At 70.0% G+C, this 113,286-nt stretch carries 103 protein-coding genes, 3 rRNA genes and 1 pseudogene (2 of these 107 only partly in view); 55 read left to right on the top strand and 52 right to left on the bottom strand.

Annotated features, from left to right (window positions below):
- Both disA and radA read right to left on the bottom strand, forming a co-directional pair.
- Positions 1–1,034: the 5' portion of a DNA integrity scanning diadenylate cyclase DisA gene (gene disA, locus AB5L52_RS19465; protein WP_351031615.1), read on the bottom strand. Its footprint begins 91 nt before the window's first position; only the first 1,034 of its 1,125 coding nucleotides appear in the window; its start codon is at positions 1,032–1,034; the stop codon falls past the left edge of the window.
- Positions 1,035–1,114: 80 nt separating this feature from the next.
- Complete coding sequence (gene radA / locus AB5L52_RS19460; protein WP_351031613.1) at positions 1,115–2,524, bottom strand: DNA repair protein RadA; 1,410 nt, start codon at positions 2,522–2,524, stop codon at positions 1,115–1,117.
- A 379-nt stretch (positions 2,525–2,903) separates the two neighbouring features.
- On the opposite strand from radA, the gene AB5L52_RS19455 reads away from it, so the two are divergent.
- Positions 2,904–4,625 (top strand): hypothetical protein, encoded by a 1,722-nt coding sequence (locus AB5L52_RS19455; RefSeq protein ID WP_351031610.1) that lies wholly within the window; start codon positions 2,904–2,906, stop codon positions 4,623–4,625.
- Positions 4,626–4,781: 156 nt separating this feature from the next.
- Here AB5L52_RS19455 and AB5L52_RS19450 read toward each other — a convergent pair whose 3' ends face one another.
- Positions 4,782–5,639 carry a hypothetical protein gene (locus tag AB5L52_RS19450; RefSeq protein WP_369365259.1) on the bottom strand — a complete coding sequence of 286 codons (858 nt, stop codon included), beginning with the start codon at positions 5,637–5,639 and terminating at the stop codon, positions 4,782–4,784.
- A 71-nt stretch (positions 5,640–5,710) separates the two neighbouring features.
- On the opposite strand from AB5L52_RS19450, the gene AB5L52_RS19445 reads away from it, so the two are divergent.
- The 4 genes from AB5L52_RS19445 (at position 5,711) to ilvD (ending at position 10,204) form a co-directional block, all read left to right on the top strand.
- The gene (locus tag AB5L52_RS19445; protein ID WP_351031605.1) at positions 5,711–6,643 is read left to right on the top strand and encodes a Ppx/GppA phosphatase family protein; all 933 of its coding nucleotides are present in this window, start codon (positions 5,711–5,713) and stop codon (positions 6,641–6,643) included.
- Between the two features lie 156 nt (positions 6,644–6,799).
- Entirely contained in the window at positions 6,800–7,621 is an 822-nt protein-coding gene (locus AB5L52_RS19440) for a sugar phosphate isomerase/epimerase (RefSeq protein ID WP_351031602.1), read from the top strand.
- Positions 7,618–8,232, top strand: a complete 615-nt coding sequence (locus tag AB5L52_RS19435) for a TetR family transcriptional regulator (protein ID WP_369365256.1) — start codon at positions 7,618–7,620, stop codon at positions 8,230–8,232. Before AB5L52_RS19440 ends, AB5L52_RS19435 begins: the two co-directional genes overlap by 4 nt.
- Positions 8,233–8,350: 118 nt before the next feature.
- Entirely contained in the window at positions 8,351–10,204 is a 1,854-nt protein-coding gene (ilvD, locus tag AB5L52_RS19430) for a dihydroxy-acid dehydratase (protein ID WP_351031599.1), read from the top strand.
- Positions 10,205–10,302: 98 nt separating this feature from the next.
- Here ilvD and AB5L52_RS19425 read toward each other — a convergent pair whose 3' ends face one another.
- Complete coding sequence (locus AB5L52_RS19425) at positions 10,303–12,462, bottom strand: PQQ-binding-like beta-propeller repeat protein (protein WP_369365254.1); 2,160 nt, start codon at positions 12,460–12,462, stop codon at positions 10,303–10,305.
- A 179-nt stretch (positions 12,463–12,641) separates the two neighbouring features.
- Between AB5L52_RS19425 and AB5L52_RS19420 the strand changes: the two genes are divergently transcribed.
- From AB5L52_RS19420 to proC, 6 genes are all read left to right on the top strand, one after another.
- Complete coding sequence (locus tag AB5L52_RS19420; RefSeq protein ID WP_351031593.1) at positions 12,642–12,962, top strand: SH3 domain-containing protein; 321 nt, start codon at positions 12,642–12,644, stop codon at positions 12,960–12,962.
- Between the two features lie 42 nt (positions 12,963–13,004).
- Positions 13,005–13,529 carry an EamA/RhaT family transporter gene (locus tag AB5L52_RS19415; protein ID WP_369365251.1) on the top strand — a complete coding sequence of 175 codons (525 nt, stop codon included), beginning with the start codon at positions 13,005–13,007 and terminating at the stop codon, positions 13,527–13,529.
- Between the two features lie 133 nt (positions 13,530–13,662).
- Positions 13,663–14,454 carry a class I SAM-dependent methyltransferase gene (locus tag AB5L52_RS19410; protein WP_369365249.1) on the top strand — a complete coding sequence of 264 codons (792 nt, stop codon included), beginning with the start codon at positions 13,663–13,665 and terminating at the stop codon, positions 14,452–14,454.
- A gap of 125 nt (positions 14,455–14,579) precedes the next feature.
- Positions 14,580–15,410, top strand: a complete 831-nt coding sequence (locus tag AB5L52_RS19405) for an ABC transporter ATP-binding protein (RefSeq protein WP_369365247.1) — start codon at positions 14,580–14,582, stop codon at positions 15,408–15,410.
- Positions 15,407–16,180 (top strand): ABC transporter permease, encoded by a 774-nt coding sequence (locus tag AB5L52_RS19400; RefSeq protein ID WP_369365245.1) that lies wholly within the window; start codon positions 15,407–15,409, stop codon positions 16,178–16,180. The genes AB5L52_RS19405 and AB5L52_RS19400 overlap by 4 nt, the downstream gene beginning before the upstream one ends.
- Before the next feature lie 113 nt (positions 16,181–16,293).
- Positions 16,294–17,106, top strand: coding sequence for a pyrroline-5-carboxylate reductase (gene proC / locus AB5L52_RS19395; RefSeq protein ID WP_351031581.1), 813 nt, complete (start codon positions 16,294–16,296; stop codon positions 17,104–17,106).
- Positions 17,107–17,202: 96 nt separating this feature from the next.
- Here the strand turns inward: proC and trpS are convergent, their stop codons facing one another.
- A complete protein-coding gene (gene trpS / locus AB5L52_RS19390; RefSeq protein WP_351031579.1) occupies positions 17,203–18,231 on the bottom strand; it encodes a tryptophan--tRNA ligase in 1,029 nt (342 codons plus the stop codon).
- 828 nt (positions 18,232–19,059) lie between these two features.
- On the opposite strand from trpS, the gene AB5L52_RS19385 reads away from it, so the two are divergent.
- The 12 genes from AB5L52_RS19385 (at position 19,060) to AB5L52_RS19330 (ending at position 32,042) form a co-directional block, all read left to right on the top strand.
- Positions 19,060–20,585: ribosomal RNA gene (locus tag AB5L52_RS19385) — 16S ribosomal RNA — on the top strand.
- A gap of 303 nt (positions 20,586–20,888) precedes the next feature.
- A 23S ribosomal RNA gene (locus AB5L52_RS19380) occupies positions 20,889–24,007 on the top strand.
- Between the two features lie 88 nt (positions 24,008–24,095).
- Positions 24,096–24,212, top strand: a 5S ribosomal RNA gene (rrf, locus tag AB5L52_RS19375).
- Together the 16S, 23S and 5S rRNA genes form the textbook arrangement of a ribosomal RNA operon.
- Positions 24,213–24,272: 60 nt before the next feature.
- On the top strand, positions 24,273–24,917 hold the full coding sequence (locus AB5L52_RS19370) for an HAD family hydrolase (RefSeq protein ID WP_351027040.1): 645 nt from the start codon (positions 24,273–24,275) through the stop codon (positions 24,915–24,917).
- Between the two features lie 93 nt (positions 24,918–25,010).
- The gene (locus tag AB5L52_RS19365; RefSeq protein WP_369365243.1) at positions 25,011–25,742 is read left to right on the top strand and encodes a VC0807 family protein; all 732 of its coding nucleotides are present in this window, start codon (positions 25,011–25,013) and stop codon (positions 25,740–25,742) included.
- Between the two features lie 81 nt (positions 25,743–25,823).
- A complete protein-coding gene (locus tag AB5L52_RS19360) occupies positions 25,824–27,050 on the top strand; it encodes an MFS transporter (protein ID WP_369365241.1) in 1,227 nt (408 codons plus the stop codon).
- A complete protein-coding gene (locus tag AB5L52_RS19355; RefSeq protein ID WP_369368933.1) occupies positions 27,001–28,173 on the top strand; it encodes an acetoin utilization protein AcuC in 1,173 nt (390 codons plus the stop codon). The genes AB5L52_RS19360 and AB5L52_RS19355 overlap by 50 nt, the downstream gene beginning before the upstream one ends.
- A gap of 123 nt (positions 28,174–28,296) precedes the next feature.
- On the top strand, positions 28,297–29,112 hold the full coding sequence (locus AB5L52_RS19350) for a phosphatase (protein WP_351027033.1): 816 nt from the start codon (positions 28,297–28,299) through the stop codon (positions 29,110–29,112).
- Between the two features lie 129 nt (positions 29,113–29,241).
- Positions 29,242–29,454, top strand: coding sequence for a helix-turn-helix domain-containing protein (locus AB5L52_RS19345; protein WP_121791081.1), 213 nt, complete (start codon positions 29,242–29,244; stop codon positions 29,452–29,454).
- 136 nt (positions 29,455–29,590) lie between these two features.
- Complete coding sequence (locus tag AB5L52_RS19340; protein WP_003948845.1) at positions 29,591–29,689, top strand: AURKAIP1/COX24 domain-containing protein; 99 nt, start codon at positions 29,591–29,593, stop codon at positions 29,687–29,689.
- Between the two features lie 211 nt (positions 29,690–29,900).
- On the top strand, positions 29,901–30,962 hold the full coding sequence (locus tag AB5L52_RS19335; protein ID WP_351027031.1) for an NAD-dependent epimerase/dehydratase family protein: 1,062 nt from the start codon (positions 29,901–29,903) through the stop codon (positions 30,960–30,962).
- Between the two features lie 15 nt (positions 30,963–30,977).
- Complete coding sequence (locus AB5L52_RS19330) at positions 30,978–32,042, top strand: lysophospholipid acyltransferase family protein (RefSeq protein ID WP_351027029.1); 1,065 nt, start codon at positions 30,978–30,980, stop codon at positions 32,040–32,042.
- A 124-nt stretch (positions 32,043–32,166) separates the two neighbouring features.
- Here AB5L52_RS19330 and AB5L52_RS19325 read toward each other — a convergent pair whose 3' ends face one another.
- The 3 genes from AB5L52_RS19325 to AB5L52_RS19315 form a co-directional block, all read right to left on the bottom strand.
- On the bottom strand, positions 32,167–33,387 hold the full coding sequence (locus tag AB5L52_RS19325; protein WP_369365238.1) for a DUF5667 domain-containing protein: 1,221 nt from the start codon (positions 33,385–33,387) through the stop codon (positions 32,167–32,169).
- A 247-nt stretch (positions 33,388–33,634) separates the two neighbouring features.
- Positions 33,635–34,420, bottom strand: a complete 786-nt coding sequence (locus tag AB5L52_RS19320) for an ECF subfamily RNA polymerase sigma factor, BldN family (RefSeq protein ID WP_351027025.1) — start codon at positions 34,418–34,420, stop codon at positions 33,635–33,637.
- A 430-nt stretch (positions 34,421–34,850) separates the two neighbouring features.
- Positions 34,851–35,789 (bottom strand): HAD-IB family hydrolase, encoded by a 939-nt coding sequence (locus AB5L52_RS19315; protein WP_351027024.1) that lies wholly within the window; start codon positions 35,787–35,789, stop codon positions 34,851–34,853.
- A 127-nt stretch (positions 35,790–35,916) separates the two neighbouring features.
- Between AB5L52_RS19315 and AB5L52_RS19310 the strand changes: the two genes are divergently transcribed.
- From AB5L52_RS19310 to AB5L52_RS19290, 5 genes are all read left to right on the top strand, one after another.
- Positions 35,917–36,189 carry a glutaredoxin family protein gene (locus AB5L52_RS19310; protein WP_351027023.1) on the top strand — a complete coding sequence of 91 codons (273 nt, stop codon included), beginning with the start codon at positions 35,917–35,919 and terminating at the stop codon, positions 36,187–36,189.
- A gap of 280 nt (positions 36,190–36,469) precedes the next feature.
- On the top strand, positions 36,470–37,234 hold the full coding sequence (locus AB5L52_RS19305) for a redox-sensing transcriptional repressor Rex (RefSeq protein WP_351027022.1): 765 nt from the start codon (positions 36,470–36,472) through the stop codon (positions 37,232–37,234).
- Positions 37,231–38,925 (top strand): glutamyl-tRNA reductase, encoded by a 1,695-nt coding sequence (locus AB5L52_RS19300; protein ID WP_351027020.1) that lies wholly within the window; start codon positions 37,231–37,233, stop codon positions 38,923–38,925. Before AB5L52_RS19305 ends, AB5L52_RS19300 begins: the two co-directional genes overlap by 4 nt.
- Positions 38,922–39,896, top strand: a complete 975-nt coding sequence (hemC, locus tag AB5L52_RS19295; RefSeq protein ID WP_351027018.1) for a hydroxymethylbilane synthase — start codon at positions 38,922–38,924, stop codon at positions 39,894–39,896. Before AB5L52_RS19300 ends, hemC begins: the two co-directional genes overlap by 4 nt.
- Positions 39,893–41,605, top strand: a complete 1,713-nt coding sequence (locus tag AB5L52_RS19290) for a bifunctional uroporphyrinogen-III C-methyltransferase/uroporphyrinogen-III synthase (protein ID WP_351027016.1) — start codon at positions 39,893–39,895, stop codon at positions 41,603–41,605. The genes hemC and AB5L52_RS19290 overlap by 4 nt, the downstream gene beginning before the upstream one ends.
- 42 nt (positions 41,606–41,647) lie before the next feature.
- On the opposite strand, the gene AB5L52_RS19285 is transcribed toward AB5L52_RS19290, so the two are convergent.
- Positions 41,648–42,640 (bottom strand): phospholipase D-like domain-containing protein, encoded by a 993-nt coding sequence (locus AB5L52_RS19285; protein ID WP_369365234.1) that lies wholly within the window; start codon positions 42,638–42,640, stop codon positions 41,648–41,650.
- Between the two features lie 281 nt (positions 42,641–42,921).
- Between AB5L52_RS19285 and hemB the strand changes: the two genes are divergently transcribed.
- Entirely contained in the window at positions 42,922–43,923 is a 1,002-nt protein-coding gene (gene hemB, locus AB5L52_RS19280; protein WP_351027014.1) for a porphobilinogen synthase, read from the top strand.
- A gap of 15 nt (positions 43,924–43,938) precedes the next feature.
- Here hemB and AB5L52_RS19275 read toward each other — a convergent pair whose 3' ends face one another.
- Complete coding sequence (locus AB5L52_RS19275; RefSeq protein WP_369365232.1) at positions 43,939–44,658, bottom strand: DUF4232 domain-containing protein; 720 nt, start codon at positions 44,656–44,658, stop codon at positions 43,939–43,941.
- Between the two features lie 185 nt (positions 44,659–44,843).
- Here AB5L52_RS19275 and AB5L52_RS19270 point away from each other — a divergent pair, with 185 nt between their 5' ends.
- Positions 44,844–46,280: a helix-turn-helix domain-containing protein gene (locus AB5L52_RS19270; protein ID WP_369365230.1), complete on the top strand. Its 1,437-nt coding sequence runs from the start codon at positions 44,844–44,846 to the stop codon at positions 46,278–46,280.
- Positions 46,281–46,326: 46 nt separating this feature from the next.
- Here the strand turns inward: AB5L52_RS19270 and AB5L52_RS19265 are convergent, their stop codons facing one another.
- Positions 46,327–47,145: a DUF4253 domain-containing protein gene (locus AB5L52_RS19265; RefSeq protein ID WP_369365229.1), complete on the bottom strand. Its 819-nt coding sequence runs from the start codon at positions 47,143–47,145 to the stop codon at positions 46,327–46,329.
- Positions 47,146–47,286: 141 nt separating this feature from the next.
- On the opposite strand from AB5L52_RS19265, the gene AB5L52_RS19260 reads away from it, so the two are divergent.
- Entirely contained in the window at positions 47,287–48,438 is a 1,152-nt protein-coding gene (locus AB5L52_RS19260; RefSeq protein WP_351579086.1) for a hypothetical protein, read from the top strand.
- Positions 48,439–48,861: 423 nt separating this feature from the next.
- Here the strand turns inward: AB5L52_RS19260 and AB5L52_RS19255 are convergent, their stop codons facing one another.
- Together AB5L52_RS19255 and AB5L52_RS19250 are read right to left on the bottom strand one after the other, a co-directional pair.
- On the bottom strand, positions 48,862–49,524 hold the full coding sequence (locus tag AB5L52_RS19255; protein ID WP_351027005.1) for a zinc ribbon domain-containing protein: 663 nt from the start codon (positions 49,522–49,524) through the stop codon (positions 48,862–48,864).
- Between the two features lie 56 nt (positions 49,525–49,580).
- On the bottom strand, positions 49,581–49,991 hold the full coding sequence (locus AB5L52_RS19250; RefSeq protein ID WP_351027003.1) for a VOC family protein: 411 nt from the start codon (positions 49,989–49,991) through the stop codon (positions 49,581–49,583).
- A 17-nt stretch (positions 49,992–50,008) separates the two neighbouring features.
- Between AB5L52_RS19250 and AB5L52_RS19245 the strand changes: the two genes are divergently transcribed.
- Both AB5L52_RS19245 and AB5L52_RS19240 read left to right on the top strand, forming a co-directional pair.
- The gene (locus tag AB5L52_RS19245; RefSeq protein WP_369365225.1) at positions 50,009–51,076 is read left to right on the top strand and encodes a helix-turn-helix transcriptional regulator; all 1,068 of its coding nucleotides are present in this window, start codon (positions 50,009–50,011) and stop codon (positions 51,074–51,076) included.
- A gap of 54 nt (positions 51,077–51,130) precedes the next feature.
- A complete protein-coding gene (locus AB5L52_RS19240; protein WP_369365224.1) occupies positions 51,131–53,086 on the top strand; it encodes a hypothetical protein in 1,956 nt (651 codons plus the stop codon).
- Positions 53,087–53,114: 28 nt separating this feature from the next.
- Here the strand turns inward: AB5L52_RS19240 and argS are convergent, their stop codons facing one another.
- Positions 53,115–54,893: an arginine--tRNA ligase gene (argS, locus tag AB5L52_RS19235; RefSeq protein WP_369365223.1), complete on the bottom strand. Its 1,779-nt coding sequence runs from the start codon at positions 54,891–54,893 to the stop codon at positions 53,115–53,117.
- A 150-nt stretch (positions 54,894–55,043) separates the two neighbouring features.
- Between argS and lysS the strand changes: the two genes are divergently transcribed.
- On the top strand, positions 55,044–56,783 hold the full coding sequence (gene lysS / locus AB5L52_RS19230; protein ID WP_369365221.1) for a lysine--tRNA ligase: 1,740 nt from the start codon (positions 55,044–55,046) through the stop codon (positions 56,781–56,783).
- A gap of 105 nt (positions 56,784–56,888) precedes the next feature.
- On the opposite strand, the gene AB5L52_RS19225 is transcribed toward lysS, so the two are convergent.
- The 3 genes from AB5L52_RS19225 to AB5L52_RS19215 form a co-directional block, all read right to left on the bottom strand.
- Complete coding sequence (locus AB5L52_RS19225) at positions 56,889–58,172, bottom strand: DUF2637 domain-containing protein (RefSeq protein ID WP_369365219.1); 1,284 nt, start codon at positions 58,170–58,172, stop codon at positions 56,889–56,891.
- 118 nt (positions 58,173–58,290) lie between these two features.
- On the bottom strand, positions 58,291–59,085 hold the full coding sequence (locus AB5L52_RS19220) for a DUF3558 family protein (protein ID WP_369365217.1): 795 nt from the start codon (positions 59,083–59,085) through the stop codon (positions 58,291–58,293).
- A 224-nt stretch (positions 59,086–59,309) separates the two neighbouring features.
- Entirely contained in the window at positions 59,310–60,230 is a 921-nt protein-coding gene (locus AB5L52_RS19215) for a DUF3558 domain-containing protein (RefSeq protein ID WP_369365216.1), read from the bottom strand.
- Positions 60,231–60,441: 211 nt separating this feature from the next.
- On the opposite strand from AB5L52_RS19215, the gene AB5L52_RS19210 reads away from it, so the two are divergent.
- Complete coding sequence (locus tag AB5L52_RS19210) at positions 60,442–61,635, top strand: RtcB family protein (protein WP_351027059.1); 1,194 nt, start codon at positions 60,442–60,444, stop codon at positions 61,633–61,635.
- 56 nt (positions 61,636–61,691) lie between these two features.
- On the opposite strand, the gene AB5L52_RS19205 is transcribed toward AB5L52_RS19210, so the two are convergent.
- From AB5L52_RS19205 to AB5L52_RS19195, 3 genes are all read right to left on the bottom strand, one after another.
- Positions 61,692–61,850, bottom strand: a complete 159-nt coding sequence (locus tag AB5L52_RS19205; protein WP_369365214.1) for a hypothetical protein — start codon at positions 61,848–61,850, stop codon at positions 61,692–61,694.
- On the bottom strand, positions 61,850–62,617 hold the full coding sequence (locus AB5L52_RS19200) for an SDR family NAD(P)-dependent oxidoreductase (RefSeq protein WP_369365212.1): 768 nt from the start codon (positions 62,615–62,617) through the stop codon (positions 61,850–61,852). The genes AB5L52_RS19205 and AB5L52_RS19200 overlap by 1 nt, the downstream gene beginning before the upstream one ends.
- A gap of 61 nt (positions 62,618–62,678) precedes the next feature.
- On the bottom strand, positions 62,679–63,017 hold the full coding sequence (locus tag AB5L52_RS19195) for a YnfA family protein (protein ID WP_369365210.1): 339 nt from the start codon (positions 63,015–63,017) through the stop codon (positions 62,679–62,681).
- A 123-nt stretch (positions 63,018–63,140) separates the two neighbouring features.
- On the opposite strand from AB5L52_RS19195, the gene AB5L52_RS19190 reads away from it, so the two are divergent.
- Positions 63,141–63,620 carry a hypothetical protein gene (locus tag AB5L52_RS19190; RefSeq protein ID WP_369365208.1) on the top strand — a complete coding sequence of 160 codons (480 nt, stop codon included), beginning with the start codon at positions 63,141–63,143 and terminating at the stop codon, positions 63,618–63,620.
- A gap of 31 nt (positions 63,621–63,651) precedes the next feature.
- Here the strand turns inward: AB5L52_RS19190 and AB5L52_RS19185 are convergent, their stop codons facing one another.
- On the bottom strand, positions 63,652–64,056 hold the full coding sequence (locus tag AB5L52_RS19185; protein WP_369365206.1) for a winged helix-turn-helix transcriptional regulator: 405 nt from the start codon (positions 64,054–64,056) through the stop codon (positions 63,652–63,654).
- Positions 64,057–64,190: 134 nt separating this feature from the next.
- Between AB5L52_RS19185 and AB5L52_RS19180 the strand changes: the two genes are divergently transcribed.
- From AB5L52_RS19180 to AB5L52_RS19170, 3 genes are all read left to right on the top strand, one after another.
- Positions 64,191–65,081, top strand: coding sequence for an NADP-dependent oxidoreductase (locus AB5L52_RS19180; protein ID WP_369365204.1), 891 nt, complete (start codon positions 64,191–64,193; stop codon positions 65,079–65,081).
- Between the two features lie 169 nt (positions 65,082–65,250).
- The gene (locus AB5L52_RS19175) at positions 65,251–65,970 is read left to right on the top strand and encodes a response regulator transcription factor (RefSeq protein WP_351027055.1); all 720 of its coding nucleotides are present in this window, start codon (positions 65,251–65,253) and stop codon (positions 65,968–65,970) included.
- Complete coding sequence (locus tag AB5L52_RS19170) at positions 65,971–67,380, top strand: HAMP domain-containing sensor histidine kinase (protein ID WP_351026981.1); 1,410 nt, start codon at positions 65,971–65,973, stop codon at positions 67,378–67,380.
- A gap of 44 nt (positions 67,381–67,424) precedes the next feature.
- On the opposite strand, the gene AB5L52_RS19165 is transcribed toward AB5L52_RS19170, so the two are convergent.
- Together AB5L52_RS19165 and AB5L52_RS19160 are read right to left on the bottom strand one after the other, a co-directional pair.
- On the bottom strand, positions 67,425–69,179 hold the full coding sequence (locus tag AB5L52_RS19165) for a phosphatidylglycerol lysyltransferase domain-containing protein (protein ID WP_351027054.1): 1,755 nt from the start codon (positions 69,177–69,179) through the stop codon (positions 67,425–67,427).
- Between the two features lie 200 nt (positions 69,180–69,379).
- Positions 69,380–69,655, bottom strand: coding sequence for a hypothetical protein (locus tag AB5L52_RS19160; RefSeq protein ID WP_351026980.1), 276 nt, complete (start codon positions 69,653–69,655; stop codon positions 69,380–69,382).
- An 88-nt stretch (positions 69,656–69,743) separates the two neighbouring features.
- On the opposite strand from AB5L52_RS19160, the pseudogene AB5L52_RS19155 reads away from it, so the two are divergent.
- Positions 69,744–70,181: pseudogene (locus tag AB5L52_RS19155) on the top strand (M55 family metallopeptidase); the annotation flags it as partial.
- A 253-nt stretch (positions 70,182–70,434) separates the two neighbouring features.
- Here the strand turns inward: AB5L52_RS19155 and AB5L52_RS19150 are convergent.
- Complete coding sequence (locus AB5L52_RS19150) at positions 70,435–71,055, bottom strand: ABATE domain-containing protein (protein ID WP_369365202.1); 621 nt, start codon at positions 71,053–71,055, stop codon at positions 70,435–70,437.
- 79 nt (positions 71,056–71,134) lie between these two features.
- Here AB5L52_RS19150 and AB5L52_RS19145 point away from each other — a divergent pair, with 79 nt between their 5' ends.
- Positions 71,135–71,941, top strand: coding sequence for an MBL fold metallo-hydrolase (locus tag AB5L52_RS19145; protein WP_369365200.1), 807 nt, complete (start codon positions 71,135–71,137; stop codon positions 71,939–71,941).
- A gap of 20 nt (positions 71,942–71,961) precedes the next feature.
- Here AB5L52_RS19145 and AB5L52_RS19140 read toward each other — a convergent pair whose 3' ends face one another.
- Positions 71,962–72,927, bottom strand: coding sequence for a helix-turn-helix domain-containing protein (locus AB5L52_RS19140; protein ID WP_369365198.1), 966 nt, complete (start codon positions 72,925–72,927; stop codon positions 71,962–71,964).
- 56 nt (positions 72,928–72,983) lie between these two features.
- Between AB5L52_RS19140 and AB5L52_RS19135 the strand changes: the two genes are divergently transcribed.
- Complete coding sequence (locus AB5L52_RS19135; RefSeq protein WP_351026976.1) at positions 72,984–73,751, top strand: MBL fold metallo-hydrolase; 768 nt, start codon at positions 72,984–72,986, stop codon at positions 73,749–73,751.
- 203 nt (positions 73,752–73,954) lie between these two features.
- Here AB5L52_RS19135 and AB5L52_RS19130 read toward each other — a convergent pair whose 3' ends face one another.
- The 9 genes from AB5L52_RS19130 to AB5L52_RS19090 form a co-directional block, all read right to left on the bottom strand.
- On the bottom strand, positions 73,955–75,148 hold the full coding sequence (locus tag AB5L52_RS19130) for an SPFH domain-containing protein (RefSeq protein ID WP_369365196.1): 1,194 nt from the start codon (positions 75,146–75,148) through the stop codon (positions 73,955–73,957).
- Positions 75,149–75,158: 10 nt separating this feature from the next.
- Positions 75,159–75,410: a hypothetical protein gene (locus AB5L52_RS19125; RefSeq protein WP_351026972.1), complete on the bottom strand. Its 252-nt coding sequence runs from the start codon at positions 75,408–75,410 to the stop codon at positions 75,159–75,161.
- 225 nt (positions 75,411–75,635) lie between these two features.
- Positions 75,636–75,950 carry an SHOCT domain-containing protein gene (locus tag AB5L52_RS19120; protein ID WP_369365194.1) on the bottom strand — a complete coding sequence of 105 codons (315 nt, stop codon included), beginning with the start codon at positions 75,948–75,950 and terminating at the stop codon, positions 75,636–75,638.
- A 369-nt stretch (positions 75,951–76,319) separates the two neighbouring features.
- Positions 76,320–77,654 (bottom strand): Dyp-type peroxidase, encoded by a 1,335-nt coding sequence (locus AB5L52_RS19115; protein ID WP_369365193.1) that lies wholly within the window; start codon positions 77,652–77,654, stop codon positions 76,320–76,322.
- A 39-nt stretch (positions 77,655–77,693) separates the two neighbouring features.
- Entirely contained in the window at positions 77,694–78,779 is a 1,086-nt protein-coding gene (locus AB5L52_RS19110; RefSeq protein WP_369365191.1) for a hypothetical protein, read from the bottom strand.
- Between the two features lie 13 nt (positions 78,780–78,792).
- On the bottom strand, positions 78,793–79,326 hold the full coding sequence (locus tag AB5L52_RS19105; RefSeq protein WP_369365189.1) for a hypothetical protein: 534 nt from the start codon (positions 79,324–79,326) through the stop codon (positions 78,793–78,795).
- 104 nt (positions 79,327–79,430) lie between these two features.
- Complete coding sequence (locus AB5L52_RS19100; RefSeq protein WP_369365188.1) at positions 79,431–79,964, bottom strand: hypothetical protein; 534 nt, start codon at positions 79,962–79,964, stop codon at positions 79,431–79,433.
- 93 nt (positions 79,965–80,057) lie between these two features.
- A complete protein-coding gene (locus AB5L52_RS19095) occupies positions 80,058–80,627 on the bottom strand; it encodes a DUF1963 domain-containing protein (protein WP_369365186.1) in 570 nt (189 codons plus the stop codon).
- A gap of 1 nt (position 80,628) precedes the next feature.
- On the bottom strand, positions 80,629–82,050 hold the full coding sequence (locus AB5L52_RS19090) for a hypothetical protein (protein ID WP_351026961.1): 1,422 nt from the start codon (positions 82,048–82,050) through the stop codon (positions 80,629–80,631).
- A gap of 663 nt (positions 82,051–82,713) precedes the next feature.
- On the opposite strand from AB5L52_RS19090, the gene AB5L52_RS19085 reads away from it, so the two are divergent.
- The gene (locus AB5L52_RS19085; RefSeq protein ID WP_369365184.1) at positions 82,714–83,196 is read left to right on the top strand and encodes a DUF5994 family protein; all 483 of its coding nucleotides are present in this window, start codon (positions 82,714–82,716) and stop codon (positions 83,194–83,196) included.
- A gap of 52 nt (positions 83,197–83,248) precedes the next feature.
- On the opposite strand, the gene AB5L52_RS19080 is transcribed toward AB5L52_RS19085, so the two are convergent.
- The 11 genes from AB5L52_RS19080 to AB5L52_RS19030 all read right to left on the bottom strand — a co-directional run bounded on the left by AB5L52_RS19080 (position 83,249) and on the right by AB5L52_RS19030 (position 93,982).
- On the bottom strand, positions 83,249–84,442 hold the full coding sequence (locus AB5L52_RS19080; protein WP_369365182.1) for a PP2C family protein-serine/threonine phosphatase: 1,194 nt from the start codon (positions 84,440–84,442) through the stop codon (positions 83,249–83,251).
- A gap of 132 nt (positions 84,443–84,574) precedes the next feature.
- A complete protein-coding gene (locus AB5L52_RS19075) occupies positions 84,575–85,087 on the bottom strand; it encodes a DUF5994 family protein (protein WP_229865389.1) in 513 nt (170 codons plus the stop codon).
- A 255-nt stretch (positions 85,088–85,342) separates the two neighbouring features.
- A complete protein-coding gene (locus AB5L52_RS19070) occupies positions 85,343–86,317 on the bottom strand; it encodes an STAS domain-containing protein (protein WP_079133892.1) in 975 nt (324 codons plus the stop codon).
- Between the two features lie 790 nt (positions 86,318–87,107).
- Positions 87,108–87,641: an NUDIX domain-containing protein gene (locus AB5L52_RS19065; RefSeq protein WP_369365180.1), complete on the bottom strand. Its 534-nt coding sequence runs from the start codon at positions 87,639–87,641 to the stop codon at positions 87,108–87,110.
- 27 nt (positions 87,642–87,668) lie between these two features.
- The gene (locus AB5L52_RS19060; protein ID WP_369365178.1) at positions 87,669–88,712 is read right to left on the bottom strand and encodes a serine hydrolase domain-containing protein; all 1,044 of its coding nucleotides are present in this window, start codon (positions 88,710–88,712) and stop codon (positions 87,669–87,671) included.
- Between the two features lie 94 nt (positions 88,713–88,806).
- Positions 88,807–89,895, bottom strand: coding sequence for a glycosyltransferase family 4 protein (locus AB5L52_RS19055; protein WP_369368930.1), 1,089 nt, complete (start codon positions 89,893–89,895; stop codon positions 88,807–88,809).
- A 23-nt stretch (positions 89,896–89,918) separates the two neighbouring features.
- Positions 89,919–90,455 (bottom strand): deoxycytidine triphosphate deaminase, encoded by a 537-nt coding sequence (locus AB5L52_RS19050; protein ID WP_369365176.1) that lies wholly within the window; start codon positions 90,453–90,455, stop codon positions 89,919–89,921.
- Complete coding sequence (gene dcd / locus AB5L52_RS19045) at positions 90,452–90,991, bottom strand: dCTP deaminase (protein WP_369365174.1); 540 nt, start codon at positions 90,989–90,991, stop codon at positions 90,452–90,454. The genes AB5L52_RS19050 and dcd overlap by 4 nt, the downstream gene beginning before the upstream one ends.
- On the bottom strand, positions 90,991–92,226 hold the full coding sequence (locus AB5L52_RS19040) for a bifunctional metallophosphatase/5'-nucleotidase (protein WP_369365172.1): 1,236 nt from the start codon (positions 92,224–92,226) through the stop codon (positions 90,991–90,993). The genes dcd and AB5L52_RS19040 overlap by 1 nt, the downstream gene beginning before the upstream one ends.
- Entirely contained in the window at positions 92,223–93,542 is a 1,320-nt protein-coding gene (locus tag AB5L52_RS19035; protein ID WP_369365171.1) for a UDP-N-acetylglucosamine 1-carboxyvinyltransferase, read from the bottom strand. Before AB5L52_RS19035 ends, AB5L52_RS19040 begins: the two co-directional genes overlap by 4 nt.
- 2 nt (positions 93,543–93,544) lie before the next feature.
- The gene (locus AB5L52_RS19030) at positions 93,545–93,982 is read right to left on the bottom strand and encodes an ATP-binding protein (RefSeq protein WP_369365170.1); all 438 of its coding nucleotides are present in this window, start codon (positions 93,980–93,982) and stop codon (positions 93,545–93,547) included.
- A 175-nt stretch (positions 93,983–94,157) separates the two neighbouring features.
- On the opposite strand from AB5L52_RS19030, the gene AB5L52_RS19025 reads away from it, so the two are divergent.
- Together AB5L52_RS19025 and AB5L52_RS19020 are read left to right on the top strand one after the other, a co-directional pair.
- Positions 94,158–95,429 carry a helix-turn-helix domain-containing protein gene (locus AB5L52_RS19025; RefSeq protein WP_369365169.1) on the top strand — a complete coding sequence of 424 codons (1,272 nt, stop codon included), beginning with the start codon at positions 94,158–94,160 and terminating at the stop codon, positions 95,427–95,429.
- Positions 95,426–95,980 carry a flavoprotein gene (locus AB5L52_RS19020; RefSeq protein ID WP_355941094.1) on the top strand — a complete coding sequence of 185 codons (555 nt, stop codon included), beginning with the start codon at positions 95,426–95,428 and terminating at the stop codon, positions 95,978–95,980. The genes AB5L52_RS19025 and AB5L52_RS19020 overlap by 4 nt, the downstream gene beginning before the upstream one ends.
- A gap of 68 nt (positions 95,981–96,048) precedes the next feature.
- Here the strand turns inward: AB5L52_RS19020 and AB5L52_RS19015 are convergent, their stop codons facing one another.
- The 5 genes from AB5L52_RS19015 to AB5L52_RS18995 all read right to left on the bottom strand — a co-directional run bounded on the left by AB5L52_RS19015 (position 96,049) and on the right by AB5L52_RS18995 (position 101,233).
- Positions 96,049–97,758, bottom strand: a complete 1,710-nt coding sequence (locus AB5L52_RS19015) for a mobilization protein (protein ID WP_369365167.1) — start codon at positions 97,756–97,758, stop codon at positions 96,049–96,051.
- Positions 97,755–98,405 (bottom strand): MobC family plasmid mobilization relaxosome protein, encoded by a 651-nt coding sequence (locus tag AB5L52_RS19010; protein ID WP_369365165.1) that lies wholly within the window; start codon positions 98,403–98,405, stop codon positions 97,755–97,757. The genes AB5L52_RS19015 and AB5L52_RS19010 overlap by 4 nt, the downstream gene beginning before the upstream one ends.
- Before the next feature lie 119 nt (positions 98,406–98,524).
- The gene (locus AB5L52_RS19005; RefSeq protein WP_058083974.1) at positions 98,525–99,382 is read right to left on the bottom strand and encodes a DUF2637 domain-containing protein; all 858 of its coding nucleotides are present in this window, start codon (positions 99,380–99,382) and stop codon (positions 98,525–98,527) included.
- A 220-nt stretch (positions 99,383–99,602) separates the two neighbouring features.
- Complete coding sequence (locus AB5L52_RS19000) at positions 99,603–100,853, bottom strand: DUF3631 domain-containing protein (protein ID WP_058081473.1); 1,251 nt, start codon at positions 100,851–100,853, stop codon at positions 99,603–99,605.
- A 137-nt stretch (positions 100,854–100,990) separates the two neighbouring features.
- Positions 100,991–101,233, bottom strand: coding sequence for an AlpA family transcriptional regulator (locus AB5L52_RS18995; RefSeq protein ID WP_094056861.1), 243 nt, complete (start codon positions 101,231–101,233; stop codon positions 100,991–100,993).
- Positions 101,234–101,712: 479 nt separating this feature from the next.
- On the opposite strand from AB5L52_RS18995, the gene AB5L52_RS18990 reads away from it, so the two are divergent.
- A complete protein-coding gene (locus tag AB5L52_RS18990; protein WP_369365162.1) occupies positions 101,713–102,009 on the top strand; it encodes a helix-turn-helix domain-containing protein in 297 nt (98 codons plus the stop codon).
- A gap of 1 nt (position 102,010) precedes the next feature.
- The gene (locus tag AB5L52_RS18985) at positions 102,011–103,348 is read left to right on the top strand and encodes a site-specific integrase (protein ID WP_058081476.1); all 1,338 of its coding nucleotides are present in this window, start codon (positions 102,011–102,013) and stop codon (positions 103,346–103,348) included.
- A gap of 76 nt (positions 103,349–103,424) precedes the next feature.
- On the opposite strand, the gene AB5L52_RS18980 is transcribed toward AB5L52_RS18985, so the two are convergent.
- Positions 103,425–103,862: a hypothetical protein gene (locus AB5L52_RS18980; RefSeq protein ID WP_067057744.1), complete on the bottom strand. Its 438-nt coding sequence runs from the start codon at positions 103,860–103,862 to the stop codon at positions 103,425–103,427.
- A 656-nt stretch (positions 103,863–104,518) separates the two neighbouring features.
- Here AB5L52_RS18980 and hemL point away from each other — a divergent pair.
- From hemL to AB5L52_RS18940, 8 genes are all read left to right on the top strand, one after another.
- A complete protein-coding gene (hemL, locus tag AB5L52_RS18975; RefSeq protein ID WP_369368927.1) occupies positions 104,519–105,835 on the top strand; it encodes a glutamate-1-semialdehyde 2,1-aminomutase in 1,317 nt (438 codons plus the stop codon).
- 59 nt (positions 105,836–105,894) lie between these two features.
- On the top strand, positions 105,895–106,542 hold the full coding sequence (locus AB5L52_RS18970; protein ID WP_351027049.1) for a histidine phosphatase family protein: 648 nt from the start codon (positions 105,895–105,897) through the stop codon (positions 106,540–106,542).
- 162 nt (positions 106,543–106,704) lie between these two features.
- Positions 106,705–107,970: a hypothetical protein gene (locus AB5L52_RS18965; protein ID WP_369365159.1), complete on the top strand. Its 1,266-nt coding sequence runs from the start codon at positions 106,705–106,707 to the stop codon at positions 107,968–107,970.
- A gap of 148 nt (positions 107,971–108,118) precedes the next feature.
- Complete coding sequence (locus AB5L52_RS18960; RefSeq protein WP_351026949.1) at positions 108,119–108,709, top strand: TlpA disulfide reductase family protein; 591 nt, start codon at positions 108,119–108,121, stop codon at positions 108,707–108,709.
- 1 nt (position 108,710) lies between these two features.
- On the top strand, positions 108,711–109,481 hold the full coding sequence (locus tag AB5L52_RS18955; protein ID WP_351026948.1) for a cytochrome c biogenesis protein CcdA: 771 nt from the start codon (positions 108,711–108,713) through the stop codon (positions 109,479–109,481).
- 3 nt (positions 109,482–109,484) lie between these two features.
- Positions 109,485–111,185, top strand: a complete 1,701-nt coding sequence (locus tag AB5L52_RS18950; RefSeq protein ID WP_351026947.1) for a cytochrome c biogenesis protein ResB — start codon at positions 109,485–109,487, stop codon at positions 111,183–111,185.
- Positions 111,182–112,282, top strand: coding sequence for a c-type cytochrome biogenesis protein CcsB (gene ccsB / locus AB5L52_RS18945; RefSeq protein ID WP_351026945.1), 1,101 nt, complete (start codon positions 111,182–111,184; stop codon positions 112,280–112,282). The genes AB5L52_RS18950 and ccsB overlap by 4 nt, the downstream gene beginning before the upstream one ends.
- Positions 112,283–112,307: 25 nt before the next feature.
- On the top strand, positions 112,308–112,718 hold the full coding sequence (locus tag AB5L52_RS18940) for an SRPBCC family protein (RefSeq protein ID WP_351026944.1): 411 nt from the start codon (positions 112,308–112,310) through the stop codon (positions 112,716–112,718).
- Positions 112,719–112,749: 31 nt separating this feature from the next.
- Here the strand turns inward: AB5L52_RS18940 and AB5L52_RS18935 are convergent, their stop codons facing one another.
- A protein-coding gene (locus AB5L52_RS18935) for a condensation domain-containing protein (protein WP_351026943.1) crosses the window boundary here: on the bottom strand, positions 112,750–113,286 show its final stretch. 879 nt of this gene lie beyond the right edge of the window; the window shows 537 of its 1,416 coding nt (coding positions 880–1,416); its start codon lies beyond the right edge, outside the window; it ends in the stop codon at positions 112,750–112,752.

The following is a 113,286-nucleotide window of genomic DNA, read 5'->3' as shown; positions in this document are numbered from 1 at the left end:
GTCTGCAGGTCGTCCACGCTGGCGGCGAGAAGCTTCTGCAGTCCCCCGAAATGCTCCACCAGCCGGTCGATGATCGCACCCGGAAGGCGCGGAACCTTCGCCAGCAGCCGGAAGCCCCGCGGGGACACCGCGGAGTCCAGCGTCTCGGGAGACCCGGTGTAGCCCATCGCGCGCGCCACCGTGCCGAGCTCCAGCAGCTCCGCGTGGCTCAGCGCGTCCAGCTCGGACAGCGCCTCCTCGACCGTGCGGGACCGCTTCGCCGTCGGCTCGGGGACGTAGTCCCGGACGACCAGCTCACGGTCGGGCTCGACCCCGGCGATCAACTCCTCCAGCTGAAGCGCGAGAAGACGCCCGTCCGTGCCCAGTTCAACCACATATTCGGCGATTTCGGTGGCGATGCGGCGGACCATCTCCAGTCGCTGGGCGACGGCGGACACGTCCCGCACCGTCACCAGGTCCTCGATCTCCAGCGCCGAGAGGGTGCCGGCCACCTCGTCCAGGCGCAGCTTGTACCGCTCCAGCGTGGCCAGTGCCTGGTTCGCCCGGGACAGGATCGCCGCCGAGTCCTCCAGGACGCGGCGCTGACCGTCGACGTAGAGGGCGATCAGCCGCATCGACTGGGACACGGAGACCACGGGGAAGCCGACCTGCTTGCTGACCCGGTCCGCCGTACGGTGCCGGGTGCCCGTCTCCTCCGTGGGGATCGTCGGGTCCGGCACCAGCTGCACACCGGCCCGCAGGATCTTCGACAGGTCGGCGGAGAGCACGATGCCGCCGTCGAGCTTGCACAGCTCCCGCAGCCGGGTCGCGGTGAACTCGACGTCCAGCACGAAACCGCCCGTGCACATCGCCTCGACCGTCTTGTCCGAGCCGAGGACGATCAGCCCGCCGGTGTTGCCGCGCAGGACGCGCTCCAGGCCGTCGCGCAGCGCCGTACCGGGAGCCACGGCGCTCAGCGAGGCGCGCATCAGGCCATCGGAACCGGCACTCCCACCGGACTTTCCGGGAGCTGCTGCCCGGTCGTTGGCTGCCACTGCACTCCTCCGGTCGCAGGTTCTGACGCGCTCCCGTACCCGCACTCGGTTCGTACGGACGGGCGAGACCTGGGCAAAGTCTACCGGCGCTCCTCCGCCTCCCGTGGGGCCTCTCGGCGACGCGAGCGTGGCAGCACCCGCAGCGCGTCCCCCATGTCGGCCACTTCCAGGACCTTCATGCCGGGCGGCACCTTGCCCGGGTCGGTCGGCACGAGCGCGTGCGTGAAGCCCAGCCGCTGCGCCTCGGCGAGCCTGCGCTGCACGCCCGTGACCCGTCTGACCTCGCCCGCGAGGCCCACCTCGCCGATGGCCACCAGATTCTTCGGCAGCGGGGTGTCACTGGCGGCGGAGGCCAGCGCCAGCGCGACCGCGAGGTCGGCGGCCGGCTCCGACAGCTTCACCCCGCCCACCGTCGCGGAGTAGATGTCCCGCTTGCCGAGCGCGCTGATCCGGCCGCGCTGCTCCAGGACGGCCAGCATCATCGACACGCGCGAGGTCTCCAGGCCCGAGGTCGTACGCCGCGGGGAGGGGATCTGGGAGTCGACGGTCAGCGCCTGCACCTCGGCCACCAGCGGGCGGCGGCCCTCCAGGGTGACGGTCAGACAGGTGCCGGGGACCGGTTCGTCCCGACGGGTCAGGAAGAGTCCGCTCGGGTCGGCGAGGCCCGTGATGCCCTCGTCGTGCAGCTCGAAGCAGCCGACCTCGTCCGTGGCGCCGTAGCGGTTCTTCACGCCGCGGACGAGACGGAGGCGCGCGTGCCGGTCGCCCTCGAAGTGGAGGACGACGTCCACGAGGTGCTCCAGCAGGCGCGGGCCGGCGATGGCGCCGTCCTTCGTGACATGGCCCACCAGCAGCGTGGACATGCCGCGCTCCTTGGAGGCGCGGATCAGGGCCCCCGCCACCTCCCGCACCTGGGCCATGCCGCCGGGCGCGCCGTCGATCTCCGGGGACGCGACCGTCTGCACCGAGTCCAGGATCAGCAGCGACGGCTTCACCTCGTCCAAGTGGCCGAGGACGGCGGACAGATCGGTCTCGGCGGCCAGATACAGCTCGTCGTGCAGGGCGCCGATGCGGTCCGCGCGCAGCCGCACCTGGCTCGCCGACTCTTCGCCGGTGACATAGAGCGTGCGGTGCTCCGCGCTCGCGGACTTGGCGGCCACGTCCAGCAGCAGCGTCGACTTGCCGACGCCCGGCTCGCCGGCGAGCAGCACGACCGCGCCGGGCACCAGGCCGCCGCCGAGCACCCGGTCCAGCTCGGGCACGCCGGTCGAGCGGGCGGTGGCCTGCCGGCCGTCGACCTGGCCGATGGGCAGCGCGGAGCGGGTGACGCGGCCGGGTGCCGTCGTACGGACCGCGGGCGCGCCGTACTCCTCGATCGTGCCCCAGGCCTGGCACTCGGGGCAGCGGCCGAGCCACTTGGCCGTCTGCCAGCCGCACTCGGTGCAGCGGTAGGACGGGCGGTCCTTGGTGGTCTTGGTACGGGCAGCCATGCGGAAACCGTAGCCCGCACCACTGACAACCGGTCCCCGGGCCGCCGGAGGATCCCCCTGGGCTGCCGAAGGGTCCCCCCGGGCCGTTAATGGGATGAACGGGCAGTCAATGGGATGAGCAGGCGGTCCGTGCGATGAGCGGGCGATCTGTGCGATGAGCCGGCCATCCATGCGATGAGCAGGCGGTCTGTGCGATGAACGGGCCGTCGGTGGGATGAACGGGACGCGTGAGGGTGAATCGGTATCAGCCACGACCCGTCGGGATCGCGCCACGGAACAAAGGGTTCCTGTCCCCTTATGAGGGATCGTTTCACCCGTACGGATTAAAAGTGCTCAAGGTTCGAGAAGGGGCACTCCGAGGCCGCCTACGGTCGCACAGGTGATGAGCAGCAGCCCGGAAACCACCACCCGCACCAGCGGCACGCACTGGGCGCACCGCGAAGCGCGTGCCGCACGAGAGGCGCGGGAGGGGCGCGACCGCGTCCCTGGGCGCACCCTCGCCCAGCGGCCGCCGGCGCGCTACGACCCGTACCTGGACGGGCTGTTCACCTACTGCCTGTCCGTCCTGTGCGACCACGACGCGGCCACCGCCGCCCTCGGCGACGTACTCGCCCTGGCCGAGCGGCGCGGACACCGCGTCCCCGAGGCCGCCGGCGACCGCAGGGCCTGGCTGTACGCGCTGGCCCGCTGGGCGTGCCTGCGCAAGCTGGCCGAGGCCAAGCAGAAACGTCAGGCCACCCATGCGGCGGGCCGTGCCGCGGCCGCGAGCCAGGTCCCCGAACAGTCCGTGGCCCCGGAGGCCGAGGAGCAGCGCCGCCGCGAACTGTCCCTGCTGGCCTGGCCGGAAGCGGCCGGTACGACCCCCGAGCAGCGCGAGGCCCTGGAACTCGCCGTCCGCCACCACCTGGCCGCGCACGAGGTCGCCGCCGTCCTCGGCATGGAACCGGCCGCCGCGCGCGACCTGCTCGCCACGGCCGCCTGCGAGGTCGAGCGCACCCGGGCGGCCCTCGCCGTCGTCGAGACCGGCGGCTGCCCCAGCGTGGCCCACCTCACGGGGGACAGCCGGCTGGTCCTCAGCACGACCCTGCGCCGCGAGCTGGTCCGGCACGTCGACGACTGCCCGCGCTGCCGGCGCACCGCCGAGCGCGCCGCCCCCGGCCGCTGGCCCGGCGCCACGGTCACCCCGGCCGAGCTGCCCGTCCTGGAGGCCCCGCGCGCGGCCCTCCACATCGCCCTCGCCCACCCTCCACGCGCGCGTGGCGCCGCGGCACCCCGCTTCGACCGGCGCGGCTTCCCGATGGACCCCAAGGACCGCGCGGCCCGCCGGGACCGGCTACGCGCGCGTGCGGTGACGACGACGGTCGTCGCCACGGTGGTGGCCGCCCCCGTGCTGGCCCTGTGGGCCGCCTACCGCGGCGGTCCGACGGCGGAGGGGGAGGGCCCGTCGGCCACCGCGCACGAGGCGCAGGGCCCCGACGCCCTCGGCAGGGACTCGGCCGGCGGTTACGAGAACGCCGGCAACGCGCGCGTGAAGCCCGGCGCGCACCTCGACAAGGACGGCCAGGCGGACGTCTCCGTGGAGGTCGTCAGCGCCACCGGGACGGGCGGGCAGGGCTCCGGGCAGCTCGACGTCAGCGCCGCGAACGACGGTGACACCACGCTGCTCACCCTCACCGCCGCCGGCTCCGCCCCGGTCCGCTGGTCCGCGTCCGCCTCGGCGTCCTGGCTCTACTTCAGCCGGTCCACGGGAACCCTCGCCCCCGGCGAAACGTTGACGATCAAGGTGTACGTCGACCACCTCCGCGAGCCGACCGGCCTCTGGCACGCGCAACTGACGATCTCCCCGTCCACCACGGCGATCTCCATCGACGGCTACGGCCCGCCCCCGACCCACCACCCCACACCCGCGCCCTCGACCCCACCGCAGTCCTCTGCCCCACCCACCACTTCGACACCACCCTCCACACCCCCACCGCCGACCCCACCTCCGCCCACCCCGACCCCCACCCCCACCGCCCCGCCTTCATCCTCCGACTCCCCGACCCCGCCCCCGTCCACATCCCCGACGGACACCGACACACCGAGCCCTTCCGGCAGCTAGGGGTGGATCTCGGGGGAGAGGGGCTCGGGGGAGGGGCTCGGCAGCGCCATGGGGCGCGAGCGGCCGCCCCTCAGCGCCCATGCAGCCGACCGGGACGGCTGGATGGGCACCGGCTGGGCGGGCGAGGGGCGAGGCCGTGGAGTTGAGGCCGTGGAGTTACGGTGCCGGGTCGGCCGGGTGAGGGGCGAGGAGGGGCAACTGCGAGGCCAGTCGTGCTTCGCAGAGCTCGGTCAGGCGGTCGTACCCCGCCTTGCCCATCAGCTCGGTCAGCTCGGCCCGGTAGGACACGTACACCGGGTCGCCCGCGCCGTGCGCCGAGGTCGCCGACGTACACCACCAGTGCAGGTCGTGCCCGCCCGGACCCCAGCCCCGGCGGTCGTACTCGCCGATGGAGATCTGGAGGACGCGGGTGTCGTCGGGGCGGTCGATCCAGTCGTACGTCCGGCGGATCGGCAGCTGCCAGCACACGTCCGGCTTGGTCTCCAGCGGCTCCCGGCCCTCCCGCAGGGCGAGGATGTGCAGCGAGCAGCCCGCGCCGCCCGCGAAACCGGGCCGGTTCTGGAAGATGCAGGAGCCCTGGAAGGGGCGGGTCTGGCGGGAGCCCTCCTCGTCCTCCGAGGTCCAGCCGTTGCGCCTGCCCTCGTCGTGGTGCTGCCAGATCTCCGGCGTGAGCCGCGCCACGTGCCCGGCGACCCGCTTCTCGTCGTCCTCGTCCGAGAAGTGCGCGCCCAGCGAGCAGCAGCCGTCGTCCGCGCGGCCCGCCTGAATGCCCTGGCAACCGCTGCCGAAGATGCAGTTCCAGCGAGAGGTCAGCCATGTCAGATCACAGCGGAAGAGCTGCTCGTCGTCCGCCGGATCAGGAAACTCCACCCAGGCGCGCGCGAAGTCGAGCCCCTTCTCGTCGCTCATCTTGGGGGCCTTCTTGGACTTCTTGGACACGGACGCCTTCGCCTGCGAAGAATCCTTCGATCCCTTGGAGGATTTGTGATCCTTCGCCTTTTTCGTCTTTGGCACGCGTCCAGGGTAAGTGTCCGAGGCCCGCTCCGGGGACCGTGCGCGGACGATCTGGCAGTAGCGTTCCGTATATGAGACTCGGTGTCCTGGACGTGGGTTCGAACACGGTGCATCTGCTGGTGGTGGACGCTCACCCCGGCGCGCGCCCGCTGCCCGCACATTCGCACAAGGCCGACCTTCGGCTCGCCCAACTGCTCGACGGCAGCGGTGCCATCGGCGACGACGGCGTCGAGAAGCTGGTCGGTGTCGTACGGGACGCGCTCCAGGCCGCCGAGGACAAGGGCGTCGAGGATCTGCTGCCGTTCGCGACCTCCGCCGTCCGTGAGGCCGGCAACGCCGACGACGTCCTCGCGCGCGTGGCCGACGAGACCGGCGTACGACTCCAGGTCCTCACCGGCGCGGAGGAGGCCCGGCTGACCTTTCTCGCGGTCCGCCGCTGGTTCGGCTGGTCCGCCGGAAAACTGCTGGTCCTGGACATCGGCGGCGGCTCCCTGGAGATCGCCTACGGCATAGACGAGGAGCCGGACGCCGCCGTCTCCCTCCCGCTCGGCGCCGGCCGGCTCACCGCGAGCTGGCTGCCCGGTGACCCGCCCGCCCCCGAGGCCGTCCGCTCCCTGCGCCGCCATGTACGGACGGAGATCGCCCGCACGGTCGGCGAATTCAGCCGCCTCGGCGTCCCCGACCACGTCGTCGCCACCTCCAAGACCTTCAAGCAGCTCGCCCGCATCGCCGGCGCGGCCCGCAGCGCCGAGGGCCTCTACGTCCAGCGCGAACTCAAGCGCGAGTCCCTCGAGGCCTGGGTCCCGCGCCTCGCCTCCATGACCGCGGACCAGCGCAGCGAACTCCCCGGCGTCTCGGAGGGCAGGGCAGGCCAGCTGCTGGCCGGGGCCCTGGTGGCCGAGGCCGCGATGGATCTCTTCGGCGTGGAGAGCCTGGAGGTCTGCCCGTGGGCGCTGCGGGAAGGCGTGATCCTCCGGCGCCTCGATCACATGGGTTCCGCTTAGCACCCCGGAAGGGACGCGGGCTGTATCGATATGTGGATCGACAGGTGGCTCCGCCGCGTGGGCGCGGGCAACCACGACGCCCGCCGCACCCGCCAGAATGGCAAACCTCACAACGGCGAATAGGCACCCAACACCGGTACCACCCCACGCCGTAAGGTGACGGACGTGGCTGAACCAACGGACGTGCGTATCGCGCTGTCGACGGCCTCCGTATACCCGGAGTCCACGGCGACGGCCTTCGAGATCGCCGCGCGCCTCGGGTACGACGGCGTCGAGGTCATGGTGTGGACCGACCCGGTCAGCCAGGACATCGAGGCGCTGCGCCGTCTGTCGGACTACCACCGCATTCCGGTCCTGGCGGTGCACGCCCCCTGCCTGCTGATCACCCAGCGGGTCTGGTCGACGGACCCCTGGGCCAAGCTGCAGCGCGCCCGCGCGGCCGCCGAGAAGCTGGGTGCCTCCACCGTCGTCGTACACCCGCCCTTCCGCTGGCAGCGGCAGTACGCGCGCGACTTCGTCGACGGGATCTGGCGGATGGCGGACGAGACGGACGTACGGTTCGCTGTCGAGAACATGTACCCGTGGCGCTACCGCGACCGCGAGATGCTCGCCTACGCCCCCGACTGGGACGTCACCCAGCACGACTACCGGCACTTCACGATCGACCTCAGCCACACGGCGACCGCCCGCGCGGACGCCCTGGACATGATCGACCGCATGGGCGACCGCCTCGGCCATGTGCACCTCGCCGACGGCCGGGGCTCGGCCAAGGACGAGCACCTGGTGCCGGGCCGCGGCACCCAGCCCTGCGCCGAGCTGCTGGAGCATCTGACCCTCTCCGGCTTCGACGGCCATGTCGTCATCGAGGTCAACACCCGGCGGGCGATGTCCAGCGCCGAGCGCGAGGCCGACCTCGCCGAGGCCCTGGCCTTCACCCGCAAGCACCTGGCGTCGGCGGTACGGGTGCCCCGGCGATGAACGACACCCGTGAACCGGGCGCCCGCAGAAGAGGCCGCCCCCCGCGCACCGAGTCCGGCGACACCCGTGACCGGATCCTCGCCGCCGCCCGCGAGGAGTTCTCCGAGCGCGGGTACGAGAAGACGTCCGTGCGCGGCATCGCCAAGGCGGCCGGCGTGGACTCCGCGCTGGTCCACCACTACTTCGGCACCAAGGAGCAGGTCTTCGAAGCGGCCGTCGCGGTGGCCTTCGCGCCCGCGCTGCACGCCCCCGAGGCGCTGGCCGCCGGCCCGCTGGACGGGGTGGGGGAGCGGCTGACCCGCTTCATCTTCGGTGTCTGGGAGAACCCCACGACCCGTACGCCGCTCCTCGCGATCGTCCGGTCCGCCGTCAACAACGAGACCGCCGCGGCCGTGTTCCGCCGCCTGATCGCCTCCCAGCTGCTGCGCCGTGTCGCCGCCCAGGTGGATCTGCCGGACCCGGAGCTGCGCGCCGAGCTGGCCGCCGCGCAGCTGGTGGGTGTGGCGATGATGCGTTACGTGATCAAACTGGAGCCGCTGGCGTCGGCGGACCTGGAGCAGATCATCGCGCGCGTCGCCCCCGTCGTACAGCACCACCTCACGGACAGGTGAAACACGCGTCCCGCATTCCGGACAACCGTGTCCAGTCCTTGGAGCGGCGGCGTAGTCTCGTAGACAGCCAGAACTCTCTGGACTCATTGCCAGAAGGTCATTGAAGGAGCGAGCGACGATGCCCGAGCTGAGGTCCCGCACAGTCACCCACGGCCGCAACATGGCGGGCGCCCGCGCCCTGATGCGCGCCTCCGGTGTACCCGGTGCGGACATCGGCCGGAAGCCGATCATCGCGGTCGCCAACTCCTTCACCGAGTTCGTGCCGGGCCACACCCATCTGCAGCCGGTCGGCCGGATCGTCAGCGAGGCGATCACGGAGGCGGGCGGCATCCCGCGCGAGTTCAACACGATCGCCGTGGACGACGGCATCGCCATGGGCCACGGCGGCATGCTGTACTCCCTGCCCTCCCGCGACCTGATCGCGGACAGCGTGGAGTACATGGTGGAGGCCCACTGCGCCGACGCCCTGGTCTGCATCTCCAACTGCGACAAGATCACGCCGGGCATGCTGCTGGCGGCGCTGCGCCTGAACATCCCGACGGTCTTCGTCTCCGGCGGCCCGATGGAGGCCGGCCGCGCCACGCTCGTGGACGGCACGGTCCGCACCCTCGACCTGGTCGACGCGATCTCCGACGCCGTCAACGACAAGATCTCCGACGAGGACATCCTCCGTATCGAGGAGAACGCCTGCCCGACCTGCGGCAGCTGTTCCGGCATGTTCACCGCCAACTCGATGAACTGCCTGACCGAGGCCATCGGACTCTCCCTGCCCGGCAACGGCTCGGTCCTCGCCACCCACACCGCGCGCAAGCAGCTCTACGTCGACGCGGCGCACACGGTCATGGACATCACCCGCCGCTACTACGAGCAGGACGACGCGTCGGTCCTGCCGCTCAACATCGCCACCTTCCAGGCCTTCGAGAACGCCATGGCCCTGGACATCGCGATGGGCGGCTCCACGAACACGATCCTGCACCTGCTGGCCGCCGCCCAGGAGGCGGGCGTCCCCTTCGGCCTGGAGCAGATCGACGCCGTCTCGCGCCGCGTCCCGTGCCTCGCGAAGGTCGCCCCCAACGTCGCGAAGAACCGCACGTACTACATGGAGGACGTGCACCGCGCCGGCGGCATCCCGGCCCTGCTCGGCGAACTCCACCGCGCGGGCCTGCTCAACGAGGACGTGCACGCCGTCCACAGCCCGTCGCTGTCCGACTGGCTGAAGACCTGGGACGTCCGCGGCGGCTCGCCCTCACCCGAGGCGGTGGAGCTGTGGCACGCGGCCCCCGGCTGTGTCCGCTCGGCCGAGGCGTTCTCCCAGTCCGAGCGCTGGGAGGCCCTGGACGACGACGCGGAGGGCGGCTGCATCCGCTCCGTCGAGCACGCGTACTCCAAGGACGGCGGCCTCGCGGTCCTCAAGGGCAACCTGGCCGTGGACGGCTGCGTCGTGAAGACGGCCGGTGTCGACGAGTCGATCTGGACCTTCGAGGGCCCGGCCGTGGTCTGCGAGTCCCAGGAGGAGGCCGTCCAGCGCATCCTCACCCACGAGGTCAAGGACGGCGACGTCGTCGTCATCCGCTACGAGGGCCCCAAGGGCGGCCCCGGTATGCAGGAGATGCTCTACCCGACCTCGTACCTGAAGGGCCGCGGCCTCGGCAAGACCTGCGCCCTGATCACCGACGGCCGCTTCTCCGGCGGCACCTCGGGCCTGTCCATCGGCCACGCCTCCCCCGAGGCGGCCTCCGGCGGCACCATCGCCCTGGTCCAGGACGGCGACCGCATCCGCATCGACATCCCGAACCGCACGATCGAGCTGCTGGTCGAGGAGGCGGAACTGTCCCGCCGCGAGCAGGCCCTGAACGGCGTCTACGCCCCCAAGAACCGCGACCGCAAGGTGTCGGCGGCGCTGCGGGCCTACGCCGCGATGGCGACCAGCGCCGACAAGGGCGCGGTCCGTGACGTGACCAAGCTGGGCTGACCCAGCCCGCACGTTGAAGGGGCCGTCTCTGGTGGGAGCGGCCCCTTTGCCGGTCACCTTTGCGCGTCACCGCGTCACCGCGTCACGCCATCACGGCGTCACCAGTCGCCCGGATTGCGCGCCCCGACGCCGAAGACCGTGCCGTCCGGCGCGGCGGCGTACACATGGCCGTCGACGACCAGCGGTGCCGGCAGCTCGGCGGTGACCCTGTCCGCGTCGGCGCCGAGCCGCGGCCGGGTCTGCCCGACGAGGCGGCCGTCGCGCGCGTCGAACGCCAGCAGCCGCCCGTCGGCCGCGGTGAAGAAGACATGCGCACCGTCGCCGACCGGGGCCGAACCGCGGCTGACGGACGTCTCGATGTGCCACACGCGCTTGCCGGCGTTCAGGTCGAAGGCCTCCAGCGAGCCGCCCGTGGCCAGCAGGTAGACCGTGTCGCCGTGCACGGTGGCCTGCGGCGTCAGCCGCGGGACCGGCAGCGCCACCCGGCGGGCCGTCTTCGCGGCCGGGGTGTAGCGGACCACGGAGTCCGTCTCCCCGGTGGTCCGGTCGACGGACAGGAGGGCCAGGGACCCGCCGTGGCTGCCGACCGGCTCCAGCACCCCGTTCAGCGAGGCGTCCCAGCGCACGGCACCGCCGTCGGGATCCACCGCGATGACGTGGGTGCGCGTCCCGTCCAGGGACGTGCTGGTCGCGTAGACGAGCGGGTCCCCGTCGAACGAGGCGAGGAACGGCGTGCCGGAGCCGCGGAGTTGATAACTCCACTTCGTGCGGCCCGACGTGCTGTCCACGCCGGCGACCGTCCCGTCGGCTCCGGTGACCAGGGCGGTGCGACCGGCGTACCGGCCCGTCGCACCGTGCGGCAGCGGCCGCTTCCCCGACTCGGCGCCGGAGCGCAGGTCGAAGGCCTGCAGTCGCGTGCCGCCGTCCGTGCCGAGCTGCACCAGCGAGCCCGTGAGAACCGGCGGTCCGCTGACCGGCCCGGCGGCGACGGGGTGGTGCCACAGCAGCCTGCCGTCGGCGGGGGAGAGCGCGAAGACCGCACCGGACCGCGCACACAGCAACCTGCCGGCCCCGTACGCACATTGAGGCATCCCCGCCCCCTCGGGTACCGGCTTGGCCTGCCAGGAGGTGAACACGGCGGCCTTGGTGTGCGGGGTCGTACCGGCCGGCGTCGGGCCGTCGCTTCCCGTCAGCTGTACGGCGGCCAGCGCGGCGGCCACGACGAGGCCGAGCGCCCCGGCGCTCACCGCCGCCTTCCGGCCGACGCGCCGCCCGACCGGCGACTCCGGCCGCCCGGCACGGGACCGCGAGGCCGGCTCATCACCCGACCCCGATCCTGACCCCGATCCCGATCCCGATCCCGGCCCCGGCCCCGATCCCGGCTCCTCGCTCGACCGCTGCGCCGGTATGAACGCCTGGGTGTCGTACGAGGCCGCCACGGAGCGCAGTTCCCGCATGAGTTCATCGGGGGTGGGCCGGTCGTCCGGCTCCTTGGCGAGGCACCGCTCCACCAGCGCGGCGAGATCCTCCGGCACACCGGTCAGATCCGGCTCGTCATGCACGACCTGGTACGCGACGACGTACGGGCTGTCGGAGTCGAAGGGCCCCCGCCCGGTCGCCGCGTGCACCATCACCGAACCGAGCGCGAAGATGTCCGCGGCGGGCCCCACCTCGCGCGGCCGCCGGAACTGCTCCGGCGCCATGAACGGCGGGGTGCCGATCAACTTGCCGGTCTCGGTGCGCAGTTCGCTGTCCTTCGGCCGGGAGATGCCGAAGTCGATGACCTTCGGCCCGTCCTCGGCGAGCAGCACATTGCTCGGCTTGAGATCCCGGTGCACGACCCCGACCCGGTGGATGTCGCGCAGCGCCTCGGCGAGCCCCGCCATCAGCCGGCGCAGCTGAGCCGGCGCCATGGACCCGTTCCGCTTCACCTCGTCCGAGAGGGTCGGGCCCGGAATGAACAGCGTGGCCATCCAGGGCCGTTCGGCATCCGGATCCGCGTCGACGACGGGCGCCGTGAAGGCCCCGCTCACCTTGCGCGCGGCCGCCACCTCCTGCCGGAAACGCCCCCTGAACTCGGGATCCCTGGCGAACTCGGCGTGTACGACCTTGACCGCGAGCTTCATGCCCGAGGTGCTCCGGGCCAGATGGACGACGCCCATGCCACCCGAGCCCAGACGTGACTGCAGGCGGTAGTGACCGACGTACTCGGGAAGTTCCGCTTCCGCGCCCGCTCCCGTGTCCCTGCGTGGCGTCATACGACCACCCCCGTGCTGTTCCTCCGCGCGCGCGACGCACGGAGCCTAGTCGATGACTCGTGCGACACAGAGGCGGCTTGCTAGCCTCCGCGTGCGAGTCGCGTACGGGTGTTTCGCGGCTTGTTCCCAGGGAATCAACGGTGCCCATGACACGCATGGGTCCAACGGGGGAGGTTCATATGTCTGTTGACCGTGTGGAAGAGGCCGGGACCGGCACCGAGTCCGCGGCCGCGACGGCCACCGAGTCGGCCGTGCGCACGTACGCGGTCGCTCCGGGCGTCCGGCTCAACGTCCGCAACGGCCCCGGCACCAGCTACGCCATCGTGCGCGTCCTGCCCGAGGGGACCCGCGTCCCGATCTTCTGCCAGACGCCGGGTACGACGGTGAGCGGCCCGTACGGCACCTCCAACATCTGGGACAACATCGACAACGGCGAGTACGTCTCCGACGCGTACATCCAGACCGGCAGCGACGGCTACGTCGCCTCGCGCTGCGCCTGACCCCACCGGGAGCCCGCCCCCGTCCGGCGCCATAATCGTTCCGTGAGCGACGAAACCGGCACCCCGGACACCCCGGCGGGCTCCGCGGGCGGTACGGCCCCGAGCGAGGGCCCCCGCCCCGAGCCCCTCCGCTTCTTCGGCACCACCTGGGTGAACCACGACCACGGCTACACCGCCCGCCGGGCCGGCGTGGCCGTCGGCTCGCTCGCCGCGGCTGTCGCCTCCTGTCTGGTCCTCCGCCTCGCCTACGAGGGCATCCGGATCGCCGACACCGGCTCCTTCGTGACCGTGCTGGTCATCGCCATGTTCGCGATCTGCAGCGCGCTCGCCTTCCGCAACGCCTGGGAGGGCTTCGGCAAGCGCCATGACCCGCAGCGCCAGGCCTCCCTGCGCGGTCTGCTCGCCATCGGCTTCGTCGGCTCCCTCCTCGCCTACTTCTTCCGCTCCCTCACCGAGGCCCCGGGCGAGAAGCTGCACCGCGAGGAGTACGAGCAGGCCCGCGAGGCCTACGAGCGCCTCTCCTCCCGGCGCACCGGCAACCCGTCGAAGAAGAAGCGCCGCCGCTGACGCGAGCCTCCGGCGCCCGCACATGCGCCACGCGGGCCTGCGGCACCCCGCGCATGCGTCATTGGCCCCGGAGAACCGCACCCACGCCCGAAATCCCGATGTCGCCGCGTCCCCGGCGTCCCAGGATGTCCGTATGGCCACGACACAACCGACCCCGCCGACGCCCCCGCACGCGGACCCCGCGCACTCCTTCAACTCCGCCGCCGCCCAGTACGCCGCGAACCGCCCCTCCTATCCGCCCGCCCTCTTCGACACCGTCGAGGAACTGGCCGGCCGGTCCCTGTCCGGTGCCCGGGTCGTGGACGTCGGCGCCGGTACGGGCATCGCGACCGCTCTCCTGCGCGACCGAGGCGCCGACGTCGTCGCCGTCGAACCCGGCGAGGGCATGGCCGCCGAGTTCCGCCGCGGGCTGCCGCAGATCCCGATCGTCCGCGGCAACGGCAACGCCCTGCCCCTCGCCGACGCGCACGCCGACCTCATCACCTACGCCCAGGCCTGGCACTGGACCGACACCGCCCGCTCGGTGCCGGAGGCGCTGCGGGTGCTGCGGCCGGGCGGCGCGCTGGCGCTGTGGTGGAACACCGACGCGCTCGACGTCGACTGGATCGCCGAGGCCGCCGACCGCAAGGGCCGCTTCTTCGGCGTGGACATGGCTGCCAAGAAGCGCAGGGCCGCCGAACGCACCGACCTGGCCGACCCGAGCGGGCGCCTGGACTTCGTCCGCCGCGACGTCCGCTGGAGCCGCCGCATCCCGGTCGACACCCACCTCGCCAACATCGGCAGCCACTCGGCCTTCCTCGTCACGCCTCAGGACCGCAGGACCGCCTTCCTGGAAGAGGAGCGCGCCCAGCTGCTCAAGGTCTTCCCGGACGGCATCGTCGAGGAGACCTACGACGTGCTCCTCCTCGTCGCCACCAAGCCCTGACCTGGGCGAAGTCCCGTCGACAGCGGCGGCCGGGTGCCCTCCCGGCCGCCGCTGCCGTATGCGCACCCGCACACGCCGGCACCCACCTCTTGACGCCGCGAGGCGCCAGGCAGATTATTCATCGCGTGATGAATTATCCGCCGGACCCACCGAACGCCCCGCTCACCACCTCCAGCACCTCGACCACGTCCACCACATCCGCCGCGATCGACGCGGACGACCTCACCGTCGTCCGCGGCCCCCGCACCGTCCTGCACCACCTCCGCTTCACCGTCCCCCGCGGCCAGATCACCGGCCTGCTCGGCCCCTCCGGCTGCGGCAAATCCACCCTCATGCGCGCCGTCGTCGGCACCCAGGCCAAGGTCACCGGCACCCTGAACGTCCTCGGCCGCCCCGCAGGCCACCCCACCCTGCGCAGCCACATCGGCTACGTCACCCAGGCCCCCTCCGTCTACGACGACCTGACCGTCCGCCAGAACCTCGACTACTTCGCTGCGATCCTCGACCCCGGCCGCACCGCCGCACAGCGCCGCCGCGAACACGTCACCCGGGCCATCGCCGACGTCGACCTCACCAGCCACGCCGACGCCCTCGCCGGCAACCTCTCCGGCGGCCAGCGAAGCCGGGTCTCCCTCGCCGTGGCCCTCCTCGGCACCCCGGAACTCCTCGTCCTGGACGAACCCACCGTCGGCCTCGACCCCGTCCTGCGCCGCGACCTCTGGCACCTCTTCCACGACATCGCCGCCACCCGCGGCGCCACCCTCCTCGTCTCCTCCCACGTCATGGACGAGGCCGAGCGCTGCCACCGCCTCCTCCTCATGCGCGAGGGCGAGATCCTCGCCGACGACACCCCCGACGCCCTGCTCACCCGCACCGGCACCGACACCGTCGAGGCCGCGTTCCTCCACCTCGTCGACGAGGCCGCCGCACACCGCACCCAGGAGACGACCCGATGAGTACGACCGGCCCGGCCGCCCCCACCGGCGCGCTCCACGCCTCCCGCACCACTGCCACCGCGGCCCGCGTCCTGCGCCAGCTCCGCCACGACCCGCGCACCATCGCGCTGATGATCCTCGTCCCGTGCCTGATGCTGATCCTGCTGCGCTACGTCTTCGACGGCAGCCCCCGCACCTTCGACAACATCGGCGCATCCCTGCTCGGCATCTTCCCGCTGATCACGATGTTCCTGGTCACCTCCATCGCCACCCTGCGCGAACGCACCTCCGGCACCCTCGAACGCCTCCTCGCCATGCCCCTCGGCAAGGCCGACCTCATCGCCGGCTACGCCCTCGCCTTCGGCACCCTCGCCGTCGTCCAGTCCGCCCTCGCCACCGGACTCGCACTGTGGCTGCTCGGCCTCGACGTCACCGGCTCCCCCTGGCTGCTCCTCCTCGTCGCCCTCCTCGACGCCCTGCTCGGCACGGCCCTCGGTCTCTTCGTCTCGGCCTTCGCGGCCTCGGAATTCCAGGCGGTCCAGTTCATGCCCGCGGTGATCTTTCCCCAACTCCTCCTCTGCGGCCTGTTCACTCCCCGCTCCGACATGCACCCCGCCCTCACGGCCATCTCCGACGTCATGCCGATGTCGTACGCCGTCGACGGAATGAACGAAGTCCTCCACCACACGGACATGACGGCGACCTTCGTACGTGACGTCCTGATCGTCGCGGGCTGCGCCCTGCTGGTACTGAGCCTGGGGGCAGCGACGCTACGACGGCGCACGGCGTAGCCGCGTCACCCCGCCGGCGCGGGCGAGCGAAACCCACCCCCGCCCAGCAGCGCCCGTTCCGCCCACCGGACAAGCCACCCGCACCCCTCCTCACCGATGCGAAACTGAGCCCCATGAGCCAGAAAGTCGCAGTCCTCGGCACCGGCAAGATCGGCGAAGCCCTGCTCAGCGGAATGATCCGGGCCGGCTGGGCCCCCGCCGACCTCCTGGTCACCGCCCGCCGCCCCGAACGCGCCGAAGAGCTCCGCGCCCGCTACGGAGTCACCCCGGTCACCAACCCCGAGGCAGCCAAGACCGCCGACACCCTGATCCTCACGGTCAAGCCGCAGGACATGGGCACCCTCCTCGACGAGCTGGCCCCGCACGTCCCCGCCGGCCGCCTGATCATCAGCGGCGCCGCCGGAATCCCCACCTCCTTCTTCGAGGAGCGCCTGACCGCAGGCACCCCGGTCGTCCGTGTCATGACCAACACCCCGGCCCTCGTCGACGAGGCCATGTCGGTCATCTCCGCCGGCACCCACGCCACCGAGGAGCACCTCGCGCACGCCGAGGAGATCTTCGGCGCCGTCGGCAAGACGCTCCGGGTCCCCGAGACCCAGCAGGACGCCTGCACCGCCCTGTCCGGCTCCGGCCCCGCGTACTTCTTCTATCTGGTCGAGGCCATGACCGATGCCGGCATCCTGCTCGGCCTGCCCCGCGACAAGGCCCACGACCTCATCGTCCAGTCCGCCATCGGCGCCGCCGTGATGCTCCGCGACAGCGGCGAACACCCCGTCAAACTCCGCGAGAACGTCACCTCGCCGGCCGGCACGACCATCAACGCGATCCGCGAACTGGAGAACCACGGCGTACGAGCCGCCCTCATCGCCGCCCTCGAAGCCGCCCGCGACCGCAGCCGCGAACTTGCCTCCGGCAAGAAGGACTGAGCCGGCACCGGGGGCGACGGCTCACCGACAGCCGTACGCCCCCGTCCGCGCGCCCGCGAGCACAGGCCCGCACGCGCGGGCCCACACGGGCAGGCCCTATCGACCGGCCGAGCTCAATGCGGTATCGAACACGGGCGGCAACAGCCCGATCGCCCGATACGCCGCATCGACGGTCGGCCGAGCCATCGCCCTCGCCTTCTCCGCACCATCCCGCAGCACCCCCTCCACAAAGGCAGGATCCGCGCACAGCTCCCTGTGCCTGGCCTGCACGGGCCTCAAGACCTCCACCACGGCCTCCGCGGTGTCCTTCTTCAAAGCGCCGTACGAGTCGTAAACGCCTGCCAGTGACTCAGGGTTCCCACCCGTGCACGCAGCGAGAATCTCCAGCAGATTGGCGACTCCGGGCCGCCCCTCCCTGTCGTACGCCACGTCCCGCCCGCTGTCGGTGACGGCACGCATGACCTTCTTCCGCACGTCGTCCGGCTCGTCGAGCAGATAGACGACCCCCAGACCGGAGTCGTCCGACTTCCCCATCTTCGCGCCCGGGTTCTGCAGGTTCATCACCCGCGCCGCGACCCCCGGCCGCGTCGCCTTCGGCACCACGAACGTGTGCCCGTACCGCTGGTTGAACCGAACCGCCAGATCCCGCGCCAGCTCGACATGCTGCACCTGGTCGTCCCCGACCGGCACCTCGCCCGCGCCGTACGCCAGGATGTCCGCCGCCATCAGCACCGGATACGTCAGCAACGACAGCCGCACGCTCGCGCCGCGCTCCTGCTGCCGCGCGACCTTCTCCTTGTACTGGATCATCCGCCGCATCTCACCGTCGGACGCCACACACTCCAGCAGGTACGACAGTCTCGTGTGCTCGTCGACATGGCTCTGCAGGAACACGGTGCACACCTCGGGATCGAGCCCGGCCGCCAGCATCAGCGTCGCCGTCTGCCGACTGAGCCTGCGCAGGCGCGCCGGATCCTGATCCACGGTCAGCGCGTGCAGATCCACGACACAGAACAGCGCGTCGGCCTGGTGCTGGTCCGTCTCCACCCAGCGCCGCAGGGCTCCCAGGTAGTTGCCCAACGTCAGGTGCCCGGTCGGCTGGATCCCGCTGAAGACCCGCGTCATCTCCACTCCATCTCCTGGTCGGGACCGCCGCTCCCGCGGCCGGCCCCCGGAGTCCGGAGGAGAAAAGAGAACGGCCGCCGAAGCGGCGGCCGTTGATTGCATACGTGAGTACGGCCGCCGTCAGGCGGCCCACCAAAGCTGGGTACACGTACGCGTCGTCATGTGGACCAGGGTACGCCCTGGGGGCGTACCGGGGACACGAGTTGACACACCTCAGCCCGGTCCGTAGTGTTCTCCGGGTTGTCCGACGTGAGCGCCGACTCCGGTCGGTCCCCGGACAGCCATTCCGCAAGTACCTACCAGCAATCGATGCTGCGGCGTCGGCTGCTTTGGCATGCGTATTTTGTGAAATGAGGAATCCGCGTTCGAAAGGACGCAGCCCCCGATTAGCTCGGGAGCAAGGAATCCGCTAAAGTCTCACTCGTCGGAACGGCCCAACAGCCGGGAAGACAAACCCCGCTGACTGGGGGTCGGACGCCGAAAGGATCTGATAGAGTCGGAACCGCCGGAAAGGAAACCGCGAGAAAAACGCGGGAACCTGGAAAGCACCGAGGAAATCGGATCGAGAAAAGATCTGATAGAGTCGGAAACACCGAAGGGAAGCGCCCGGAGGAAAGCCCGAGAGGGTGAGTACAAAGGAAGCGACCGTTCCTTGAGAACTCAACAGCGTGCCAAAAATCAACGCCAGATATGTTGATACCCCGTCCGTCGGAAACATTCCGATGGTCGAGGTTCCTTTGAAAAACACAGCGAGGACGCTGTGAACGGTCGGGTCATTCCATCCGACTGTTCCGCTCTCGTGGTGTTCATCCCGATCACGGGAAAACATTCACGGAGAGTTTGATCCTGGCTCAGGACGAACGCTGGCGGCGTGCTTAACACATGCAAGTCGAACGATGAAACCCTTCGGGGTGGATTAGTGGCGAACGGGTGAGTAACACGTGGGCAATCTGCCCTTCACTCTGGGACAAGCCCTGGAAACGGGGTCTAATACCGGATACGAGCCTCCACGGCATCGTGGAGGCTGGAAAGCTCCGGCGGTGAAGGATGAGCCCGCGGCCTATCAGCTTGTTGGTGAGGTAATGGCTCACCAAGGCGACGACGGGTAGCCGGCCTGAGAGGGCGACCGGCCACACTGGGACTGAGACACGGCCCAGACTCCTACGGGAGGCAGCAGTGGGGAATATTGCACAATGGGCGCAAGCCTGATGCAGCGACGCCGCGTGAGGGATGACGGCCTTCGGGTTGTAAACCTCTTTCAGCAGGGAAGAAGCGCAAGTGACGGTACCTGCAGAAGAAGCGCCGGCTAACTACGTGCCAGCAGCCGCGGTAATACGTAGGGCGCAAGCGTTGTCCGGAATTATTGGGCGTAAAGAGCTCGTAGGCGGCTTGTCACGTCGATTGTGAAAGCCCGAGGCTTAACCTCGGGTCTGCAGTCGATACGGGCTAGCTAGAGTGTGGTAGGGGAGATCGGAATTCCTGGTGTAGCGGTGAAATGCGCAGATATCAGGAGGAACACCGGTGGCGAAGGCGGATCTCTGGGCCATTACTGACGCTGAGGAGCGAAAGCGTGGGGAGCGAACAGGATTAGATACCCTGGTAGTCCACGCCGTAAACGGTGGGAACTAGGTGTTGGCGACATTCCACGTCGTCGGTGCCGCAGCTAACGCATTAAGTTCCCCGCCTGGGGAGTACGGCCGCAAGGCTAAAACTCAAAGGAATTGACGGGGGCCCGCACAAGCGGCGGAGCATGTGGCTTAATTCGACGCAACGCGAAGAACCTTACCAAGGCTTGACATACACCGGAAAACCCTGGAGACAGGGTCCCCCTTGTGGTCGGTGTACAGGTGGTGCATGGCTGTCGTCAGCTCGTGTCGTGAGATGTTGGGTTAAGTCCCGCAACGAGCGCAACCCTTGTTCTGTGTTGCCAGCATGCCCTTCGGGGTGATGGGGACTCACAGGAGACCGCCGGGGTCAACTCGGAGGAAGGTGGGGACGACGTCAAGTCATCATGCCCCTTATGTCTTGGGCTGCACACGTGCTACAATGGCCGGTACAATGAGCTGCGATACCGTGAGGTGGAGCGAATCTCAAAAAGCCGGTCTCAGTTCGGATTGGGGTCTGCAACTCGACCCCATGAAGTCGGAGTCGCTAGTAATCGCAGATCAGCATTGCTGCGGTGAATACGTTCCCGGGCCTTGTACACACCGCCCGTCACGTCACGAAAGTTGGTAACACCCGAAGCCGGTGGCCCAACCCCTTGTGGGAGGGAGCTGTCGAAGGTGGGACTAGCGATTGGGACGAAGTCGTAACAAGGTAGCCGTACCGGAAGGTGCGGCTGGATCACCTCCTTTCTAAGGAGCATCTAGCTGCCGCAAGGCAGCCAGAGCCACTACGCCAGCAAATGTCTGGCGGTGGTCAGCTCATGGGTGGAACGTTGATTATTCGGCACGGTCCAGGATGGACCAGGCGCTAGTACTGCTCTTCGGGGTGTGGAACGCTGATCTGGTCGGCTGGTCGTGTCGGGCACGCTGTTGGGTGTCTGAGGGAACGAACTTTCCTCAGTCGCCGGCCCCAGTGCACTCACCGGATGTTCTGGTGGGGTGATGGGTGGCTGGTCGTTGTTTGAGAACTGCACAGTGGACGCGAGCATCTGTGGCCAAGTTTTTAAGGGCGCACGGTGGATGCCTTGGCACCAGGAACCGATGAAGGACGTGGGAGGCCGCGATAGTCCCCGGGGAGTCGTCAACCAGGCTTTGATCCGGGGGTTTCCGAATGGGGAAACCCGGCAGTCGTCATGGGCTGTCACCCACTGCTGAACACATAGGCAGTGTGGAGGGAACGAGGGGAAGTGAAACATCTCAGTACCCTCAGGAAGAGAAAACAACCGTGATTCCGGGAGTAGTGGCGAGCGAAACCGGATGAGGCCAAACCGTATGCGTGTGAGACCCGGCAGGGGTTGCGTATACGGGGTTGTGGGATCTCTCTTGATCAGTCTGCCGGCTGGTCGGCGAGTCAGAAACCGTATGGATAGGCGAAGGACATGCGAAAGGTCCGGCGTAGAGGGTAAGACCCCCGTAGTCGAAATCTGTACGGCTCGTTTGAGAGACACCCAAGTAGCACGGGGCCCGAGAAATCCCGTGTGAATCTGGCGGGACCACCCGCTAAGCCTAAATATTCCCTGGTGACCGATAGCGGATAGTACCGTGAGGGAATGGTGAAAAGTACCCCGGGAGGGGAGTGAAATAGTACCTGAAACCGTGTGCCTACAAGCCGTGGGAGCGTCGGATACAGCTTGCTGTATCTCGTGACTGCGTGCCTTTTGAAGAATGAGCCTGCGAGTTTGCGGTGTGTTGCGAGGTTAACCCGGGTGGGGAAGCCGTAGCGAAAGCGAGTCCGAACAGGGCGATTTTAGTAGCACGCTCAAGACCCGAAGCGGAGTGATCTAGCCATGGGCAGGTTGAAGCGGAGGTAAGACTTCGTGGAGGACCGAACCCACCAGGGTTGAAAACCTGGGGGATGACCTGTGGTTAGGGGTGAAAGGCCAATCAAACTCCGTGATAGCTGGTTCTCCCCGAAATGCATTTAGGTGCAGCGTCGTGTGTTTCTTGCCGGAGGTAGAGCACTGGATAGGCGATGGGCCCTACCGGGTTACTGACCTTAGCCAAACTCCGAATGCCGGTAAGTGAGAGCGCGGCAGTGAGACTGTGGGGGATAAGCTCCATGGTCGAGAGGGAAACAGCCCAGAGCATCGACTAAGGCCCCTAAGCGTACGCTAAGTGGGAAAGGATGTGGAGTCGCAGAGACAACCAGGAGGTTGGCTTAGAAGCAGCCACCCTTGAAAGAGTGCGTAATAGCTCACTGGTCTAGTGATTCCGCGCCGACAATGTAGCGGGGCTCAAGCGTACCGCCGAAGTCGTGTCATTGCAGTATAAGCCCCAACGGGTGCTGTGATGGGTAGGGGAGCGTCGTCTGCCGGGTGAAGCGGCACTGGAAGGTAGTCGTGGACGGTTGACGAGTGAGAATGCAGGCATGAGTAGCGATACACACGTGAGAAACGTGTGCGCCGATTGACTAAGGGTTCCTGGGTCAAGCTGATCTGCCCAGGGTAAGTCGGGACCTAAGGCGAGGCCGACAGGCGTAGTCGATGGATAACCGGTTGATATTCCGGTACCCGCTGTGAAGCGTCAAACATCGAATCCAGTGATGCTGAGGCCGTGAAGCCGTTCCGGACCCTTCGGGGAATGGAAAGTGGTGGAGCCGCCGGACCAATCTGGTAGTAGGTGAGTGATGGGGTGACGCAGGAAGGTAGTCCATCCCGGGCGGTGGTTGTCCCGGGGTAAGGGTGTAGGCCGTGCGATAGGTAAATCCGTCGTACTTGTGGCTGAGACCTGATGCCGAGCCGATTGTGGTGAAGTGGATGATCCTATGCTGTCGAGAAAAGCCTCTAGCGAGTTTCATGGCGGCCCGTACCCTAAACCGACTCAGGTGGTCAGGTAGAGAATACCGAGGCGTTCGGGTGAACTATGGTTAAGGAACTCGGCAAAATGCCCCCGTAACTTCGGGAGAAGGGGGGCCATGCCTGGTGAGAGGACTTGCTCCTCGAGCTGGGGGTGGCCGCAGAGACCAGCGAGAAGCGACTGTTTACTAAAAACACAGGTCCGTGCGAAGCCGTAAGGCGATGTATACGGACTGACGCCTGCCCGGTGCTGGAACGTTAAGGGGACCGGTTAGCTCACTTTCGGGTGGGCGAAGCTGAGAACTTAAGCGCCAGTAAACGGCGGTGGTAACTATAACCATCCTAAGGTAGCGAAATTCCTTGTCGGGTAAGTTCCGACCTGCACGAATGGCGTAACGACTTCTCGACTGTCTCAACCATAGGCCCGGTGAAATTGCACTACGAGTAAAGATGCTCGTTTCGCGCAGCAGGACGGAAAGACCCCGGGACCTTTACTACAGTTTGATATTGGTGTTCGGTTCGGCTTGTGTAGGATAGCTGGGAGACTGTGAAGCATGCACGCCAGTGTGTGTGGAGTCGTCGTTGAAATACCAGTCTGGTCGTGCTGGATGTCTAACCTGGGTCCGTGATCCGGATCAGGGACAGTGTCTGATGGGTAGTTTAACTGGGGCGGTTGCCTCCTAAAGGGTAACGGAGGCGCCCAAAGGTTCCCTCAGCCTGGTTGGCAATCAGGTGTTGAGTGTAAGTGCACAAGGGAGCTTGACTGTGAGACCGACGGGTCGAGCAGGGACGAAAGTCGGGACTAGTGATCCGGCGGTGGCTTGTGGAAGCGCCGTCGCTCAACGGATAAAAGGTACCCCGGGGATAACAGGCTGATCTTCCCCAAGAGTCCATATCGACGGGATGGTTTGGCACCTCGATGTCGGCTCGTCGCATCCTGGGGCTGGAGTCGGTCCCAAGGGTTGGGCTGTTCGCCCATTAAAGCGGTACGCGAGCTGGGTTTAGAACGTCGTGAGACAGTTCGGTCCCTATCCGCTGTGCGCGTAGGAGTCTTGAGAAGGGCTGTCCCTAGTACGAGAGGACCGGGACGGACGAACCTCTGGTGTGCCAGTTGTTCTGCCAAGGGCATGGCTGGTTGGCTACGTTCGGGAGGGATAACCGCTGAAAGCATCTAAGCGGGAAGCCTGCTTCGAGATGAGGACTCCCACCCACTTGATGGGGTAAGGCTCCCAGTAGACGACTGGGTTGATAGGCCGGATCTGGAAGCCAGGTAACTGGTGGAGGTGACCGGTACTAATAGGCCGAGGGCTTGTCCTCAGTTGCTCGCGTCCACTGTGTTGGTTCTGAAACCACGAACAGCCCCACGTTGTCACAGCGTGGTGTGGCGTTCACAGTTTCATAGTGTTTCGGTGGTCATAGCGTGAGGGAAACGCCCGGTTACATTCCGAACCCGGAAGCTAAGCCTCACAGCGCCGATGGTACTGCAGGGGGGACCCTGTGGGAGAGTAGGACACCGCCGAACAAATCTTGAGAAAGGCCCACGCCATCAGGCGTGGGCCTTTCTGCGTTTATGCTCGAATGCATGCGCTATGACCTGGTGATCTTCGACAACGACGGTGTGCTCGTCGACAGCGAGCCCATTTCCAATCGCCTGCTGGCCGCCTATCTGACCGAGTTGGGGCACCCGACCTCGTACGAGGACTCCATTCGGGACTACATGGGCTCGGCGATGCACCGGATTCACGACCTGGTGCTGGAGCGGACGGGGCAGCGGCTGCCGGACGACTTCGACGATGTCTTCCACACGCGCGTGTTCGCCGCGTTCGAGCGGGAGTTGCAGCCCGTGGCCGGTGTGGGCGGCGTACTGGAAAAGCTCGCCGCGGACGGGGTGCCGTACTGCGTGGCCTCCTCCGGGAGTCATGCGCGGATCCGGGTCGGGCATCGTACGACCGGGCTCGACCGGTGGTTCGCGGACGAGCGGATCTTCAGCTCCGAGGACGTGGGGCGGGGCAAGCCGGCGCCCGATCTCTTTCTGTACGCCGCGGAGCGGATGGGGGTGGCGCCGCAGCGGTGCCTGGTCGTGGAGGACTCTCCGCTGGGCGTGCAGGCGGCTGCGGCGGCCGGGATGGCCGTCTACGGGTTCACCGCGATGACGCCCGCGGCGAGGCTGGCGAGCGCCGATCAACTCTTCTCCACCATGGGCGAGTTGGCTGACCTGCTGGTATGACCTGAGCCATCGGTCCGGGTCTGACAATTGTCATGCGGACGTCCGGACGATCGTTTCTACTGGCGGAACCCTCGCGGGGGCGAAGCTGAGGGCATGACGAAGAACACGGGGGCCCGGGGCCGGATCGAGCGGCAGAAGCAGAGCCCGAGCATGCTGGACAACTTCATGCCGCTGATCCTGGACGTGGCGGTGCCGCTCGGCTCGTACTACCTCCTCAAGGACGGCTTCGGGATGAGCACCTTCGCGGCGCTCGCCTGGAGCAGTGTGGTGCCGGCGGTGCGGACCGTGTGGAGCCTGGGCAAGGAGCGGAGGGCCAACGGCCTGGCCGTCCTCATCCTGGTCGTCAATGTCGTGTCGCTGCTGCTCAGCTTCGTCTCCGGGGACCCGCGGCTGATGCTTGCGAAGGACAGTGTGGTCAGCAGTACGGTCGCCATCGGGATCCTGGTCTCCGTGGTGCTCGGGAAGCCGATGATGACGGCCGGCATGAAGCCCTTTCTGATCAAGGGCGACGCGGCCAAGGAGGCCGCCTGGCAGCGGCTGGTGTCCGGGGCGGCGGCCGGGTCCGCGGCCTTCCGGCGCAAAGAGCGGACCTTCTCCGTCGTGTGGGGCCTGGCGTTGCTCGCCGAGTGCGTGGCACGCGCTGTGGGCGCGTACACCATTCCGCTGGACACGATGGTGTGGCTCGGCACGGTCATCATGATCGGCGCGATGGCTGTCGCCTGGATCGTCGGCGGTGGGCTGGCCGTCGTGCCGATGATGCACATGGTCGCTGCCGAGGTCGAAGCCGGTGAGGCGGAGCAGCGTTCACTCGCGGTCGCGGCCTGACCCTCCGCTCGGCGAACCTGAGGAGAATTCATCTTTGGCTGGATCTACCCACAGGTAGCCCGGGGCCCTACGCTCGCCGCCATGACTGATGTGCTGCGGCGCGGTAGGGCCTCGCTGGCGTTCGGCTTCTTCGCTCAAGGCGCCACCTTCGCCCTGCTGGTGACGCGCATCCCGGCCATCCAGGACCGGTACGGGATCTCCGACGCGCTGCTGCCGGTCTTCCTGGCCGCCGTACCGGTCCTCGCCGGGGTCGGGAGCGTGACCACCGAGCAGTTGGTGAAGCGGATCCGGCCCAGCCGGCTGCTGCGCTGGTCCCAGCCGGTGGTGCTGCTGGCGCTGCTCGGCGCCGGGGCGGGCGGGCGGATCGCCGGGCTGGCGGTGGCGCTGGGCGCGTTCGGGCTGGCCGTGGGGGCGCTGGACGCCTCCATGAACATGCTCGGGGTGAGTCTGCAGCGGTCGTACGGGCGCAGCATCATGCTCAGCTTTCATGCCGCGTACAGCCTGGGCGGGATTCTCGGTGCCTCGCTGGCGTGGGCCGGGGCGCACTGGCATCTCGCGCTGTGGGTGTCGTATCTGCCGGTGGTGGTCGTGCTGCTGCCGGCGACGCTGGTCGGGAGCCGGTGGTACGTCGACGGGGATCCGGCGCCGGAGGCGGAGACACCGGGCGCGGGTGGGGGTGTGGTCTTCAAGCTGCTGTTGCCGCTGTGTCTGGTGATGACCTTCGCCTACATCGGGGACTCGACGGTCTCCAACTGGAGCGCGAAGTATCTGAAGGACGTGCTGGGCAGCTCGGAGCAGCTGGCGACCGTGCCGTACAACGTGTACATGGTGACCACGCTGCTGGGGCGGGCCATCGGGGACTTCGGGGTTCGGCGGTTCGGGGCGGTGGCGGTCGTACGGGTCGGGACGCTGGTGGCGGCCGGTGGGTTCGCGGTGGTGGCCTCGGCGCCCGGGGCGTGGGTCGGGATGCTCGGGTTCACGCTGCTGGGGCTGGGGTTGTGCGTGCTGGTGCCGCAGACGTTCGCGGCGGCGGGGCGGCTCGCTTTCGAAAATCACGGTCCGGGGGCTTCGGACGCGGCCATCGCGCGGCTGAACATTTTCAATTACGTGGGTTTTCTGGTCGGTTCGCCGCTGGTGGGGGCTCTGGGCGGTGCGTGGAGCTATCGGGGGGCGATGCTGGTGCCGATGGTGTTGGTCCTGCTGACGTTGGTGTACGCCAGGTCGTTCGCCGCTCAACCGGACAGATACGGTGGCGGGCATGAGCGGCCGCGCACAGCTGATGTGGGACGAGGCAGTAACGGGCTATGACTTCGGCCCGGACCATCCGATGGATCCGGTCCGGCTGGCGCTGACCCGGAAACTGGTGGGGGCCTTCGGGCTCGACCGGGAGATGGCGGTCGTCGCGGCCAAGCCGGCCGGGGAGTCGACGCTGCGGCTGGTGCACCGGGAGGACTACATCGACGCGGTGAAGGCCGCGTCGGCCGATCCGGCGGGGGCGGACGGGGCGTACGGGCTGGGGACGATGGATGATCCCGCCTTTGCCGGGATGCACGAGGTGTCCGCGCTGATCGCCGGGCAGTCGGTGGGGGCGGCGGAGGCGGTGTGGCGGGGGGACGCCGAGCACGCCGTGAACTTCGCGGGCGGGCTGCATCATGCGATGCCGGGGGGTGCGTCGGGGTTCTGTATCTACAACGACGCCTCGCTGGCCATCGCCCGGCTGCTGGAGCTGGGGGCCGAGCGGGTCGCCTATGTGGATGTCGACGTGCATCACGGGGACGGGGTGCAGGCGGCGTTCTGGGAGGATCCGCGGGTTCTGACGATCTCGCTGCACGAGCATCCTCGTACGTTGTTCCCGCAGACCGGGTGGCCGCAGGAGGTCGGCGCCGGGGTCGGGGAGGGGGCCGCCGTGAATGTGGCGTTGCCGGCGGGGACCGGGGACGCGGGGTGGGTGCGGGCGTTTCACTCGGTGGTGCCGGAGCTGCTCGCGGAGTTCCGGCCGCAGGTGCTGGTGTCGCAGCACGGGGCCGACACGCACTTCGAGGATCCGCTGGCGCACCTTGCCGTTTCGCTGGATGCGCAGCGGGCCGTGCAGGTGGCGTGTCATGAGCTGGCGCACGAGTACGCCGGGGGGAAATGGGTCGCGTTGGGGGGCGGGGGGTACGCGGTCGTGGACGTCGTACCCCGGTCGTGGACGCATCTGGTGGGGATCGCCGCGGGGCGGCCGGTGGCGCCCGAGACGGTGATTCCCGAGGGGTGGCGCCGGGACGCGTTCGCTTTGACCCGGCAGTTGGGGCCGCAGCGGATGACTGATGGGCGGTGGCCGGTGGGCTGGGCGTCGTGGGAGGCGGGTTACGACCCCGCTGATCGCTTGGATCAGGCCGTGTTGGCGACTCGGCGGGCGGTGTTTCCGCTGCGGGGGCTTCTGCCGTAGCGGAAATCGACCGGCGCGACTGCCCGTGGCTGCGCCCGCCCCTGCGGAGTCCGTTACGCCAACTGTGCGCAATTCCCCCGGATTCGTCCCCTGCCTCAGCCCCGATGCGTCACCATCGCATCCGTGTCGACCAGCGGAGCTCTGCGTGCGCATCTGCTGGCTGTTCGGCTTGCCGGGGAGGTGGGGACCTCTCGGGAGGACAGTCTGCGGAGTTATCGGCTCTTCGCCGCCCGGGATCCGCGGGTGCTGATCGGGATCGATCCCGAAGGGGCTTGGGGGCAGCGGGATTTGCTGAGCCTCATGGCGGAGAAGTGCGGTGTTTCGGCCGATCCCCGGCACACTTCCGGACCGGATGTGATCGATCCGGAGCGGACGTTGGCCGCGCTGGACGCGTTCGCGGGGCGGATCGGGGAGGCCGCCAGGCGGGGCGCGCCGGTGCTGTTCGGGACCGGGCATCCGCAGCGGCTGCTCGGGTTCTACGCCGGACTCGCGGACGCGCTCTCGGCGGCGGGGTGTGACGTGCTCACTCCGGCGCAGGGTCGCTGTGTCGACATATTGACCCGGTTCGGTCTACGTACGTATCACCTCGGCTACGCACGGCGGGTCGGGTTGGTGCGGGAAATCGACGGTGGGCGCCCCGGTTGTGAGCCCGGCGTGCACTGTCATTCGCCGCTCCCGGTTCGGGTCGTGCTGGAGGCCGCGGCGGAGAGCGGCGGGCCGCTGCCCGAGCTGGTCGTGGGAGACCATGGCTGGGTCTGCGGTGCTGGTCAGCTGGGGTTCGAGGCCATCGGCCTGGCCGACACGGACGATCCGGCGCTGTTCGTGGGGGAGGCGGAGGGGCGCGTGTCCGTCGTCGTTCCGGTTGATGACGCAGTGCGGTCTGCTCACTACCGGCCGCTAACCCGCTACGTACTCAAACGAGCGTGTCTGTCACAGTAGGCCTGCGATGGGTGCACCTCTTCCCCACTTGCATCACCCGCCCCTACATTGGGGAGTGAGCACGCAACGACGAAGAGTCACCGGAAGGGGAAGCCGGTGGCCGTCGAGTGCGGAAGGTTCAGGTGTGTCATGGCTGCAGCTGGCGAGAGGCCTCTGAACGAGGTTCAGTTCCTTACCGTGGCGGAAGTCGCCTCGGTGATGCGAGTGTCGAAGATGACCGTGTACCGCTTGGTGCACAGTGGTCATCTGCCCGCGATCCGGGTGGGGCGGTCCTTCCGCGTCCCGGAACAAGCGGTACACGAGTACCTCCGTGACAGCTATGTGGGGGTGGAGACTGCCTGACGGCGACCCCTGGGTTACCCCGGGGTACCCCCTCGATTACGACCTGGGCGCTCGGTTGGGTAGGCTAGCCCCTCGTAGGTCGTGTGGGCCCATGGCGCCCAAACAACCGAGTGATGAGAAGTGAGCGAGGGTAGTCGTGGGCTCTGTTATCAAGAAGCGGCGCAAGCGGATGGCCAAGAAGAAGCACCGCAAGCTGCTCAAGCGCACGCGCGTTCAGCGTCGCAACAAGAAGTAAGCGGCGCGCGAGAGCGTGTCAGCGCGTTTCTGTGGCCTCCCATCGGAACTGGTGGGGGGCCACAGGCATATCCGGGTACCCGCACAGTCGTACCCGGCATATTCCGATCAGTGAATTTCCGTCACTTCGTGCATCGGGTGGTCATTACAGCGCAACATCGACCCGCTAGGTTGGCCGCACACACGGCGGTCGCAGAAGGAAGGCGCTGATCTTGGGGAAGGTCGTGCTCGTCACCGGAGTGGCCCGGCAACTGGGCGGCCGGTTCGTACGGCGGATCCAGCGGGATCCGGAGGTCGACCGGGTGATCGCCGTGGACGCGGTGCCACCGGCGCACCATCTGGGCGGGGCCGACTTCATCCAGGCCGACATCCGGCTGCCGACGATAGCCCGGGTGCTCGCCGAGACCGGCGCCGACACGGTCGTCCACATGGATGTGACGGGCACGGCGCTGGGCAGCGGAAGCCGGGCCACGGTCAAGGAGACCAACGTCATCGGCACCATGCAGCTGCTCGGCGCCTGCCAGAAGTCGCCGGCCGTGCGGCGGCTGGTGGTGAAGTCCAGTACGAACGTCTACGGCTCCGCACCGCGCGATCCGGCCGTTTTCACCGAGACGACCCCGCCCAAGTCGCTGCCGAGCGGCGGCTTCGCGAAGGACACCGTCGAGGTCGAGGGGTATGTGCGCGGGTTCGCCCGGCGGCGCCCCGACGTCGCCGTGTGCGTGCTGCGGTTCGCCAACATCCTCGGGCCGGCCGCGGACACCCCGCTCGCCTCGTACTTCGCGCTGCCGGTCCTGCCGACCGTGTTCGGCTACGACCCGCGGCTGCAGTTCGTGCACGAGGACGACGTGGTCGAGGTGCTCAGGATCGCCTCGCACGAGCCGCGCCGGGGCACCCTCAACAGCGGCACGTTCAACATCGCCGGGGACGGTGTGCTGCTGCTCTCGCAGTGCTCCCGGCGGCTCGGGCGGCCGACCGTGCCGCTGCTGCTGCCCGCCGTCACCTGGGCGGGTTCGCTGGTGCGTACGCTCGGTATGACGGACTTCTCGCCGGAGCAGATCCGGCTGCTCACACACGGCCGGGTGGTGGACACGGTCCAGATGCGCGAAACGCTGGGCTACACGCCCAAGTACTCGACGGTGGAGACGTTCACGGACTTCGCCCGCGGCCAGGGCCCCGGGCTGGTGCCGCCGGAGGCCCTCGCGGGGGCCGTCGACCGGATCGCCGAGCTGGCCGTGCGGGGCGGCGGCCGGCCCACGACGCACAGCGCCAACTGAGGAGAGCGGCACACGATGGCGGACGCCAAGGTCATTCCGTTCGACGACGACCGGTCCCGCGGGGGCGCCGCGCAGCGCCCGACGCGGCGCCGGAGCACGGGCAGCCGGCGCGGCTCCCTCGGTGAGACCGGGGAACTGGGTGAGGTCCAGCCGCTGCCGAGCCGGGCCCGGGCGCAGGAAGATGGGCCTGTGAGCCGTGAGGAGGAGCCGCTGGAGCGGCCGGACGCCGACGGGCCGGGCGGCGGCCTGGAGAAGCGTGTGGCGGCCGGGCTGGCCTTTCTGCGGCGCCGGCTGACCGGGGACTACGACGTCGACGACTTCGGTTTCGACGAGGAGCTGACCGACCAGGTCCTGATGTCCATGCTGCGGCCGGTGTACGAGAAGTACTTCCGGGTCGAGGTGAAGGGCATCGAGAACGTCCCGGCCGACGGCGGGGCGCTGATCGTCGCCAACCACTCCGGGACGCTGCCGCTGGACGGGCTGATGATGCAGGTCGCGGTGCACGACCATCATCCGGCCGACCGGCATCTCAGGCTGCTCGCGGCCGACTTGGTCTTCGTGCTGCCGGTGGTCAACGAGCTGGCCCGCAAGCTGGGGCACACCCTGGCGTGCGCGGAGGACGCGGAGCGGCTGCTGGCTCAGGGCGAGCTGGTCGGGGTGATGCCGGAGGGCTTCAAGGGCATCGGGAAACCTTTCAGCGAGCGGTACAAGCTGCAGCGGTTCGGCCGGGGCGGCTTTGTGTCGACCGCGCTGCGGCAGGGGGCGCCGATCATTCCGTGCTCGATCGTCGGGGCGGAGGAGATCTACCCGATGCTCGGCAACGCGAAGACGCTGGCGCGGCTGCTGGGCTTTCCGTACTTCCCGTTGACGCCGACGTTCCCGTGGCTGGGGCCGCTCGGTGCGATCCCGCTGCCGACCAAGTGGACGATTCAGTTCGGTGAGCCGATTCCGACGGACGGGTATCCGGCGGAGGCCGCCGAGGATCCGATGCTGATGTTCAACCTGACCGACCAGGTACGGGAGCAGATCCAGCACACGCTGTACAAGCTGCTGGTGCAGCGGCGGTCGGTGTTCTTCTGAGGCAGTCGTTGTTGTTCTGACTTCGCCCGCCCACCGCCCGGGTGTACGACGAAGGGCACCCACCCCGCTCGGGAAGGATGGGTGCCCCTGCCTTGGAGCCGTAGGCCGCAGAGCCGTAGCGGCGCTACTTCTGCGTGTCCTCGCCCTCGATGCCCAAGCCCGGCAGCAGGCCCGGGAGGAGGGGTGGGATGGTGACGTCCGGGGTGGTGGACGGGGGTTTGGTGGTGGACGGGGCGTTGCTGCCGGTGCCGGTCTTCGGCGGTTCGAGCAGGCCGCCGGTGTCGCCGCCGATCAGGCCCACGCCACTGCTGCCGCCCGCCGTCCCGCTCGGGTCGCCGGAGCTCGGGTGCTTGCCGGAGGACGGGGTGTGGCCGGAGGCGCTGGGCGCGGTCGACCGGTGGCCGCCGGAGGAGCCGCTGGACGCCGAGCCGGAGCCCTTCCCCTTGCCGTCGCCGCTCTGGGCGGGCGACGGCGGGAGCAGGGACTGCAGCGGGGCGACCTCTCGGTCTATGGCGTCGAACACCGACGACACCTGCTGTTTGACGTCCCCGAGCTGCACGGGCAGCTTGCCGCTGAGCGCGCTCCAGACCTCGCGGTGGGAGCGGGAGAACGTGGACAGGGCCTGGATCGGGCCGAGCCGGCCAGGGTCGGCCTCATAGGCCTCGTGGAGCAGGCGGTGGCCCTCGCTGACATCGCGCTGCATGCCGGAGAGCGTGCGGCGGATCTCGCTGATGGACTCGTGGTCGAGTTGGCCGCCACGGCCGCGCTCCATGAGCCGGCGGGCCTCGCTGAGCCGGGTCGAGGCCTGGTCCAGGTAGGTCTGGCCGCGAGCGTCGTCGCCGTCGGTCATGTAGTTGAGCTTGAAGTCCTCGATGCCGCGCTTGAGGCCGTACAGCGAGTCGCCGGGCAGGGCGTCGGAGCTGGCGGCGGCGACTCCGCCGAGGGCTCCGGCGGCCACGCCGACGCTGAGCCCGCCCGCGGCGAGGCCCTTGGTCAGCCGGGAGCGCGGGCGGAGTTTGGTGAGCGGGCTCGCCCGGTGCGCGCCCTTCTGTCTGGGTACCGACGCGTCCGCCGTCCCGGTGCCCTCCTGGAGCATGGCCTCCATCGCGGCCACCAACTGGGCGCGCTGCACGACCTTGACCTCGGGGTCGAGCTGCGGCCTGGGCAGCGCGCCGAGGTCCCCGGTGAGGGCCAGGAGCTCGCCCTGCTCGGTCTGCTCCTCGGCGGTCGGCGGGCAACCCGCCGGGTTCACGGACCGCTCGGCCGCCGTGTCCCGGTCGGACAGCTCCTCCAGGGCCTGGGCGAAGGCGTTCGCCCGCCGGTGTGCCGATACGTTCGCGATCACTGGCGGCACCTCCTCTCGTCATCACGGTCGACTCCCCAGGGGGTCCTGAGGGTTGCACGCCCGCGACCACTTCCACACGATCGAGTGATCAGGGTCGGCCAGACGTGACCACAGGGAGCCTGTATCCCGCACAACGACTGGCGCGGCACTTGGGTTACGGACGGCGGATGACCGGATCGGAAAGGCAACGAGCGTTCACGGAACGTGAGTTGGGCGTCGCCATGTGTGGTGGGGTGCGGGCTGCGGCTCAGCGCGCGTCGTCCGGCAGAAGCCGGGCCAGAGTGCGTACGGCGCGATACTGGAGGGTCTTGATGGCGCCCTCGTTCTTGCCCATGACGCGGGCGGTCTCGGCGACCGAGAGGCCCTGCAGGAAGCGGAGCGTGACGCACTCCTGCTGCTGCGGGTTGAGCCGGCGTACGGCGTCGAGGAGCGCGGCGTTGGAGAGCGATTCGAGGACGGAGTCCTCCGGGGAGCGCTCGACCTCGTTGGCGTCGAGCATCTCGCCGGTGGTGACCTCCAGGCGGAAGCGACTGGACTTGAAGTGGTCGGCGACGAGGTTCCGGGCGATCGTCACCAGCCAGGCTCCGAAGTCGCGGCCCTGCCAGGTGAAGGTGCCGATCCTCCTGAGGGCCCGCAGAAAGGTCTCGCTGGTGAGGTCCTCGGCGGTGGCCCGGCCGCCGACGCGGTAGTAGATGTACCGATACACCGTGTCGCTGTACTGGTCGTACAGCCGACCGAAGGCCTCGGCCTCGCCCGCCTGGGCGCGTTCGACCAGGTCCATCATCCGGGCGCTGTCGCTGTCGGCGGCCGGGCGGCGGGTGGTGGTGGCGCCCGCACCGGCGGAGCGCCCTCGTCTGCCGACGGCGGCGCTGCCGTCGGCCAGTGCGTAGCACGGGCCGGTGGGCATGGCGGCGGCGAAGGCGGGGACGGCGTACGCGGTGGGGACGAGGCCGCGCAGCGTCTCTTTGACCGTTGCGAGTGTTGCGCGCAGCGTAGCCAGGCCCGAGGCGTCAACCCCGACGTGTGGGTACACGGGACTCCCAGAGGCAGAGCTTCCATCACGTGCAGTGCGGGACCGTTCACCCGTCGTAGCGACGGAGAGGTACCGGTTTGCGTCTGAGGAGAATAACGCTTCGTGCAGGCACTGCTACACCGAGTTGCTCAAATCATCGATTGCGTCGCTTCTGTTATCGATTGACGGCCTATCAAGTGCCGCAGAGTGATCGGTTGTTGATCGGAAAGGGGCGGCTTTCGGTGAAGTACAGGGCGTGTTGAAGTGGCCGCGGCATAATTCGGGCGCGCGTGGCGCACTGAAACTGAAGGGGCCGGGGGCTGTGGGGGCTGGAGGGCACTGCAGCCCCTAAGGGGCGCGGGGAACTGCGCGACCGGCCCCCGCGGACGCGCAGTCGGCAACGGACCGCAGGTCCTACGGCGACCGGCCCCTGGACGCGCGAATACCGGAACTATCGCCGACGCCGGCTGAGGGCGATCGCCGCCGCGGTGCCACCGGCCACCGCGCCGACGCCCGCCGCCGCCGGAATGCCCACCTTCGCCGCCTTGCGGCCGGTGCGGTAGTCGCGGAGGCGCCAGTCCTTGTCGTGGGCGTGTCTGCGGAGCTTGGCGTCGGGGTTGATGGCGTAGGGGTGGCCGACCAGGGACAGCATCGGGATGTCGTTGTGGCTGTCGCTGTAGGCCGCACAGCGGGAGAGGTCGAGGCCCTCCGCCGCCGCCAGCGCGCGTACGGCCTCCGCCTTCGCCGGGCCGTGCAGCGGCTCGCCCACCAGCTTGCCGGTGTAGACGCCGTCCACCGACTCCGCGACCGTGCCGAGGGCGCCCGTGAGGCCGAGGCGGCGGGCGATCACCTGGGCGATCTCCACCGGGGCCGCCGTGACCAGCCACACCTTCTGACCGGCGTCCAGGTGGGCCTGGGCCAGGGCGCGGGTGCCGGGCCAGATGCGGTCGGCCATGTACTCGTCGTAGATCTCCTCGCCGATCGACTCCAGCTCGGCGACCCGGTGGCCCTTGACGATGGACAGCGCCGAGTCGCGGGCGTCCTGCATGTGCTCGGGGTCCTCGACGCCGGCCAGCCGGAACCAGGCCTGCTGCCAGGCGAACCTGGCGAGGTCGCGGGTCTCGAAGAACTTCCGCTTGTACAGGCCCCGGCCGAAGTGGAACAGCGCGGCGCCCTGCATCACGGTGTTGTCGAGGTCGAAGAAGGCGGCCGCCTTGTCGTCGCCCCGCACCGGGAACTCCGCTTCCTCGTCGGTGACGTGTGGAGCTTGCTGCGCTTCCTGTGCTTCCTGCGAGGACTTGCGGGCAGCCTCCGCCGAGGCCTCGCCTGCCAACACGCTGCGCGCCGTGGCGGAGCGCCTACGGGGGGTGAGCCATCCGAGAGCGGCCATGTCGTGAGCATAGCCAGTTTGTTCGGTGCTTCCTCGGTCGCCAGGGTTTGAAGGGTGTGAACTCTCCGCGACCGGGCCGTTAAAGGGCTGATCGGAAGCGTGCGGGGCAGGCGCGAGAATGGCTCGTATGAGTCCACTTTTCCGGCGCAAGGCCGAGCCCCGTGAGCGATTCGTCACGCTGATCCGCAAGCCCGGCTGTCATCTGTGCGACGACGCACAGGTCGTGATCGAGAAGGTCTGCGGGGAACTCGGAGTGACCTGGGAGCCCAAGGACATCACCGCGGACCAGGCTCTGCACGACCAGTACTGGGAGCAGATCCCGGTCGTACTGATCGACGGTGAACAGCACACCTTCTGGCGCGTGAACGAGGAGCGGCTGCGCCGGGCACTGACCGACTAGTCCAAACCGGCCCGAAAGTCGCTTAGGATCGACGGCGGTCTGATCTCGGGGGCGGGATTCATGAGGAGAGTGTGCGGTTTTGCCCCCAGTAACGAAGGAACGTCGGTGCGTGTGCGCCGGTTCCCGACGAGGGCGCGAAAGGCGCGTGACCCCGGTCACTTCTGCCGGGCAAATCGGACACCATCTTTGTGCACGCGTTCACAAAGACATAGCCTGCTGTCGACGGGGCGGTCTGGGGACGTATGACCGCCTGCAGCCCCGCTCTACCCGCAGGAGCACCGTGGCAACTGGCCGAACACACCGACCGGCGACCCGCAGCCGAGGGATTCCCGAGGCCACCGTCGCCAGGCTTCCGCTGTACCTCCGAGCCCTGACCGCACTGTCGGAGCGCTCGGTACCCACGGTCTCCTCCGAGGAGCTCGCGGCCGCGGCGGGGGTCAACTCCGCCAAGCTGCGCAAGGACTTCTCGTACCTGGGCTCCTACGGAACGCGCGGTGTCGGCTACGACGTGGAGTATCTCGTCTACCAGATCTCCCGTGAACTCGGCCTGACCCAGGACTGGCCGGTTGTCATCGTCGGTATCGGTAACCTCGGCGCCGCCCTGGCCAATTACGGCGGGTTCGCCTCCCGTGGCTTCCGGGTCGCGGCCCTCATCGACGCCGATCCGGCGATGGCCGGAAAGCCGGTCGCCGGCATTCCGGTGCAGCACACCGACGACCTGGAGAAGATCATCCAGGACAACGGCGTGTCCATCGGTGTCATCGCCACCCCCGCCGGCGCCGCCCAGCAGGTCTGCGACCGCCTGGTGGCCGCCGGAGTGACCTCCATCCTGAACTTCGCGCCGACCGTGCTGACCGTCCCGGACGGTGTCGACGTACGCAAGGTCGATCTCTCGATCGAACTCCAGATCCTCGCCTTCCACGAGCAGCGCAAGGCCGGCGAGGAGACCGCGGCGGGCGACGGGGCGCACCCCGCCACCACCCGTGACGCTTCCTCCGCCGACCAGGGGCCCGACGGGGACGTACCCGCCGTGATGCCGGCATGAGTCTCCTCGTCGTCGGACTGAGCCACCGCAGCGCGCCGGTGAGCGTGCTGGAGCGGGCCGCGCTGAGCGCGGACGCCCAGATCAAGCTGCTCCAGGACACGGTCGCCGCCGAGCCGGCCACCGAGGCCGCGGTGCTCGCCACCTGCAACCGCATCGAGCTGTACGCCGACGTGGACAAGTTCCACGCCGGTGTCGCCGAGCTGTCCACGCTGCTCACCCAGCACAGCGGGGTGGGACTCGACGAGCTCACGCCCTATCTGTACGTCCACTACGAGGACCGGGCCGTTCATCACCTCTTCTCGGTGGCGTGCGGGCTCGACTCGATGGTCGTCGGCGAGGGCCAGATCCTCGGCCAGATCAAGGACTCGCTGGCCCAGGCGCAGGAGCTGCACACCGCGGGCAAGCTGCTGAACGACCTGTTCCAGCAGGCCCTGCGGGTCGGCAAGCGCGCCCACTCCGAGACCGGCATCGACCGCGCCGGCCAGTCCCTGGTCACCTTCGGCCTGCAGCAGCTGGCCGTCGGCGGAGCCGTCGAGGACTGGGCCGCGGGCAAGAAGGCGCTGGTCATCGGCGCCGGGTCGATGTCCTCGCTGGCCGCCGCGACGCTCGCGCGGGCCGGGGTCACCGAGGTCGTCGTCGCCAACCGCACCTTCGAGCGCGCCGAGCGCCTCGCCCAGATCCTCATAGAGGGCGACGACAACGCGGTGGCGGCTCGCGCGGTACGGATGGACGCCGTACCGGACGAGCTGACACGTGCCGACGTCGTCGTCTCCTGTACCGGTGCGACGGGCCTGGTCCTCACGGCCGAGGCGGTCGCGCACGCGGTCGAGGGCCGCACCGGGCAGCCGGTCGCCGCCGAACCCGCCGACAGCGGTCGTACGACCCCGAAGGCCCCCCTCGCCCCGCTGCCGCCCACCGGCGTCGGCACCGACGAGAACTGCCCGCTGGACCTGGCCGCCGTACAGCCCGGCTTCTCCCTCATGGGCGACGCCGCCGTCGCCGGCATGGACGCGGCCACCCTGGAGCAGCACGCGGCCTGGGCCGCGGGAGCGGCCGTGGACCGCCGGGAGCGCCGTACTCCCGAGGCGGACGCCGAGCTGATCACCGCGCTCGCCGCGACCGCCGCCACGGTGGGCCGGATCCCCGAGCGGCGCAAGCCGGAGCCGCCGGCCGAGCGCCCGGCGCCCTTCTTCTTCCTCCTCGACCTGGCCATGCCCCGCGACATCGACGCGGCCGTGCACCGGCTGGCCGGGGTGCGACTGGTCGACATCGAGTCGCTGGCGGAAGCCTCCGCCGACGCCCCGATGGCGGCCGATGTGGACCAGGTCCGGCGTATCGTCTCCGACGAGGTCGCGGCCTTCGGCGCGGCACAGCGGGCGGCGCACATCACGCCGACCGTGGTCGCGCTGCGCACCATGGCCGCCGACGTCGTCGCCAGTGAGATCGCGCGGCTCGACGGCCGCCTGCCCGACCTGGACGAACGCCAGCGCGGCGAGATCCGCCAGGCCGTGCACCGGGTCGTCGACAAGCTGCTGCACGCGCCGACCGTACGGGTCAAGCAGCTCGCGGCCGAGCCCGGCGGCGCCGGGTACGCGGACGCGCTGCGCACCCTCTTCGACCTCGACCCCGAGACGGTGGCCGCCGTCTCCCGGGCCGGGGACAGCACAGACGAGAAGGACCGACCGGCATGACTGACAAGGCACCCCTGCGACTGGGGACCAGGCGCAGCAAGCTCGCCATGGCCCAGTCCGGTCAGGTGGCGGAGGCCGTCCGCCAGGTGACCGGGCGGCCCGTCGAACTGGTCGAGATCACCACGTACGGCGACACCTCGCGCGAGCAGCTGGCACAGATCGGCGGCACCGGTGTCTTCGTGACGGCGCTGCGCGACGCGCTGGCGCGGGACGAGGTCGACTTCGCGGTTCATTCGCTCAAGGACCTGCCCACCGCGCAGCCCGAGGAACTGGTCCTGGCCGCGATACCGCAGCGCGAGGACCCACGGGACGTGATCATCGCGCGCGACGCCCTCAAGTTCACCGACCTGCCGCGCGGATCCCGCATCGGCACCGGTGCACCGCGCCGCATGGCGCAGCTGAACGCGTACGCCCGCACCCACGGCCTGGACATCGAGACGGTCCCGATCCGGGGGAATGTGGATACGCGGATCGGGTATGTGCGGGACGGCGAGCTGGACGCTGTCGTGCTCGCCGCGGCCGGACTGCACCGGATCGGCCGCATCGACGAAGTGACCGACTTCCTGTCGGTCGACACGGTTTTGCCCGCCCCCGGCCAGGGGGCACTGGCGATCGAGTGCAGGGCGGGGAACACCGCCCAAGACACTGCCCTCATCGCCGCGCTCGGCGAACTCGACGACCCGTTCACCCGGGCCGCCGTGACCGCCGAACGATCACTGCTCGCCGCCCTGGAGGCCGGCTGCAGCGCCCCTGTGGGCGCGCTGGCCGACTTGCTGGCCGACGGGCAGATTGTCAAGGAAATGCGCCTGCGCGGCGTCGTCGGCACGACCGACGGCACTCGTATGGTGCAGTTGTCCACCACCGGTCCCGTGCCCCAGACGGAGACCCAAGCGATGGCACTCGGCCGCGAACTCGCGGCCGAGATGCTCGCCCAGGGCGCGGCCGGTCTGATGGGGGAGCGAGCACATTGAGCCCCACCGCCCTTCCTGCCGCCGGTCCGGAACACGGGCACGTCACCTTCCTGGGTGCCGGACCCGGAGATCCGGGACTGCTGACTCTGCGCGCCGTGGAGGCGCTGTCGCACGCGGACGTCCTGGTCGCCGAGCACGAGGTGCTCGACGTGATCCGGACGCACGCCCGACAGGGCGTCTCCGTTGTGCAGACGGACGCGAATCCCTCCGCGATCTCGCCGCCGGGCACGGGCACGCCCCAGCTGACGGTGGTTGACGGCACGTCAACAACCGCCGCTTTCCCGGCCGCTGCCCGGGATGCCGCTCATCTTGTCATGGAGGCTGCGCGGGGCGGCAGGCGGGTCGTCCGTGCGGTGTCCGGGGACCCGGGACTTGATACGTACGCGGCCGAGGAAATGCTCGCCTGCGCCGCCGCCGGGGTGCCCTTCGAGGTCGTCCCCGGTGTCGCGGCCGCGGTCGGCGTGCCGGCGTACGCCGGGGTGCCGCTGCGGGACGCGCAGGGTGCGGACGTCCGGTTCGTGGACGCCCGTACGGCCTCGGACCGGTGCTGGACCGAGGTGGGCGCCTCCGACGGCACGGTCGTCGTATCCACGACCCTGGACGCGGTGGCCGCGGCGGCCGGTGAGCTGGTGTCGGCGGGCCGCAAGCCCGACACCCCGCTGTCGGTGACGATCGCCGGTACGACGACCCGCCAGCGCACCTGGACGGCCACGCTCGGCACGATCGCGCAGACGCTGAAGCAGGCGAAGGTGCTGCCCTCGCCGGACGGCGGGCGGCCGGTCATAGCCGTGGTCGGCGAGCGTTCCACCGCCGCCCGGCGCGACCAGCTGTCGTGGTTCGAGTCCAAGCCGCTGTTCGGCTGGAAGGTGCTCGTGCCGCGTACGAAGGAGCAGGCGGCGTCGCTCTCCGACCAGCTGCGGTCCTACGGCGCGGTGCCGCACGAGGTCCCGACGATCGCGGTGGAGCCCCCGCGCACCCCGCAGCAGATGGAACGAGCGGTCAAGGGCCTGGTCACCGGCCGCTACGAGTGGATCGCCTTCACGTCGGTCAACGCGGTGAAGGCGGTTCGGGAGAAGTTCGAGGAGTACGGCCTCGACGCGCGGGCCTTCGCGGGTATCAAGGTGGCCGCGGTGGGCGAGCAGACGGCGAAGGCGCTGGTCGCCTTCGGCGTGAAGCCGGACCTGGTGCCGAGCGGTGAGCAGTCCGCGGCGGGCCTCCTGGAGGACTGGCCGCCGTACGACCCGGTGTTCGACCCGATCGACCGCGTCTTCCTGCCGCGTGCCGACATCGCCACGGAGACCCTGGTCGCCGGGCTCATCGAGCTGGGCTGGGAGGTCGACGACGTCACGGCGTACCGGACCGTGCGGGCCTCGCCGCCGCCGGCGGAGACGCGGGAGGCGATCAAGGGGGGTGGTTTCGACGCCGTTCTCTTCACGTCGTCGTCGACCGTCCGGAACCTGGTGGGCATCGCGGGCAAGCCGCACAACGTGACGGTGATCGCGTGCATCGGCCCGGCCACGGCCAAGACGGCCGAGGAGCACGGTCTGCGGGTCGATGTCATGGCTCCGGAGCCTTCGGTGCACAAGCTGGCGGAGGCGCTGGCCGACTTCGGCATGAAGCGACGCGCCGCCGCGCTGGAGAACGGGGACCCGGTGACCCGGCCGAGCGAGCGGCGGCCCGGGGCTCGCAGGCGCCGTACGACCACGTGAGAGCAGGCGGGTGCCGCACGGCACCCGCCTGTCGTGCGTCGGCTACGGTGCCGTACCGCCCGCGTAGTCGCCGGCGAACGTCGTCTCGATCGTCTGGGCCGCCGGCTGGGCCACGCCCGTGCCGGTCAGGATGATGCCCAACTCCCTGTTGTTGCTGAGGGAGTTGCTGCTGATGTTCATGGAGCCGGCCTCGACCTCCTGGGTGGACAGGCCGTAGTCGGCGACCATCGCCTTGGCGTGGATGTAGAAGCCGCTCGGGTCGGAGTAGCCGACGACCGTGCCGCCGGCGGCCTTGACGGCGGAGACCTCGCTGGAGTAGCTGGAAGGATTCTCCAGGACCACGCGGACCTTCACGCCTGCCTTGGCGCGGGCGACGATCGCGTTGACCACCGTGCTGTCGCTGAACTCCAGCTCCTCCACGTCGAGGGTCTTCGTCGCGGAGTTGATGAAGGACACCAGGCGGTTGCGGGAGTCCGTGGGGGACCAGAGGAGGTGGTCCCCGTCGGTGGGGGTGACGGACGTCGCCGCGTAGTCGGCGTCGAAGACCTTCTCGATCGCCGCCACATCCCTCGTGTCGTCGGTGAAGACGCCGTAGTCGCGGCCGGTCGCGTAGTACTGGGACGTCAGATTGCCGGTCAGGATCAGGGACTTGGTGCCGTCGACCGTGATCGTCTTCTGGTGGGTGTAGGTGAAGGCGGAGGACGACCAGACCACGCCTATGCCCGCGTTCGTCAGGGACGTGTACGCCGCGTTGTTGGCGCTCTTGTGCTGGCGGTCGAGGACGACCCGGACCGTGACGCCCTTGTTCTTCAGGGCTATGAGGTCGTTGACGGCCGTCGTGTCCTCCAGCTCGTACATGGTCATGTCGAGCTTGCTGGTGGCCGAGTTGATGAAGTCGTAGATCGTGGGCTGGCCGCCGCTCTGGGAGAAGGCGAACGCCGAGTAGCTCGCCGCGTTCGCGGGGACGGCGGTGGTGACGACGGCGGCACCGGCGGCCAGGGCGATGGCCGCGCGGGTGAGGACCTTCCGCAGCATGCGTGACTCCTTGGGGATGCCTGTGGGGGTGGCGCGTGCATGACACCACGCGCGTAGAACGGTGGGGAGTCACGCGGATCCAGGGACGGCCAGGAGAGCGCAAAAACTTTCTATGGCGGTTCTGCGGGAGGTTCTGCCGGCGGTTCTTCGCGCGGTTCTTCGCGTGGTTCTTCGGGGGTTCTTCGGTGGGCGTTACGCCCCTCTTGGGCCGGCGCTGGGCCGGCACTGGGCCGACACGGTGTTGGCAAAGGGGGGTGCCGGGCGGGCGTAGCGTAGAAGGCATGACGAAGTACGGATCGTTTCCCGGTACGCGTCCCCGGCGGCTGCGGACCTCGCCCGTCATGCGCCGGATGGTCGCCGAGACGCGACTGCACCCGGCCGACTTCATCCTCCCGGCGTTCGTCCGGGAGGGCGTGAGCGAGCCCGTGCCGATCGCCGCCATGCCCGGTGTCGTCCAGCACACCCGCGACAGCCTGAAGAAGGCCGCCGTCGAGGCCGTCGAGGCCGGGATCTCCGGGATCATGCTGTTCGGCGTGCCGGAGGAGAGCAAGAAGGACGCCGTGGGAACGCCGGGCACCGACCCGGACGGGATCCTGCAGGTCGCCATCCGTGACGTGCGTGCCGAGGTCGGCGACGACCTGCTCGTCATGTCCGACCTGTGCCTGGACGAGACCGTCGACCACGGGCACTGCGGGGTACTGGACGCCGAGGGCCGTGTCGACAACGACGCGACCCTGGAGCGGTACGCCGAGATGGCCCAGGTGCAGGCCGACGCCGGAGCCCATGTCGTGGGCCCCAGCGGGATGATGGACGGCCAGATCGGCGTCGTCCGCGACGCGCTCGACCAGATCGGGCGCGAGGACGTCGCGATCCTCGCCTACACCGTCAAGTACTCGTCCGTCTTCTTCGGCCCCTTCCGCGAGGCCGTCGCCTCCTCCCTCCAGGGCGACCGCAAGACCTACCAGCAGGACCCCGCGAACTGGCGTGAGTCCCTGCGGGAGTTGGCCCTGGACCTGGAGGAGGGCGCGGACATGGTCATGGTCAAGCCGGCCGGGCCGTACCTCGACATCCTCGCCCGGGTCGCGGACGCCGTGGACGTGCCCGTCGCCGCCTACCAGATCTCCGGCGAGTACTCGATGGTCGAGGCCGCCGCCGAGAAGGGCTGGGTCGACCGCGACCGGGCGATCTTCGAGACCCTGACCGGCATCAAGCGGGCCGGGGCGCGGAACATCCTCACCTACTGGGCGACCGAGGCGGCACAGAAGCTGCGCCGGTACGAGTGAAGTCCCCGGCCCGACTTACCAGTTGAGGGCGCCGTCCGCGTTCTGCTGCCAGTACGTCACCGTCAGCGAGCTGTCGTAGTAGATGCCCTTCGCCGGCAGCGCCGGGGTCGCGACGGGGCCGCCGTCGCTGTTCGGCGTGCGGCCCTGGAACATCACCGTCAGCTTGTGGGCGGTCATGCCGCCCTCGCCGCTGCCGTCGGCGGCCGACAGCAGCACGCCCGCGTACCCCGACTCGCCCGGCTTCAAGGTCGTCACGGCCTGCGGCTGGGTGTCCTTCGCCGCCTGCGGCGCCCACTGCATCTCGTCGAAGCGCACGACCGGGTAGTACGTCAGCTCGCACGTCCTGCTGCCCGCGTTCGTCACCGTGAGCAGCATGTGGTTCAGGGGGCGGGTGACCGGCTGGGCGGTGACCCGGGTGTTCGCGCCGTTGCACAGGACGACCGAGCCGCCCGAGCCGGTGCCGGTGCCGCTGCCTCTGCCGGCACCGGTCGTCCTGGAGCCCGGTGTGTGGGTACGGGTCGCGCGGGTGCCGTTCGCCGTCCCGGCGCCGCCCGTGGTGGTGGGGTTGGCGGAGGTCGCCTTGTCCGTTCCCGTTCCCGCTGTCGTGGTCGGCGACACCGGCCGCGAGGCGCCCTCGTCCTTCGTCCCCGTGCCGTCGCTGCTGCACGCGCTGAGCGCGAGGGCGGTCAGTGCGGTGCCGGTGGCGGCGAGCAGACGGATATGGCGCATACGCATCGCAAGTCCTCTTTCGGGCTGGGCCAGTTGGCGTGTTTGGATGAGCCACAGCCTGTGGGGAGCCGTGTCCCGGCGGCCACAGGCTCAGGGCAATCCGGGACGCTGGAATGCCTACGCAGGTGCTGACCTGCAGAAACAGTCCCTCCCTGGAACGCCGGGATGGGACGGGGCGGGGAGGGGAAACGGTGGCGGACGGCACCTCGGAGAGCGGTTTCGCGGACCTGCTGCGGGAGTTGAAGAACCGTTCCGGGCACAGCTACGGCACGCTCGCCAAGCGGCTCCACATGAGTACGTCGACGCTCCACCGCTACTGCAACGGGGACGCCGTACCGACCGACTACGCCCCCGTGGAACGCCTGGCCCGCCTCTGCAAGGCCACGCCCGACGAACTCGTGGAGCTGCACCGGAGGTGGGTGCTGGCGGATGCGGGGCGGAGGAGGAAGCAACCGGTACGGGAGGGGCTGGACCGGGGGGAGCCGGACCGGCGGGAGCCGATGCGGGAGGTGCCGGACCGGGAGGTGCCCGTGCGGGAGGTGCCGGTGCCGGAGGGGGCGTCGGTGTCTCGGGCGGGGGATGCCTCGGAGCGCGAGCCGGAGCCGGAGCGGGTGCCTGAGCGGGGGGTGGAGCCGGAGTCGGAGCGGGGGCTGGGGCTGGAGCCGGAGTTGGTGCCGGGGCGGGGGAGGGACGCCCGCCCTCACCCCCGGCGCCGTACCCGGACTGTCGTCCTCGCCGCGCTCGCCGTCACCGCCCTGCTCGGCAGCGTGGCGCTCGCCCTCACTCTCCCCTCCGCAGGCGCGGAGGCGGACGCCAAGGGCGGCTCTGCCGCAATCGCCTCCGGCTCCGGCTCCGCGCGGCAGCACGCGCCGACGGCCGGCGCCCGCTCGACCTCCCCGTCCCCGTCCCGTACCTCGCCCCAGGACTCCGGCACACCGTCCGGGGACAAGCCGGGCGCGCCGCCCACCGGTGGTGCATCCGGTGACAGCGCCACGGCCGCCGGCCCCCCACCCCTCACCGTCACCACTCACCCCTACGCCTGGGAGGACCCCTGCTCCCAGCACTACCTGATCAACCGCGCCCCGACCGATGTCTCCCCGCCCCCGCTGGAGCAGGACGCGCCGGCCTGGGTGGCCGTACACAAGGCGGTCTCGTCGGGGGAGCAGTTCGTCACGTTCACCGTGCAGGGCACCGGCTCGGACACGGTCGTCCTGGAGGGGCTGTCGGTGCGCATGGCGGGCCGGCGGGCGCCGCTCGCCTGGAACGACTACGCCATGGGCTATCCCGGCGTCGGCTGCGGCGGAGGCGTGCCGACCCGGGCCTTCACGGTCGCCCTGGACGCCCTGCGCCCCGAGGTCGTGCCGAAGGCCGGGCACCGGGGCTTCCCGTTCAAGGTGAGCCGGTCGGACCCCGAGGTCTTCTACGTCACGGCCGACGCCTCCGCGTACGACGTCAGCTGGTACCTGGAGCTGTCGTGGTCCAGCGGGGCGCGCCACGGCACGCTGCGGATCGACGACAACGGCCGGCCGTTCCGCACCAGCGGCAACAGCGGCCGGCCCGCGTACGCCTTCCCGCTGGGCGGCGAGAGGTGGGAGCCGGCGTCGGGCTCGGACGGAACGTCCGGCTGACCGTCCGGATCACGGAATTACCGGTGTGATCGCCGGGCGGGGCGGCTCAGTCCCACCAGAAGGTCCACGTCCGGCTGCCCACCAGCGTCTTGGCATAGTCCCGCAGGCTGCTCGCGGAGCCCTGGCTGAGGGTGTCCGGGCAGAGGGCGAAGTGCTCCGCCGCCACCGCCTCGGCGTCCTCCTCGGTGGCCGGCGGGGCCGCGACGGAGACGACCAGGGTGTCCAGGCCGAGGGCCACGACCCGGATGCCGAAGCGGTCCTCCCAGGAGCGCAGCACCGCGCAGATCCGGCCTATGTCGCCCTCGTAGTTCACCGGCCCGGTCCAGCCGATCGCCGCCGGGATGTCGGCGGACCGGCGGGCCGGGACCAGGGCGAGATGCGCCTCCTCGATGCCCGAGTCCGGATCGCCGCCCAGCGCGTCGGCGACCTGGGCGGCCCGGGTGTCCGGATCGGCGGAGAGCGGGACGGCGGGTGCGAGGCCGGGCCACTCCGGTCCGAACGGTTCGATCTCCCCGGTGATCTCCCCGTCCTCCGTCTCCTCCTCCCAGTACTCCGCCAGGACGTCCTCGGCGTCGTGATCGCCCGGGTACGACGTCTCGCCGGGCAGCAGCGCCCAGTCCTCCGGGCCGCCACCGGAGCCGCCGACGTCCACGAGCACCGGCAGCAGACCGGCGCGCGCCGCCGGCACCCCCAGCGCCCTCCAGGTGCCCGGCGCGGCCGGCTTCTCCGCGTGCCACAGCAGAGGCTCGTGCCAGGGGCCGTCTTCGGGCAGGTCGACCAGTCTGCCGGGCGGCAGCTGTAGTCCCAGGGAACGGCCGCTGGGGTCGGTGGACAGCTTGGGCAGCGGGTTGGGAAGAGTCGCCATGACCGTGACTGTAGAGGCCGCCACTGACAACGGGGTTGGCCCGCCTCCCCGATGAACCGGTACCCGCTGCAACCGCTCTTACCAGATGATGCTGTGATGGGGACGGGTGACGATGGTTGACGGGTGGCGGAAGGACGGAACGTGCTGAACGGGCGTTACCCGGTGCGGTGGCACATTGTGCTGCTCACCCTGTGGACGGCCATATGGTTCTTCGTGGCCGAACGCCATGGCGCCATTTCCTGGCACTATCTGAGAACCGGCGAGCAACTGCTCTTCAATCAGGCATCCGGCGGCGGTCTGGCTCTCTACGCCAACCACCCCGACCTGCAGATCGGTCCCGTCAGCTTCATAGTGGCCGGGCTCTTCGCGCCGTTCCCCGCCGCCGTTGGTGAGAAACTGGCCGACGCGTTCATGTCAGGTCTTGGCCTGTACATGCTGGTCCTGGTCGGCCGCGCCGCCGCGGACTACAACCGGGGCACCGGCCTCAATCACAAACGCCTGCAACAGCGTGTCCTGATCGCCGGAGCCGCCTTCATACCCATGTGGGTCGAGGTCTCGGTCCGCTTCGCCCACCTCGACGACGTCCTGGCCCTCTTCTTCGCCACGCTCGCCGTCCGCGCGCTGGTCCGCGGGAACGCGACGGCGGTGGGCGTCTTCCTGGCCCTGGCGGTCGACTCCAAACCCTGGGCCGTAGGCTTCCTGCCCCTCCTTCTCGCCCTACCCCGTCCGGCCCGGCTGCGCTCGGCGGCGTGGGCCTTCGGCCTGGTGGCGGTGGCCTGGCTGCCCTTCTATCTGACCCACCTGGACACCCTGCAGGCGGCCCGCTTCACCATCCCCAACCAGCCGGCGTCCTCGCTGCGCTGGTTCGGTGTGAACGACCCCGCGACACCACCGTGGGACCGCCCCGCCCAGATGGCCCTGGGCGCGGCCCTGGGCGCGCTGGCGGTACGCCGCAACCGCTGGCCGGCGGTGGTCTTCCTGGCGGTCGACGCGCGCATCATGCTGGACCCGAGCGTGTACACGTACTACAACGCCTCGGTCCTCCTCGGCACGCTCCTCTGGGACTCCATCGGCCAACGCCGCCTGGTCCCGTGGGTCAGCTGGATCGCCCTCATCTCCCTCTACGGCAGCGTCCTGGTGATCCCCTCGGACTCCACCCGGGGCCTCATCCGGCTGGCCTTCTGCATCGGAGCGGCGGCGTACGTGCTGCTCTGGCCGCAGCGGACGCCACGGGGCAGACGGAGCCGGTCGGCACGCCGTGAGCCCGCCGACGGCGACCTCATCAGTAAGTGACCGAAGAGGCCCCCCGGCCTCCGGCCGGCCCGGATTTCCCACCCGCACCACCTGTGCGGGTTTCGTGGTCGTGTGCGGGTGTCCCCGGCGGTGCGGACCCGCCGTCGGCGGCTGCGGGTGAAGGCCCGAGACGGGCTCGCAGGCCAGAGACCGGCCCGCTGCCCTAAGCGAGGTGAAGGCAGCCCAGGTGACGGGGGTGAGGTGCAGGGCGCGGACCTGGGAGAGGATCTGCTTCGAGTCGTGGTTGGCCACGAATGCCCTCGTGCACGGCGTGCCGCCGGGGCGGACGCGGGCTGTTGCTCGTCTCGGCGCCGGCCGACAAGCGGGGGCGTCGGAGAGCGGGCTCCAGGCAAGGCGGTGTGGTGCGAATCCGCCCTGCCGTAGACCCTCCCTCCCCTCCCCCTGCTCGCCCCGGCCCCGCCGTCAGCGCCTGGTGCCGCAGGACGGGCAGAAGGCGGCGTCGTCCGGCAGGACGGCGTGGCAGGACGCGCAGTTCGTGGTCTGCGCGAGACGGTGGCCGCAGCCATGGCAGAACGCGCCGCCCCGCGTCTCCGTACGGCAGTTGGGGCAGACCAGCTGGCGCGGGCTCGTGACGTCGTACCCGGCGCCCTGCTGCTGGCCGACGTCGTACGCCCGCTGGGAGACCATGTCGTTCAGCCCCCGCTGCTGCGCCGCCTGGGCCTCCGCCGCGGTGTCCGGGGAGCAGTTCAGGCACAGCCCCTGCCCCGCGTTCCAGCAGCGGGCGCAGACATGACCGGTGCAGCGCGGGCAGCGGTTGAAGTGGCTCTGCGCGTTCTCGATCGCGCGGGTGAACGCCGCGTCCCGCTGGCTGCCGAAGCTCGCCCCGGCCAGCCCGTCCGCGGCGTTGGTCACGCCCTGCGTGGCGCTGCCGCCGATGAGCGACCACGCCGCGTTCACGCCACGGGACACCCACCCGGCCACCTGCCCGGCCCGGAACGGCTCGAACGGCGAACGCCAGGTGTCCCAGCAGCGCGAGCAGTTGAACTCGAACTGGAAACCCGCCCCCGTGCCGTGCTCTATGCACAGGTCACGGTAGTTGTTGCTGAAGTTGATCTCGGTGCCCATGGCGACCGTCCCCCCAGAGAAAACGAACCCCGCGGGGAGTGTATAGCCGGGCGCGGTCAGACCAGGGTCGTGATGCAGAACGGATGCCCGGCGGGATCCAGCAGCACCCGCCACCGCTCCCCGCCCGGCTGGAACTCCGGCTTGCCGGCGCCCAGTTCCAGCAGGCGCTTCTCGGCGGTGTCCAGGTCGTCCACGCCCAGCTCGATGTGCGCCTGCTTCTCCTGCGCCGGGTCCGGCCAGGTCGGCGGGCGGTAGTCGGCGAGGCGGTTGAAGCCGAGGCCGGTCGCGCCCTCCTTGCCGAGCAGGACGAAGTCATCGCTGGAGTAGACGACCGACATGCCGAGCGACTCGCCGTAGAAGCGAGCCATTTCGGCGGGATCGGCGCAGTCGAAGGTGACGGCGGCGTAGCGGAACGCGGGTGCGGAAGTGGATGTGGAAGTGGATGCGGAAGAAGTCTCTGCGGTCATGGGGAGGACGCTAGGGGATGACCAGGACAGTTCCGGTCCTGGTCATGGACTCGTATGGAAAACTCCTGCCCGTGCTCAGCGCATCCGCCCGCCTTCTCCGCCTCCTCTCCCTGCTGTCCTCCCGCCCTTCCTGGACCTGTGCCGAACTGGCCGAGCGCATGGAGGTCACCGACCGCACGGTCCGCCGGGACGTCGCCCGGCTCCGCGAGCTCGGCTACTCCGTCGACTCCGAGGCCGGGCCCTGGGGCGGCTACCGCCTGCGCGCCGGCTCGCACGTACCGCCGCTGATCCTCGACGACGAGGAGGCGCTGGCCGTGGCGGTGGGGCTGGGCGAGGCGGCGCTGGGCGGCGACCAGGCGGCCCTGTCCGCGATGCTGAAGCTGCGCCAGGTCCTGCCCCGGAGGATCGCGGACCGCCTGGGAGAGCTGGACGACGCCTTCGTACGACTCCCGGCGGCCGGGGCCGAGAAGCCGCAGATCAGCCCCGGGCTGCTGCTGGAGCTGGCCACCGCGTGCCGGCGCGGGGAGCGGGGCCGGCTGTCGTACACCGACGGGGAGGGGCGGAGCACGGTGCGGGAGATCGACCCGTATCGGCTCGTGCACACCGGGCGGCGCTGGTACTTCGTCGCGCGGGACGTGGCCCGGGGACAGTGGCGTACCTTCCGGGCCGACCGTGTCGACCGCCTCCAGCCCACCGGGCACCCGGCGGACCTGACCGACCCACCGGACCCGGCCCGGCTGGTCTCCCGCAACATCGCGAACGGCCCCTACCCGCTGACCGCGACCATCCGCGTCCCCCTCCCCATGCGGGAGGCCCTACGCCTCGTCCCCGCCACGATCGGCACCCACCGGCCCGACGACCCCCACCACCCCCACCACCCCCACCACCCCCACGACTCCCACGCCCCCGACGCCCCCCACGCGACGATCATCGACATCGGCGGCCCCGACCCGGACGGCCTGGCCCGCTACCTCCTGGGCCTGGGCACACCCCTACAGGTCCTCGCACCGGAGGCGGTGCGGGACGCCCTGGTGCGCCGCACTCGCGAACTGCTGAGCAACAACGCCGGACTTCCCGTCACCTGAACCGTCGCACTCGCTAACGTGTCTCCTGGTTGAGGGTGACTTCTTGGGGGCGGCATGGCCGACGAACCTCTGCTCGCGCGCCTGCACTTCGGGCGTGAGGATGCCGAGCGGGACGTGAACGACGGGCACGGGCTGCTGCTGCGCGGCGGTTTTCTGCCCACCGCGGCCTACAGCGCGGCCGTTGGCGGGCGGAAGATGCTGATCATCGGGCGTAAGGGGTCCGGGAAGAGCGCCATCTGCATGCAGTTGATGGCGGACGGGGCGGACGGCGCAGGGCCTGCCGGGAAGCTGCTGGTCACCCCGGACGAGACGGCGGGGGAGGCGATCCGGCGGTTCGAGCTGCAGGGGCTGCCCGGTGACTCGGCGAAGGCGCTGATCTGGCGGTACGTGTTCGCCGTACACGCCGCCCGGCACCTGGCCGCGCACTCGAAGGACGCGCACCGGCGCAGGCCCGGCTCGGTGAAGGCGCTCGTACGGTTCCTCAAGCAGAACGGCGAGCTGGACGACGACCGGCTCGGCGACCGGCTCGGGGACCGGATGGCGCAGGGGATCAAGGGGCTGCAGACCTCCCTGACCCTGGACATGTTCGGGATCAAGGCCGGACTCGATCTCGCGCAGGCGCCGTCCGAAGGTGCCCGTGCGCAGCGGCAGTTGGAGGTCGTCGAGCGGGGTGTGGCCCGTGCCTTCGCCGACCTGGGGTGTGACGCGGCGCACGAGCCGCTGCTCCTCATGGTCGACCAGCTGGAGCTGGTGTGGTCGGCGGAGCCGGACAGCCACTCCATGGTGATCGGGCTGCTGCTGGCGGCCAAGCACGCGGCGAGCCGGTACGGTCGGTCGGTGCGCTTCCTGCTCTTCCTGCGCGCGGACATCTACGACTCGCTGTCCTTCGGCGAGGGCGACAAGTTCCACGGGGACGAACTGCGGATCGGCTGGACGCAGGAGGCGCTGCGGGATCTCGCGCTGGCCCGGGCCCGGGCCTCCACCGGCGCGGAGCTGACCGACGCGCAGCTGTGGCGGGAGATCTTCCCGGTGGCGGTGGAGAACGAGGACGCGCCGGCCCACGTCTTCGGGCGCTGTCTGCCGCGGCCCCGGGACGCCATCCAGTTCCTCAACCTGTGCCAGGAGACGGCCTGGCTGACCCATGGCCGGGACCGGATCACCGAGGCGGACGTCCGCCAGGCAGGGCTGCAGTTCTCCGCCTGGAAACTGAAGGACCTGTCCCTGGAGTACCTGGTCGCCCACCCGTTCCTGAAGAACCTCTTCCCGCTCTTCCAGAACGCGGGGTACGTCGTCTCCCGCGCGGCCCTCCGGAGCCGTTTCGAGGCGGCCGAGGAATCACTGCACCGGCTGTTCCCCGCGTACGCCGACGCGCTGACCCTCTCCGGGATCATCGACGTCCTCCACGACGTGGGCTTCCTCGGCGTGCGGCGCGGCAACGACGTCGTGTTCGCCGGCGGCGACGACCTGCCGGTGCAGCCGCACGAGACCGAGTTCCACATCCACCCCTGCTTCCGGGCGGCCCTCGGGACGACCAGCGCGATCGACCTGCGCCGGTACGAGTCCGCCGTGGCCGGTGACCGACTGGTGCAGGGCAATGTCTTCGGCTACCAGTCGGCCGGGGTCAGCTACACCAATCGGGACGACCAGCTGCTCCGTGAACTGAGCCGCTCCTGCCACTCCGTCCTCGCACAGACCGGGCGGGCCGTGGCGCTCACCCAGGACGCCCGGGACGAGATCGCCGGGGAGATCAGCCGCGTCCTGAACGACGTCCACACGCACCCGGCGGGAGTCGCCCCGTCCTTCGGCCCGTCCTTCGCCCCGTCCTACGACGCGTACGACCAACTCCTCAGCACCGCCCACTACTTCACCTCCCTCGCCGCCCAGCTGACCGCCAGCGGACTCACGGAGGGCGCGCAGGAGGTCGCCCACCGCCTGGAGGAGGAGGCCCGGCGACTGCGCCGGCTCGCCGGGGGCTCCTACGGCAGTGGGGGCAACTCGGGCGGCATCTGAGCCGACCCGCGCGCGAAGGGGCAGGTCGTCAGAGCTTCTCCGGCGTCCTGATGCCCAGCAGGGCCATGCCCTGGTGCAGGGTGCGGGCCGTGATGTCGCACAGGAAGAGGCGGTTCTCGACCTGCTGCGGCGTCTCGGCCTTCAGGACCGGGCACTTGTCGTAGAACGTCGTGTAGAGGGACGCGAGCTGGTACAGGTACGCGGCCAGCTTGTGCGGGGCGTACTCCGCCGCCGCCTCCTTCAGCGTCTCCGCGAACGCGTCGGCGTGCAGGCCCAACGCCCGCTCGGCATCGGCCAGTTCCAGCTCCGGATGCGCCACCGGGCGGACCTCGCCCGCCTTGCGGAGGATGGACTGGATACGGGCGTACGCGTACTGGAGGTAGACGGACGTGTCGCCGTTCAGGGACACCATCTGGTCCAGGTCGAACTTGTAGTCCCGGTTCGCCGACGTCGACAGGTCCGCGTACTTCACCGCGCCGATGCCCACCTGGGCGCCCCGCTCGGCGATCTCCGCCTCGGAGAGGTCCTGGGCCTTCTCACGGACGACCGCCGACGCGCGGTCGATCGCCTCGTCCAGCAGGTCGACCAAGCGGACCGTCTCGCCCTCACGGGTCTTGAACGGCTTGCCGTCCTTGCCGAGGACCGTGCCGAAGGCCAGCTGGACCGCCGTGACGTCGTCGTTCAGCCAGCCCGCCCGGCGCGCCGTCTCGAAGACCATCCGGAAGTGCAGGGACTGCCGGGCGTCCACCACGTACAGCAGGGTGTTCGCCTTCAGGTTGAAGACACGGTCGCGGATCGCGGACAGGTCGGTCGCCGCGTAGCCGTAACCGCCGTCCGACTTCTGCACGATCAGCGGGACCGGGTTGCCGTCCGGGCCCTTGATGTCGTCGAAGAAGACACAGAGCGCGCCCTCGCTGCGGACCGCGACACCCGACTCCTCCAGGAGGCGGCAGGTCTCGGCCAGCATGTCGTTGTACCCCGACTCGCCGACGATGTCCGGGTCCTGGATCCTCATGTCCAGCTTCTCGAAGACGGAGAAGAAGTAGATCTTCGACTCGTCCACGAACTTCTGCCACGTCGCGAGGGTCTGCGGGTCACCGGCCTGCAGGTCGACGACACGGCGCCGGGCCCGGGTCTTGAACTCCTCGTCGGCGTCGAATTTCTTCCGCGCGGCCTTGTAGAGGCGGTCGAGGTTCGACATCGCCTCCTCGCCCGAAGCCGCGGCGTCCTCCGCGGACGCCTTGTGGTCCAGCTCGTGCGGGTGCTCCTCCAGGTACTGGATCAGCATGCCGAACTGGGTGCCCCAGTCGCCGATGTGATGGCGCCGGACCACCTGCTCACCGGTGAACTCCAGCAGCTGCACCACCGAGTCGCCGATCACCGCGGAGCGCAGATGACCGACGTGCATCTCCTTCGCCACGTTCGGCTGCGCGTAGTCGATCACCGTCGTGCCCGGGTGCGCGGCGGTCGGCACGCCGAGGCGGCCGGTCTCGTCCGCGTACCGCGCGGCCAGGTTCGCGGTGATCGCCCGGTCCGCGATCGTGATGTTGAGGAAGCCGGGGCCCGAGACCTCGACATCCTTGATCAGCTCGTCACCCGTGACCACCTGGGAGACGACCTGCGTCGCCAGCTCCCTCGGATTGGCCTTCGCCTTCTTGGCGAGGGCCAGGATGCCGTTGGCCTGGAAGTCGGCCCGGTCGCTTCGTCGCAGCAGCGGGTCCGCACCGGCGGCCTCCGGCAGAGTGGCCGAGAGGGCGGACGCGAGATGCTGCTGGACGACATCGCTGAGGGACGTGACCGAGGCCATAGGGATGGGTGCCGTTCTCCTCGTGGGGATGGATAGACCCGGCCAGTATCCCACGGAAGGCAAAGCCGTTTTCGCGCGCGCGAACCGGTCTGTGAGAATGGAGCATCACCCCATTCAGATGGAGTGCCACCCCGTTCCAGGAAGAAGGACGTGCCGATCGTGGCTCAGAGCACCGAGACCACCGACTGGGTCTCCCGTTTCGCGGATGAGGTCATCGAGGAGTCGGAGCGCCGGGCCCCCGGTAAACCCGTTGTCGTCGCGTCCGGACTCTCGCCCTCCGGGCCCATTCACCTGGGCAATCTCCGTGAGGTCATGACCCCGCACCTCGTCGCCGACGAGATCCGCCGCCGCGGGCACCAGGTGCGGCACCTGATCTCCTGGGACGACTTCGACCGCTACCGCAAGGTCCCGGCCGGCATCGCGGGCGTCGACGAGTCCTGGGCCGAGCACATCGGCAAGCCCCTGACCTCGGTCCCGGCGCCGCAGGGCTCGTCGTACGCGAACTGGGCCGAGCACTTCAAGGCCGCCATGATCGCCTCGCTCGCCGAGCTGGGCGTCGAGTTCGACGGGATCAGCCAGACCGCGCAGTACACCTCCGGTGTCTACCGCGAGCAGATCCTGCACGCCATGAAGCACCGCGCCGACATCGACGCGATCCTCGCCCAGTACCGCACGAAGAAGGCTCCGAAGAAGCAGCAGCAGAAGGCCGTCGACGAGGCCGAGCTGGAGGCCGAGGAGGGCTCGGGCGCGGCTGCCGAGGACGACGGCTCCTCCGGCTCCGCCGGGTACTTCCCGTACAAGCCGTACTGCGGCCAGTGCGACAAGGACCTGACGACCGTCACCTCCTACGACGACGACACCACCGAGCTGTCGTACACCTGCACCGCCTGCGGCTTCACGGAGACCGTCCGGCTCAGCGAGTTCAACCGCGGCAAGCTGGTCTGGAAGGTCGACTGGCCGATGCGCTGGGCCTACGAGGGCGTCGTCTTCGAGCCCAGCGGCGTCGACCACTCCTCGCCCGGGTCGAGCTTCCAGGTGGGCGGCCAGATCGTCGGCATCTTCGGCGGCGAGCAGCCCATCGGGCCCATGTACGCGTTCGTGGGCATCTCGGGGATGGCGAAGATGTCCTCCTCGCGTGGCGGAGTCCCCACCCCGGCCGACGCGCTGAAGATCATGGAGCCGCAGATCCTGCGCTGGCTCTACGCCCGCCGCAGGCCCAACCAGTCCTTCAAGATCGCCTTCGACCAGGAGATCCAGCGGCTCTACGACGAGTGGGACAAGCTCGCGGGCAAGGTCGCCGACGGCTCCGCGCTGCCGGCGGATGTCGCCGCGTACACCCGCGCCGTCGGTACGGCCGCCGGTGAGCTGCCGAAGACGGCGCGTCCGCTGCCGTACCGCACCCTCGCCTCCGTCGCCGACATCACCGCCGGGCACGAGGACCAGGCGCTGCGGATCCTCTCCGAGCTGGACCCCGAGCAGCCGCTCGCCTCCCTCGACGAGGCACGGCCGCGGTACGACAAGGCCGAGGCCTGGATCAACACCCACGTCCCCGCCGACCAGCGCACCATCGTGCGCGACGAGCCCGACGCCGAACTGCTGAAGTCCCTCGACGAGGCGTCCCAGCAGTCCGTACGACTGCTGCTCGACGGGCTCGCCGAGCACTGGTCCCTGGACGGGCTGACCCACCTCGTCTACGGCGTGCCCAAGGTGCAGGCCGGGTTCTCGGCCGACGCCACGCCCAAGGAGCTGCCGCCGGAGATCAAGACGGCCCAGCGCACCTTCTTCGCCCTGCTCTACCACCTGCTGGTCGGGCGCGACACCGGGCCGCGACTGCCCACGCTGCTGCTCGCGGTGGGGCAGGAGCGGGTGCGGCGCCTGCTCGGCGAGTAAGCGGCGACGCGAGTCAGGAGCGACGCGAGTCAGCGGCAACGGAGAAGGGGCTCTCGGATCGAGGGCCCCTTCTCCGTTTCTCCGTTTTCTCCGTGGCGGTTGCCCTTACGCGATGTGGTCTTCCTGCAGTTCCGCCGTGTGGCGGTTGGTGAAACGGTTGACCATGCGCTCGGCCTCACGCTGCGGCAGCGAGATGCCGTACGTCGCCTCCACGTCGCCGCGGAGCTGGCCGGCGGTCGGGTAGCTGCCGTCGATCGACTGGCGGAAGACCTGGTAGAACTCCTCCTCGCCCGGCTCGACGGGAGGCGTGCCGCCGCCCTCGCCCAGTTCACGGGTGCGGTTCGGGCCCACCGGGATGGGGAAGCTGCCGGTCTCCTCCGACGAGGAGGGCTGCTGGAACTGCTCCGGGAGCTGCTCCTCGTACCACTCCTCGTACTCCTCCTCGGGGGCGTACTGAGGCTCGGGGGCCGATTCGTAGGCGGGGTTGTAACCGCCTTGGTACTCGGCCTGCTGCTGGGCCTGGAACCACGGGCTCTGGTCGTCCACGGGAGGTTCCTGCACCGGGATTTCCGGCTGCACGGCGTTCTGCCCGGCGCTCTGCCTGGCGTTGTGCCCGGCGTTCTGGCCGGGGAGTTCCGGGCGCTGCTCGCCGGGAGGTGCCGCCTGTTGCGGGACGGGCGCCGCCCCACCGGCACGACCGCCCGCGACCACCGGGATGATCGTCGGCTCTATGCCCGCCGCCGCAAGACCCGCCGGGGCCGTCTCCGCCAGGGGAACGCCGTAGCGGGCCAGGCGCAGCGGCATCAGGGACTCCACCGGGGCCTTGCGGCGCCAGGCGCGGCCGTAGCGGGAGCGCAGGCGGGCCTGGTAGACGAGACGTTCCTGTTCGAGCCTGATGACCTGGTCGTAGGAGCGCAGTTCCCACAGCTTCATCCGGCGCCACAGGAGGAACGTCGGAACCGGGGAGAGCAGCCAGCGGGTGAGGCGGACGCCCTCCATGTGCTTGTCGGCCGTGATGTCGGCGATCCGGCCGATCGCGTGGCGGGCGGCCTCGACCGCGACCACGAACAGGATCGGGATCACCGCGTGCATGCCGACACCCAGCGGGTCCGGCCAGGCGGCCGCGCCGTTGAACGCGATCGTCGCCGCCGTCAGAAGCCACGCCGTCTGGCGCAGCAGCGGGAAGGGGATACGGATCCAGGTCAGCAGCAGGTCCAGGGCCAGCAGGACACAGATACCCGCGTCGATGCCGACCGGGAACACATAGGAGAAGTTCCCGAAGCCCTTCTTGATGGCCAGCTCACGGACGGCCGCGTACGAGCCGGCGAAGCCGATACCGGCGATGATCAAGGCGCCGGAAACGACCACGCCTATGAGTACGCGGTGCATCCGAGTCAGCTGCGGTGGCGCGGCCACTCGTACTCCCCTCCCCTTGCCTGTTGTTGCGCGCAACAGGGTGGCACACGCACAAGGCGAGCGTGGTACCGGTCAGGGCTTCGGCCCGGGGTCACCCCTGCTTCGCGGCCGACTTGGACGGAGAAGCGCCGGAAGAGGCCGACTTGGAAGGAGATGCCGACGCCGGCTTCGACGGGGAGGCCGAGGAACCCGTGGACGAACCGCCCGACGAGGAGCCACCGTTGGCGGACGACACCGCCCCGAGCGCCTCCTTGATCGCCTGCTCCGCGGACTTCGTCAGATCGTCGGCGTCCGGGGTCTTCTCGCCCGCGAGACCGGCGCCGTTGTAGTCGAGCGTGACCACCACGTTCTCGACCCGCGCGACCACCGTCTGCTGCTTGAACAGACCTTCCTTCTTCTGCAGGTCGTAGCGCACCGCCGTGGCCTCCGAGCCCGTACCGGACAGCGGGATCTCCTTGGAGTTCTTCGCGCCGTCCACCGCCCCGGCGTCCTTGACCTGCTGACCGAAGTACGTGTGGGCCTGCGCCTCACCCGAGCCGCGCGTGCTGTCCGAGTCGAAGCGGAGCAGGGACACGTTCAGCCAGCGGAACTGCGAACCCTTGACACCGTTGTTGTCCAGGCTGCTCCAGGAGCACGAGGCACGCGACGACGGATCGTCCGAACTGCCCTTCTTGCCCGACGTACCGTTCGGCACCAGATCCGACAGGGTCTGCTTCGACAGCACCGCGCACGCGTCGGGAAGCTTCTTGTACGCGGCCGCCTGCACGGACGGGGACGCGCTCGCCGACGAACCCGTGCTGCCGCTCGCGGACTGCCGGGAACTGCTGTCGCCGCCCTTGTCCTTGGAATCCCCCGAGCCCGACGAACAGGCTGCGGTGATCAGCACCGCCGGAACGGCTGCCGCGCAGACAAGAACACGGCTCAGGCGCTTGCCACGCCTTCCTTGCTGGGCACGGTCGTCTCGCTGGGCTGCTCGCTGCATGGTTCCTTCACTCGTGACGCTTGGTAGTCGTGCGGGTTCCTGCGGGGGCCCACGGTACGCGGTGAAGGAGCTGTGCGGTTTCGGTTCGGGTGCTTTGCACACGGCGGGGCGAGCGGCCCCGGGGGCGGTCAACCGCCCAGCGCGTCGTCCAGTTGAGAGGCCAGATCACGGGCCTTGTCCTGCATTTCCTTGCTGTCCGGGACCGATCCGGTGGCCATCGGCTGCTCCTCGTACACGAGGGTGACGACGACGTTGGACGTGCGGAACACCACAGTCACGGTCCGCTGCTGGGCGGTCGAACCGGACGAACTGAGCTGATCGTCGATATACGCGTCGTCACCGAGATCGGTCAGCACGCGAGGCTGCAGTTCGGCCGCGGGGGCCTCGGGGGAGGCGGAGCCGGAGGGAGCCCCCGAGCCGGAGGCGCTGCCGCCGGGCGAGGCGGAGGGGGAGCCGCCGGCGGTCGCCGTGGACCTGGGCGAGGAGGAGGGCGTGGAGGAAGGCGTGGCGGAGGACGCGGAGGAGGATGCGGAGGAGGACGTGGACGCAGGTGTCGACGGGGGACCGGGCGACCCGGTCGCCGCGGCGGAGCCGCTCGGCTCGGGGAGGTTGGCGGCCGTCTCCTTGCCCGTGAAGATCTTCTTCGCCTGGTCGTCGTCACTGACCGTGTTGTCGTACGACACCACGCGCTCGAAGTCGACCGAGAGACGGTCGGTGGCGTCGGCGGAGTCCACCTTCCAGCGGCAGCCGACCTTGCGGTCGGTGTCGTAGGTCAGCTCGGCAGCGCCCTGGTAGGCCTTGTTCCGCTGGTCGGGGTCGGCGATCTGCTTGATCCCGGGCAGCATCGAGCCGAGCGTGTCGTGACCGACCGCGCCGCACGGCTCGGGCAGCGTGCGGTACTTGCCGGGCTGGGCGGCCACCGTGGTCGTACCGGCGCCGCCCGGATGGGCGTTGTCCGTCGCGCTGTCGCTGCCCGAGCCGTTCGTGCAGCCGGCCAGCAGCGCGCCGAGGAGTGCGGCAGTGCCGGTTACATATGCCTTCCGCTGCACGGTCGGGCTCCTCTCGGATGTGCGCTCGCTTGGTGCTCCAGTGTCCCCGCTGGTTATTCGCTTGCCGCAGCGGGGCGCCCCCTGGAGACAATGTGTATCGCACGCACTGCTGTGGCCGCCGGTCCCTCGTCCCTTTCCGCAGACCTTGGCGCCTTTTTCTGTTTTGCTGCTACTAAGCCTTTTGTTGTCTTTCCGGGGGAATGAGGAAGTTATGTCGTACGTGGAGATGCCGGGCGCGAAGGTCCCGATCCGGATGTGGACGGACCCGGCGACGGTCGAGGACGTGGCCCTGCGCCAGCTCCAGAACGTGGCGACCCTGCCGTGGATCAAGGGCCTGGCCGTGATGCCGGACGTGCACTACGGCAAGGGCGCGACGGTCGGCTCCGTCATCGCCATGCGGGGTGCGGTCTGCCCGGCGGCGGTCGGCGTGGACATCGGCTGCGGGATGTCGGCGGTGAAGACGTCCCTGACGGCGAACGACCTTCCGGGCGATCTGTCGCGGCTGCGGTCGAAGATCGAGCAGGCGATTCCGGTGGGGCGGGGGATGCATGAGGACCCCGTGGAGCCGGGGGACTTCCATGGGCTGGCCACGGCGGGGTGGGATGACTTTTGGGGGCGGTTCGACCAGGTCGCCGATGCTGTGAAGTTCCGGCGGGAGCGGGCGACTCTGCAGATGGGGACGCTCGGAGCCGGGAACCACTATGTCGAGATTTGTGTTGATTTGCTGGATTCGGTGTGGCTCCTGCTTCACTCCGGTTCCCGGAACATCGGCAAGGAACTCGCCGAGCACCACATAGGGGTGGCCCAGAAGCTCCCGCACAACCAGGGCCTGGTCGATCGCGACTTGGCGGTCTTCGTCGCGGACACCCCGCAGATGGCGGCCTACCGCAACGACCTGTTCTGGGCGCAGGAGTACGCCAAACACAACCGCACGCTGATGATGGCGCTCCTGAAGGACGTGATCCGCAAGGAGTTCAAGAAGGCCAAGCCGACCTTCGAGCCGGAGATCTCCTGCCACCACAACTACGTGGCCGAGGAGCGGTATGAGGGCATGGACCTGCTCGTCACCCGCAAGGGGGCGATCAGGGCCGGATCCGGTGACTTCGGGATCATCCCTGGTTCGATGGGCACCAGCTCGTACATCGTGAAGGGGCTCGGGAACGAGAAGGCCTTCAACTCGGCTTCGCATGGGGCGGGTCGGCGAATGAGCCGTAACGCGGCGAAGCGTCACTTCACGACCAAGGATCTGGAAGAACAGACCCGGGGCGTGGAGTGCCGTAAGGATTCCGGCGTGCTGGACGAGATTCCGGGTGCCTACAAGAACATCGACCAAGTGATGGAGCAGCAGCGCGATCTCGTTGAGGTGGTGGCGAAGCTGAAGCAGGTCGTCTGCGTGAAGGGCTGATGTGGGAGGCCCCCGGTCGGTGCCGGGGGCCTCGTTCATCTTGGGCTGACCATGGGTCATTTCCCGTGCAGTACCGCGTAGATCATCACGAACGCCACGATGTGGATGCCGAAGAGGAAGTAGCCCAGGAAGTACCAGACTTTGCGCTGGTCCCTGGTCTCCTGGGCCAGGCGGCGTTTTTCCGGGGAGTCGGCGGGGTCGGGGGTGTCGGGCATCACGGCTCCCTGTGGACCTTGGTGTTGGAGGCCTGGGCGCGGGGGCGGAGGACCAGGAGGTCCACGTTGACGTGGCTGGGGCGGGTGACCGTCCAGGTGATCGTCTCCGCGACGTCGTCCGCCGTGAGGGGGTCGGGCACGCCCTCGTAGACCTTGGCCGCCCTGTCGGCGTCTCCGTCGAAGCGGGTCAGGGCGAATTCTTCCGTCTTCACCATGCCGGGGGCGATCTCGATCACCCGGACCGGCTGGCCGACGATCTCCAGGCGGAGGGTCTCGGCGAGGACGTGCGCACCGTGCTTGGCGGCCACATAGCCCGCGCCGCCCTCGTAGGTGCCGTGCCCGGCGGTGGAGGACACGACGACGATCACGCCGTCGCCGCTTGCCACCAGCTTCGGCAGCAGGGCCTGGGTGAGGTTCAGGGTGCCGATGACGTTCGTCTCGTACATCGAGCGCCAGGCGGCCGGGTCCCCGGTGGCCACCGGGTCCGCGCCGAGGGCGCCGCCCGCGTTGTTCACGAGCACGCCGATCGTCTGGAACGCCGTCGCGAACTCGTCCACCGCCGCGCGGTCCGTCACGTCCAGCGGGTACGCCGTCGCCGAGTGGCCCGCCTTGGTCAGCTCCTCCGCCAGCGCCTCGATACGGTCCTTGCGGCGGGCGGTGAGGACGACGCGGTAGCCGGCCTCCGCGAGCCGCCGGGCCGTGGCGGCGCCGATGCCGCTGCTCGCACCGGTGACTACGGCGATGCGGGACGCGGGGGCCGGGGCCATGGGCTGCTCCTGTGGTCGGTCGAGGGGTCCGGTGGCGTGCTCCGTCCAGCGTAAGTGAGGCTCAGCCGCCGTTCCTCGGCGCCCACATGATCACGGCCATCCCGGCGAGGCAGATCAGCGCCCCGGTCACGTCCCAGCGGTCGGGTCGGTAGCCGTCGGCGATCGCGCCCCACAGCAGCGAGCCGGCCACGAAGATCCCGCCGTACGCGGCCAGGATGCGGCCGAAGTGGGCGTCGGGCTGGAAGGTCGCGACGAAGCCGTACGCGCCGAGGGCGAGAACGCCGCCGGTCATCCACAGCCAGCCCCGGTGCTCGCGCACGCCCTGCCAGATCAGCCAGGCGCCGCCGATCTCGAAGACGGCGGCGACGACGAACAGGGCGGCGGAGCGGAGGATCGACATGGCAGCAGCTTGGCACGGGGCGCGCCGGGCCCTCCGGGGCCCTGTGTCACCTGAGGGACGGCGCCTGGTGGCCGGGCCGTGTGGCATACATCCGTACGGCAGTCGGATCGCGAGCGTGGAGTGGTGAGCGGCGTGCGGATGTGGATCTGGGGTGTCGCGGGGGCCTGTGCCGGCGCGGTCGTGCTGCCGGGGGTCGCGCCGGCCGCTCCGGCTCCCGCGCCCGAGGCCGACCTGGCCTTTCACGGGACCGCGGTGCTGGCGGGCGACAGGGCGGTGGTGAAGCTGACCCCGCGCGACAACGGGCCCGCCGCGGTGACCGGCGCGACCGTGCGGCTGCGCTGGTCGGTGGAGTCGGCCGAGCCGCAGCGGCTCCCCGCCCGGTGTGCCCGGGAGGACGCGCGGACGGTGGTGTGCGGGACGGGCGCGCCGGCCGTGCACGGGGCGGGTGCGGAGCTGACGGTGCCGGTGCGGCTGAAGGGGCGGCCGTCGGAGGTCACGCTGGAGACCGACACGGCGTGGGGCGGCGGCGCGGTGGACCGGAACCGGGCCAACGACCGGCTGAAGGTGCTGGTGCTGAACACCGGGGACGCGTACGCGTTCTGAGGCCGGCCGTTCCCCGACGCCGCCGGATGTCCTACGCCGGGTTCTCGGTGTCGTAGCGCTCGCGGGCCGCTCGTACCTCCTCGAAGTGGGTCTCCGCCCACTCCTTCACGGCGGTCAGCAGGCCGGCGAGGCTGGCGCCGAGCGGGGTGAGTGCGTAGTCGACGCGGACCGGGACGGACGGGGTGACCGTGCGGGTGATGATGCCGTCCCGTTCGAGGGTGCGCAGGGTCTGGGTGAGCATCTTGGGGCTGACGCCCGCGATCCTGCGGCCGATGTCGCTGTAGCGCTGGGGGCCGGCGGCCAGGGCGGCGACGACGAGGCTGCCCCACTTGTCGCTGAGCCGGCCGAGGAGCTGGTTGGTGGGGCATTCGCGCAGGAAGGCGTCGTAGTCGGCGCGGGCCTGTTCGCGCCGCTGGGCGGCGGTCGTGGTCGCCATGGGCTCTCACCTCGGGGTCAGCTACGCACTCTCGGGTAACTACTTACCAATGGATAGTAGCTCTCCTACGGTTGGTGTGCGGCCGGACAGTGCCGCGGAAGCCATCAAATGCCTTTCTCTTGAGGAGAGTTGACATGCGTGCTGCTGTGGTGCGGACGTTCGGCGGCCCGGAGGCCGTGGAGATCGCGGAGGTGCCGGTACCGGTGCCAGGGACGCGGCAGGTGCGGATCAAGGTGGCCGCGGGTGCGCTGAACCCGGTGGACGCGGCCTCCCGTGCGGGTTTCTTCGGCGGGGCCGGCAAGACGATAGGCCTCGGCTGGGACGTGGCGGGCACGGTGGACGCGGTGGGTGCGCCCGCCGCCTGGAACGTCGGTGACGCGGTGGTCGCGCTGGTGCCGGGGGTGGCCGATCCGCTGGGCGCGCACGCCGAGTACGTCGTCGTGGACGCGGGTGCGGTGGCCGCGGCGCCCGCCTCGGCGGACGCGGTGCACGCGGGCACCCTGCCGCTGAACGGGCTGACCGCGCTGCAGGCCCTGGAGCTGCTGGATCTGGCGCCGGGCGGGAAGCTGCTGGTGACGGGCGCGGCGGGGGCGGTCGGCGGGTTCGCGGTGCAGCTGGCCGCGCACCGGGGGATCGAGGTCGTCGGGCATGCCCGGGCCGGTGACGAGGAGCTGGTGCGCTCCCTGGGTGCCGCACGCTTCACGGCCGACGGGGTCGAGCGGGGCGCGGTGGACGCGGTGCTGGACGCCGCCGTGCTCGGGGCGCCCGCGCTGGAGTGGGTGCGGGACGGCGGTGCGTTCGTCGCGGTGCGGGACGGGGTGCTGCCGGAGGCGGAGCGTGGGGTGCGCAGGGAGAACGTCTGGGTGCGGGCCGACGGGGCGCAGTTGGCGGAGCTGGTCCGGCTGGTGGACGACGGGGTGCTGACGCTGCGGGTGGCGGAGGTGTACGCCCTTCAGGAGGCGGCGAAGGCGCATGCGCGGCTGGGTGAGGGCGGGGTGCGGGGGCGGCTGGTGCTCGTTCCCTGATTCCGGCCTGGGGGCTCCGCTGTCGGGCGAGGCAAGGTGAGAGGACGGTAGGCGCCTGCTTCCGGTTGCCCGTGTGACGGTGAGAGGGCGGTAAAAAGGGTGATCGTAGGTCCGCTCGTCCCGACCGAACGGGCGGCGGCCTTGGCAGACTGGGAGGGTGCCCCAGACTGTGCTGCTCGCCGAAGACGACCGTGCCATCCGTCATGCCCTGGAGCGTGCCCTGACGCTGGAGGGGTACGAGGTCACGGCGGTCGCCGACGGTGTGGAAGCGCTGGCGCAGGCCCACAAGACGCCGCCGGACGTCCTCCTGCTCGACGTGATGATGCCCGGCATCGACGGCCTGCAGGTCTGCCGGGTGCTGCGCGCCGAGGGCGACCGCACCCCGATCCTCATGCTCACCGCCCTGGTGGAGACCGCCGACCGGATCGCGGGTCTGGACGCCGGAGCCGACGACTACGTGGTCAAGCCGTTCGACGTCGAGGAGGTCTTCGCACGGCTGCGGGCGCTGCTGCGCCGCACCAGCCCGGTGCCCTCCGGCAGCGGCGGGACCGGTACCGAGAGCGGCGGCCGGGACGTGCAGATCTCCGACCGGCAGGTCGAGGCCGCCGGCATCCGGATGGACCTGCAGGCCCGCCGGGCCTGGCGCGGCAAGCGCGAACTGGAGCTGACCCGCACCGAGTTCGAGCTGCTGGAGCTGCTCGTGCGCAACGCGGGCATCGTCCTCGACCACTCCACGATCTACGACCGGATCTGGGGCTACGACTTCGGTCCCGGCTCGAAGAACCTCGCCGTGTACGTCGGCTACCTGCGCCGCAAGCTGGACGAGCCCGGCGCGCCGCAGCTGATCCACACCGTGAGAGGCGTGGGTTACGTGCTGCGGGAGGACTAGGTGGGCCGGCTGCGGCGGCTGCTCGCCCCGGGCCGGCCCAAGCTGGTCTCCCTGCGCACCACCTTCGCCGTCTCCTTCGCGGCCGTCACCGCCGCCGTCACGATCCTCGTCGGCATCCTGTCGTACGGCAGCGCGGCGCGGCTGGTCCGCGTCGACCAGCAGTCGGTGTTCTCGCAGGTCGTGCAGGACGTCCGGGACGAGGTGCGGCAGCACGAGATGGTCCCGGAGGACTTCTCCTCCTCCCGCCCCGGGCACGACCTGGTCCGGCCCGCCCGCACCGATGTGCAGGTGCTGGGCGCGCAGGGCCAGATCGTGGACCATGGCAACCCGAGCCTGCCCGTGACCTCCCGCGACAAGGCCATGGCGCTCGCGACGACGGCGGGGAAGGTGGTCCAGCACAAGGACGTGCCGGTGGACTCGGACGTGTACCGCATCGCCACCGTCTCGCTCGGTGACGGGCGGGGCGCGGTGCAGGTCGCGCAGGAGTTCAGCGACACCGAGGACCTGCTGCGTACGCTGCAGCAGCGGACACTGATCCTGATGGCGGCGGTCGTGGTGGCGGCCGGGCTCTTCGGGTGGTGGCTGGCCCGGCGGATCACCCGGCGCCTGGTGATCCTGACCTCCGCCGCCGAGGACGTGGCCCGCACCCGCCGGCTGGGCATCGAGGTGCCGGTGGCCGGGCTGGACGAGGTGGGGCGGCTCGGCCGCGCCTTCGACCGGATGCTGGGCCGGCTCGCGCAGTCCGAGGAGGACCAGCGGCGCCTGGTCCAGGACGCGGGGCACGAGCTGCGCACCCCGCTGACGTCCCTGCGGACGAACATCTCCCTGCTCCGGCGCATCGACGAACTGCCGCCGGCGACGCGGGACGAACTGGTCGCCGACCTCGGCCAGGAGGCTCGGGAACTGACCGATCTGGTCAATGAGCTGGTCGACCTCGCCGCGGGGCAGTCCGACACCGAGCCGCCGCAGCGGGTGGACCTCGCCGACATCGCCGAGGAGGTCGTGGCGGTCGCCAAGCGCCGTACCGGGCGCGAGATCGTGCTGCGGACGAGCGGTGACACGACGACCGACGGGCGGCCCGGGATGCTGCAGCGGGCCATGTCCAACCTGGTGGAGAACGCGGCCAAGTTCGACCGGGGCGGGAAGGGCCCGATCGAGGTCGCCATCACCGGGCCGGCGCGGCCGGGCACTGTGCGGGTGGAGGTGCTGGACCGGGGGCCCGGTATCGCCGAGGGCGACCTGATCCGGATCTTCGACCGCTTCTACCGGGCCGCCGACGCCAGGTCCCTGCCGGGGTCCGGGCTGGGGCTGTCCATCGTGCGGGAGGTCGCCATGGCGCACGGGGGCGCGCCCTTCGCCTTTCGGCGGGAGGGCGGCGGAACGGTCATCGGCTTCACGGTGGGCGGCTAGCGCCGTAGCCCGGGACTGCCCTACGGCGCTCTCCTCGCACCCTCCTACGACCGGCGGCCGCCTATGCCCGGCAGCTCCAGGAAACCCTCCGCGCGGGCGCTGGCCAGGCCGATGCGGGGGATGTCGCTGGACTTGGCGAAGAGGAGGAAGCGGGGTTCCCAGACGGGCCGGTACTTGGCGTTGGCCCGGTAGAGGGACTCGATCTGCCACCAGCGGGAGAAGAAGGTGAGCGTGGAGCGCCACAGCCGCAGGACGGGACCCGCGCCCAGGCGGGCACCGCGCTCGAAGACCGAGCGGAACATCGCGAAGTTCAACGACACCCGCTTGATGCCCAACTCCTTCGCGTTCAGCAGGAGTTCGACCACCATGTATTCCATCAGGCCGTTCTCGCAGTCGCGGTCGCGGCGCATCAGGTCCAGGGAGAGGCCGTGCTCGCCCCAGGGCACGAAGCTGAGCAGGGCGCGGGGTTCGTCGTTCGCGTCGCGGCACTCCAGCATCACGCAGCGGCCGTCCACCGGGTCGCCGAGGCGGCCGAGGGCCATGGAGAAGCCGCGTTCGGTGGCGCCGTCGCGCCAGTCGTCGGCGCGCTGGACGAGGACGGCCATCTCCTCGGCGGGGATGTCCTCGTGGCGGCGGACGCGGACGGTGTAGCCGGCCCGCTTGACCCGGTTGTGGGCCTGGCGGACCACGCGCATCGCGCGGCCTTCGAGGGTGAAGTCGGCGATGTCCACGATCGCCTCGTCGCCGAGTTCGAGGGCGTCCAGGCCGTGGCGGGCGTAGATCGTGCCGGCCTCCTCGCTGGCGCCCATGACGGCCGGGGTCCAGGCGTGCCGGCGGGCCTCGGTGAGCCAGGCCTCGATGGCGCCGGGCCAGGCCTCGGGGTCGCCGATCGGGTCGCCGGAGGCGAGGGAGACGGCGCCGACGACGCGGTAGGTGACGGCCGCCTTGCCGGTGGGGGAGAAGATGACGGCCTTGTCGCGGCGCAGCGCGAAGTAGCCGAGGGAGTCACGGGAGCCGTGCTTGGCGAGCAGCGCGCGCAGCTTCTCCTCGTCCTCGTCGGTGAGCAGCTTGCGGCCGCGCGGAGAGCGGAAGCAGGCGTACAGGACCAGGCAGAAGGCCGCGGCGAGCAGGATGTTGAGGATGATGTCGACCCAGCGGGGCGCGTGCACGGAGTCGACCCGGTCGGCGAGGGGGCCGACGCTGATGCCGCGCAGCAGACTGTAGGCGAGCTCGTCGAACAGGGTGGCGCCCGTCAGCTTGTTGGTGGCGTGCACGAGCAGCGTGCCGAGGCCGCCGGTCAGCAGCAGCCCGCCGGTGCCCACGGCGAGGGCGAGCCGCGGGTTGGAGGGGTCGCCGACAGCGTTGAACTCCCGGCGGCCGATCACCAGCGCGGCCAAGAAGAGGCCGGTGAGGGCGGTGGAGACCCAGTTGAAGACGTGGCCGCGGAACGGGTGCTGGGTGAGGGCGAGGACGTAGAGCAGGAAGAGGGGGCCGGCGAGCAGCATGTTCACCACCCACGCGGCCCGCTTCCCGCGGCGCATCACCAGCGCCAGGAAGATCGCCGCCGCGGCCGAGGCCAGGCCCGCGGTGGCCAGGTACGGGGTGAAGAACTGGCCGGCGTGGTGCGTGTGCGCATGCACATGGCGGGCGGTGAACAGCTTGCCGTCGTTGTGTTCCTGCACCTCTTTGCGGAACGGCAGCGACGTCACCGCGATGATGTTGAAGACGGCGATCAGCCGCAGGTACCACACGGTGGCCGAGGCTGCGCCCGCCCGCAGCCGCGGGCTGGGTTCGGGCATCCGGAACGCGGGGCGCGTACCGCGCTGGCGGGGGATCTTCGCGTCGGTCAGGGTGGACGCTTCAGCGGGCATGGTGCCTGGTCACCTTGGGTGCAGAGGGGCGGGGGCACAGTTACCCTACAGTTTGTAGGGTAAAGCGCCTGTGTACTCGGAGCGTACCGGCATTCGCTCTTACCCGGCCCCTCCCTTGAGTACGCCTCTTACCTGCCCCTTTCCCTGTCGCGCCGGGCCGCCACCAGATGCCAGGCCAGATTGCCGACCGCCGCACCGGCCGCGACCGCGGCGACGATCACCCCGCCGGTCGCGAGGCCGTCGCTGAACAGGTGCGGGCGCCGGTCGAGGCTGTGCAGCCCGAAACCGCACAGCTCGTACACGCCGACGGCGGCGACGAGGAGGCTGCCGACCAGCAGGGCCAGCGTCGGCGCGAGACTGCGCAGGCGGACCTCCGCACCGGCCTCCGTATTCATGTCCTGCATGGATCCCCCGGTGAACGGACGATGGAACAGCCCTGCGGCCGCTGGCGGTTGGGAACCTACAATACGTAGGGTCCGATAGGGTCGAGGCGTGCGTGTCTACATCAGCGTCGATATGGAAGGCGTCACCGGGCTCGTGGACGCCGACGACGTCCAGCCGGGCGGCCGGGACTGCGAGCGCGGCCGTTCCATGATGGCCGAGGACGTGAACGCGGCCGTGCGTGGCGCCCTGACGGCCGGCGCCGCCGACATCCTCGTCAACGACGCGCACGGCCCGATGCGCAATCTACTGCCCGAGGCGCTGCACCCGGCCGTCCGGCTGGTACGGGGCAAGCCCGAGCGCATGGGCATGCTGGAGGGCCTGACCAGGGAGTACGACGCCGTGCTGTGCGTCGGCCACCACTCCCGGGCCGGCACCCCGGGTGTCCTCAGTCACAGTTTTATGGGCCACGAGATCGAGGACATGTGGCTGGACGGGCGGCCGGTGGGTGAGATCGGGCTCGCCCATGCGACGGCGGCGGCGCTAGGCCGGCGGAGGCAGTTCGGGGTGTGGATGCGGGTGGCCACGTCGCTCACCCGGCAGGCGCCGTACTGTTAAGCGCTCCGCTGGGATTGCCGGGATGTGCCGTCGTTCGCCTGCGGCACCGTCGTGGCCGGTCGCGCCCGCGCGGCGGTAGCCGCACATCGATACGGCCCCGCGCCCCTTCAGGGCGCTGCGGAACCGGAGTGGATTGCGGGGGCTTGTCCCGGACCGCCTCCCTAGGGTCAGTCCTCCCTGAGGGTCAGTCCTCCTCGGGCCGTCCTGTGCGGCGGGCGTAGGCGCGGGCCGCGCGGGCGCGGTCGCCGCAGCGGGTGGAGCACCAGTGGCGGCGGCCGTGGCGGAGCAGGTAGCGGTTGCAGGGAGCGGAGCCGCACGCGGTCAGGCGGTCGGCGTCGGGGCCGGTGAGCAGGTCGGCGGCGTCGGCGGCGAGTGCGGCAAGGGCGTGCTCGACGATCTGGGTGGTCGGGTGGGCCGCCGCCCGGTGCAGGCCGCGGTCGGCGGACCAGTGCAGCAGTGCGGCGGCGGGGACGCGGGTGAGCGCGTCGTTGACCTCGGCCAGGGCGTCGGCGGGGGCGGGCCGGTCCTCGACCCGGGCGGCGAGCAGGGCGCGGATCTGTGCCCGCAGCGCGCGCAGCCGGGTCGCACAGCTCTCGCGCAGGTCGGCGTCGGCGGGGGCGAGGCCGTGGTGCACGAGCCACTCCTGGGCCGCGGCGGGCGTGCCGAGGAGGTCGATGCGGTGGCCTCCGGGCAGGGCGACGGCGCTGTTGGCGAGGTCCAGGGCGGGGTACTGCTCCGCACCCGGCGCCGGCGGGTACGGGGCGGGGCGGCCGGTCGCGCGCACGCTCTCTGTCACGCGTCTCATGGTACGTCTTGCCTTCATCCGTGAGAAGCATCTACTGTCTCTCACGGATGAACTCCTTCTGTCCGTGAGGTGAGTAGACATGCCCGCAACACCCTCCGCCGCGTCCCCCGCCCCCGCCCCTGCCGCCGCCGTCGACGGGGAGCGCATACCGGTCCGTGTCCTCGGCGGGCCGACCGTCCTCATCGAGTACGGCGGGCTGCGCTTCCTCACCGACCCCACCTTCGACGACCCCGGCGACTACCCGTCGCCCAGCGGCCGCACCCTGACCAAGACGGCCCCGCCGCGCACGAGCGCCGCCGAACTGGGACCCGTGGACGTCGTCCTGCTCTCGCACGACCAGCACGCCGACAACCTCGACCACTCCGGCCGGGCCCTGCTCGCGGCCACCCCGCGCACCCTCACCACCCCCGCGGCGGCGAAGCGCCTCGGCGGCGCCACCGAGCCGCTCACCCCCTGGCAGTCCGTCGACCTGGACCGCCCCGACGGCGGCACGGTCACCGTGACCGCCGCGCCGGCCCTGCACGGCCCCGAGGGCTCCGAGCCACTGGTCGGCGAGGTCACCGGCTTCCTGCTGACCTCCGCCGACCTGCCCGGCGTCTACGTCAGCGGCGACAACGCGTCCCTGGAGCTGGTCCAGGAGATCGCCGACCGGTACGGCCCCGTCGACACCGCCGTCCTCTTCGCCGGCGCACCGCGGCTGCGGGTCCTCGACGACGCGCTCCTCGTCCTCGACGGCCGGGGAGCGGCCACCGCGGCCCGCCTCCTCGCCGCCCGCCGCGTGATCCCGGCCCACTGCGACAGCTGGGCCCACTTCACCGAGACCCGAGAGCACGTGGTGGCGGCCTTCGCGGAGGCGGGCCTGACGGACCGACTCCAGCTGGACTGACCACGGGCCGCCCCGCCTCGTCAGTCGCACAGCCGGTCGCCGAGGGGGCTGCGCAGATAGAGGACCGCGTGCCCGTCGCGGGCCCGGGTGAGCAGGCCCGCGCGGTGCAGTACGCCGAGGTGCCGGCTGACCGCGGCGGTGCTCAGGCCCAGTCGGCGGGCCAGGTCGGTGGTGCTCGCGGGGTCGGCGAGCGCGGCCAGCAGCCGGGCCCGGGTGCGGCCGAGCAGGTCGGCCGGCGCGGCCGGCGCAGGCGCTGCCGGCGGACCCCAGACCGTGCCGCGACCGTGCGCCGGGTAGCCGATCCGGGGCGGCAGCGCGGGGTCGACCAGGGTGATGACGCGGTCGCAGAACAGCGACGGACTCAGCGTCACCCCGCGCCCGTCCACCGCGAGATCGCGCTGCTCGTGGCGGAGCGCGTCCACGGCGAGCGTGCCGCCGCGCCAGCACAGCCCCGGGTCGATCCCGGCGAACAGCGCGGCGGTGCCGCCGTCGGCCGGCCGCCGGGCGCGGTGCAGCACGTCGGCCCGCAGCACGGCGTGCATCCGCGGCCAGTGCGGGGCGATCACCAGCGTCCAGTAGGCGTGCAGGGCGTCGGCGATCCGGGTCAGCAGGGCCGCGGGATCCGCGTGCCCGGCCCGCAGCAGCGGGTGGGGCCCAAGTACTCCGGCGGCATCGGCCAGTTCGGCCGCCATGCGCTCGGCCGGGGTGGCGCGCAGGGCGGTGAACTCGTCGGCGATGCCGGGGACGGGCGCGGCCGGATGCGGGGTGAGGAAGTCGGGGATCCGCCGGCCCGGTCCGACCAGCGCCCGCAGCAGGGGCCAGTCGAGCTGTCGTAGCAGCGGGGCGGAGCGGCGCAGCAAGGGCTGGTGCTCGGCGTGCCGCACCGGGTTCTGCCACGCCCACAGGCTGAGCACGGTCTCGGTCAGCGGCGAGCAGGCGAACCGCACCGAGGCCAGATCGTCGACGTCGAGCCGCAGCAGCAACATTCGGCCCACGGTAAATGTCTCGCCGGACCGGCGGACACCCTGGTGGGATCCCGCGCATGACTGCATGTGCGGACGGCTGGTACGAGCTGACGGAACCGGCCGACGGCGTCGTACGGATCCGTGAACCCCATGTCCATCCGCTGCTCCGGGCGAACCTGTGGTGGCTGCGCGGCACCGACCGGGACCTCGTCGTGGACGCGGGACTCGGCGTGGCCGCCCTGCGCCGGCACCTGCCGCGCCTGTTCGAGCGGGATCCGCTGGTCGTCCTCACCCACGCCCACCTGGACCACGTCGGCGGCGCCCACGAGTTCCGCGAGCGGGCCGCGCATCCGGCCGCCGCCGAGGCCCTGGCCGCGGGCGTGCCCGCCAGCCTGTACGGCCCCGAGCTGTACGCGCGCCTCGGCATCGACGCCGGCGGAGCACCCGTACCGGACCTGCTGATCGACGCGCTGCCCCACCCCGGGTACGACCCCCGCGCCCACCGCATCGACCCGCTGCCGGTGACCCGCACCCTCCTGGACGGGGACACGCTCGCCCTCGGCGGCCGGATCCTGACCGTCCTCCATCTGCCCGGCCACACCCCCGGCTGCATCGCCCTGTACGAGGAGCGCACCGGCGCGCTGTACACCGGCGACGTGCTCTACGAGGGCGACCTCATCGACGACCTGCCCGAGTCCGACCCGGTCGCCTACCGCCGGAGCCTGGCCCGCCTGGCGGACCTCGCGGACCTCGGGGTCGCCGTCGTCCGCCCCGGCCACGGCCGCCCCTTCGGCCCCGGCCGGCTGCGCGACCTGGTCGCCGCCCACGCCCGTCGCCCCCGCTGACGATCCGCCGCCGCGTCAGGACCGGGCCGGCCGTGCCCGGACCCCGAGGATGTCGAGCATCGCCCGGGTGGCGGGGCTGGGGTGGAAGCGGCTCCCGGGCCGGACCGTCAATTCACGGTCGTTGAAGCACCCTTGGGGGAGCGACCAGCCACAACGGCGCCGCGGATGAAAGACGACCCCTCGTGGCACAACCGGCGGAGCGACTAGTCGACGTCGACCGGACCGTCGTCCGACTTCCGCTCCTTGCCCGACTGCAGCTGCAGCAGGTTGGTGCTGCCGTCGGCCCTGTTGCCCTGGCTGCCCTGGTTGTCCTTGTCCTGGCCGCCGAGGTTCTGGCGGACCGAGTCGAGGATCGTCAGACCCTGGGACACCAGGCCCGCGGCGATCTCGCCGAGGCCGTCCGCGCCGTTCAGGACGTTGACGTTGGCGCCGGCCAGGCCGCCCGCGGCCTCCTTCACGATCTGCGGGAGCTGGTCGATGAGCATCCGGTCCAGCGCGACCCGGTCGTAGGAGGCCGCGGCCTCGGCCTGGATCTTCATGCGCTGGGCCTCGGCGGCGGCGAGGATCCGGACCCGCTCGGCCTCCGCCTCGGCGGGCTTCACGACCTCGGCCACCAGCTGCTGCTGGCGCAGCTGAGCCTGCCGCTGGGCCAGCTCCGTCTGGGCGTCCAGCACCTCCTGCTGGGCGTGCGCCTGCGCCAGCGGTCCGGCCTGCGCGGCCTGGGCCTGGGCGCGGTCCACCTCGGCCGAGTACTCGGCCTTGACGATGGCGGTCTGCCGGGCGTACTCGGCCTGCTTGCGGGCCGCGGCCTGCTCGGCCTCGACCGAGGCCTGGGTGGCCTGCGCCTGGGCGATCTGGGCCTGCCGCTGGATGGCCGCCTTGTGCGGGGCGGACATCGCGTCGATGTAGCCGGTGTCACCGTCGTCGATCGACTGGATCTGCAGCGAGTCGACGATCAGGCCGATCTTCGCCATCTCCGTCTTGGAGGTGTCCAGGACCTCGGCGGCGAGCTTCTGCCGCTCGGTGACGATCTCCTCGACCGTCATCGAGCCGATGATGGCCCGCAGGTGGCCGGCGAAGATCCGGCCGGTCAGCACCGACATCTGGTCCTGGTCGGAGAGGAACCGCTGACCTGCGTTGATGATGCTCTCGGCGTCGTTGCCGACCTTGAAGGCGATGACCGCGCGGACGTGCAGGGCGATGCCCTGCTTGGTCACACAGGTCTCGGTGACCTCGGCCTCGCACATGGCCAGGGAAAGGAAGCGGGTCTTTCGGAAGAACGGGACCACGAACTTGCCGTGCCCCGTCACCACTCGGAACGGCGCGCCCCCCAGTCCCCGCCGCCCACCCGAGATCAACATCGCCTCGTCGGGAGCGGGAACGCGGTATCCGAACATGCTCTACTCCTCAGCTGGCGCCGGCGGAGTCGCCGCCGAGCGCATCCAATGGATCCACCCACTCGATGACGCCGACCTCTCGGCATCCCCGTGATTCGATCACGAGGACCGTAGCGCCCGCGGGCAGGGGATCCTCGGACCAGGCCAGGAACGTCTCGGAGCCGCCTCGGACCCGTACCAGAACCTCGCCGGGGCCCGCGGATCCACGCGTTCCGATGAGCACCTTGCCCACACAGCCGACCACGGCCTCGTCCTGCGACATCACCGGCCGTCCTCCTCGTCCTGACCCCGGAACTCAGACGATAGACCCAGCCGGTCCGGGACCCAACGGGGTGGTGGTCAAGCGGAATCAGGGCATTTCCGGGGCGAGCCGGTGCAAAGGTTCTTCCCGCTCCTTCGGCCACTGCGGTGCCTGCGAGCGCCGGCCGATCCGCCGAGTGGCCTGCCGGCCGGTCTGCGGGCCGGCGTCGAGCGCGGCCGCCGGGGCTCACTCCGGTCGTGGCCGGTAGGTGGCCAGATGTCTGCGCGCCTCGTGATAGGCGTCCGCGTCGATCTCGCCCGAGGCGAAACGGCGGTCGAGGATCTCCTCCGGGGTCTCCCGCGGTGGCTCTGCCGGTGGTCCCGCCGGGGTACCCGTCGGTGTCGCTCCGGGCAGCCACCCGCGGTACACGTCGTCACCCCGGCCGGCCGGGCGTCGCGTCAGCCGGATCACGGCCCAGACCACCAGCCCGATCAGCACGATCCACAGCAGCGGCATGAAGGCCAGCCAGACCCAGCCGACGTGCCCGTAGTGCCCGTACATCACCACAGCTCACCTCCCGGGAGGCATCCCCCCTCATCTTCCGCCCGGTCCGCCGCCGGTGCCACGTCGGCCCGGGCGACGAGCAGCCCGTCTCCGCCGGCCGTCCGTGCCGGCCTCCGCCCCCGCCGCCGCCGGAGCACTCCGTCGGCTGCCGTGCAGCGTGGCGATCGGCAGGGCTGCCGCCAGGCCGCTGAGCACGATGGCGGCGAGCGCCCCGAGGACGGCGGGCCGGTTGTCGAAGGCGATGCCGATCGCGCCCGGCGCCGGAGTGGCGTTGCGCGCCGACGCGACGCCGGCGTCGGAGCACTGGTGCGGACCGTGGCCGTGCTGCGACTCGTACCGGAGGGCTGTGTGCCCGTCGGCGCGTGGTCAGTCGTGCAGGTCGCCGAGCCAGCGGAGGGCGGTGAGGCTCGGCAGGAAGCAGTACTCGCCTCCTCGGGTGACGACGAACCGCGGCAGCGGGGCGAGGCGCCGGCGCAGCGGCCGCCGGGGGACGACGAAGCCGGCGGAGCCGTCGTGGGCTCCGGTGACGGGGTCCTTGGCGTCGTCCGCGCCGAAGAAGACGCCGTCGTTCATCCACTGCGACTGGACGAACTCGAACTGCCGCCCCGGATGCGCGCCGACGAACGCGAACATGAGCCCGCGGTCGGCCCCGTCGTCCTCCAGGACCCCCTCGGGCAGCGGCGGACCGTAGACGGCGCCGCGGCGGATCATGCGATGCAGCCGCACCTCTCCCGCCACCTCGGCGTCGCGGGGGTTGGCCCGGCGGATGTGGCAGCCGCCGGGTGTCTTGTACCCCGTCGGATCGTCACTCTCGTACAGGAAGGTGTTACGGCGGTCCGGGTCGGCGCCGAGCGCGGGATCGTCGTGCTGCGGAGCCAGCGCCAGCGGAGCGCCGCTGCGCCAGCGCCCCATGATCTTCGCGGCGATCAGCTCCTCGTCCTGGGGCCCGGTCGAGTTGTCCTTCAGATAGCGCCGGAACTCGGCGACCTTCTGGTGGAGTTTACGGAAGACCGCGTAACTGCCGTTGCGTCCGAGGACGGCGGGCTGCGGGCACTGTGTCCCACCGATCTCGTCCCGATACCCGAGGACGAACTCCCCTGCTTTCAGCGGCACTTCCCACTGGTTGGATCCCGGTGTCCCGCTGCCTTCGACGGCCGGATGGCTGACCCCGTCGCGATATCCGAAGTGCTCGGTCTCGGTGGGCAGCGCGTAGCAGTCCTGCCGCCAGATCGCCGTCACGCCGGAAAGCCACTCGTACGCCGGGCGGGCGCGGTCCAGGGCCGCCTCCAGGCGCGCGGGGTCGGGTGCGACCGCGGTGAGCACCAGATGGACATCGGGACCGCCCAGCGGCGCCTCCCAGTGCTCGGGGCCGCTCTCGCCCACATCGCCCAGCGCCCTGGCCCGGGCCGCCATCCCCTGCCGGAACTCCCAGGCGAACGTGTCCAGCGAGGCGCGCGGCACCCCCAGCGCCGCCAGCCCGCGACAGGTGACGGCCACACTCACCCAGGTCTCCCCCAGGGGGCTGACCGGGTCCGCCGCGGAGGTCGCCGCCGTACTCACGCGCCGCATCAACTCCCGCCCCTGCTCCCGGTCGTCGATGCGGAAGGCGAGATAGGTCGCCGCGTAGGGCGTCGGCCGGGGGCTGAGCACCCCACGCTGGATGTCGTCGAGTTCCAGCGCTACGTCCGTGTGCGCACTCACAGTTGACCTCCCAGCGGCCCTGCACGGCCTTGCGCGGCCCTACTTGGAGACGAGGTTGCGCCAGAAGTTCCGCAGGCTTTCGTCCCCGCCGAACAAGGAGCTGAAGATCGTCGAGTCCGCCAGCAGCAGATCGCCCGCGCGGTCACCGGCGGGCGGCATCCACAGGAACATGTTGAACTCGGTGTTGCCGGCCTCGCTGAACGGATGCGGCCGGGTCAGGTCGATGGGCTGCCGGGCCAGCACATGGACGGCGTCAGACGCATCGGCCGTCTTCTCGGCCGTCACCTCGGCCGTCTTCTCGGCCGCTTTCTCGGCCGTCATCTCGGTTGTCACGTCGGTTGTCACGTCGTAGTGCGGCAGATGCATGTGGAAATTGAAGTTCGTCACCCCGTCCAGCCAGCCCTTCGGGTCCAGGTCCCGCACCGTGGACAAGGGGGCGATCCGGTTGCCCTCGCGCGTCGCCGGGCGCAGCCCGTACCGGTTCATGACCGGTACGCCGAGGCCGCGCATCAAGTCCCTGACGTACGTGGCGAACCGCTGCTGCCGGGGCACCAGGGGATCCCCGTGATGGAGGTACTCCATCTCCCGTACCGCCAGGTCGTCCGAGGCGCCGACGTCGTGGTGCGGGCCCAGGACGAGGCGGGCGTCCTCCCGGCCGAGGAACGCCCTCAGGGCCTCGATCTCCCCGGGCCGGGCCGCCTGCTCGGTGACCATGTGGTCCAGCCCGAACACGAACAGGACGTCCGTGTCGTCGAGCACCCGCTCGTCGAGCGGGGTGTGGAATCCGGCCTGGTCGATGCGCTGATACACCGGAACGGGATGCCCCGTGACCTCCTCGACGAACTCCTGGAACGGCACCCAGGCCCAGAAGAACAGCTCCAGCGATCCGGCGATGCCCTGCTGGAACCGATACGGATCCGCCCACTTCGGGTCCTCGTAGTCCGGCCAGGCCGCCCGTCTGACCTCGGTCATCGTGGAGAAGCGGTTGTCCAGCTCGGCCGCGTCGCGACCGGCCTCGGCCGGATAGCTCCACGAGACGTAGATGCTCACCCGCCGCCCGCCGGGGGTGTACTCCCGCGGAATGTGCCGCTGGTTGTACGTGCGCGCGGTCCTGACCTCGCTCATTTTCTTTCCAGCCTCATTGCATCTGATCGAGCATCTCCGACAGGGCGCTCTTGATCCGCAGAGCCTTCTTGATCTCGTCCGCCGTCACATACGGATACTCTCCGTACTCGATGAAGCTCGGACAGTGGTGCGCGCGCACGAAGCGGACGAACGCCTCGGGGTTCGTCCGCCAGTCCGCGGGAAACCCTTCGAGGTTCTCGAAGGCGGTACTCACACCCGCCTTGCCGAACAGCGCGACCGCGTCCTCGGTGTACTTGTCGAAATCGGTGTCGAAGATCCCCTGATACATGAAGCGCGTGTCGTCGTCGAAGAGAACCCAGCGCAGGTAGTGCAACTTCAACGGCGCCAGCAGATACGGATCCTGTTCCAGCGCTTTGGCCAGGTCGTACCCGTACTCCCGCATCGCGTCGGCCCGGCCCGGCTTGACCTTCGCGACGATGGTGAACCCGTAGCAGGCCGGAGTCCGCGGGAAGACGGGGCCGTACTTCCCCTGTTCCAGCTGGTCGGTCTCCTTGGGGATGACGACGGCCTGCGGCTTGATCTCCATGTCCGCCTCCTCCCGCGGCGCAGAAGTGGGACCCCTCTCCAGCCTTGCACCCGGCGCCGGCGCGCGCCTGCCGAGCAGGAGGGACCCGAAGGGCGGCCTGGCCACTAGCGCGTCAGGCCGACCTTGAGGAGCACGACGACCAGGCCGAGCAGCAGGTTGACCGCCCCGGCGGCCACCAGCACCCGGCCCGTGACCCCCGCGCGCACGGCAGCGGCCGTGGACCAGGCGACATGACCGGCCAGCGCCACGCCCAGGGCCAGCCATGCCGCCCCTCTCGGGCCGATGCCCAGCAGGGGTGTGACGGCGACGGCCACGGCCGGTGGGACGGCCGCCTGGACGATGGGCCACTCGGCCAGGCACGCGCGCCGGATCTCCTTCGCGTTCATCGGCACGTACATGATCCGCTCACCGAAGAGCCGGACGCACACATGGGCGGCCCAGAACACCACCCCGCTGCCCAGCAGCAGGAGAACGAGTTCCAGTCGTGGGAAGGAACCGAGCGATCCGGCTCCGATCACCACCGAGGCGGCGAGCAGCGAGCCGTACACGGCACCCGTGTAATCGCGCCGCTCCACAGCGCCGGCCTGCGGCAGGGACGGTTCCTGTGCGGGAGGCTGTGCGGGAGGCCGCCCTTCCATGACTCCAGTGTGGCCACGCCCGCTGCGCGGCGCACGGCCACAGGTTTCCCACAGGTCTCCTGCAGGTCTCCCGCATCCGGACGCCCGCCGCGCTCAGCCGCTCTGCCACAGGAACCTTCCCTCCCTCCGGTCCGGGTCGATGAAGGCGTAGCCGATGCCCGCGTCACCGAAGCCGACGACCGCGCCGGGCAGTTGACCGGAATCGAGCTGGAGCAGGAAGGTCCAGCGTTCCGGTGCCTCGTCGCCCTGGAGCCAGGTCGGGTGTCCGCCCATGTGCTGTGCGGAGGACACGTCCCGGGCGGACGGTGTGAGGCGTGCCTCGTGGCACACCGTGCGGCCGGCCGCGTCGCGCAGTACGGGGCCGGTACGGAGCGGGGCCGTCGTGAGGAACGCGGGGATCCGGCCCGACGGCTGGAGGAGCAGGGCGTTCTGGCCGCCCTCGGGCAGCCAGCTGCGCGTGCCCCGCAGGTCCATGAAGAGGTACGCCGTGACGCGCTCGCCCGGCACACGGAACTGGGCGAGGAACGTCATCGGTTCCCCGTCGCCGGACGAGAGCGGCCACTGCGGGGCGTCCAGCCACGCCGGCTCACCACCCAGTCGGCTCCGGCGGCTTCGCCTGTCGCCGCTCTCCGGGGCGAAATCCAGGGCGTACGCCGGGATCACGTCACGGCTGCCCGAACGAGTGCACCGCGAACGCGCCCAGCAACGACAGGCTCACACCGCCGTTGTCGATCTGCTGCCGCAGACCCGCCGTGACGTCGCCCAGGTACGCCCGGTGGTCCTGCTCGGCCTGCTGGGAGACGACCCGGCTGAGCACTCTCACCGCATCGGCGCGGTTGCGCTGGTCGTCGGGTGCCTGGAGCGCCTGGGCCAGCTCGTCCGCCTGCTCATTGGTGTCGACCACGACGAACCTGACCCGGGCGTTGTTCGGCCACGCCGTGCCGGCGGGGTTGGTGCCGTTCAGCGCGTTGGAGATCGCCGCGCCCAGCGAGCGGTTGCTCTGCCGGTCGATCGGCATCAGGCTCAGTACGGGGCTCTGCCCGCCTTCCGCGAACATGGCCATGGGCCACTCGTCCACGTCCTGGTCGCTCGGGACGTTGTGGGTCCTGCGGTACTGCTGGATCAGTCGCATCGTCTGCCGGCGGCGTTGTCTCGCCTCGTCGGTGCTGCGGTCGATGGTGAGAATCGCCGTCTCCGGGTTCGCGGTCGTCGCGTGCCGGATGTGCTCCGCCGCACTGCCGAATTCCTGCGCGCTGATGATCAGCGTGATATCGGCCTCGTGCACATCGCGCTTGCGGTGCTCCGTGTGGTCATGGCTCTGCTCGGCCCACTTGCCGGGGCCCTCGAAGATGTAGTCCTTCGACGTGCGGTCGCGGTAACTCTGGGACGCCCACATGAAGCAGGCGCGGGGGCTGATGTCCTCGTTGTCGTCGGGGATGTACCAGCAGATCTCGGGCTGTTCACCGGGCCCGGTCGGCGCCGGCGTCCGCCACGTCAGCCGCGACTGATCGGCGGAGCAGTCCCGGCCGACCACCGAGATGGTGCTGAAACCCCAGTACTTCCACCAGCCGCCGTCCGCGTCGTCGCCCGCGGCCAGGCACCGGTCGCTGTTCCTGATCCGGTGGTCCGCGAAGCTCCACTTCTGCGCCTCGCTGTTGGCGCAGGCGGTGTCGACGACGGCGGTGTCGCCCTCGCCCGCCCAGCCCGCCAGATGGGGGCCGGCGGCGTCGAGGCACAGGTAATTCCCGGCACCCTGGTCGTAGCCGCTGACGAGCTGGCCGTACTTGGTGGTGGTCCAGGTCTTGCCGATCCCGTGCCAGGTGTCGCCGGTGCCGCAGGTCATGACGACGTTCTCGACCAGCTTCGGAAGATGCGGTGATTCGTCGTACCCGTGATACAGACAGCGGTTCTCGTACCACGAGCTCGGCGGGTCCACGGCGTAGGCGCGGACCTCTCCCTCTCCGGCGGCGTCCCTCCTGGCCGCGGCACTTCCCGTGCCCGACGCGGCCAGGAGGGCACCGGCCAGCGCGACGATGCCCCACCGGCCCCACCGGCCCCACCGGCGCCGTCGGGCGGTCAAGGTCATGTCATGGGGTCTTACGCGGAGTCGTGTTTCCGCTGTCTCGTGCAGGTCCATGACGCTTGGCTATCGGGTGCCATGGCGTTCGGCATGGCGAACACGGCGCGGGACCCGCCGGTTCACCGGTTCAGTTCACCACCGCGGACCCGGACGTCCTGCTCGGCGAGATCCACACCGCCGAGCGGGTCAGCGCACCAGGCCCACCAGCGAGGACGGAGCCCGGAAAACCCCGCCCGATCCCACCAGAACTTCAGCTCAGGGCCAAACCAAGCAATACGGCTGATGCCCCGCCTCATGCAGCCGATGCGAGAAGTCCTGCCACTCGTGCAGCGAATGGGAGGGGTGGGGCGGTGACCTGGGGTTTCTCTGTGAAGCGTGCGTTGACCTGCGGAAACACTCCTCGGTAGTTCTCACGGGTCAACGCCGTTTCCCGGACTCATGTGCCCTGGATGTGCCCTCCGGGGACCTGGCTGGGGAGGCGTTCATGCCCAGTTTTCGCGCCTAGGGAGCTCTCGACATGCGACGGACGTCCTGTGTGCTGCATCCGTTCCCTCCGGGGCCGGACGAGGGGGAGCTTCGGAGATGCCGTCGCGCGTGACACCAGGAGTAACGTGGCAGGTGCGGGGCGGAGTCCCGTCGTCGCACCGGCCCTACAGACGGGTGGTCATCATGACCAGCTCGGATACACCACCTGTTCCCCGGCGTCTGCCCAGCGGCGTCCACGAGGCGGTGCGGCCAGGGTGTGCGCTTCTCCGGCTGGAAACGACCGAATCACGCGAAGGCGTCCTCGACGGCGCGTGGTGGCCGCGCTCGCGCGACATCGGTGCTGAGCTGCCCGCGCTCCTGAGCGCCCTCATTGCCCACCTCGGCCCCGTGACCCGTGTGGGACTGGACACCGCGGCCTGGGAAGGTCTCCCGACGCGTATCGCCGTGGACGACCGGGTGGTGCACATCGATGCCTTCCCGGTCGGTGACGACACGGTCCTGATTACCCGGGGCGACACGGACATCTTCTCTCTGCTCGTGGTCCCGCCGGACGCGGCACCGGACGCCGCCCGCGCCGCGATGGCCCAGGCGGTCCGGGCAGACAACATCAGCCAGGCCGAGCAGATTCTCATCGACACCGGGAGCGGGCACGGTTCGCCGGGCTGACGGGCCTGCCGCTGGGCGTGACCGGCCGAGCGGTGTCGGACGGCGGGGGAGATCAGCCGCGCCACTCCACCATGAGCAGCGTTGCGTCATCGCTGGTCTGTCCGCCCCGCGCCTGCTTGAGCGTGTGGGACAGGGAGCGCGTCACCGCCCGGATGCCGCGGCCGGTCCTCTCCAGATGGTTCACGCAGTCGATCAGCTGGTCCTCCCCGAACTCCTCCCCACCGCTCCTGTGCTCCTCGACCACTCCGTCCGTGAAGCAGAGGACTCGGTCCCCGGGCGCCAGCCCCAGCTCGCTGATCCGGGGCTCCGAACCACCGAGGCCGACGGGGAGGGTCGTCGGGGCGGCCAGACGCCGCGCGACGCGGTGGTCGCGGACGAGGATCGGCGGCGGGTGTCCGGCGTTGACCCACTGCACCCGTCCCGTCGTCGTGTCCAGCTGCATCATCTGCGCGGTGACGAAATGCTCGGGACCGAATTGCCTGGCCACGGCGCGGTCCATGAACGCGTAGATCTCCGGCAGTCCGATGCCGGCGCGGCGGGCGTGGCGGTAGGCGCCGATGGCCACCGTGGCCATGGTGGCTGCGTCCAGTCCGTGGCCCATCGCGTCGATCATGGCCACGTGGAGGACGTCGTGGTTGAGCGCGTAGTCGAAGCTGTCGCCGCCCACGTCGTAGGCGGGTTCCAGGATCCCGGCCACAGCGACCCGGGGCATGATCATCGCAAGCGGTGGCAGCAGTGACCACTGGATCTCCGCGGCGACGCTCATCGCCTCACCGCGTCGGACGTCGAAGAACAGGTCGGAGTAGCCGTGCTTGGTCACCAGAAGGTCGGCCACCAGGCCGGAGATCCTGAGCAGCAGGCGGCGGTCGTGGGCGTCGATGCTGTCCAGCGTCACCGCCATGACCCCTACCTGGTCACCGCCGTCCAGCAGAGGCAGATGGATCCGGACGCCGTCTTCCTGGGGCACCTCCACGGGGACCGCGTCGAGAAAGCAGCGGCCCGCCTCGGAGTCGTCGATAACCTGCGGTTCCCCGCCGGCGAGGCACTCACCGGGCAGCGGTACGAGCAGCAGCTGGCCGTAGTCCTGCAACAGCACCTGTGGACGGCGGCCACCGAGCCGCTCCACGACGTCGGCGACCAAGGGCCCGATGAGGTGGGGCGGGAGTTCGTGCGCGCTGTCGAGGATCTTTCCCAGGAGAGCTTCCCCGAAGCTTTCGGACCGGTCCGTACGCTGTACTGCCGTCATCCCCTCACCTGCCGCGGTCACGCTTCGTGTGGGGGCGGGCCAGGATGACGAAGGGTCTGTCGGTGCCATGGCTCCATCACGGGGTCGTGGACGCCCGGCCTGCCGGCCACGGAGTCGGCCGGGTCGGGCTGCTCATCTCGGTCCGGCTCCGCCTTCCGACTCCCAAGCGTTCTGTCCGTCGAGGCCGCTCTCGGCGAGTGCCAGCAGGCGCGGAGCCGACAGTGGGTTCCCGGCGTCGGCGGCGGCGGTCAGCAGCCTGGTGGCTACTCCGACCGGCTCGTCCGGGGGGATCACCAGCAGTTCCCAGCGTCCCACGGTGCCGCAGTCCACGGTGATGGCATGCGCCTCGGCGGCCGAATCGGTCAGGACCACCTCGATCACGTGGCCGGGCGCCATCACCTCCTGCGGAGCATCGGGCCAGGCGGCGGACCCCACGGTAACGCGGGTGACGGTGCCGCTGCTCGGATCCAGGGAGCCGACCAGCGCGGGCAATTCGAGTTCGAGTGCGTCGCAGCGCGGCCACCATGCGCCGTCCAGCGGGCCATGGCTGACGTCCGGCGTGAGGCGCAGCCGGGGCATGGGCATCCGGTAGGAGTGTCCGTAACCTGGCGCGGTAACTTCGGCGGGCTTTGTGATGGCGTTCATCGTGCGATCCCGTTCCGGGCGCTGCTTTCCGGCTGCCCGTGTCAGTCACTCGCCGGGAACGGCGCCGCCGTGGTCGTACGCCCGGAAGTTCTCGGTACCTCCCACGCTACTCCCAGCCGTGGCGGGCGGCGTGGTGCGCAGCCATCGCGCCGAGAGGCAGGCAGCCATCGCGTGGAGGCACCTCGGTACGGCGGACGACGGGTCACGTGACCGCCCCGGCCGGTACGACCGCCGGCTCATCGCTCCTCTGCCACGTCATCGGCGTGCCGAGGGCTGCCCTTCGGCGGACAGGGTCAACACGCAGGGGGCTACGGAGCCGGGCAGCCCGACGACCTCACCCATGTTCTGCCAGCCCCAGGACGAGAAGGCGGCTTGTCCTGCCCGGTCGGCAGGATGCAGCAGGGTGATCCCGAGGGAGGAGTGCAGCTCTGTGAGCAGACGCTGTTGCAGCCGGCGGGCGATGTCGCGGTGCTGAACGTGCGGGTGGGCCACGACCTGGGTGAGGACGACGAACCGTGCGCGGGAGGTGAGCCGCTGGATGATCTCCTGGAGCGTTCCGTCGGACCCCCGGCTGCCGGGGCCTTCAGAGCCCATCGGAAAACCGAAGGCGCAACCGACCAGCACCGTCGTCTCGGCGACCAGCAGGGCGAAGCCGGGGCGGCGGGCGGTGATCGACAAGCGGTGCAGGAAGTCCCCGCGGTTGTGGTACCGCTCGCCCGTGGTGCCTGCGACGGACTCCGCAGCCAGGTCCGCGATGTCCGCGCCCATGTCTTCTGCCTGCCAGCGGGTCAGCCGACGAAGGCGGATCCCGTCCTTGAGGACCGGCTGGTCCGGTCGGCGAGCGGAGTCCTCGGGCGCCCCCGTCGCCGCACTCATGAAGCCGTCGGATGCGGCGGGCGGCACGGGACTCGCGGGGGCCGTAGGGAGCAGCGAAGTCGATCCCGTGGCATCGAGGACCCGGGTAATCTGAGCGCACGGATGGTGCAGCCGCAGGCGAGCGTGGACCCGGCCGGCGCGCTGTGCTGCCGACAGGAGGACGTCCAAGCCCCTGGCGTCGCAGGAGCCGACTGTGGTCAGGTCGATGTCGATCACGGTGACACCGTCCAGCAGACACTGCTCCACTGCGGCCCGCAGCAGCGGCGTCGTGGCCGGCCCGATGTCGCCGGCAAGCGTGACGAGCGTCCGCTCTCCTCGGTTCCGCCGATGGATGTCCAGCCGGGAAAAGGTCATCACGTCTCCCCTCGGCGAGGTTGCGGACCTGCACGGGCGCTCAGCGCGATCCTTGCCGTGATGAGCTTGCGCTGAGTTGCTTCGACCGCGGCGTACATGGCCCCGACCCGTCTCCGCGCCGACCGCTGGGGCGGCCCGGATTCACTCGTCTCTCGCCGAGGACGACCCGGCGTGGTGGCCCGGAGTGCGTGATGCCCTCGGTACTTCAACCGTACGTCTGCCGCAACCGGAAGCGGCTGGGTCGAAGGGCGCGGCACGGTAGGGGCCGCGTCACTTGAAAGGCCGTTCTCCCACGTCAGAACGGTGGTGATGCTGCGGCTGCTGGTACGTGTGCACCTCACAGCCGAGGGCCGGCAGGGTAAGGGGGCACCACCTCGCCCCTGCCCTGTCGCGACAGGTGCCCGGATGCGCGCCGCTCTGGACACAACACTGGCCGCCGCGCAGTTCCCCTGGACACAGCACAACACTGCCGCCCGCGATCGAAGCCGGGCGGCAGAGCGGGCGGACGAATTGAATGCCAGCTCACTTCCGAACCCACACGCGACACGACCTCCACTCACCGGGTCTCCGAACCCATTCGAGCGAAACGTCGCACGCCAGGAGGATCGGTCCCTACGTGAAAGCCAGCGCTCATGGAGCAGATGACCCACCTGTTACCGAAACCGTCCCGCGAAGGGGGACGTGGCAGGGGCGAGCATGTAGCGGAGGAAAGCGGCGAGGTCGGCGAACGCTGAACGCGGTCACTCATCTCACCGTGGGGGCGAGACGCTATCCCAGAAGAGGCGCTCGGTCAGTTCCAACCGTCCAGCGACACCTGAGGCCCGCCGGCCAGGTAGCGATGAAGGGCGCTGGCGGTGGTCTCCACGAACTCTTCGGGGATGGCACCGGTGTCGACCCAGCGGACTTGGGCGTGCTTGCGCGGTTCGCGGTTCTCCGGCTCGCCGGACCATTCATGGGCGACGAAGACGACCGTGAGGAAGCCGTTGGGGGCTTCCACGCCCCAGGCGCCGTGGATGACGTGGGCGACCTTGAGCGCTTCCGGCTTGACGGTCATACCGGTCTCCTCGTACAGCTCGCGGACGGCCGTCGCGGTGATCGGCTCGCCGGGCTCGCTCTTGCCGACCGGGAGATCCCACTTGCCCCTGCCGAATTTGGCCTGGTCGCTGCGCTGGAGGAGGACCACGCGGCTGGTGGCCTTGTCATGGACGATGACGGCGGCGACCAGCAGGGTCATGGAGTCCAGGGTGGGCATGAGCGCTTTTGGCTGGTCATCGGCTGTCGGCTGAGCCACGGGGGTCCCTTCCCCGACCGGATCGGTGGGCATCTCGGCCGTACCTCTCGATCGGCTCCTCTACTTGAAGGCGAGCTCTCGGAAGTTGTTGCGGACATCGGTCAGCGGTGCGCGGTCGCGGGTGTAGTAGAGCTTGTTGGTCAGGAGCACCGCCCAGCGGTCCTTGGTGGGTGAGATCCACATGCCCGTGCCGGTGAAGCCGTAGTGGACCCAGACGTCCTCCTCGATGGTGGTGCCGGGAGCGGGGTGCCAGAACAGGCCGCGAGCGGGCTGGAGCTGCCCCGTCTCGATGGCCAGGGACCCGTTGATCCACTCGATGCCGAAACCAGCCCGGAGCTGTGACGCTGCGGGGGCGAGCATGTACTGGAGGAAGACGGCGAGGTCGTCGAGGACGGTGAAGGCGCCGGCGATGCCGCAGACGCCGCACAAGAGGCGGGCCGAGAAGTCGTGGGCGACTCCCTTGAGGTGGGTGTCGGTGTCCTGGTCTAGTTCGGTGGGCGCGCAGCGCGTCGCGAGGCTGGCGGGCAAGGGGCCGAAGCGGGTGGAGGTCATGCTCAGTGGGAGCCAGGTGCGGATGGTGGCCAGTTGGTCCAAGGGCTGGCCGGAGAGGTGTTCGGCGAGATAGCCCAGGATGAGGGCGGCCCGGTCGGTGTACTCGACGGCTTCTCCGGGTGTCCGATGAAGTTGTTCTTGGAGGACGCCTCGGCGAATCTCGTAGGGGTCGGTGCCGTAGAGGTTCTTCAGCTGCGCCCGCAGCGGGACGCCGGCGGTGTGCGTCAGCAGCTGCCGGGCGGTGACGGATCCGAGCGGGTGCCCGGTGACCTCCTGCCAGAAGCTGCCGAGCGGCTGGTCGAGGTCGAGGGTGCCGTCCTCCCACAGGGCTCCGATGGAGGACCAGACGGCCAGGATCTTGGTGAGGCTGGCGGCGTCGAAGACGGTGTCGGTGCGCATCGGCACCCCCGGCTCGTCGGGGTCGAGGACCCCGGTGGTGCCCCGGGCGAGGGTGCCGGTGGCGTCGCCGAGGGCCCACACGGCGCCCGGGTACACCTTGTCGCGGACTCCCTCGTCGAGGAGGGCTTCGATGCGGTCGCGGTCGTACGTCATGGTCTCCCTCTTCGCCGGGGTGTCCCGCCGGTCAGCGTAGTGACGTTCGTGGAGCGGTTCGGGTAGTGACGTGTCGGGTCGTCTGGCGGTCGGTTCAGGTGAGCTGTCGGCCGAGGTCGGTCAGGGATCGTGCGGTCGCCGAGAGGGGATAGCGTGCCGCGTTGGCATAGCCCGCCTGCCGGAGGGCAGTCATCAGCCCGGGTGTCCTTCTCAGCCGGTCGAGGTCGCGCGCGAGTGCGGCGGAGTGGGTGAAGTCGGTGGCCATGCCGGAAGCGGCGAGGGCTTGATTGAGGCCGGGGACGGGCTGGTAGAGGACGGGGAGCCCGCACGCTTGGGCTTCCAATGCGACGAGTCCCATGGCTTCCAGGGTGGTGGACGGCACGACTAATACGTCGTGTTCGGTGAAGGCTTTCCATAGCTGTGGGCGGCGGAGCCAGCCGAGGTAGCGGACCCGTACGCCGGCTCGCTGCAGCAGTGGGGCCAGTACGTGGAACTGGGCTTTGGGCGCTGCGACGCTCAGCTCGATACCGGGCACGGGAGCCAGGCTCTTGATCAGGGCCTCGGCACCCTTTTCGTTGGTCAGGCGTCCTGCGTACAGGAGCCGCAGGTGGCTGGCGGAGGTGCGTGCCGGCCGGGCGGGCGGGGCGGTAAGCAGGTGGTCGGGGATGCCCCAGGGGATGTGGGTGATCTTGCGGCGTTCGATCTGCGGGGCGAGCTTGAGGAGGCGGTCGGCCATTGCGGTGGTCGGGACCACGATGGCGTCGGCGGCCCTGGCTGTTTCGCGTAGCACCTGGAGCTGGTCTCGGTGGGTCTCGGCGAAGAGCAGGTCCGTGCCGTGGACGAGGGCGATCCGGGGATGCGAGGGCAGAGCCCGGATGAGGGCAGGAGTGGCGCCGAATGCGAGGTGCTGCAAGTGGAGGACGTCGATCTGTGTGGGATCGAGCGTGGCTGTAAGCGCTCTGCGCAGGGTGGTGACGTAGCGGCTGAAGGCTGCTCCTTCCAGGCATTTGCCTGCTGCGGGGAGCAGGTTGAGGCCGGCGGGTGGACGGGGAGCGTGACCAGGTGGTGCGAGCATGAAGGCGTGGGCCGGGATGAGGGGTTGCTCGCCGGTGTAGAGGTCGAGGAAGAGTTCGACGCTGCCGCCGGGGCTTCCGGCGGGGAGATCCAGGAAGGTGGCGGCCATCGGGCCGGTGGCCGAGCTGGCGTTCACCGCATTCCTCCGTCGATCTCCTCGTAGAGGCGCGAGATGTCGATGCCTTCCGTGGACGCGTACTTGGCCGGCTGCTGCTGGTAGCTGGCCGGGGCGCCGAAGGTGGTGAGGAAGACGAGCTTGCCGAAGGTCATGCCCGGATACACGCGCACCGGTTGGGTGGCGCGGATCTCCAGCGTCCAGCGGATCGCATGGCCCTGGTGTCCGAGCGGAGCCGACACGTGGACCCAGATGCCCAGGGAGCCGATGGTGCGGTCGCCGTTCAGCAGCTGCGCGTACGTCTCCGAACCGGTCCGTTCCAGGGTGATGCCGAGGTAGAGCAGGCCAGGGCGCAGCACCAGGCCGGCGTCGGGGATGGACTGCTCGGTGAAGGTGGTGGGCATTGCGGCGTCGAGGTCGCCGTCGCAGACGCGGATGGTGTTGCCGAGGCGCCAGTCGTAGGCGTTGGGGGAGACGCGGCTGGGCTCGTACGGGTCGATGGTGATCTCGCCGGCCTGGACGGCGGCGGCGATGGCGGGGCCGGTGAGGATCACGAGGCCACCGCCCGGAGTCGGGTGAGGTCTCGCCAGTAGACGGAGGGCTGCGGGCCTGTGGCGGCCTGGTACTTGCCGCGGTAGAGGTCGATGGCGCCGGTGGAGAGGAAGAACATGATCTGCCCGATTTTCATGCTGGCGTACACGCGCAGCGGTCGGATCGGGGTGAGCATGAGTGTCCACTGGCCGTGGAAGCCGATGTCGCCGATGGGGGCGGTGATCTCGACGAACAGGCCGAGGCGGCCGACGGAGGAGCGGCCGAACAGCAGCGGGACGAAGGTGTCGGAGCCGACCTCTTCGAGGGTGTGGCCGAGGTAGAGCTCGCCTGGCTGGAGGACGTGCCCGTCCGGGCCGATGGTGGTTTCGCGGGTGGGGTTGGGCCGGTGGGCGTCCAGGACCGTGCTCGTGTACGTGATCAAGGTGGGGCCCAGACGCACGTTGTAGCTGTTGGGGTTGACCTGGTCGGCGGCGAAGGGGGTGATGCGGAGGCGGCCGTCGTGAGCGGCTGCGGTGATCTCCGGGCCAGTGAGGATCATTAACTGCCTCCTTCCGCGGTGTCGGGGGCGGTGAGGACGTGCTGGACAGCCTGGTCCAGACGCAGGCCGGCCTCGTGCGTGCGCTCGCCGAGGTAGTTGTCGGCGAGGTAGTCGGTGGTCAGCACGGTGGTGACGGCATCCAGCAAGGGATCGGGGGCGGTGACGAGCGGGCCGGTCTGGGTGGTCAGATGTGACAGCCAGCCGGGGAGGTCGCTGCGTGCCTGCTCAGGTACGTGGGCGTGCACCAGCTGGTTGGCGAACGGTTCGATGGAGAGCAGGTGGCCCTGGGTGAGGGTGTCGCCGAGTGGTACGGCGCGTAGTGCCGTCTCGTTGAGGATGACCGTGTCTGCCCCGAGTGCCGTACGCAGGCGGGCGGTGAGGTCCACGAGCAGGCTGCGCCGGTCGAGGGACTGGTGGCGGTAGGCCGGTCTGATCGGGCCGAGGACGCCGGCCAGCTGCTGCTTGACGTCCTCGATGCGTGAGTGCAGGCCCGCAAGCTCCGTGGGAACGACGCTCGGGGCCCGATCCGGGAAGGACGTGGTGCCCGCACCCCATCCCGTGCCCACGGGCGTGGCGATGGCATAGCCGCCGGCGAGTTCCCGACCCTTGACGACCAGGGTGTCGTCGACCCGGACCGGCCCGTACTGATCGCTGTGGCAGTGCCCGGCGAAGACCACATCGAGGAACGGACAGGCTGCCGCGAGTTTCCGGTCCTCGTCGAAGCCGGAGTGGCTGAGCAGGACCCAGCTGTCCACCTCGTGGTGGTGAGCGAGCATCAGCTCGCGTAGGGCCTGGACGGGATCAGTGACGCAGTGGCCGGCTCGCTGGGCGACCGGGATCGAGTGGAAGGCTTGTCGGCCGATCACAGCGGTTACGCCGATGCGACGTCCAGTGATGTCCGCGATGTACAAGCGGCGGAAGAGTGCGTCGCCGGTGTTGGCATCGACGGCGTTGGCACAGACAGTGTGCAGGTGGAGGTCGGGTTCGAAGTGGTGGGGCCAGCCGTGGTTGCCAGGGGCCAGCACGTCGTACAGCCCGAGCAGGATCTCGCGCTCGATCGTGCCGCGACCGAGGCGGTAGTACCCACTGCCTTCGAAGAAGTCGCCGCAGTCCACGATGAGCGAGGTCGGGCGCAGCGCGTGGAGGTGTGTCAGGAAGGGCGCGGCGTTGTCGAAGGCGGAGTGGACGTCGGTCGTGGCAATGACCCGGCGGAGGTTCCGGCCGTCGGTGGTCATGGGGTGACCTCGCAGATGTCGGCGCCCAGGGTGCGCAGCTTGCCGGACAGGTCGGCGTGGCCGCGGCGCAGCTGGTCGAGGCCGCCGATGGTGGTGACGCCTCGGGCCGTGAGGCCGACGACCATGAGGGCGGACCCGGTGCGGATGTCGGTGGCTTCGACGCCCGCGCCCGTCAGCTGCTGGGGCCCGGTCAGGCGGCATTCGGTGGGGGAGATCTCCTCGATCCGGGCGCCTAGGCGGGTCAGCTGCGGCAGCAGGTTGCCGTGGCGGCCGGGATTGATGGCGTCGGCGAACAGATGCGTGCCGGGCAGTCCGAGGGCGAGTGCCATGAGCGGTGGTTCGAAGTCGGCGTCGAGGCCCGCAGGGCTCAGAGAGGCGATGGCCCGCAGGGGACGACCAGTGGGGGGTGTCTCATACGCGCGGACAGTAAGGCCACCCGGCTCCGCGTCTGCGGGGATGCCGAGCTGATGAAGGGCAGCCACGAACGGGCCTACGTCCTTGCCCTGCACGCCGTCGATACGGGCAGTACCGCGCGTCGCGGCGATCGCGCAGGCCAGCGTGGCTGCCTCGATCTTGTCTCCGGGCACGGTCCAGGCAGCGGGGGCAGTCGGCGGCGAGGAGGGCGGCGAGAGAGTCAGTACATGCTCGTTGGCGCGCGTCTCCCAGCCCACCGAACTCAGGGCGTCGAGCACGCTCAGGACTTCGGGCGAGAGGTTGGGTTGGCCCAGCCGTAAGGGCCGGCCGGTTGTGAGGGCGCGCAGTGTCGCGGCCACGGTCGCACCGCGAGAGCGGAAGGGCAGTGCGATGGAGACGGTGCCCGTGTGAGAGCTGAGGGCTTCGATGCCGTACCCGGAGCTGTCCTGCCGGCTCCGGTCGCCGAACGCCTCGTACACCTTGAAGTGCAGCTCCATCCCGCGTGCACCGATCCGGCAGCCACCCGGCCAAGGCAGCCGCGCCTGGCCGTAACGCGCGAGCAGGGCGGGGACGAGGTAGTACGAGGCGCGGATGTGGGCTGCCTGCGCCAGATCGGGCAGTCGTTGAGATGCCTCCGTCGGCAGGATCACGTAAGTGGTTGGTTCGCCGACGGGCTGCGTGACATGCCAACCCGCCTGGTGCAGCAGAGTGAGCATGATCTGGACGTCCGTGCTGTCCGGGACGTTGCTCAATCGGCCCGGGCGACCGAGGGCCGCCGCGGCGGCCAGGAGCGGCAGAGCGGCGTTCTTGGAGCCGTCGACGCTCACGGTGCCGGCGAGCGGCGGCCCGGGGCGTACGGCGATCACCTCGGCGGCCACGCCGGGGGCGTGGGTGGTCGTCATCATCAACTCCTCTGGAGGGGCGGGAAACAGGCGACTTCCTGGCTGGGTTTGCTGGTCAGGTCGATTTCGGCCCAGCAGCGCTTGCCGTTCTTCGTCGGTTCGGCGTGGTACCGGTCGGCGAGAGCGGCGACGAGGAACAGACCCCGGCCGCCCTCGCTGTCCGCGTCGGGCAGAGCTGGCTGGGGTAGGACCGGGCTCGTGTCGCAGACCTCGATCCGCAGGACGGCCTCGTCGAGACAGACCGCGAGCGAGACGGATCCGGTGCCGGCGTACTGGACCGCGTTGGTGACGAGCTCGCTGACCAGCAGTTCGGCTGTGTGCACCACCTCGGCGCCCAGTCCCGAGCCCCAGCCCGCTATCGCGTCCACGGCCTGGTGCCGGGCCTGGCTTGCTGCGGCGGGCATCGCGGGTAGGGAAAGAGCGAGCTGGTGCGCTTCCATGAGCGGCCTCCCGGTGTAGGTGGGGCCACACCAAGCAACCAGTCCGTCGCCGCGAGTGGTGAGCCCTGACGCGGGCGATGCATGACTTATGCAGGGGCTGCATCACGGCCAACTACGGCTGATCTATGCTCGATTGAGCAGGCAGGATCAGCGACGGCGGAAGGAGCCGTGGCAGATGGCCGACGCGCATGGGGAAGCGAGACGGATCGGAGACCGGATCCGTCGGGCACGGGTGTTACAGCGGCGTTCACAGCACGGCGTGGCCGCAGCGCTTGGGTATCACCAGTCCAAGGTGAGCCGTCTGGAGAGCGGTCGCGGCACGGAGGACATCCGCGTATTACGCGCCATCGCGCAGGAACTGAACATCCCGCCTCATGAGTTGGGCCTCGCCCCGTCTCAGGACGTCTCCGCCGCCGATCGAGAAGCTGACGACATGCACCGCCGCACCTTCCTCGCCGCGAGTATCGCAGCGCTCGCGGCCCCGGCCGGCTCTTCGGCCTTGCACACCGCCCTCGTCCAGGCCCTCCTGCCCGGTCCCGGCCCCGCGGGCACCGGTGGCCCCCAGGGCACGGCCGTCCTGTACGAACGCGTCGGATCAGCACTGAGGCTCTTCCACACCTGCCAATACACGGAGTTGGAGCGCACCCTCCCGAGCCTGATTGCCGACCTGCGACTGGCGGTCGGTGATGCGACGGACGGGGACACGGTGTCCCGGCTCCTGGCCACGGCGTACCAGACGACGACGAGCCTGCTGCTCAAGCAGCACGACCAGGGCAACGCATGGCTCGCCGTCGGCCGGGCGATGGCAGAAGCCGAACGCTCAGGCGACCCAGTCGTCCTCGCCTCCAGCGTCCGTGTCCAGGCCCACGTGCTGGTCCGTGAGAAGCACGCCACGGAGGCCGTCACCTTGGTCCGGCACACCGCCGACCAGCTCACCGGCTCCTACGACCGGCGTTCACCGAAGTACCTCGCCGCCGTGGGACTGCTGCTCCTGCGCGGTGTGACCGCGGCCAGCAGTCGTGGTGATCGCGCGGCCACGAAGGAATTCCTCACCGAGGCGAAAGAAGTCTCGCGGTACGTCACTCTCGACCGGCCCGACGCCTGGGCCACCTTCAGCCCGACCAACGTCGCCCTGCACGAGCTGAGCGCCCTGGTGGCCTTCGGCGACGCCGGCCTCGCCCTTCAGGCGGCCAGGCCCCTCATGCGCCGGCACATCCCGGTCCCCGAACGCCGGGCCGCACTATGGGTCGAAGCGGCTCGCGCCTACAGCCAGCAGGGACGCCTGGCCGACGGCTACCAAGCCCTGAGGATCGCCGAGACCTGCGCCGCCCAGGACATCCGCCGCCCCGACGTCCGCCACCTGGTCGCCGATATGGCCGCCCGCGACCGCCGACGTACCCTGCCGGAACTGCACCACTTCAGCCGCCAACTGGGAGTCCCCGCGTGACCGAACCGACTGCCCCGGACAAGAAGCCCTTCCTGTACGTCGTCGTGTGCGCGGCAGGCGTGGCCCGTGACGTCGGCAAGCTGATCACGGCCGCCCAGGAGGCGAACTGGGATGTCGGCGTCATCGCCACACCGCAGGGATTTGGCTTCATCGACGCTACGGCGATCGAGGCACAGACCGGCTACCCGATCCGCTCCGCCTGGCGTTCACCGGGAGACCCGCGCCCACTGCCCCCGGCGGACGCGATCGCCGTGGCTCCCGCCACCTTCAACACGATCAACAAGTGGGCCGCCGGGATCTCCGACACCCTCGCCCTGGGCATCCTGTGCGAGGCGTACGGCATGGCCATCCCGACCGTGGCACTGCCCTACCTGAACTCCGCCCAGGCCGCCCACCCCGCCTACCAGCAGAGCCTGGACCGGCTACGGGGGATGGGTGTCCTGATCGGTTCCTGCGAACCGCACCGGCCGAGGGCCGGCGGCGCGGCGGACCGCTTCCGCTGGGAGGAAGCACTGGACTTGCTGGAGCCTCTGGTCAACACGGTGCGGTGACGCTGTTCCCTCGGTGTGGGAAACCTGAAGGGTGGACGCGACAGGTACCTCCGCGCCCGCTGACGGCATCACCGGTGTCGAGCAGGTGCCGCCAGGCCAGGCTGTGACGGGCTGGATGGAGTCTGGCCAGGCTGTGCCGGTCGGGCTGCAACCCTGGTGCGGGCTTGGGCAGCCCGTGCTCGGGCGCTGGGAGCCTGCCGGGCGGCGAGGCGTTGGACGCGCCAGGTGAGGGTCCTGGCGGTGGAGCGGGCGTCGTCGAGGGTGCGCTGACGTGCGGCGTGCTGGAGGAGTTGCTCGGGGTCGTGGCCGGCGTTCTCGGCTTCGGTGAGGACTGCGGCCAGGGCGGGCCAGGCAGGGTCGTCGAGGACCTGTTGGGCGTGGTCTGGCAGGATCACGAGGATCCACTGGGCGTGCCGTTCCATGGCGCGTGCCGGTGGTTGGCGCTGAGCCAGGGCGGCCAGCGGCCCGGCAGCAGCCTGTCGGTAGGCGGTCTGGAGATGGGCCAGGGTCTGGTGGGCGGCGGCGACCTGCTGGTTGTGCCGGCGGGCTTGGTGCCAGCGAGCTGTGGCGATGACGATGAGGACGGCGATGTCGAGGAACATCGCCAGCCCGGAGCCGTCGCTGGTGACCGGCGCGGTGCGCAGGGCTCGGACGGCACCCCGCAGGGCGCGGGCCTGGTCCTGCTGGGCGCGGATGCGGGAGCGGGTGGCGCGCTCGAAGGCGACGGCGGCCTGCTGCAGATGTGGCCGCAGGTGGCTGGGGGCGAGCAGCGGCAGGACGTCGATGGCTTCGCCGAGCGCAGCGATGTGGGCCTGGGCGGCTTCGTCGTCGCCGTGGTCGAGGTGGTGGAGGATGCGCTCGGCTGCTGCCGTGGCCTGGTGCCACGGGTTGGGCCTGCGTCGGCTGCCCGGCTCCGCTGCGGGCGGGGCATCGATGGCGGTGAGGAGTTCGCGGATCTTGGGGAAGGACAGGTCGGGGGCGAGTTTGGCGCCGGAGAACCAGATCGGCTCGCCGGCGGCGTTGGTGTCGCCTTCCACGGCGACCTTGTACCCGCGCACGTCACCGGAGGGAAAGTGCTGCACGTCCACAAGGACGCCCTCGACGCCGTCGAGCAGAAGGAGGAACTCCTCCGGGCTGGTGGCGATGGACACTAGCTGGCGGACGGTGGTGCGCAGGCGTTCGCGGGAGGTCTGGGTCTTGCCGACGCGGCGGGCCTTCTCCGTCTCGGCGCGGGTGGGGCGCTTGGCGGCGGTGCGGTCGCCGCGCACGACCTGCTTGAGGCCGTATTCCTTCTCGATGGCGGCGAGTTCCTTGTCGGCGGTCAGGTAGTCGTTCCAGTGGCGGGCGGTGCGCAGGTCGCCACGGACCTTGGTGGCGGCGATGTGGATGTGGTCGTCGGCGTGGCGGACGGCGACCCACCGGCACCCGTCCGGATCGCCTTGTGGCGCGATGCCAGTGGCCGCCACAACGCGGCGCGCGATGTCCGCCCACTCGGCGTCGGTGAGGTGCCGGTCGCCGGGGGCGGCACGTACCGAGCAGTGCCACACGTGCCGCTCGGGCGCCCGGCCCAGTCGGCGGGCTTGCTTAATCCGCAGGTCGAGGTCGGCCACGAGCCGCTTCTTTGTGGCGTCGAAGCCGTCGGCGCGGCCGGGATCGGGAGCGAAGCCGTCCCAGGAAGCGACCAGGTGCGGGTCGGTGTGGTCCTTGGCCTTCTTCGTGTCGAACAGATACCGGATCAGGCCGGCGGTGCTCTTGCCGCTGCCGATCTTGGCGATCACCAGGCCGCCTTCACGGAGACGGCGTGGTTCATGGTCTGCGCGATGTCGCTGATGGCGCCGCGGACGGCGACCAGGGTGCGTTCGGTCTGGGCGAGGACGGTGGCGTCCACAGGGTGTGGATCGCCTCCGGCGTTGAGGCGGTGCGCGATCTGGTTGACGTTGTTGCCGATGCGCGCGACTTCGGCCCGTAGGGCGTCGAGCTTGTCGAGGCAGTCATCGAGCTGGGTGCGCTGCCCGGCCAGGCCCACGGCGAGATCACCGTCGAGGTAGGCCGTGATCACGGCGCCGACGAGGTGGGCGCCGGCGATGCCCATCTTGCGGGCACGGGTAAGGATCCGGGCCTTCTCATCGCTGCTGTAGCGGACATCGACACGTTGCTTGCGCTGGACGCTCTCGCGGGTACGGCGGCGAGCGATGCGACGCAGGGTGACTTCGTCGGCGGGGGCGGCGGGCGACTGTTCGGCTGCGTCGCCGGGCGTTACCTCCTCGGGCACCCCCTGGTGCCCGAGGTCCTCCGCCACCCCCGGGGCGGAGGTGCCTGCGTTGGACCGGCCCTTGGACGGTCCAACGCCATACCTTGCTGCGCTGGTGGCGATGGTCATCATCTGCGTCCGGTCGGTGGCGAGTTCGGGGTGCTGGTCGTGCATTGAGGGGTTCTCCGTGCGGTGTTGGGGGGCGAGGCCGTGTCGCCTAGTGGGCCGCTCGTCCCCGCTCCGGGCTGTGCGGGAACGAGCGGAGGGGGTCGATCGGGGTGGGGCGGCGGCCCTCAGCGCGTGCCGACGGGGGCCGTGTCGGGCTCGGCCTGTCGCTGGCGGGCAGCCCGGTCGAGTTCGGCCTGTACTCGGTCCTTGAGCTGAGTGAGACGGTCCTTGCCGATGCGGTACTCAGCGGCTCGGATGGCCGCCTCGATGTTGCGGCGTGAGGCACGGTCCCCGCGTCCCAGCGGTGCGGTGCGGGCGATGGCGAGGAGTTCGTCGAAGGTGACATCCCGTTCGTGGCCCTCGTCTTTGGAGAGCGGCTTCGGGGCCCGCGGCACGTTGGCGGCTGCCTCCGCCAGGTCTGGGCGCTCGGCCACGTCACGCGAGCTCTGTGCCTCCTTCGGCAGGAAGTCATCGTCTTGCGAACGGGCAGGCCGCATGGCGCTGTGCGTGCCGTTGTGGCTGTGGCCAGAGGAGTTGTGGCCCGGTGTGGCGGCGGCCTCTTCGCGCAGACTCGTGGGGTGGCGGCGGATGACGAGGTCGAGGTGGACCGCGCCGGCCAGGGCGAGCGGAGCTATCGCGGACAGGGCGCCGACGGTGACATCGTCCAGATGGAGCCCGGCGGTGTGTGCCTGCTGGTTGAGGCGGACGGCGTGCAGAGCGTTCGCCCAGATGCTCGTGACGGTGGCGAGACCGACCAGTGCCCAGACGTACAGGCGAGAACGCCAGGGCGCGGTACGGAGGATGAGCAGGGCGGCGACGCCGATGGCGATGAACCCGTCGATCACGAGGGGGAAGGCGTAGGTGAGGACTCCGCGGATGTGGATGGCGACGGCCATCTGCCGCAGGGCGTCGTAGGAGAGGGCGAAGCCAATCGTGCCGACCAGGGCGACCCCGAGGCGGATCGCTACGGTCACTGGCGGCACGGGGGCTTGGGCGGTGCGTGAGGGCAAGCGTGGTACTCCAGGGGGAGACGGGTGCCTAGGCGCGGTGCGGGGTTGCCAGTGGGGAGGGCGGCGGACTCGTCGCACCCGTCGCATGCCTGGTCAGGGCAGGTACGGGAGCCTGGCGTGATACGGGAGCACCCGTCACAGTTGCCGGACCCGTCACGGGGATGACCTGCGGTGCGACGTGTGCGACGGGTGTTTACGGGTGTACGGCCGACCCGTGACGTGTGGTCTCACCGCCGTCGGGTGGCTGCTCCTCGGGGCAGTAGCGGGCCCAGGCATCGGTGAACTGTGCGTGGGTGAATCCCCGGGCCTGCCGTCCGCCTTCGAAGCGGAGGACGGCTGCCTGGATACCGAAGTCCTTCAGCAGGATCCCCAGGTAGCGCGGGGTCAGACCGGTGTTGCGGTACTCCGCCCACGGCGCCTCCTGGTCCTTGAGTAGCTCTTCCAGCAGGTCCCGCGTGCGCACGGTGTCAGGATCGCCGTAGCACGCGAAGACGCGGCGGATGTCCTTCAGCAGGCGTGTCTTCACGTTGGACTCGTCGTCCTGGCCGACCTCGGCGGCACACATGGCCACGCACGCTTCGCGTGCTCGCTCCGGCCAGGAGTCGCCTGCCAGTTCGGCGACGACCACCAGCGGTTCCCAGGTGTCGGCCGCACGGTCCTGCACCGGCATCGGCGGCACCAGGTCGGCTGCGGTGTCCATCAGCGGGCGCAGCCAGGCAGTCAGCCGGTCACGTAGGGCGTGCAGGGCGGGTATGTCGCGGCGGGAGCGGAACTGTTCCACCCGCTCACCTGGCTTGCGCCGCTGCATTCGGATCACCACGGCCCGGTCCATGACCGTGTCCGGCAGGTCCCCGATGCCGGCGAGCGCGGCCATGGCGAAGGTGGGGAACGCCTGCGGCTTGTGCTCCGGCCCGGAGATCCGCAGGGCGGGCCGGTTGCGCTGGTGGCCGGCGTTGAGGAGGCCACGCAGCTCCTCGTTCTTTTCGGCGGCCTTGATGCTGCCGAAGATGGTGTCGGCCTCGTCCACCAGCAGGGTGGGCGGGTCCGCACCGATGGCGCGGAAGACCACCGCCGGGCTGGTGTTGACCGTGATCAGCGGCTCGCGCACAGTCTCGGTGAGCACGTCCAGCAGGCGGGACTTACCGCACCGCTTCGCAGGCCCGACCACGGCGAGGCGAGGTGCGTGCTGGAGGGCGGGCTGGATGTGCGTGGCCGCCACCCACAGCGTGACGGCGGTCAGCGCCTCACTGCTGGGCAGGATCACGTACCGCGCGATGGCTTCCTGCAGCTCGTCCAGTAGCTGTGCGCCTTCTCCGGGCTGCCCTGGCTCGTCGTCCTCCGAGGTCGAGGCTTTCGCGGTGGCGTCCTGGCCCAGGGCGGCGACGGGCGGCCAGGTGGGTATCGAGGATGCGGCGGAGGAGTCGGGGGACGTAGATTCGTCCATAGGCGTTCCTTCCCGGTGGGCCGGACGGGCAAGGCCCGGCCCACCGATTCGATCGTTCAAGGGCGATGGGGGCGGGGACTCTGTGGCTCTCGGCGGTGGCTCGCGGAGAGCCGCTTCGCTGTCCCGGCAGGGCGGCTTCAGGCCGTGAGGTCGTACGCGGACTGGGCGTTCACCCAGGCGTCCACCTCGGACCAGCGGTAGCGGAGGTGGCGGCCGACCTTGTGCACGTTGGGGCCGAGGCCCCGGTACTTCCACTGGTAGAGCGTTTTCACCGGCACCCCGAGATAGGCAGCGACTTCCGCCGGGGTGGCCAACGGGCCGCGCCGGGCAGCGTCGGCGGAGGAAGGGGCGTTCGCGCTGCGGAGAGAGGTATTCGGCACAGGGCTCCTTTTCGGTCTTGGACAGCGTGCCTGGACAACACAGCCACACCGCCAGCGAAGAAGTCCAGCGTTGGTTCTAAAACTCTCCACTAATTCCCTCGGCGTGGCTGGGAGGGGTAATAACCGTAGAGGTGGATCGGCCGTTGACCAAAAAGTTGGCGACTACCTCCTCATCCCTGATCGCCCGGGGGGCACCGACCGGGCCCGTCTCGTCGGTTGGTGCAGGCCGGAGCCTGTCTGGGCAGGTGATCAGGTGAGCTGAAGCAAGCGGTGAGCACATCATCGGTTACCGGCTCAAAACGCCCAAAGTTCACGCGTGACGGCAAGTTAGCACGGCGACTCCCGGAATTACTCGTCCGTGCCTCGTGAATGGGCGAGATAAACGCCACGCCGCCCCACGGTCACCCTGCAACGACTTCTGTAGAGTTTTAGAGCCAACTCTTGCCATAAAGGTCGGCTGCAAGTTACAGCTACCTGTCATGGCAACTCGACCCGTTGAAATAGGCCCCGCCGGCCTCCACGCCGCCCGCGCCATAGAGCGAATACGCATCGCGCGCGGCCTGACCCAGCACCAGCTGGCTGCCCGATGCACCGCGCTGGGCCGCCCGACGTGTAACACAGCCCTCAGCCGCACCGAGCGCGCCCACCGCCGCTGTGACGTCGACGACCTCGTCGCGATCGCCGCCGCCCTCGGCGTCTCGCACGCAGTCCTGCTGCCTCTGGAGACCTCTCCGCTCCGGACCTGGGAGCGCATTCAGGGGGTCCTTCTTGGCTGACGTGTACGACCGCTGGCACAAGTCCCACCCCAAGCCCACCGAGGCCGAGTGCGGTGAACACAAGAGCCGTACGCGGCAGATGGTCCCCACCGCCGATCATGGCGTCGGCAAGCGGTGGCAGGTCCGCTACCGCGATCTGGACGGCCGCCAGCGCAAGGAAAACTTCGACACCAAGGCTGAGGCGGACAACCGGGCCGCTGAGGTCGACGTCGAGATCCGGCGCGGTTCCTACGTCGTGCCAGCCGAGACGAAGCAGACGCTCGGCGCCTACGCACAGAAGTGGTTGGACGCGAACTCCGTCGGTCCGACGACAGCCCTCCGCTACGAGGCAACGGTCCGCAACCACATCGTCGAGCACCTCGGGCGACGCGAGCTTCGTTCCCTCAACCAGCCCTCGGTCATCCAGGGCTGGATCCGCACCCTCCAGGACGCCCGCCTGGAGGTGTCGACGATCGAGGGCATCTTCGACATCCTCTCCAGCATCCTCGGCGCGGCCGTGGAGGATGGGCTCCTGCCGAAGAACCCCTGCAAGGCGAAGTCGGTCAAGCTGCCGACCGCGACCAAGAAGAAGATCATCCCTTGGCCGCTGGAGCGCGTCCGGGCAGTCCTCGCCGGCCTGCCCAAGCGCTTCCAGGCCGGCGGCAAGCTCGCCTTTGGCTGCGGCCTGCGTCAGGGCGAGGTCTTCGGCTTTGCCGTCGAGGACATCGACTTCAAGACCGGCTGGATCCACGTCAACCGCCAGGTACGGCTCGTCGGCACGAAGCCCGTCTTCGCCCTGCCCAAGGGGAACAAGATCCGATCTGTGCCTCTACCGGCCCAGCTTGCTGCCGCCCTCAAGGCCCACACGAAGGAGTTCCCGCCGGTCGAGGTCACCCTGCCGTGGGCCAAGCCGGACGGCGAGCCGAAGACCTTCCGTCTCCTCTTCGTCGACCAGAAGGGGCGGGCCTACAACCGCAGCGTCTTCAACATGGGCGACTGGAAGCGCGCTCTGGCTGCCGCTGGCGTGATCCCTCCCCGCGAGCGCGGTGCGAGGTACCTCCAGGCGGCCCCCGAAGACGGGATGCACGCCCTCCGGCACGCCTACGCCTCCGTGCTCCTGGACGCGGGTGAGAGCATAAAGGCGCTCTCCGAGTACCTCGGCCACTCGGACCCGGGCTTCACGCTCCGGACGTACACGCACTTGCTGCCGTCCAGCGAGACCCGCACCCGCAAGGCGATCGACGACGCCTTCACGGAAACGGAAGCCGAGGCGGAAAACGACGGCGACCCACCCGCAGCCCAGGGCACATCAGCACCCCCAGCAAAACCAATGTGCCCTCAATGTGCCCTGGCCGCCTGACGGCCCTCCCCGGCACCCAAAAGGGCGAGGTCCGAAGACCCCGCCCAACCCGCAAGAAACCCCAGCTCAGAGCCGATCAGGGCCACACCAGGCAGTACGGCTGATGCCCCGCCTCATGCAGTCGATGGCTGAAGTCCTGCCACTCGTGCAGCAGCTGGTACACGTTGAACGCGTCCCGTGGACCCCCGCGGTCCGGGACCGTCGACCAGATGAAGGCCGCCGCGCCGACCGCTTCCTCGCCGATGCCGCGCAGGGGGTCGACGACGGTCATGGGCAGCCTGACGACCGCGTAGTCGGGGTGCAGGACGACCAGTTCCAGGGGCGGGACCTTGTGCAGGGGGACGCCCTCGATGCCGGTGAGGACCATCGCCGCCATCGTCTCCGGCTTGATCTTGGTGAACATGCCGTTCATGCCCAGCTCGTCGCCGCCGAGTTCCTCGGGGCGCATGGAGATGGGGACACGGGCCGCGGTGGCGCCGTCCGGCGCACCGAAGTATTTGTACGTCACCCCCACCCGACCACCATTCCTGCTCCCCGCCCTGAGGCGGTCGGCCCGCCGGTCGTGCCGCTCGGGCTCGCCCGGTACACCCTGTGTATGACGTGCTTCAGCCTGACGTGATTCGGTCGCTTCCTCCGCGTCGCGCCGGTGCCTTCCCCGCCGGGCACGTCGAGGACCCAGGTCATCAGTCCCCTCGCCCAGTCCGCCACCGCGATGCATATCTCCACCCGACTGCTTTTTTAGGACGCGTGGCCCCCGCCGCGCAACCCGATCATCGTGTCAGTGACCTCCCCCACGGCCGCCCGCCGAAACGTGCGGTGGAACAACAGGCCACGGGATCTTTTCCGGTCCCTGATCACTACGTGCGTATGAGCTGTGTGTATCAGGTCTCAGTCTCGCAGATGGCGGACGGCGGCGATGGACGGCAGAACTTCGACCGCCACGTCCCTCGGCCACGTCCGCCGCCATGTCCGGCGCCACCTGCGCCGCCACGTCCGTCGCTGCGTCCGCCACCACGTGCGCCGCCGTGTCCGCCGCACCTCCGCCGCCCCGCCCCTCAGCGTCTCGATCCCGAGGCGGGCCACGCGTCCGTCGGGCCGCGGCCTACCCTGAGGAGGTCACCGAAGTCACCGGAGTCCGAGAAGCCGGAGAAGTCGCACGCCATGAGTGCCCTGAGCGAAACGCCCTATCCCTACGATGCGCCCGCCTCCCAGGCGCTCTTCGACCGCGCCTCCGCCGTCACGCCCGGCGGGGTGAACTCCCCGGTGCGCGCCTTCCGCGCCGTCGGCGGTACGCCCCGCTTCATGGTGTCCGGCCGCGGTCCGTACCTCACCGACGCCGATGGGCGTGAATACGTCGACCTGGTGTGCTCCTGGGGCCCGATGATCCTCGGGCACGCGCACCCCGAGGTCATCGCCGCCGTCCAGGAGGCCGTCGCCCGCGGTACGTCCTTCGGCACGCCCGGTGAGGGCGAGGTCGCCCTCGCCGAGGAGATCGTCGCCCGGGTCGAGCCCGTCGAGCAGGTACGGCTCGTCAGCAGCGGGACCGAGGCGACCATGAGCGCCATCCGGCTCGCGCGTGGGTTCACCCGCCGGTCCAAGGTCATCAAGTTCGCCGGCTGCTATCACGGGCATGTCGACAGCCTCCTCGCTGCCGCCGGGTCCGGTGTGGCCACCTTCGCCCTTCCCGACACCCCGGGCGTCACCGGGGCCCAGGCCGGCGACACGATCGTGCTGCCGTACAACGATCTGGAGTCCGTGCAGGAGGCCTTCCACCGGTTCCCGGGCGAGATCGCGTGTGTGATCACCGAGGCCTCGCCGGGCAACATGGGCGTCGTCCCGCCGGACCCCGGCTTCAACCAGGGGCTGAAGGACGCCTGCCGGAAGAACGGCGCCCTCTACATCTCCGACGAGGTCATGACGGGCTTCAGGACCAGCCGGGCCGGGTGGTACGGGATCGACGGGGTCAAGCCCGACCTCATGACGTTCGGGAAGGTCATGGGCGGGGGCTTCCCCGCCGCCGCCTTCGGGGGGCGCGCCGATGTCATGGCGCATCTGGCTCCCGCCGGGCCCGTGTACCAGGCCGGCACGCTGTCCGGCAACCCCGTCGCCACCGCCGCCGGGCTCGCCCAGCTGCGGCTGCTCGACGACGCGGCCTACGACACGGTCGACGCCGTGTCCGCGCAGATCCGGGCCCTCGTCACCGAGGCGCTGAGCAAGGAGGGTGTCGCACACCGGGTGCAGACGGCCTCCAACATGTTCTCCGTCTTCTTCACCGACCGGCAGGTGCGGACGTACGAGGACGCCAAGCGGCAGGAGTCCTTCCGCTTCACCGCGTTCTTCCACTCCCTCCTCGCGAACGGCGTCTATCTGCCGCCGTCCTCGTTCGAGTCCTGGTTCGTGTCCACGACCCACGACGAGCGGGCCATCCAGAAGATCGCCGACGCCCTTCCGGCGGCGGCCCGGGCGGCTGCGGAGGCCACCGCGTGAGCAACATCATCAGCAGCGGCGCCGGCGACCGGGACAAGGACGTCACCGTCGTCCATCTCATGCGCCACGGCGAGGTCGACAACCCGGACGGGATCCTGTACGGGCGGCTGCCCGGGTACCACCTGTCCGAGCTGGGCCGGCAGATGGCCGACCGGGTCGCCGAGCACCTCGCCCCGCGGGATGTGACGTACGTCTGTGCCTCGCCGCTGGAGCGGGCGCAGGAGACGGCCACCCCGATCGCCAAGGCGCACAGTCTCGATCTGGACACCGACGAGCGGCTCATCGAGGCCGACAACGTCTTCCAGGGCAAGACCTTCGGCGTGGGCGACGGCGCGCTGCGCAAGCCCGGCAACTGGAAGCACCTCGTCAACCCGTTCAAGCCGTCCTGGGGCGAGCCGTACGTCGACCAGGTGGTGCGGATGATGGGCGCGCTGAACGCGGCCAAGGACCAGGCCCGCGGGCACGAGGCGGTGCTGGTCAGCCATCAGCTGCCGATCTGGATCGTGCGGTCCTATGTGGAACGGCGCCGGCTGTGGCACGATCCGCGCAAGCGGCAGTGCACGCTCGCCTCTCTGACGACGTTCACGTATCTCGGCGACCGGATCGTGTCGGTGGGTTACAGCGAGCCCGCCATCGATCTTGTCCCGGCTCATCTGCGGGCCGGTGCCAAGCCGGTGCCGGGGAAGAGCAAGGCCTTCGGTGCGTGACGCCGGTGGCGCGAAACTGCCGTTTCCTGCAGCTTATTTGACGCACCTTAGGCATTTTTGCCTGAGTTATTGCGAAAAGCATACGAATTCAAGTGAACCTTCCCGGCCGTCGCGCCCTCTCAGTGGGTGTCTACCAGCAGGCGCGACGAATCGGGGATTTTCATGCGCACCGACTCCCGGAACTTCTCCCGCCGGGGCATACTCGGCCTCGGCGCGGGTGCCGCGGCCGCCGCCACTCTCGCCGGCTGCGGTAGCTCCACGTCATCGGGCGGCAGCGGGCACGCGGCCGGTTCCGGCGGCGGCAACGACGGGCAGGGGGGCGACCCGAGCGCGCCCCAGGGCAAGCTCATCGGCGACGGCTCCACCTCCTTCACCGGCAAGCAGCCGCACCAGCCGAGCAAGCCCGAGCCGCTGGAGCCCGGCCAGACTCCGCCGCAGTTCGTGATCTTCTCCTGGGACGGCGCCGGCGAGGTCGGCAACGGCCTCTTCCCGCGCTTCCTGGACCTGGCCAAGCAGCACGGCGCGTCCATGACCTTCTTCCTCTCGGGTCTCTACCTGCTGCCCGAGGACAAGAAGCGGATGTACCAGCCGCCGAACAACAAGATCGGCGCCTCCGACATCGGCTACCTGAACAACGACCACGTCAAGGCGACGCTGACCAACGTCCGCCGGGCCTGGCTCGAAGGCCACGAGATAGGCACCCACTTCAACGGCCACTTCTGTGGCGAGGCTCACACCTCGGTCAAGTGGTGGACGCCCCAGCAGTGGCACAGCGAGATCAAGCAGGCCAAGTCCTTCGTCAAGAACTGGAAGACGAACACCGGCTTCTCGGACATGCCGGCCCTGCCGTTCGACTACGAGAAGGAGCTCGTCGGCGGTCGTACGCCCTGCCTGCTCAACCAGGAGAACCTGCTGCCGACCGCCCGTGAGCTGGGCTGGCGCTACGACGCCTCCTCGCCCGGCGGCCTGCAGGTGTGGCCGTCGAAGAAGCACGGGCTGTGGGACTTCCCGCTGCAGGCGATCCCGTTCCCCGGCAAGAAGTTCCAGGTCCTGTCCATGGACTACAACATGATGTTCAACCAGTCGCAGAACTCGACCAAGGCGCCGCCGTCCAACTACCCGGCCTGGCGCGAGCAGGCGGCCGGGGCGTACATCGCCGGCTTCAAGCGGGCATACTTCACCAACCGGGCGCCGTTCTTCATCGGCAACCACTTCGAGCACTGGAACGGCGGCATCTACATGGACGCCGTCGAGCAGGCCTTCAAGCACATCGCGCAGGCGAAGGAGAAGGGCGCCGACGTCCGCCTCGTCTCCTTCCGGCAGTTCTGCGACTGGATCGACGTGCAGAAGCCCGAGGTGCTCACCAAGCTGCGCTCGCTCGGGGTCGGACAGGCGCCCACCGGTGGCTGGAAGCAGTTCCTCGCCTAGTCCCATGCTCGGCCCTTGTCCGGCCCTTGCCCGGCCCGCGCCTGACCCCCTGTCGGAAATGTCCCGTGTAAATACGCCCTGAAATGCGGGTTTCCGCCCGGCAGGGGGGCGCGCGAGATCGCCGGAACTGGCATGCGAAACTTTTCACATGAGTACCCGTAGCCGTGCCGTCCTGCTCGGCGCCGTGGCCGCCGTGACGGCTCTGACCCTGTCCGCGTGCGGCAAGGGCGGCACGTCCGGCGGCGGTGGCAACACCAACTTCGTCACCGGCCACAACGGCATCGACACCGTGCCGGCGGGCAAGCGCGACGCGGCCCCGGACCTGTCCGGCGAGACCATCGACGGCAAGACCCTCGACGTGGCCTCCTTCAAGGGCCAGGTCGTCGTCGTCAACGTCTGGGGCTCCTGGTGCAGCCCGTGCCGCGAGGAGGCCACGTACTTCTCCAAGGTCTCGAAGCAGTACGAGGGCAAGGGCGTGCAGTTCGTCGGCATCAACACCCGGGACACCAGCACCACCCCCGCGGTCGCCTTCGAGAAGGAGCACGGGATCGGCTACCCGAGCCTGTACGACCCCACGGGCAAGCTGATGCTCCGCTTCAGGAAGGGCACGCTCAACCCGCAGCTGATCCCCTCCACGCTCGTCATCGACAAGCACGGGAAGGTCGCCGCGCGAGCCCTGGAGGCGCTGGACGACACGGCTCTGCTGAAGATGCTCAGGCCCGTCCTGGCGGAGAAGTGACGTGAGCGCACTCGTGACGCTGGCCCTGACGGGCCAGAACGAGACCGTGCGCGACGGCACCCTGCTGATCGCCCTGCCCGTCGCCCTGCTCGGCGGGCTCGTCTCCTTCTTCTCGCCCTGCGTCCTGCCGCTGGTTCCCGGCTACCTCTCCTACGTCACCGGAGTCGCCGGCACCGACCTGGCCGACGCCCGGCGCGGGCGGATGGCCACCGGCGCGGCGCTGTTCGTCGTCGGCTTCACCGCCGTGTTCGTCTCCGGCGGGGCGCTCTTCGGTTTCTTCGGCTCCACCCTGCAGGAGTACAAGGACACGCTGTCCAAGGTGCTCGGCGTGCTCATGGTCCTGCTGGGCGTGTTCTTCATGGGGCTGATGCCCTGGCTGACCCAGCGTGAGTTCCGCTTCCACCGGCGGCCGACCGCAGGGCTGATCGGCGCGCCCCTCCTCGGCGCCCTGTTCGGCATCGGCTGGACGCCCTGCATCGGCCCCACCCTCGCCTCCGTGATCGCCCTGTCCTCCCAGCAGGCGAGCGCCGGCCGGGGCGCGATACTGACCGTCGCCTACTGCCTCGGCCTCGGCGTCCCCTTCGTCCTCACCGCCGTCGCCTTCCGCAAGGCACTCGGCGCGTTCGGCTGGGTCAAGCGCCACTATGTCTGGGTGATGCGCATCGGCGGCACGATGATGATCGTGACCGGTGTGCTGCTGCTCACCGGCGCCTGGGACAGTCTGGTGCAGCAGATGCAGACCTGGTCCGACGGCTTCACTGTGGGGATCTGATCGATGAGCACAACCGAAACCGACAAGAGCCAGGACCAGGAGGACCTCGGCGCGGCCGGCTCCCAGCTGTCCACCGCGCCGGCCGAGGAGCTCTCCGCCGTACCCGGCCTCGGCGTCATCGGCTGGGCCCGCTGGTTCTGGCGGCAGCTGACCTCCATGCGGGTCGCGCTGCTGCTGCTCCTGCTGCTCTCGCTCGGCGCGATCCCCGGCTCGCTCATCCCGCAGACCGGCGCCGACCTGAACAAGGTCGACGACTTCCGCAAGGCCCACACGACACTCGCGCCGATCTACGACAAGCTCGGGCTGTTCCACGTCTACAGCTCGGTGTGGTTCTCCGCGATCTACATCCTGCTGTTCGTCTCCCTCATCGGCTGCATCGTCCCGCGCACCTGGCAGTTCGTCGGTCAGCTGCGCGGCCGGCCGCCCGGCGCGCCCAGGCGGCTCACCCGGCTGCCCGCCTACACCACCTGGCGCACCACGGCCGAGCCCGAGCAGGTCCGCGAGGCCGCGCTCGCGCTGCTGAAGAAGCGCCGCTTCCGCGCCCATGTCGCCGGTGACGCCGTCGCCGCCGAGAAGGGCTATCTGCGCGAGCTGGGCAACCTGGCCTTCCATGTCGCCCTGATCGTGCTGCTGATCGCCTTCGCCTCCGGCCAGCTGTACAAGTCGGACGGCACCAAGCTGGTCGTCGAGGGCGACGGGTTCTCCAACTCGCTCCCGCAGTACGACGACTTCAAGTCCGGCAGCCTGTTCCAGAACGACGACCTCGTGCCGTTCAGCTTCAACCTGAAGCAGTTCAACGGCACCTACGAGGTCACCGGCCCCAACAAGGGCACGCCGCGCACCTACGAGGCGAAGATCGACTACAGCGAGGGTGCGTACGGCAAGGAGAAGTCGACCACCGTCAAGGTCAACCAGCCGCTGCGCATCGGCGACTCCAAGGTCTACCTCGTCAGCCACGGCTACGCGCCCGTCATCACGGTCCGCGACGGCAAGGGCCAGGTCGTCTACCACCAGGCCGTACCGCTGCTGCCGCTCGACGGAAACGTCACCTCCAACGGTGTCGTGAAGGTGATGGACGGCTACAGGAACGGGCAGGGCCAGTCGGAACAGCTCGGCTTCCAGGCCTTCTTCGTGCCGACCTTCAACCCGAAGGCGGGCACGATGCTCTCGCAGTTCCCGGCGCTGGTGAACCCGCTGCTCGCGGTGAACGCCTACCACGGCGACCTCGGTGTGGACTCGGGCATCCCGCAGAGCGTGTACCAGCTGGACAAGACGCACATGAAGGCGTTCAAGGACGACAAGGGCCAGCTGCTGAAGAAGCTGCTGCAGCCGGGCGACACGCTCACGCTGCCGAACGGCGCCGGGTCCCTCACCTTCGAGAAGGACGTCAAGCAGTGGGCCGGCTTCGAGGTCGTCCAGGAGCCCGGCAGCGGCTGGGCGCTCGGCGGTGCCGTCGCCGCGATCTTCGGTCTGGCCGGATCCCTGTTCATCCAGCGGCGCCGGGTGTGGGTGCGCGCGGTGCGCGGCGCCGACGGCGTGACGGTCGTCGAGATGGCCGGGCTCGGCCGCAGCGAGTCCGCCAAGGTGCCCGAGGAACTGGGCGACCTCGCCGGAACCCTTTACGACCAGGCGCCGGGGGCACCCGAACCCGACGACGACTCCACCGAATCTCCCGTCGTACCTGCCGAAGGGGCTGAGAAGTGACTCTCGCCGCCGCTACCGATCTCGCTGCCGCGACCAACGAACACCTGGCGAGCATCAGCAACACGCTGATCTACTCGTCCATGGCCGTCTACACCCTGGCCTTCTTCGCCTACATCGCCGAATGGCTCTTCGGCAGCCGCAGCAAGGTCGCCCGTACGGCCGCCGCGCTGACCGCGGACGCGAAGACCTCCGCGAAGGCTCCTGCCGTCACCGTGAAGCAGGCGGGGGGCACCGCCGTACTGGAGCGGCCCAAGGTCGTCGTCCGCTCGGCGGCCGGTGCCCGCGACGTGCCGGACGGGCCCGGCGCGCACGGCGGGGACGTGCAGGGCGACCTGTACGGCCGGATCGCCGTGTCCCTCACGGTGCTCGCGTTCCTGGTGGAGCTGTGCGGCGTCATCGCCCGCGCGGCCTCCGTGGAGCGGGCTCCGTGGGGCAACATGTACGAGTTCAACATCACCTTCTCCACCGTCGCCGTCGCGGTGTACCTCGGGCTGCTGGCGCTGAAGAAGAACGTGCGCTGGCTCGGCCTGTTCCTGATCACCACGGTCCTGCTGGACCTGGGCCTTGCGGTCACCGTCCTGTACACGGCGAGCGACCAGCTGGTCCCCGCCCTGCACTCGTACTGGTTGTACATCCACGTCTCCACCGCGATCTTCTGCGGCGCGGTGTTCTACGTCGGCGCGGTCGCCACGATCCTGTACCTGTTCAAGGACGCGTACGAGAACAAGCTGCAGACCGGCGGCAAGCCCGGCGCCTTCGCGACCTCGGTGCTGGAGCGGCTGCCTGCCTCGGCCTCGCTGGACAAGTTCGCGTACCGGGTGAACGCGGCCGTGTTCCCGCTGTGGACCTTCACGATCATCGCGGGCGCGATCTGGGCGGGCGACGCCTGGGGCCGCTACTGGAACTGGGACCCGAAGGAGACCTGGTCCTTCATCACCTGGGTCGCCTACGCCTGCTACCTGCACGCCCGCGCGACGGCCGGCTGGAAGGGCCGCAAGGCCGCCTACCTGGCGATGATCGCCTTCGGCTGCTGGCTGTTCAACTACTACGGCGTCAACATCTTCGTCACCGGCAAGCACTCCTACGCGGGCGTGTGAGCCGAGAGGCGCCCACACTGGTGTCATGAGCGGTTCCATCGCACAGGGCGCCAGTCAGACCCACGGGAACACGCACATACTCCACTTCCTGGTGCGGCTCCCGAGGCCCATGGAAGACGTCTGGCCGGCGGTGGCCACCCCCGAGGGACTCGGGGTGTGGTGCACCGCCGTCGACGTTCTGCAGCCCCGGCTCGGCGGTGCGGTCGCCCTGCGCGAGCTGGGCTCCGGCCGGGTCACCGCCTGGGACGTCGACCGGGTCGCCGAATACACCGTCGAGGGCGGCGGCCGGCTCCGGTTCCATCTGGAGCGGGCCGGGGAGACGGGGAGCGTGCTGCGCTTCACCCGTGAGTTCCGGGGCGAGGGGGAGTCCGAGGCGGACTGGCGCCGACGCTTCGAACGCCTGATCGAACGGCTGGGTGCCTCGCCCCACGCCTAGGGCGGTGCCCCGGGCACCGCCTGGGCGCGCGTCAGGACACCGCGGACAGGGTGCCGTGGGCCACCGAGGCGATGCGGTCGCGCAGCCGCTCGACGTACAGCCGCAGATTCTTCGCCGCCGTGTCCGTGTCCGGGTACCGGCTCGCCAGCCACAGCCCCTCGTGCAGCCGGTTCACCCATACGCACACCTGGTCGCCGTACGACACCCGCAGCAGCGCGTGCGCCCGCTGCTCGGCCCAGCGCGCGGCGCCGGGTACGGTCCGGGCGTCGACGTAGGAGACGATCGAGTACAGGTCCGGCGAGGTCGGCCGGAAGTCCGCGCCGAGCAGCCTGAGCACCCGGGCCAGCGGCATCCGGGCCAGCGACCGGTTGGCCTGCAGCTCGGCGCGCACCGACCGCAGCGCGTCCGGGAAGCCCGCCACCCGGGCGACCGGGACCTCGATGGGGGCGCCGCCCACGTACCAGCCGACCGAGTCGTTCCACCGCGACTTCACCCGGGTGTGGAACGGCACCACGGTCCGGAACACCGCGTGCCCGCCCAGCTCGTGCACGATCAGCCCGGTCGCGGC

It is taken from the genome of Streptomyces sp. CG4 (assembly GCF_041080655.1).
In the GTDB taxonomy this organism is placed as follows: Bacteria; Actinomycetota; Actinomycetes; order Streptomycetales; family Streptomycetaceae; genus Streptomyces.
This window is presented reverse-complemented; position numbering and strand designations above follow the sequence as displayed.

What these genes read in the sequence shown, in the direction of transcription:
- radA (WP_351031613.1), bottom strand. Translation starts at nt 2,524, where the DNA reads ATGGCTGCCCGTACCAAGACCACCAAGGACCGCCCGTCCTACCGCTGC.
- AB5L52_RS19445 (WP_351031605.1), top strand. Translation starts at nt 5,711, where the DNA reads ATGAGACTCGGTGTCCTGGACGTGGGTTCGAACACGGTGCATCTGCTG.
- AB5L52_RS19435 (WP_369365256.1), top strand. Translation starts at nt 7,618, where the DNA reads ATGAACGACACCCGTGAACCGGGCGCCCGCAGAAGAGGCCGCCCCCCG.
- ilvD (WP_351031599.1), top strand. Translation starts at nt 8,351, where the DNA reads ATGCCCGAGCTGAGGTCCCGCACAGTCACCCACGGCCGCAACATGGCG.
- AB5L52_RS19425 (WP_369365254.1), bottom strand. Translation starts at nt 12,462, where the DNA reads ATGACGCCACGCAGGGACACGGGAGCGGGCGCGGAAGCGGAACTTCCC.
- AB5L52_RS19420 (WP_351031593.1), top strand. Translation starts at nt 12,642, where the DNA reads ATGTCTGTTGACCGTGTGGAAGAGGCCGGGACCGGCACCGAGTCCGCG.
- AB5L52_RS19410 (WP_369365249.1), top strand. Translation starts at nt 13,663, where the DNA reads ATGGCCACGACACAACCGACCCCGCCGACGCCCCCGCACGCGGACCCC.
- AB5L52_RS19400 (WP_369365245.1), top strand. Translation starts at nt 15,407, where the DNA reads ATGAGTACGACCGGCCCGGCCGCCCCCACCGGCGCGCTCCACGCCTCC.
- proC (WP_351031581.1), top strand. Translation starts at nt 16,294, where the DNA reads ATGAGCCAGAAAGTCGCAGTCCTCGGCACCGGCAAGATCGGCGAAGCC.
- trpS (WP_351031579.1), bottom strand. Translation starts at nt 18,231, where the DNA reads ATGACGCGGGTCTTCAGCGGGATCCAGCCGACCGGGCACCTGACGTTG.
- AB5L52_RS19370 (WP_351027040.1), top strand. Translation starts at nt 24,273, where the DNA reads ATGCGCTATGACCTGGTGATCTTCGACAACGACGGTGTGCTCGTCGAC.
- AB5L52_RS19365 (WP_369365243.1), top strand. Translation starts at nt 25,011, where the DNA reads ATGACGAAGAACACGGGGGCCCGGGGCCGGATCGAGCGGCAGAAGCAG.
- AB5L52_RS19360 (WP_369365241.1), top strand. Translation starts at nt 25,824, where the DNA reads ATGACTGATGTGCTGCGGCGCGGTAGGGCCTCGCTGGCGTTCGGCTTC.
- AB5L52_RS19355 (WP_369368933.1), top strand. Translation starts at nt 27,001, where the DNA reads ATGAGCGGCCGCGCACAGCTGATGTGGGACGAGGCAGTAACGGGCTAT.
- AB5L52_RS19345 (WP_121791081.1), top strand. Translation starts at nt 29,242, where the DNA reads ATGGCTGCAGCTGGCGAGAGGCCTCTGAACGAGGTTCAGTTCCTTACC.
- AB5L52_RS19330 (WP_351027029.1), top strand. Translation starts at nt 30,978, where the DNA reads ATGGCGGACGCCAAGGTCATTCCGTTCGACGACGACCGGTCCCGCGGG.
- AB5L52_RS19315 (WP_351027024.1), bottom strand. Translation starts at nt 35,789, where the DNA reads ATGGCCGCTCTCGGATGGCTCACCCCCCGTAGGCGCTCCGCCACGGCG.
- AB5L52_RS19310 (WP_351027023.1), top strand. Translation starts at nt 35,917, where the DNA reads ATGAGTCCACTTTTCCGGCGCAAGGCCGAGCCCCGTGAGCGATTCGTC.
- AB5L52_RS19300 (WP_351027020.1), top strand. Translation starts at nt 37,231, where the DNA reads ATGAGTCTCCTCGTCGTCGGACTGAGCCACCGCAGCGCGCCGGTGAGC.
- hemC (WP_351027018.1), top strand. Translation starts at nt 38,922, where the DNA reads ATGACTGACAAGGCACCCCTGCGACTGGGGACCAGGCGCAGCAAGCTC.
- AB5L52_RS19285 (WP_369365234.1), bottom strand. Translation starts at nt 42,640, where the DNA reads ATGCTGCGGAAGGTCCTCACCCGCGCGGCCATCGCCCTGGCCGCCGGT.
- hemB (WP_351027014.1), top strand. Translation starts at nt 42,922, where the DNA reads ATGACGAAGTACGGATCGTTTCCCGGTACGCGTCCCCGGCGGCTGCGG.
- AB5L52_RS19275 (WP_369365232.1), bottom strand. Translation starts at nt 44,658, where the DNA reads ATGCGTATGCGCCATATCCGTCTGCTCGCCGCCACCGGCACCGCACTG.
- AB5L52_RS19265 (WP_369365229.1), bottom strand. Translation starts at nt 47,145, where the DNA reads ATGGCGACTCTTCCCAACCCGCTGCCCAAGCTGTCCACCGACCCCAGC.
- AB5L52_RS19255 (WP_351027005.1), bottom strand. Translation starts at nt 49,524, where the DNA reads ATGGGCACCGAGATCAACTTCAGCAACAACTACCGTGACCTGTGCATA.
- AB5L52_RS19250 (WP_351027003.1), bottom strand. Translation starts at nt 49,991, where the DNA reads ATGACCGCAGAGACTTCTTCCGCATCCACTTCCACATCCACTTCCGCA.
- AB5L52_RS19245 (WP_369365225.1), top strand. Translation starts at nt 50,009, where the DNA reads ATGACCAGGACAGTTCCGGTCCTGGTCATGGACTCGTATGGAAAACTC.
- AB5L52_RS19240 (WP_369365224.1), top strand. Translation starts at nt 51,131, where the DNA reads ATGGCCGACGAACCTCTGCTCGCGCGCCTGCACTTCGGGCGTGAGGAT.
- argS (WP_369365223.1), bottom strand. Translation starts at nt 54,893, where the DNA reads ATGGCCTCGGTCACGTCCCTCAGCGATGTCGTCCAGCAGCATCTCGCG.
- AB5L52_RS19225 (WP_369365219.1), bottom strand. Translation starts at nt 58,172, where the DNA reads ATGCACCGCGTACTCATAGGCGTGGTCGTTTCCGGCGCCTTGATCATC.
- AB5L52_RS19210 (WP_351027059.1), top strand. Translation starts at nt 60,442, where the DNA reads ATGTCGTACGTGGAGATGCCGGGCGCGAAGGTCCCGATCCGGATGTGG.
- AB5L52_RS19205 (WP_369365214.1), bottom strand. Translation starts at nt 61,850, where the DNA reads ATGCCCGACACCCCCGACCCCGCCGACTCCCCGGAAAAACGCCGCCTG.
- AB5L52_RS19200 (WP_369365212.1), bottom strand. Translation starts at nt 62,617, where the DNA reads ATGGCCCCGGCCCCCGCGTCCCGCATCGCCGTAGTCACCGGTGCGAGC.
- AB5L52_RS19195 (WP_369365210.1), bottom strand. Translation starts at nt 63,017, where the DNA reads ATGTCGATCCTCCGCTCCGCCGCCCTGTTCGTCGTCGCCGCCGTCTTC.
- AB5L52_RS19185 (WP_369365206.1), bottom strand. Translation starts at nt 64,056, where the DNA reads ATGGCGACCACGACCGCCGCCCAGCGGCGCGAACAGGCCCGCGCCGAC.
- AB5L52_RS19180 (WP_369365204.1), top strand. Translation starts at nt 64,191, where the DNA reads ATGCGTGCTGCTGTGGTGCGGACGTTCGGCGGCCCGGAGGCCGTGGAG.
- AB5L52_RS19165 (WP_351027054.1), bottom strand. Translation starts at nt 69,179, where the DNA reads ATGCCCGAACCCAGCCCGCGGCTGCGGGCGGGCGCAGCCTCGGCCACC.
- AB5L52_RS19160 (WP_351026980.1), bottom strand. Translation starts at nt 69,655, where the DNA reads ATGCAGGACATGAATACGGAGGCCGGTGCGGAGGTCCGCCTGCGCAGT.
- AB5L52_RS19150 (WP_369365202.1), bottom strand. Translation starts at nt 71,055, where the DNA reads ATGAGACGCGTGACAGAGAGCGTGCGCGCGACCGGCCGCCCCGCCCCG.
- AB5L52_RS19145 (WP_369365200.1), top strand. Translation starts at nt 71,135, where the DNA reads ATGCCCGCAACACCCTCCGCCGCGTCCCCCGCCCCCGCCCCTGCCGCC.
- AB5L52_RS19140 (WP_369365198.1), bottom strand. Translation starts at nt 72,927, where the DNA reads ATGTTGCTGCTGCGGCTCGACGTCGACGATCTGGCCTCGGTGCGGTTC.
- AB5L52_RS19135 (WP_351026976.1), top strand. Translation starts at nt 72,984, where the DNA reads ATGACTGCATGTGCGGACGGCTGGTACGAGCTGACGGAACCGGCCGAC.
- AB5L52_RS19130 (WP_369365196.1), bottom strand. Translation starts at nt 75,148, where the DNA reads ATGTTCGGATACCGCGTTCCCGCTCCCGACGAGGCGATGTTGATCTCG.
- AB5L52_RS19125 (WP_351026972.1), bottom strand. Translation starts at nt 75,410, where the DNA reads ATGTCGCAGGACGAGGCCGTGGTCGGCTGTGTGGGCAAGGTGCTCATC.
- AB5L52_RS19120 (WP_369365194.1), bottom strand. Translation starts at nt 75,950, where the DNA reads ATGTACGGGCACTACGGGCACGTCGGCTGGGTCTGGCTGGCCTTCATG.
- AB5L52_RS19110 (WP_369365191.1), bottom strand. Translation starts at nt 78,779, where the DNA reads ATGAGCGAGGTCAGGACCGCGCGCACGTACAACCAGCGGCACATTCCG.
- AB5L52_RS19105 (WP_369365189.1), bottom strand. Translation starts at nt 79,326, where the DNA reads ATGGAGATCAAGCCGCAGGCCGTCGTCATCCCCAAGGAGACCGACCAG.
- AB5L52_RS19100 (WP_369365188.1), bottom strand. Translation starts at nt 79,964, where the DNA reads ATGGAAGGGCGGCCTCCCGCACAGCCTCCCGCACAGGAACCGTCCCTG.
- AB5L52_RS19090 (WP_351026961.1), bottom strand. Translation starts at nt 82,050, where the DNA reads ATGACCTTGACCGCCCGACGGCGCCGGTGGGGCCGGTGGGGCCGGTGG.
- AB5L52_RS19085 (WP_369365184.1), top strand. Translation starts at nt 82,714, where the DNA reads ATGACCAGCTCGGATACACCACCTGTTCCCCGGCGTCTGCCCAGCGGC.
- AB5L52_RS19080 (WP_369365182.1), bottom strand. Translation starts at nt 84,442, where the DNA reads ATGACGGCAGTACAGCGTACGGACCGGTCCGAAAGCTTCGGGGAAGCT.
- AB5L52_RS19075 (WP_229865389.1), bottom strand. Translation starts at nt 85,087, where the DNA reads ATGAACGCCATCACAAAGCCCGCCGAAGTTACCGCGCCAGGTTACGGA.
- AB5L52_RS19070 (WP_079133892.1), bottom strand. Translation starts at nt 86,317, where the DNA reads ATGACCTTTTCCCGGCTGGACATCCATCGGCGGAACCGAGGAGAGCGG.
- AB5L52_RS19065 (WP_369365180.1), bottom strand. Translation starts at nt 87,641, where the DNA reads ATGCCCACCGATCCGGTCGGGGAAGGGACCCCCGTGGCTCAGCCGACA.
- AB5L52_RS19060 (WP_369365178.1), bottom strand. Translation starts at nt 88,712, where the DNA reads ATGACGTACGACCGCGACCGCATCGAAGCCCTCCTCGACGAGGGAGTC.
- AB5L52_RS19055 (WP_369368930.1), bottom strand. Translation starts at nt 89,895, where the DNA reads ATGGCCGCCACCTTCCTGGATCTCCCCGCCGGAAGCCCCGGCGGCAGC.
- dcd (WP_369365174.1), bottom strand. Translation starts at nt 90,991, where the DNA reads ATGATCCTCACTGGCCCGGAGATCACCGCAGCCGCTCACGACGGCCGC.
- AB5L52_RS19040 (WP_369365172.1), bottom strand. Translation starts at nt 92,226, where the DNA reads ATGACCACCGACGGCCGGAACCTCCGCCGGGTCATTGCCACGACCGAC.
- AB5L52_RS19035 (WP_369365171.1), bottom strand. Translation starts at nt 93,542, where the DNA reads ATGACGACCACCCACGCCCCCGGCGTGGCCGCCGAGGTGATCGCCGTA.
- AB5L52_RS19030 (WP_369365170.1), bottom strand. Translation starts at nt 93,982, where the DNA reads ATGGAAGCGCACCAGCTCGCTCTTTCCCTACCCGCGATGCCCGCCGCA.
- AB5L52_RS19025 (WP_369365169.1), top strand. Translation starts at nt 94,158, where the DNA reads ATGGCCGACGCGCATGGGGAAGCGAGACGGATCGGAGACCGGATCCGT.
- AB5L52_RS19010 (WP_369365165.1), bottom strand. Translation starts at nt 98,405, where the DNA reads ATGCACGACCAGCACCCCGAACTCGCCACCGACCGGACGCAGATGATG.
- AB5L52_RS19000 (WP_058081473.1), bottom strand. Translation starts at nt 100,853, where the DNA reads ATGGACGAATCTACGTCCCCCGACTCCTCCGCCGCATCCTCGATACCC.
- AB5L52_RS18990 (WP_369365162.1), top strand. Translation starts at nt 101,713, where the DNA reads ATGGCAACTCGACCCGTTGAAATAGGCCCCGCCGGCCTCCACGCCGCC.
- AB5L52_RS18970 (WP_351027049.1), top strand. Translation starts at nt 105,895, where the DNA reads ATGCGCCACGGCGAGGTCGACAACCCGGACGGGATCCTGTACGGGCGG.
- AB5L52_RS18965 (WP_369365159.1), top strand. Translation starts at nt 106,705, where the DNA reads ATGCGCACCGACTCCCGGAACTTCTCCCGCCGGGGCATACTCGGCCTC.
- AB5L52_RS18960 (WP_351026949.1), top strand. Translation starts at nt 108,119, where the DNA reads ATGAGTACCCGTAGCCGTGCCGTCCTGCTCGGCGCCGTGGCCGCCGTG.
- AB5L52_RS18950 (WP_351026947.1), top strand. Translation starts at nt 109,485, where the DNA reads ATGAGCACAACCGAAACCGACAAGAGCCAGGACCAGGAGGACCTCGGC.
- AB5L52_RS18940 (WP_351026944.1), top strand. Translation starts at nt 112,308, where the DNA reads ATGAGCGGTTCCATCGCACAGGGCGCCAGTCAGACCCACGGGAACACG.